The sequence below is a fragment of the Rheinheimera texasensis DSM 17496 genome (genome assembly GCF_000711985.1).
Lineage (GTDB): Bacteria > Pseudomonadota > Gammaproteobacteria > Enterobacterales > Alteromonadaceae > Pararheinheimera > Pararheinheimera texasensis.
Genome location: NZ_JONU01000014.1, coordinates 57,672 through 173,014 on the forward strand (window position 1 = coordinate 57,672; position 115,343 = coordinate 173,014).

Below are 115,343 nucleotides of genomic sequence, written 5' to 3' on the forward strand. Positions count from 1 at the left end.
GAGCCCTCAAATGGACCAGCAAAACAGCAAAACTATTCATTGGGAAAAATGGACGGCGATCAGCACGGTAATCATGGCTTTATGTGCGCTGATTACGTCGGTGTGGCAGGGCTATTCATTCCAGCAACATAATAAATTGTCGCTGCGGCCGTACCTCGAATTTGAAGCCAATATGGACCCGGCTGCAGAAGGCAGGACAGCCTTTGTTTTATTAGTGAACAACAATGGCCTCGGACCGGCTGAAGTGACGCAGGTGGACTTTGAGGTTGCTGGTCAAAAGCTGCAAAGTGCTCACGGCATCTGGCCGGCGCTGGGCATTGATAATTCAAAGCTGTGTTTTGGTGCTGGTAACGTTGCGCGGTTTTATAAAGTTGGCGACCGCCAGATGGTGATCCGTGCTGCCGACGAATCCTGCACTTTAACACCAGCGCAGTTTGATCTGCTGATGAAAACCCTGAAAATCACTTTGCACTACAAATCGCTGTACGGTGAAGAGTTTGTGGCTTCTTGGCAAGGACAATAGTTGCTCCATTTTGCTCTTGACCAACACCCAACACCGCCCCTGTAATTTCAGTGCTGTTCGGTTAGAATGGCCGCATCATTATTAAAAGGATTGGCTCAGATGGCATTAAACGTCGTGATCCTGGCAGCCGGCAAAGGCACCCGGATGAAATCAGCTTTACCGAAAGTGTTGCACAAAGTCGCAGAGCGGCCGATGGTGCAGCATGTGATCGATACCGCGCGTCAGCTCAATGCAGCGCAAATTAATCTGGTGTATGGCTATGGTGCTGAGCAGCTGAAAGCCGGTTTAGGCGACCAGCCGCTGAACTGGGTACTGCAAGCCGAGCAACTGGGCACCGGCCATGCGGTGCAACAGGCTCTGCCGCAGGTTGCTGATGACGACGTGGTGCTGGTGCTTTATGGCGATGTGCCACTGACCCGCTTGGAAACGCTGCAGCAACTGCTGGCGGCGCGCAGCGAGAACGGCCTGGCCGTGCTGACGGTCCACCTGCAAAACCCCACTGGCTATGGCCGGATGGTGCGGCAAAACGGTAAAGTCGTGGGTATTGTTGAGCAAAAAGATGCTAATGCCGAACAGCTGAAAATCGCCGAAGTGAATAGCGGCATCATGGCGGTGCCGGGCAAACAGCTCAAACACTGGCTGGGTAAACTGCAAAACAATAACGCCCAGGGCGAATTTTATTTGACCGATATCATTGCGATGGCGCATGCCGATGGCGTCGATATCGCCACAGCGCATCCGGCCAACCCGATTGAGACCGAAGGCGCGAATAACCGTGTACAGCTTGCCCAGCTGGAACGCGCTTATCAGGCCCGCAAAGCCGAAGAGTTGATGCTGAACGGTGCGAACTTACGTGACCCGGCGCGCATTGATGTGCGTGGCGAAGTGACCGTTGGTTCGGACGTGATGATCGATATTAACGTTATTTTTGAAGGCAAAGTGGTATTGGGCAATGGTGTAGTGATTGGCGCCAATTGTATCCTGAAAGATTGCACGGTCGGCGATAACACTGAAATCAAAGCCAATACTATGGTGGAATCATCGTCTATTGGTGCCGATTGTTCGGTCGGGCCTTTTGCCCGCATCCGGCCTGATTCAGTGCTGGCGGACGACAGCCATGTCGGTAACTTTGTCGAGCTGAAAAAAACCCGGCTCGGTAAAGGCTCGAAGGCCAATCACCTGACTTATTTAGGCGATGCGGTGATCGGCAGCAAAGTGAACGTCGGTGCCGGTACTATTACCTGTAACTATGACGGTGCCAACAAGTTCCAGACCACCATTGAAGATGGTGTTTTTGTTGGCTCCAACAGTTCTCTGGTGGCGCCGTTGACGCTGGGTCAGAACAGCACTGTCGGTGCCGGTTCTGTGGTGACGCACGATGTTGCCGCTGATGAGCTGGTGGTGGCGAGAACTAAACAGCGTCATATCAGTGGCTGGCAACGACCGCAGAAAATTAAGAAATAAGTAAAAAGGCCGGTATCACCGGCCTTTTCTGTCAGGAACAATAAGGAAATCAACGATGCAGGCGCGGTTATATAGTGTCATTTTGTTGTTGTGCAGCGCACTGGCACAGGCCGACAGCGCTGTATGGCGGGTCAGTAAAGGCGCAGATCAACTGTTCATTGGCGGCACTGTGCACATGCTGCCGCCGGCGCAATATCCTTTGCCGGCCGAGTTTGATGCGGCTTTTCAACACAGTGACGTAGTGGTGCTGGAGACGGATTTGGCGCCAATGCAGGACCAGTCAAGCGCCGCTTCGCTGCAACAACAGCTGATGTATCCGGCAGGCACTACGCTGAGCAGCAAGCTGGCAGCTAAAACCCGCCAGCAGTTGCTGGAGATCCTGCAACGGCACAAGCTGAGCTTGCCGCAGGTCGAACAATTTAAACCCGGCATGCTGGTGACTCAGCTGACACTGCTGGAGCTGCAGCAGCATCAGTTCACTTCACCCGGTGTTGATCAGCATTATCTGACCTTGGCGCAGCAACAGAAAAAAATGCTGAAATATCTGGAACCAATTGAATTTCAATTGAAATTATTAGCTGGCTTAGGTGAAGGCCGCGAAGATCTGTTTTTGCAACATGCGCTGAATGATGTCGGTGACACGGCGGAGATGATGACCAAAATACTTGGTGCCTGGCGCAGTGGCGATTTGGCAGCAGTGGAGCAACTGGTGCTGACGCCAGTGAAATCAGCCGATGCCCAGACGTATCAGCAAATGTTTGTCGCCCGCAATCAGGCCTGGTTGCCGCAAATTCAGGGACTGTTCGGGAACAATGAACAAGAGCTGGTGTTAGTGGGACTGGGCCATTTAGCCGGTACTGAAGGAGTGTTGGCGTTATTGCAACAAGCCGGCTATCAAGTGGAGCCTTTTAAGTCAGGATCTGACAAAACCACTGAATAGGCTGTGTCAGCAGCTGCAGTTGTGGTGCTGCAAAGTAACTATATAGGCCAAGTTTGCTTTCGAGAAATAGCAACAGGGCATTAGCAAACAGCATCGCCAGCATAAACAGCAGAAAAACCTGGCCGGCCTGACGCCAGCCGGGGGACTGGATAAGATCTGATTGGACAGAACCTTGGGCCATGATGAATATCCTTGTTGATGTTGAATCTGAACTTTGGTCGTACGGGTACGGAAAAAAGTTTAGGGTGGATGCGAAAATAAATCGTTTTTGTTGTGACCATCGCGCATCAGGGCGGGATGACAGGGGAAAATATGCGTTGGTTACCGGCGATCGCTTTTTTTAGTTTTCTGATTTGGGTCATAGTGGCGGCAGATTCCGGCGCGCCGAACTATTTTCTGCAGCTGGCCGGGTCTTTGCCTTATGGCGATAAAATGGGTCATGTGCTGCTGTTTGGTGCTTTGGCCTTGTTGCTGAACTTTGCCACTAAAGCGCGGCAAGTGGCGTTGGGGCCTGTCCGGCTCTATCTCGGTGTGGTGCTAACTTTAGGCTTTGCCTTGCTGGAAGAAGGCAGTCAGTTACTGTTCCCGTCCCGCAGCTTTGAGCTGCTGGATATTCTGGCGGATTTACTCGGCGTGGCATTGGCGACGGTACTGACCAATGGGTTTTATCAGTTGCGCACCCGCTATCGTCGCAGGCGTGATGCGTTAACACAGCAACACACCGACGACGAACCCTCAGCCGGTTAAGCCAAACTTTTCCAGCCGGTATAAAAACGCTTTATAGGGCAACTGCAGCAAGCGCGCTGCCTGCGCTTTGTTGCCCTCACAGCGTTGCAATGCCTGCTGCAGACAGCTTTTCTCCAGCATTTCAAAGGCCAGACCTTGTGGCGGTAACACAAAACCGCTGGTCGGAGATTGGCCGGCATCCGGCTGTAACCCTGCCAGCAATTCCTGCTCATCCTGCAGCAATACATAGCGTTCAATCCGGTTGGCTAATTCGCGCACATTGCCGGGCCAGCGATAGCCGAGCAGCTGCTTCAACGCCTGTTTGCTTAAGTTTGGCGCCTGCTGTTGATAACGCTGTTGGTGTAATTGCAGAAAATGCTCCAGCAGGCGCGGAATATCTTCACTACGTTCCCGTAGCGCCGGCATATGCAGCGGGACTACATTGAGCCGGTAAAACAAATCTTCACGAAAACGCCCCTCACGCACTGCCACGGCCAAATCCTGATGGCTGGCGGCAATGATACGCACATTCAGTTTGATCTCCTGATGGCTGCCGAGGCGGGTGACCGTGCCTTGCTGTAATAAACGCAGCAGTTTTGCTTGCAGGCTGAGCGGCAGTTCAGCGATCTCATCCAAAAACAACGTGCCGCCTTCTGCCGCTTCGAACTTACCGGCTTTAGCTGCATGGGCGCCGGTAAAAGCGCCTTTTTCGGCACCAAATAACTCGGCTTCCGCTAGGCTTTCCGGAATAGCGCCGCAGTTCAATGCGATAAATGGCCCGTGCCGGCGCGGCGATAGCTGATGCAGCGCCCGCGCCGCCAGCTCTTTGCCGGTGCCGCTTTCGCCGCTGATCAGTACAGTCACATCAGTGCCGGAAATACGCTGAATGCGTTGAAACAGCTGCTGCATACAAGGTGCATGACCGATGATATCCACCAGCTGCTGTTGCTCACTGAGCGCGGCACTGAGTTGCTGGTTTTGTTTGCGCAGACTGCGAGCGCGCAGGCCTTTTCGGACCGCCAGCAACAGTTCTTGTCGCTTAAAGGGTTTTGCCAGATAGTCGTCGGCGCCGGCCTGAATGGCTTCTACCGCATGACTGACCGAGCCGTAAGCCGTTGCGATAACAAAACCGGCGGTTGGATAATGTGTTTTGCAATAATCCAGCAGTTCCAAGCCGCTTAAACTGCCGAGTTTCCAGTCGCTGAATACCAGCGCGATGTCCGGCTGTTGCTGCAATTGCAAAATAGCCGCCGGTACGCTGTCCGCATTGTAGACGCGATAGCCTTCGGCCTGTAATAACTCGGTGACCAGCTGGCGCTGGCTGTGATCATCTTCCACTACCAGCAGTTGTGGTTGTTGCAATGACAACGGCTGATGTGATGTTTGTGAGAGAGTCATTGGTTGATCTCCGTGCCCAGCCTGATTTGCGCCAACACGCCGCCTCCCGGTCTGTTTTGCAGCTCAATATCGCCCAGGTAATACATTTGCAGCAGGCGCTGCGCCAGATAAAGCCCCATACCGGCGCCTTCGGCTTTACTGCTGATATGGGGCTGAAACAGGCTCGCGGCAACGGTTGGGCTCAGGCCTGGGCCCTGATCTGTAACCTGAAAATAAATGCCGTCGGTTGCCTGCCACAACTTCAGGTAAACAGTACCCGGTTGTGGGCTGGCCTCCACGGCATTACTGACCAGCACATGCAGAATAAAACGCAGTTCCGCTTCCGCGCCGCGGCAACTGAGCGTTGGTGCGTCCAGTTGCAGTTGTTGTGCAGAGAATTCCAGACAAAGGTCCTGCAGCACGGCTTTGAGTGCCACCGGCGTGCTGCGGTCAACGCCCTGACAGCTCAGCGTCAATAGAGTGCTTAACGTGCGGTTGATATGCTGCATTTTTTGCTCAATCAGCTGCTGCAAGGCCGGGTCGTTGCCGGAGACCTGCTCAAGCGCCAGAGCCATGGTATGAATCGGGTTTCTGAGCGCATGTACCAGACCGCGGCTCATTTCGCCGAGTTCGACCAGCTGCTGCTGGCGGGCCAGCTCGGCTTTTTGCTGCTGCAAGGCGGCAAGTTCAGTGCTGGCTAAATTAAACTGCTTCAGCGCCTGACGATATTCTGCCAGTGGCGCCTGCGTATCGAGCTGGATACCGGCTTCGCCCTGCGCGAGAGCGCGAAATCCCTGCACCAGTCGCTGCAGCGGCTGTAACAAACGCGCACCAAACCAAAGCAGCAGCAACAGCGCTAAAGCGGTCGACAGCGCCAGCGCCAGCAGCTGATAGCCGAGGTATTGATTGATCAGTTGCTGGCTGGAGCCGCTGGTTTTTAATTTAAACTGGCTGACCCAATGCTGCGGCGCTGCGCCTTGCTGTTTTAATTCAGCCAGGGTTTGTTCAAGTTGCAGGTTTAAATCCAGGTCGACCTTGGCCTTGCCATCGTCGTGCTGTTGCATTTTGACAATAGTGATGCCGTTTTCCAGTTTACGTACTTCCACTTGCCGGTCTGGCGGCGTGTTCTGTGCAGGAGCAGTAGCCGCGGCTGGTTGCTCTGACTGGACTGAGACTTGTGGCTGGGCACCTTGGTCTGTCGTGAAGACCTGAACCGCACTGTTGGTATTAAACACAAACTGATGCTGCAGTTTTTCAGCCGTGCGGGCCAGAATGATCCGGCTCAGCGCCTGACTTTGCTCACTAAGCTCTTGCTGTAATTGTTGCTGAAACCACCACAGCGTCAGCGCCTGACTGAGGCCCATCAGCACAAATAGACTACAGACGCCGAGGATCAGGGCTTTGGGTAAACTGAATGACATGCGAATTCCTGTTGCTAAGGCTAGATGTGAGCCACTGTTATGGTTAGTTGGCAAATTCGATGCCAGTGCAGCTGAATGTTGCTGGCGATTAACCTGCTGAAATAAATCACTTTTATTAAATGAAATCAGTGGCTGCCACAGCCAGTGGCGCATATCGGCAATCTGATCTCCTCATTTCGGGATATTTTGCTGGCGTTCGCAAGCCTTAAATTTTAACTGCATGAAAAATAACAATAAAAATTATGGCATCAAACTTCCTATGGTGATGTGTCAGAGTCCGGCACCGGACTCTAATTCCCAAGGAGTGAAATGATGAAAAAATCTGGCCAATGTTTACCGAAGATCCTATTCCCGTTGCTGTTGTTGTCACTGACCGCCTGTGCGCAGGCTGGTGCTGTGGCTGAACCGACTGATAAAAGCCCGGACAAAGTGACCGAGAAAAAACAAACCAAAGTGCTGGTGCTGAACGACGCCTACGGCAAAACCTTTAAATGGGACAGCAGCCAAAGCCCGGCTGAACTGGAGAAAGCGCTGGCGGAACTGCCGGCCGAAAAACGCGACAAAATCCGCAAAATCGTCGAACAAATGAAGTCCACTGCACCGGGTGAGCCGCAGGTGCTGGTGAAAACGCTTGATGGTGACGATCTGGATTTGGATGTTCGGGTCATCACCGACAAAGTGGTGATGCACAAAATGGTGGCCGGCGAGGGCCATGAGTTTGAGCTGATTAAAAAATTACTGGCCAATGGTAAATTCAGCAAAGAACAGCTACAGGAGTTACAAAAACAACTCGACAGTAAATTCTGAACGGCGCTGCAGCAACGTCTGGAAACCCTGGACCTGGCGTTGCGCTGGTTAAATGCCTGTTTGATGGCCTAAACATCGGTGAAAAACGCAAAGGGCAGCCTGCGCTGCCCTTTGTGTTTGTTACACCACCAACTCAAATCACCAGCCATTACCAACCACACTGGCGGCCTTTGTTTTGCTCGTCCAGATAGGCTTGCAGCGGCGCAAAATAAGCCTGAATCGCCGAAGCATCCATCTCAGGTTTGCCGGTTAAAGTGGCTAGCGCGTCCTGCCAGGGTTTGCTGGCGCCCATTTCCAGCATGGCGTTCAGCGCAGTGCCGGCTTCTTTGCTGTTATAAATGGAACAGCGGTGGATTGGACCGGCGTCTTTGGCTATTTCACACAGCGCTTTGTGGAACTGGAACTGCAGAATATGCGCGAGGAAATACCGGGTATAAGGCGTGTTGGCCGGCACGTGGAACTTGGCACCGGCATCAAAATCAGCTTCAGTCCGTGCCACTGGTGCAGACACACCCTGATATTTCTCGCGTAATTTCCACCAGGCCTCGTTGTATTGCTCTGGTTTCACCTGACCGGAAAACACCTGCCAGCGCCACTGATCAACTAACAAACCAAAAGGCAGAAACGCCACTTTATCCAGCGCCATTTTCATTAACAGGCCAATATCTTTGGATTCGTCCGGCACTTGCTCCAGCAGGCCAATTTGCTGCAGATATTTTGGCGTGACCGATAAAGCGATGGTGTCACCGATGGCTTCGTGGAAACCGTCATTGGCACTGTCCTGATAAAACACCGGCTGATGTTTATAGGCGCGCTGATAGAAGTTGTGTCCTAATTCGTGGTGAATCACCGCAAACTCTTCGCCGGTTTTTTCGATACACATCTTAATGCGTAAATCGTCTTTGGCGTCTAAATCCCAGGCTGACGCGTGGCAAATCACATCGCGATCGCGTGGTTTGGTGAATTGTGAGCGGGTCCAGAAGGTTTCCGGCAGTGGCGCAAAGCCCAAAGAGGTAAAGAAGCCTTCGGCGCCTTTGACCATTTTCAGCTCGTCATAACCTTTGTCTGCCAATAATTTAGTCACGTCATAACCCGGATCTGAATTTTCCGGCGCCACTAGATCATAAATATTGCCCCAGGTTTGTGCCCACATATTGCCGAGCAAATGCGCCGGGATCGGTTTATCTTGCGGCACTTTGTCGGTGCCATATTTTTCACCAAGTTTGGCGCGTACATGGCAATGCAGCGCCTGATACAGTGGTTTGACTGCGCCCCATTGTTTGTCCAGTTCAGCAGCAAAGGCGTCGGCATCCATATCATATTTGGAGCGCCACATGGCACCGGTGTCGGCATACCCCAGCTCACGCGCCCCTTCGTTAGCAAGCTCAACCTGGCGTACATACAAAGGTTTCATCGGCGCCGCGGTGTCGTGCCAGCCTTTCCACATCTCGAGTTGTTCATCAAAGCTACGCGAACTGGCCATCACCGCCGACATTTCACCCAGTGCCATTTCTTTGCCGGCTGCATTGGTGTATTTGCCTTTGCCGTACATGGCATTGAGTTTGGCGACTATGCCTGCGAGTTCTTCAGTTTTGGCCGGATCTTTGGGTGCGGCTAACGTCAGCGCCAGTTTCAGTTTATCCAGCTGGCGGCGGGTGTCGGCGTCAACCTGGGTGTCATTAAAACGCGCGGCTTCGTTGGCGAGCGCGACCACAGCTTCGGTCAGCTTTTTGTTGTAATCGGCCGACAGCGCTTCAGTGTCTTCCGTGATATAGGTGTTGGCTATCCAGTCGGCGCGGTTGACTTCCAGCAATAACTGACGGGTTTGCTCCGAGGCTTTCGCCACAAAAGCTTTGGCTTCTTCAGCGGTCGGAGCTGCGGCTTGTGCCGGAGCAACGGTGTTTGGTTCTGCGGGTTTACTGGCGGGCTGGCAACTGAGCAAAGCGCCGGCGACCAACACCGCGATGAGCGTAGGTTGGAAAGATGTTTTCATATTTGTTCCTGAGTTTTTATTATGGGTTTTTGAGCCTTGCCAGTATTGGCTTGCACGCAGGTGAAAGCAAATCTGATCAGTGTCAGCTTGTAACAATGCATTTGCATTTGCGGCACTTTCAATTTAATTTGCTGTTAGATCAATATGTTCAGGGGAAGAACATGCAGTCTCTATGGAAGTATTCATTGGTTTTGTTGGTTGGTTTTGTCCTCGGCTATCAACTGGCATCCAGTCAGCACGCTGAATTCGTGGCAAATCTGCCGCAAATCGCTGCAGCTGCAAACGGGTTGGCGCAACCAGCGCCCCGTCCGGACAACACTGCAAACCAGGTGCACACAGCCAGTGCAACACACACAGCCAGGGCAACACCCACAGCCGCTGGCCCGTCAACTGAGCAGCCCGAACCATCAGTGCAAGCAGAACCATCGATACCGTCAGAGCCAGCAAGCCCTGCTGCACAGTTGCCGGCTCTGGAAGATTTGTGGCAACCCAACGAGCCGCTAAAAGTGGACGCCGATTGGCAAGCCACTGTCGCTGCGCAGTATCCAAAGTTTTATCAACCGATGATGACTTATGTGCCGCCACAGATTTCCGAAGCTCTGAAAAGCTTTTTGCAGGAGCAACCCGATGCAGAATGGGCTACACGGACTGAACAAAAATTGCGTGATTTTATCCAGCTGCATCCACAAGCTGCATATATTCAGCTCGACTTCGTTCGCTGCCTGCAAACCAGCTGTGAATTATTGTTGCTGGAGCGCACACCGCCAGCGGTTGCTGTGATGTTTCATCAGCTGATGCAACAGCCTTGGGCGGTCAGTCAAAGTATGAGCCGCTCTGTGGTGACCGACGACAAGATGAATCAGGTGCATATTGTGCTGCGCAATATGCCAAAAGCATAAATCAACAGGAACAAATAAGATGAAGGGGCTGCCGGGTTACTCTGTGGTGTTACTGATTGGCGTGGCGATAGGTTTTGGGCTGGCGCAATTCCAGCCATCGGCTGTAGCTGTTCCGCCAGCCGCAGATGCGGCGACTGCTGTTATTGCTGCGCCAACTATTTCAGCACCATCTGCTGCACCAGCGACGAGCACACCGGCACCGACAAAGACTACTTCCCCGGAACCGGCAGAGCCGCAGCAACAGGCCCGCCCGGCTGCACCGGCATTATCTGACCCAGCCTGGCAGCAATCGACAGTCGATGAAAGTTGGCTGGCCTTTGTTGAACAGCAGTATCCCAAGCGGCTACAGCAGGATTTGTCGGGCTTTCCGGACCCGGTAAAGCAGCAGATGCAGGCTTTTCAGCAAACCGAGGTCGATACGGATTGGGCTCTCGCCACAGAGCAGCAGTTGCAGGATTTATTGGTCACGCAACAAGAGCTGAAGTTTTTACAGGTGGAACGCGTGCAGTGCCGGCAAAATGGTTGTGAGCTGTATGGCACCTCATTGAAACCTGCCGCGCTGGATGCGCTCAATCGCCAGTTGCGTCAATTCTACTCTAAAGACACCAATACGATGATCATGGATATGACCCTGCCTGGGGCTGAGCAAGGAAATTTTTACTTGTTGTTGTCGGGCATGAAAAAAGACTGAACCGGGTTGCGATTCAGTCTTTTGAATACTGAGCCAAAAGATCAGACCTTCGCCAGCGCCTGGGCCAAATCCGCCAGCAAGTCTTCGATATCTTCCACGCCGATACTTAAACGCACCAACTTGTCGGTAACATTGGCACGCGCCCGGTCGTCCGGCGTCATCGCGGCATGGGTGGTGCTGGCTGGATGACAAGCCAGACTTTCTAAATCGCCTAAACTCACCGCCTGCGCGAATAATGTCAGGTTATCAAGCAGACGGGCGCAGGCGTCAAAGCCACCGTGTAGTTCCAGCGCCACCATGCCGCCAAAACCGCTGGCTGTGTCGGCAATAGCCTGATGTCCCGGATGAGCCGCTAAACCCGGGAAGTAGACTGCGGCGACTTTTTCCTGCGTGGCTAAAAATTCCGCCACCGCTTTAGCATTGTCACAATGCGCCCGCATCCGCAGTGGCAGGGTTTTTACGCCGCGTTGCAATAAATACGCTTCCTGTGGCCCCATCGGCACGCCGATATGTTTCAGCGCGACCGTGCGCACACGCTGAATAAGCGGTCCATTGCCGGCAATCACACCAGCGATAATGTCGCCGTGGCCACAAAGATATTTAGTGCCGCTGTGCATGACTAAATCCGCGCCGATGCTGAGCGGTTGAAACAGTGCCGGCGTCAGAAACGTGTTGTCACAGACTGTGATAGCGCCAATTTGTTTGGCGACTGCGATGATTTTGCGGCTGTCGACAACTTTCAGCGTTGGGTTGGTGACAGGCTCCCACAACACCAAACGGGTATTTGGATTGTGGCGGCTGACAAAATCATCATCTGAGCTGTAGCTGACCACTTTGACGCCGGCGCGCACTAAGGTGTTGCGCAAAAAGGCGTCGGTACCGCCATAGACCGGGTCGATAAAAGCGACTTCGTCGCCTTGTTGTGTCAGGGCGTAGACGATAGAACTGATGGCCGCCATGCCGCTCGCGACCACCACGGCTTCGTCGGCGCCTTCTAAGGCCGCCAGTTTTTGCTCCAGCGCACTGGAAGTTGGGTTGGCAAACCGGCTGTAGATATACCCTGGGTTTTTGCCGGCAAAGCGGTCTTTGCCTTCCTGCGCTGTGCCGTAGCTGTAAGTGCTGGTCAGATATACCGGAGTATTTAAGGCGCCGGTGCTCGGGTCTGGTTGTTGGCCGGCATGGACCGCCAGCGTTTGCGTTTTCATTGAGTTCTACCTTGTAAACGAAGACCGGGCCAGCCGGTGATATTGCCGGCAAGCCTAGCGAATTTGTGGGAAAAAACCGAGCCATCCGGACGCGCAGCTTGCTTGGCGGCTGTGTCCGGAAGACCAGTAAAAGTGGGTACTCAGCTTGCTTGCGCCAGCTCCGGATAATGCCGGGCTGCGACGTCGCGATGCGAGCGCAAACGGCCTTTCAGCGTGTTATCGCCAACCTGGCGCAACAACGGATTGGCCGGATCTGTCGCGGGGCCTTGTGCTTCAGCCGCCAGTTCGGCGTTGAGCGGCAACACTGGTACAGTGGCATCGAGCTGCGCCGCCATAAAAAACGCCACTGAGTAGCGGTCATGCCGCTGCGGGCTGGTGACGCGGTGCGTAGTGGCTTTTAAATAGCCGTTGGAGGCCATTTCCAGCAGCTCGCCGATATTGACTACAAAGGCGCCTGGGACCGGTTCCGCCAACACCCAGCCGTCTGCGGTTTCCACTTCGAGGCCGGCTTGTTGGTCCTGCAACACCAGCGTCAGATAACCCGGATCTTTGTGTGCGCCGACGCCCTGTTTGCTGGCATTCGCAGTTGCCACAGGATAACGGACTATTTTCATGTGCTGATATGGCCCTTCCTGACCATTTAATCCAGCAATGGTGTGGTCCAGCGCATTGGCCGGTAATTCCAGTGCTTCTAACATGGCGCGCAATAGGGTGACAGTGACGTCGGTCAGTTGTTGCTGAAATGACAGCAAGGCCGGTTTTAACGCTGGTAAAGCGGTAGGCCACTGATTTGGCCCGACTAAACGGCGCCACAAAGCATTGCTGGTGGGCAGGCCCACAACTTCGTCTTCCCGCATGATGTCAAACTGCTCACGCTGATCCGGCTGACCACGCGTCAGTTCGCCGTTTAAGCGGGTGTAACCACGAAAATGCGGGGAGTTGAGCATTTGCACCTGCATTTTATCCGCCAGCGGCAAGGCAAAAAATTCGCGGCTAATTGCCAGCATTTGCTGTTGTGCTTCAAGGCTGATGCCGTGACCCGTCAGGTAGAAAAAGCCGACATCCCGGGACGCCACGCGCAGCTGGCGTAAAAACTCAGCACGGTGTTCACCCTGGTACTGCGCTAAATCCAACATCGGTAAAGTGGCTGTGGTCATAAATCAACTCCGCATCTTGAGGCTGCCGTCGTATCAGTACGGCGGTCATTGCGGCGCATTTAACCAGCAGTTGAAGTGTTGAAAAAGCAGCAATTGATGCTTTATCAGATGATTTGGTTATAACTGGATGTCTGGATGTCTGGGTGTTTAGCGGTTTGTTTGCATTTGTGGTTATAAGGGGCATTGATGACAGATGCAGCCGGAAAATAGGGTTGTCATGACTGTAATATTTTGAAAGTAAACAATATTATTAAATTTAGCTTGAGCTTTTAGCATGCTCAGCGGCCAGACTTTCAGACTTCCCGATACAGCGAATTTCACTTGCTAAGAACAAAGTGGCATAAGGCCTCAATAAACCTCAAATAAAAAAGAGGGCTGAAATCAGCCCCCTTTGTTCAACTATGCAATGTACTTACATCTTGTAAGACACTGTGGTGTAGAAGAACTGGCCAATATTGTCGTAGCTGGCTGAGCCTGTGCCTGTACCGGTAGTGACACCCGGCAGGTTACGGTCAAACAGGTTGTCGACACCGACGCTCCAGTTCACGCCGTTTTCAAACTGGTAACCCAGACTGATATCGGTGATGAAGTAGCTGCCGTAGCCCATGATGTCGACCGGATCCGGGTTGGTTACCAGGTCCTGGTCTGAATACAGGCTGACCGCGCTTAAGTGACGGGTTTTCCAGGTTGCTGTCCAGGCATCACGTGCATAAGACACCGAGAAGTTTTCCTGCCATACCGCTTCACCTTCAGTACCGGCGTTTTCTTCATACACTGAAGGATTGTCCTGGAACGAGAAGGTTTTGCGTGAATCCAGATAAGTACCGATCAGTTTGGTTTTAACCAGGCCGCCCATGACGTCAAAATCATAACCAATTTCAAAATCGACACCTTCTGCTGTTTGCGCGGCAACGTTTTGCGTGATTGAAGTGATCAGTTTCAGCTCGCGGCTGGTGGCATCCCGTTTAATAAGGGCACAGAACTGGTTGTTGATACCGTTCGGGTTATCTACACACTTGTTCAGGATGTCCTGCGCCGCCACTGAAGCAATGGCGTCGTCGATATCAATGGACCAGTAGTCGACGGTGAACGTCAGGTTCTCAATCAGCTCAGGCTGGTAAACCGCGCCGACCGTGTAAGATTTTGACTCTTCCGGTTGCAGTGCCGGGTTGCCGCCAGATAAACCTTCAACCGATGATGCTGTAGCTGTTGGGTCAAATGTTGCCGGAATACCCAGTGCCTGACAGTTTTGTACCCGCAGTGCGCTTTGGTTGTATTGCTTGCTGCATGGGTCGTAGACGCTGAAGAAGGTCTGGTTTTGCGGGCCGTACAATTCACCGATATTCGGTGCGCGCAGCGCGACTGAATAGGTAGAACGCATGCGCAGTTCATCAGTGATGGTCCAGTCTAAACCGGTTTTCCAGCTGGTGGCGTTGCCGATCGAGCTGTAATCCGCCACACGAATAGCCGCATCAAAGGTCAGGTCCTGGATCAGGAAAACGTCTGCCAGCAATGGCGCGGTGATTTCAGCAAAAGCTTCTTTGACGTTGAACTTGCCGTGTTCTTCCTGCAGCGCGTTTAAGAACGTCGCGCCTGTGGCAGCGAAAGCATCTGGGACTGAATCACTTTGTTCATGACGATATTCGGTACCGGCAGCAAAACCAACCATCCCGGCTGGTAACTCAAACAAGGCACTGTTTGACACGCTGGCGTTGACCACTTCCTGTTTGATGGTGCTGGTTGACATCGAGTTTGTGTTAAACCAAGCGCTGGCGGCCGGGTTCACCGCACCATATCCAAACACACTGGTCGGTACACAACCGGCGGCGCGGGCTGCAACGTCACGACAAACGATTTTGCCGTCGGCATCTTTGATGGCATCAATCGACTGAGCGAAATTTTTTCGGATCAGGTTGTTGAAGTTTTGCTGTTCCAGTTTGGTCTCGCCATAGACGGCGTAGCTTTCATAGCTCCAGTCGTCGTTGATGTTCCCTTCCAGCGCAACCAGGGCACGGTTGGTGATCCGGGTGTTGCTTTCCATGCGGCGGCCGGCGTCTTTGTTGAAGCGGTGCAGGTAAACAGCATCCAGGTCGTTTTTAGCCATCAGCGCTGCCAGCGTCGGGTGGATATAAGCGTTGTCGGCGGTGATTTCCAGTGCGGAGTCATATTCAAAGAAAGATGGCTGGCCGGCGCTGTCGGCTTTACTGACCACATGTTTCACTTCGGCACTTAACAGGTGGTCGTCGTTCAGCTCGAAATTGGTTTTGGCGTTGAAGTTGTAACGCTTAAATTCTGGCTGTAAGTCCTGATATTCTTTCAGGTCTAACAAATCACAGTTGCTACAACGACCCCATTCGCCATAAGTGGTGCCAAGGTTTTGCAGGCGAACCGAGCCATCCGGATTAAAGGTGTACCAGTTCAGCGCATCGCCTTCTTCCAGATAGAAGTTGCCGTTCACTGAGGAGTCGTACCAGCCGGTATTTGGCAAGGTAATGCGGTCTGGAATACCGTCATGAATAGTGGCATTGGTCAGTGGGTCTTTTTTGTCTTTGCTGGCGGCGTTCCGCACGTTCATGTACGGCGTACGGGTTAAAGAGCGCTCTTTGGCGTTCAGCACGCGCTGGCCTGACACTTCAGCGGCAAATGCTGCATTACCGCGGCCACCAGCGTAATCACTGCCGTAAGAGAAGTTAAACTTGTGGTTGTTATACGGGTTATCGTTGGCTTTACCGCCGGTCGCGCTGACTTCCAGGCCTTCGATGTTTTTCTTCAGCTTGAAGTTCACCACGCCGGTCACTGCGTCGGCTCCGTAAACTGCAGATGCGCCGCCGGTGATGATTTCAACGGATTCGATCCAGGCGGTCGGGATGGTATTGGTGTCGACAGAGGCAGAACCGGCGCTCGATGACACATGGCGTTTGCCATCGACCAGCACCAGCGTGCGGTCGGCACCCATGCTGCGCAGATCCAGCAGGTTCAGGCCGGCAGTGCCGATGTAGTTGCCTGAGTTGGCCGTCGAATAAGTAGAGGCCAGCGCCGGTAATTCGTTTAACACTTCGCCGATATTCAGCGCACCGGTTTCCATCAGTTCAGCGCCGGAAATAGAGGTTACCGGAGACGGCGCAATGGCGCCTTCACGCATAATGCGTGAACCTGTCACCTGGACGCGTTCAACCGCGTTGGCAGATTCGTTGGTTTGCTGAGCGACAGCCGCAGTGCTGAACAACGCGGCTGTAGTGGCGGCGGCGCTCAGACTCAGTCTGATGGCCTGGGTTAATAATGGACGACGGAACATCAACACCTCACAATAACGGTACAAAAAATGTGCCGGAGCACATTTACCGGTTGCATATATTTGCAGAAATTAGCCCCGGATGCGGGGCGGCGCATTCTATAGAAAAGCTTTGTGAAAGCCAGTCTATATGCGGTTAATGGCGGTTATCTCAGCGTCGATTGCGCATTAAAAGCACAAAAAGATGAAATTTTATTCATCTTTTTGTTGGGGCATCATGACTTTGGCAAGGCCAGCGGCAGCTGTTTAGTCCGGCTTTTTGTCGGTGGGGCAACATAGCTGTCCTTCGTCAATCGGGGCAGCTTTTGTCGCTGTGACCTGATAACCGTCCATCTCCAATAAACCTTTGACCACCGCGTATAAAATCTGCAGAAACATAGTCTTCCCTCCGTTGCACAAATTCTGTGCTGATTCTGTGCAAATGATACGCAGGACATTCCGCGCTGATTAGCCGGTTATTTCAGGACAGATTGTTTCCAACAAGAAACAATCAGGCTATTTTGCTTTTGATACACTAGGGCGTGTTGACGTTTGGCTGTTAAGTTTTGTTCGAATTGGTGGCGTTTTGGGCGCGAAACGAGGCGCGTGGCATAGTGATTCTATGTGAGCAACGAGTGACAAAGCCCAAAGCGCCACCAAACGAACCCGCAGGACAGCGTTTGGCAGCTCTTTCTGCGGCGTTAGTGCTCGTTTGTGTAGAATAACTACACGGCTCTCGCACTGCCTTGCATAAAAAGCTGCCAAACTGCTGCAAAAACAAACACCAAACGTCAACACGCCCTAGCTGAAATGTTCTGGTTGGAGGTTCTGATGTCATTACTACAGCGTTTAAGTGATATGGCGATTTTTGCCCGGGTGGCCGAAACCGGCAGTTTTACTCAGGCGGCGCTGGCACTGCAAATGTCCAAAGGCGCGGTCAGTAAAGCCATCAGCCGGCTGGAGCAGCATTTGTCGGTGCGGCTGTTGCAGCGCACTACCCGACAAATCCGTTTGACGGCGGAAGGTCAGGCATTTTTTGCCTACTGCCAGCAAGTGGTGCGTCAGGCCGATCAGGCAGAACATCATCTGGACGAAATGCGTGACGAACCGGCTGGCACCATCCGCATCAGCGTGGCGGTGACTTACGGCAGCAAAATTATCGCGCCTTTATTGCCCGAATTGCTGCAGCGCTACCCCAAGTTACGGGTTGAGCTGGATTTAACCGACCGGCTGGTTGATTTGGTCGGTGAAGAAGTCGACGTAGCGATCCGCTTTGGCAAATTGGCAAACTCCAGCCTGATCGCCCGGCCACTGACCAAATTGCCGATCGTGCTGGTCGGCGCGCCATCTTATCTGGCACAGGCGGGAATCCCGCAACATCCACGCGATTTAACGGCGCATAGCTGTCTCAGTACTGATAACAGTCCACAGGAAAGATACTGGCGCTTTTCAGACCAGGGCCAGCCGCTGGAAGTGTTAACGCAGGGCCCCTTACATGCCAACAGCAACAGAGCATTAAAACCGGCGGTGCTGGCCGGGGTTGGTCTGATGTATGTCACCCGTTATCAGGTGGCCGATGAAATTGATGCTGGCCGGTTAGTACCCATTCTGACTGAATATATGCCGGAGCCGCTGCCGGTGCATCTGGTGTATCCGCATCGGGTCCATATGAAAGCCGGGGTGAAAGTCATTCTGCAGTATCTGCAATGCCGGCTCAATCCACAGACTTATTGCCAAACTAGTAGTCCGGTCACAGCAGCTGCACCAGAAGTACTCACAGCGCTGGCGGGTTAGCCGCAAAAATCCGCTGTAGAAATATCCAATGTAAGCGCTTGCACTGAAGCGAGCGCTCTGTCATATTTAAGATTCATGTAACCGCTTACATTTATTGTGTTTCAGTCGTTGTTGTTCGACTTAGGCGGGTTCCACGTGAAACGGTGTGATGTGTTGTCTGTATCGCTGATATAGATCTTGGCCACTGAGCAGTGCAGTTGTTGCGCCTGATTCAGCTTCCGGCTCTCCCGCAGTTTCCTCTGTTTGCTGTTTGTCATCCCGGCAAACAGAGGAAACTGTTTTTTCAGCCCGCTGTTGTGGGCGCCAGACGTAAAATCATCTCGGCGGCATCGCAATGACAATCGAAGCCACAGCGCACACATTCGTAGCCGTTCAGACTGTCTTGCCGCCATTTATCCGGATGAATTTTCACCAGCTGGCCACCATGTTTGCTGAAATAGCGCACCGCCGCATTGCCCGGGCTTTGCACCCACAGATGCGCCACACCGGCGACAGCGCCTTGTGCGACAAATGCCTGCATCGACAATTTCAGTAACGCGCCGCCAATGCCGCTGCCCTGTAAATCTGGCCGCACTGTATTGCATTTAAAATAACCAACCTGCGCCAATGGCACGCCCCATAACTCAGGGCTGCACCATTGATCCGGTTGCCATTGACCCGGCGCAAAGGCCAGCCGGAAACCAGCCAAACCTTTGTTGTCCAGCGCGACGACGCCGGCGTTATGGCCATCTTTCTGGCCTTGCTGATAATACGTATTGATAAGTTCAGCGCTGAGATAACCGTCGCCATGCACCTGATTACCCAGCGCAATGACGGCGGCAAAGTGTGCCGGTGATAATGGTTGATAGTCGATGGCGCTGATACTGCGCTGAGCCTCTGACATAACACATCCGGATGGCTTGGAAATTATGCTTTATCTTGCCATGATGCGCTCTGAATTGCAGTAATCAGGGTGTTGTTATGTACGATCCGCTTCACGACCGCTCCCCGGGCCAGGGGGAACCATATCCGGACAGCTATTGGGCGGCACATTCTGGCGCTGCGCCGGCGGATGATGGGGTCTTGACGCAGGGTCTTGATGTCGATGTTGCTATTGTCGGCGCCGGTTATACCGGTTTATCCGCGGCTTATCATCTGGCGACGGAACATGGCGTCAAAGCGCTGGTGCTGGAAGCGAATCAGACCGCTTGGGGCTGCAGTGGCCGCAATGCTGGTTTTGTACTGAAATCAAGCGGCCGTAAACCTTATGCCCAGATGCAAAAACAATGGGGCGAAGCCGTGATGCGCGGTGTCTACCATGAGTTTCAGTCTGGTTTAGATCGGGTCCGGCAGCTGATTAGCCTTGGTATTGATTGTGACCAGCAGGAACCGGGTTATTTACGGATGGCGCATAAAGCCTCGATGGTGCCGACTCTGGAGGCGCAGGCCCGCTTACTGGAAAAAACCTTTGGCGCTGAAGTTGAGTTGTTAAGCCGCAGCGATGTGCATCAGCGCTATGTCGCTGACGAGCAGAGTTTTGGCGCTTTGCGCTTTGCTGATGCTTTTGGCGTTAATCCGCTGAAACTGGCCTGGGGTTATCAGCGTTTGGCGCGCGGTGCGGGAGCTAAAGTACATACCGCCAGTCCGGTGCTGCAATGGCAGACCGACGGCCGCATGCAATTGCTGCAAACGCCTCAGGCTCAGGTGCGGGCGCGTAAAGTCATTCTGGCGACCAACGGTTATACACCCAAACAGCTGCATCCCGGTGTGCAGGCGCGCACTTTACCGGTGTTGTCACAAATCATCGTGACCGAACCACTGAGTGCTGAACAGCTAGCCGCCTGTAACTTGCTGACCAGTCAGGTGGTGATGGATACCCGGGCACTGAAATACTACTACCGCAAACTGCCGGACAACCGCATTTTATTTGGAGGCCGCGGTGCTATTACCGGCAGTGACGCCGAAAATCCATATTATGCCCAGCGCTTGCTTGAGGTGCTGAAACTGAGTTTCCCGGCGCTGCGCACACTGAAATACGACTATCAGTGGTCGGGCTGGATCTGTATGGCGCTGGACGATATTCCACATTTATATCAGGCCGATGCGCACGGTGATGTGGTGTACAGCATGGGCTATTGCGGCAGTGGTCTGTCGTTTTCGGTACAGGCCGGCAAACGGCTGGCAGACAAAGTCATGGGCTTGCCGCAGCCAGATTTACCTCTGTATCAGTCGGCGCTGCCGAAATTCCCGCTGGCGCCGCTACGCCGGGTTGGGCAGTGGGGTTATTTCCATTACGGAAAACTCAAAGATCAGTGGTGGTGATGCAGGTTTTACAGGGAATTTAGTAAATTTATTGTTGCAATATGCTGATTGGAACGTTAAGGTATGGACACTTCGTGGAATGGAGTGTCCTGATGGAATTGTTGACCATGGATTGGTCGGGCCTGGTCCTGACGTTTTTTTTAATCTACGGCGTTTATGCGCCTTGCCTGCTCACTTTGCTTGACCGGGAACACCGGTTGCCAAAGCGTTTGTTGGCGATAGTTCCTTGCCTGCTGTTGTCCTGGTTCGGTTATTGGCTGAGTCAGCGTCATCTGAAATACAGCGATTCAATCTGAGTTGTCTCTACACACTTTTGTCAAAATGGCTAACATTTAGCGGTTTCAACATATCTGCTTGCGACTACGAAGTGTAAACTTGTTAAATTTCATTTAGTTATATATTGGTACTATCTTTGCCAGCACAGCTTATCTGAACTGCAAAAAAAGGAAGTGCCAATGTCAGCCGCTTTATCTTTATTTGGTCGCCAGACCTGGCTTTACAGCCGCTTTGAATTACAACGTTTATTTTTAACCCCACGCGGCTGGTTTGCATTGGCGGCCTTCACCACGATTTGGTACTTCCTGTTGCGTTACCCGATCTATCAGGCCAGCGTGCAGCTGCAGGAGCCGGAAATTCAGCAGATGCTAAGTGGCATGCTTGGCATGGTCGGGATGTACAACCTGCTAAACTGGTCGCTACCGGAACTGTCTGTATATTGGGCACTGACAGTGTTTTTTATGCCATTGGCGGTGTTGTTTGCCACCGCAGATCAAACCTGTTCTGACCGCTCGCGCGGTACCTTACGTTTCCTCACTTTACGCTCCAGTCGCGACAGTATTTTCTTCGGCCGTTTTATCGGTCAAATTTTGGTGCAGGCGCTGCTGATTGGTTTGTCGTTATTGGCAACGCTGGGGCTGGCGGTCTGGCGCGTTGGTGAACTGCCGCTGTCTGCTATCAATGCCACTTTGGTGATTTGGCTAAATCTGTTGATTGTGTTGCTGCCATTTACCGCGCTGATGGCGTTGTGTTCGGCACTGGTGCGTTCCAGCCGGCTGGCGATTAGCCTGGCGATTGTTAGCATTGGTGTTGTCACCGGTTCATTAGGTTATCTGGTCTGGCACTTCCCGGATCTGCGGGTGGTACTGGAGTATCTGCCGGGCGCGCAATTACCGATGTTACTAGGTGCACAAGGCTGGGAAACACTGAAACACTGTGGCTTGCCGTTATTACAAACTGCGGTGCTGCTGTTGATTGGCCGTATCGTGATGCAGGAGAAAGCATTATGAGTTATCTGATTGAGGCACGGAATTTAAGCAAATCTTTTGGCCAAAAAGCGGTATTGCAGGATCTGACTTTCAGCCTTCCGTCTGGTGAACCTATCGCGCTCATCGGCCCCAACGGCGCCGGTAAAACCACCTTGTTCAGTTTGTTATGTGGTTATTTGCCGGCCAGCAGTGGCGAATTAACAGTGTTAGGCCATAAACCCGGCAGTAGTGCTTTGTTTGGCCGGGTCAGCGCTTTACCGCAGGACGCGATGCTGGACCCGAATTTTTCGCTACTGACCCAACTGAGTTTTTTCGGCCAGTTACAGGGCATGAGCAAAGCCAAAGCGCTGGCGGAAAGCCGCCGGGTGCTGAGCCTGGTCGATTTGGCCGGCAGCGCGGATTTAAAAGCCACTGCACTGAGCCATGGTATGCGTAAAAGAGTCGCCATCGCCCAGGCTTTGATGGGCAGCCCGGAGCTGGTGATGCTGGATGAACCGACCGCAGGTCTGGATCCGGTCAATGCCTTGCAAGTGCGTCAGCTGATTGCGACTTTGTCCGGTGAAGCCAGTTTTATCATCAGTTCACATAACATTTTTGAGCTGGAACGGCTGTGCGGCACCGTGTTGTATCTGGAGCACGGCAAACTGGTGCAACAAAGTGCGGTGCAAAGTGCCGCGACGCAAGGATATGTCACCCTGACGCTCGAACCTGGCGCTTACACCGATTTACTGCCACAACTGCGCGCGCTGCCGGGCGTGATTGCCGTTAGTGACAGTCAGAAACATGAATATGTGCTGCAGTTTGATGCGGAGCTGGCGCCGGATTTTGATTTAACTTTGTTGATGGCACTGCGTCAGTTTGGCTGGCGTTATCGCCAGTTGACCAAAGGCCAGACGCTGGAGCAGCAATTGTTTGCGGTGACAGCGAAACAGGCCTGACAGTGCTGAATATTCAGGTTTGCAGATACTTCAGTTTGTCCGCAACCCCATTCCAGGCGTCGGCATCGTCCGGCGCCGGCTGTACTTCAGTGATATTGGGCCAGATCTCGCTGAGTTCGGCATTGAGTTCGAGAAAAGCCTCTTGTCCTGGTGGTAAAGCATCCTGTTGGTAAATCGCCTGGGCCGGGCATTCCGGCTCACACAAACCGCAATCGATACAGGCGGTTGGGCTGATCACCAGGAAATTGGGGCCTTCGAAAAAGGCGTCGGCCGGGCAGACAGCGACACAATCTGTGTATTTGCATTTGATGCAGTTGTCGGTCACTACAAAAGCCATGACAGCGATTCCTGAAATGAAGGCCGGGAAATTCCGGCGAATTGTAATGCAGCAGGCCGAAATTACAAGACTGGCCACGGCTGGATAAAACCGGACAAAAGTGCCGGTTTCACGTAAAATAACGGTTTTATTTCTGCTTTGTGAGCCAGCGCCATCGCGCTTTCGCCATGACACCAACAGGAACCCCCGATGATCCGCATCAACGAATTAAAATTACCGCTCAATCACAGCGACGCCGACTTACCCGCCGCTATCTGCGCCCGGTTGAAATTAAAACCAGAACAACTCATTGAATTTACCGTGTTTAAACGCGGTGTTGATGCGCGGAAAAAATCCGATATTCAGCTGATTTACACGCTGGACATAGAGACAGATCACAATGCCCGGGTATTAACTGCATTTAGTAAAGATGACCAAATCCGGCCGGCACCGGATACCAGTTATAAGTTTGTCGCCAAAGCGCCGGAGCAACTGACCGAGCGCCCGCTGGTGATTGGTCTGGGCCCTTGTGGCCTGTTCGCAGGCTTATTGCTGGCGGAAATGGGCTTTAAACCCATTATTCTGGAACGCGGCAAAGAAGTGCGGGAGCGCACCAAAGATACCTTTGGTTTCTGGCGCAAAAAGCCGCTGAATACCGAATCCAACGTACAGTTTGGCGAAGGAGGTGCCGGCACTTTCTCTGACGGCAAACTCTATAGTCAGGTCAAAGATCCGAAACATTATGGCCGTAAAGTACTGACTGAATTTGTTAAAGCCGGTGCGCCGGAAGAAATCATGTATGTCAGCAAACCCCACATCGGCACCTTTAAGCTGGTGACCATGGTGGAAAAAATGCGTGCACGGATCATCGAATTAGGCGGTGAGATCCGCTTCAGTACCCGTGTCGACGATATTCTGCGCGACGGTGAGCAGCTGATGGGTGTGCGGCTGAATGATGGCACTGAACTGCATAGCCGTTATGTGGTGCTGGCGGTCGGTCATAGTGCGCGTGACACTTTTGAGATGCTGTACAAGCGGGGTGTGTATATCGAAGCCAAGCCGTTTTCGGTGGGCTTTCGCATTGAGCACCGCCAGTCAATGATCGACGAATGTCGTTATGGCGCCAGCGCTGGTCATCCGTTATTGGGCGCCGCCGATTACAAGCTGGTGCACCATGGTAGTAACAACCGCACTGTTTACAGTTTCTGTATGTGCCCGGGTGGCACTGTGGTGGCTGCAGCCTCAGAAGAAGGCCGGGTCGTCACCAATGGCATGAGTCAATATTCACGCAATGAACGCAATGCCAACAGTGCTATTGTGGTCGGCATAGATCCGGAACGCGATTATCCGGGCCATCCGCTGGCTGGCATTGAGCTGCAGCGCAAACTGGAAGCGCAGGCCTATGTGCTTGGCGGCAGCAATTACGATGCGCCGGCGCAGCGGGTCGGTGATTTCCTTGCTGGCGTGCCATCGACTGAGCTTGGCGATGTGCAGCCAAGTTATACCCCAGGCGTCAAATTGACCGATTTGTCGCAGGTGCTGCCAGATTATGTGATTGCCGCCATTCGCGAAGCTATTCCGGCTTTTGATAGACAAATCAAAGGTTTTGCCCGTGCTGATGGCCTGCTGACCGGTGTAGAAACCCGTACTTCGTCCCCTATCTGCATCAAACGGGGCGCCGATTATCAGAGTCTGAATACCAAGGGGTTATTCCCAGCCGGTGAAGGCGCAGGGTATGCTGGCGGTATCCTGTCTGCCGGTATTGATGGCATTAAAGTAGCTGAAGCTGTGGCTTTGGCGATGACCGGTCAGACCATCACGGTCAGCCGGCGTTAACTATATCTGAAGCGTGACCGGCGCAATTTCCGGTCTGTAACCAAGGAGTAAGGAATGCGGAAAAGTCTGATCGCTGCAACGCTGATTGCAGCTGGGGTATTTGCCTGGTACAAGTTTGGCGCCAATCAGAGTGCCGGCCAGCTGGGCGCGCTGGAGTATGTACCGGCAGATACGGCGGTGTTTTCCGCACAGTTAGAACCGGTTGATTTGCCAAGTTATTTAAGCAGCATCGGCATGGGGCCGCAGTATTACAACGCGGCTGCACTGGCGCAGTTTGATGAAGAGCTGCAGGCCGCACAAAGTAGCAGTGAAAAATTCGTGCTGGCTTTGGGGAAACAATATTTGTCCGCACTGGCTACGCCGGCTGAGATCAGCAGCAAAACCGGCATCAAAGCGCAGATGCGCAGCCTGCTGTACATGGTCGGTTTAGCGCCGGTATTAAAAGTAGAGCTGGGTGACGAAAAAGCCTTTTGGACTATGTTTGATGCGATTGAGCAACAAAGTGGTTTAAGTCATAGCCCGCAAACGCTGGTTGAGCAAAAGTACCGGCAATATAAGTTAAGCCATGAAGAACTGGCGCTTGATTTACTAGTTAGTGTCAAAGACGGCTGGGCCACACTGACTTTAACTTCAGACAAGCTGGACCCGTCGCATTTAGCCATTGCGCTCGGTACGCAAAAGCCGGAACAGAATCTGCAAAACAATGGTTACCTGCAACAGGTCAGCAAAAAATACGAATTAGATCAAGGCTCTGTTGGTTATGTCAGCAGTCTCGAACTCAGCAAAGTGCTGACCAGCAAAGACGGCAACCGACTGGCAAAAGATGTCGAGCTGTTGTTTGGCACTGAATTAGGTGTGGCATTAGCACCATGGCGTGAAGCCAGCTGTCAGACCGATGTTGCAGCAATTGCGACCAGCTGGCCGGGTTTATTTGCCTCTAATCGTTTCGAGATTGGCACTGGCGCCACCAAAGTGCACAGCAAAATGTTAATCCCAACCGAAAACAGCAAAACTGTGGAAGCATTACAGCAGCTGCAGGGTTTTATTCCGGCTGGTTTTGCTGAGCTGAAAGGCCCTTCTGCCATGTTGTCTTTGGGGTTAGGTCTGGATGTTGGCCAGCTGTCAGCTGCGGTCGGCAAACTCTGGGACAATCTGACCACGACCCAATATCAGTGTGCACCATTAGTTGAATGGCAAACTGCACTGAAACAAAACAACCCAATGCCGATGCTAATGATGGCCGGCATGGCGGCCGGCGTGCAGGGCGTGTCGCTGCAGGTTAATCAGCTCGAATTTGATGCAGTACAGCAAGTGCCAAAGACTGCTGATGCGCTGTTTGTATTAAGCGCCAGTAATGTGAAGCAGCTGTTTGACAGTGTCAAAGCACTGCAACCGGCGCTGGCGACTGTCGAACTGCCGGCACCTGGCGAAACTTTACCGCTGGCGGACAAAATTCCACAACTGGCGATGCTCGGTATCAAACCAAGCCTGATGGCATCTGAACATCATCTGATGATTTTCAGTGGTGATAAAGCGCAACAACAAGCCAAAGCACTCAGTGCAGAGCAGCTGAATAAATCAGGCTTGCTGGCCTTTAGCCTGGACTATCAGCAGTTTTTCAGCGTGCTGAAAGGCACACTGGAAAGTACCGGAGAACCGGTTCCGGCTGAACTGGCGCAGCTGATGCAAACCAATATGCAGGTTGGCATGCAGATGAAAGCAGTGCCGCAGGGCATTTTGCTGCAGTCGACGATGCAAATGGCCAAATAAGGCAGATTCGATTGAAAGGGCCCGCTTGCGGGCCTTTTTTGTCGATGAAGACGCTGGCTCAGGTGCTGGCTTCTACCGGAGCTTGAGCCAGTTCAGCGCTTTGTGGTGTAAACCACTGGCTCATCACCATATGAGTTTTAATGCGGACAATATCCGGATGGGCGTCAATCTGTTCGCGGATTTGATGTATTCGCGCCATGCTGTCGGCTTCAACAAACAACATCAAATCAACTTCACCGCTAATGCCGTGACAAGATTTCAGCTCAGCAAAACTGCGTAGAAAGGGAATGAGTTCCTGACAACGCGCTGCTTTGTGCTGCAGTTCAAAATAAGCCCGGACTTTAGCTTCTGTGGCGGATTGCAGCACCACCTGATAACCCAGAATCACTTTTTGTTGTTCGAGTTTACGTATCCGTTCAGTCACAGCACTGCGTGACAGATGCACGGCTGCAGCGATATCCGAAATGCTTTGCCGGGCGTTTTGTCTCAATTGTTGCAGGATTTGCTGGTCAAATTTATCCACGTCTGGTGTCTCCGGTGAAAATGCCGGCGGCACCGCCATTTTGCCGGTGAAAGCAGGCAAATTGGCGGCACTGACTAAGGTAGAATGTGTTATTCAGCTATTTGAACGGAAGCGTCAAATGAAAGCAACAGGCCAGATTGGTCGTTATCAGGGCGCAGCATTGCTGGCCACCACGCTATTGGGTACCGGTGTGTTTATTCTGCCGCAGGTGTCACTGGAACAGGCCGGTGGTGCGGCGATTGGTGTCTGGCTGCTGCTGACATTGCTGGCGGTACCTATCACGGTGATTTTTGGCGCTTTGGCCGGCGCGATTCCCAACGCAGCCGGACCAGCACATTTTGTTGGCGAAGCTTTTGGCGCCGTGGCCGGGAGGGTGATGGGGCTGCTGTTTTTGCTGGTGGTGCCGGTCGGTGGTTCTGCGGCTTTGCTAATGACCTGGTCTTTTATCGAGCCCTGGTTTGGCGCGCAGTATCAGCTGGCGGGGCAACTAGGTTTTTTGCTGATGCTATTTCTGCTCAACCGGGTTGGTTTTCAGCTATCGGCCCGGCTGCAGCTGGGCCTGACTTTAGCCATAGTCGCGGTGGTGGTGCTGCTGATTGGACTGTTTTTCTGGCGCGGTGCGCCGCTGCCGGCTACTGGGTTGACCCTGCCGGCCTGGAGCGGCATCAGCGCTGCGCTGGCACTAGGGTTCTGGAGCTTTCTGGGGGTCGAGGCGATGACACATCTGGCGCAGGATTTCCGTGATCCGGCGCGGGATATGGTGCCGGCATTGCTGATTGGGCTATTAGTCGTCGGGCTGATTTATCTTGGCTGCAGTGCGTTGCTGTGGGCATTGGCCGGTCCCGGTGAATCGCTGACGATGGCGCAGGCCTTTGACCGGCTTTGCGGCGGCTATGGCCAATGGGTGATTGGCATCCTCGGTCTTTGCAGCGGCCTGGCGACGGTCAATGTCTACACCGCCAGCGTGGCGCGGCTGAGCTGGAGTTTCAGTCAACAAGGTGTGTTACCGGCCTGGTTTCAGCCGCTGAACCGGCATCAGGTGCCAGAGCGGGCGCTGTATCTGATCATCGGCCTGATGGCGCTGGTCATTTTGGGCTCGTCGCCGTTTAGTCAGCAGCTTGAAGCGCTGATTGGGTGGGTTAATGGTGTCTTTGCGGTGATTTATCTGATGTCGATGCTGGCGGCCCTGAAATTACTGCCGGCACGTTTCCGGCCGACTGCCGCCATCAGCGCCTTGCTGTGCTTGGGGTTGATGGCAACGTTGGGCGCTTTGTTGTGGTATGCCCTGCTGATAATTTTGCTGAGTACGCCGTTTTTATGGTGGCAACTGCAGCGAAAAGCAGCAAAAATTGTTGCAAAATGAAACAAAATACACACAAATATACATATAAATTTAATTCATTCATTTTCTGTTTATATTTATTTTGGTAGTTTTCGCTACGGGCCGCATGCGGCGGCCACGAAAATAAACAGATCATGAAGGGAATTACCATGTTCAAACCAATCGTACTCGCCTCTTTATTACTGACAGCCGCAGCTCAGGCCGCCGACACCGGCGCTTATGCGGGTCTTGCATTACATCGCCCAACCATCGAATTAGACGCTGGTCCGGTCGAAGTAAACTGGAATCTGAGTAGTTTCAGCGTGTTAGGCGGTTACCAATTCCATCAGAACTTTGCACTGGAAGGCCGTATTGCGGTGGGAGCCAACGATGACAAAGTTGGTGAGCAAGGCGATAGTCTGACTGTTGGCATCGACCGCAGTTACGCTCTGTTTGCCAAAGCCAGCTACCCGCTGGCCGACGATGTGGCAGTGTACGGTCTGGCCGGTTACGACTACACCAAATTTAATGCCGATGCAGTGGTGGATGGTAAAGCAGAAAATGTCGACAGCAGCGAAAATGGTCTGGCTTATGGCGTCGGTTTTCAATATGCCGTCAACGACAAGCTTGATGTGGCACTGGAATATCTGGTGCGTCCGGATATCGAAGATGAAGAATTGAAAGCCAGCAACCGCGGCTTTGGTCTGACCGCCAGCTTTAAATTCTAACAATCAAAGCACCTACTGATAAAACCGCCTTCGGGCGGTTTTTGCTTTTGGTAAATATTGGTTGTCAGCATTGTGTCTGTTGTTTTTTTGCTCTAGTTTGGCTTTGTCGGCAGTGCGTGCCGCAGTCTTTTTGTGCTGAACACTTCAATAAGGGAATTTAATGAAAACGATCACTTATCCGCTGCTGGCGTTAAGCGCGGCTTTATTGCTGGCGTGCGGTAAAGCGCCGGATGCTCCGGCCAGTGCTGCCGCGCCGGCAGCAGCTGCGCCAGCCCCTCAGCTCAGTCAGTACACCCCTGAACAGTTTTATGCCACCAAATCTTACATCGGCAACGACATCAATGCCGCCGGCGACGCCATGCTGGTCGCTTCGGATGAAACCGGTGTGTTTAACCTGTACAAAGTCAGTATGGATGGCAAAAACTGGCAAGCGCTGACCCAATCCACTACGGATGCCATGATGCCCGTCAGCTGGTTTCCACAGGACGACCGGGTGCTGTACAGCGCTGATCAAGGCGGCAACGAGTTGGACCATCTGTATGTGCGCGAAATTGACGGCACAGTGAAGGACCTGACGCCGGGCGACAAACTCAAAGCCATGTTTGTCGACTGGGCCGCCGATGGCAGTTTTTATGTGCTGACCAATGAGCGCGACGCCAAATTCTTTGATTTGTATAAATACGACGGCAAAACCTATCAGCGCAGTCTGGTTTACCAAAACGATGCCGGTTATGACGTGGCCGGCATCAGCCCGGATGGCCGCTACCTCGCCGCAATAAAAACGCGCACCAATGCCGACAATAACGTGCATTTAATTGATATCTCTGCAGATAAACCAACGGAAACTTTGGTGACACCACATCAGGGCAATATCACGCATCAGGTGTACAGCTTCAGCCGCGACAGCAAAACGCTGATTTTTGGCACCGACGAGCAGTCCGAATTCAGTCAGGCGATGGCCTTTGATATCGCATCCGGCAAAGCCACACTGTTCAGTAAAGCCGACTGGGACATCATGTATATCGGCTTTAGCAAAGACAATAAATTCCGCGTCGAAGGCGTCAACGCCGATGCCGCCACCAAAGTGACCATCGTTGACCAGCAAAGCGGTCAGCCACTGACGCTGCCGGCATTACCAGCCGGCGATTTACGTAGTGTTGAGTTTTCTGATGATGGTAAAACCCTGAGTTTTTACTTAAACGCCGATAACAGCCCGTCGAATCTGTATGTCTGGGCTGTTGGCAGTCCTAAAGCTGAACGCTTAACTCAGGCGTTGGATAAAGCTATTGATGAATCTGTGCTGGTGGTCAGTTCTGTGGTGCGTTTCCCAAGCTTTGATGGCCTGCAAATTCCGGCGCTGCTGTACAAACCGAAACAAGCCAGCACTACTGCCCAGGTACCGGCGCTGATTTGGATCCACGGTGGGCCTGGTGGTCAGTCGCGTACCGGCTACAGCGCTTCTATTCAACATCTGGTTAATCAGGGGTATGCGGTGCTGGCGGTGAATAACCGTGGTAGTAGCGGTTATGGCAAAACCTTTTTCCACCTTGATGATTTAAAACATGGCGAACACGACTTACAGGATATCGTCTACGGCAAAAAATACCTGCAGTCGCTGGACTGGATTGCCGACGATCGTATTGGTGTGATGGGCGGCAGTTATGGCGGTTATCTGACGATGGCGGCGATGGCGTTTACCGATGAGTTTAAAGTCGGCATCAATATTTTTGGTGTGACTAACTGGGTACGCACGCTGGAAAGCATTCCGCCGTGGTGGGAATCATTCCGTGAATCTTTGTATGCCGAGCTTGGCGATCCGGCCAAAGATGGCGAACGCTTACGCCGCATTTCGCCGGTATTTCACGGTGACAAAGTGAAAAAGCCGGTATTGGTGGTGCAGGGCGCCAACGACCCGCGGGTGCTTCAGGTGGAAAGTGATGAAATGGTCGCAGCGATTAAGAAAAACGGCGTGCCAGTTGAGTACGTGCTGTTCCCGGACGAAGGCCATGGTTTCGTCAAAAAAGCCAACCGCATCAGTGCCCAGCAAGCTTATCTGAAATTTTTGCAGACGCATTTATAATCTCAGTGATGCAGCAAATAAAAAAACAGCGCTTCGGCGCTGTTTTTTTATCACGACGATTTGGCTTGATGTAACTAAGGCATACTCAGCACCAGCTTCAGGCCCAGTAAACCCATCACGGTGCCCGCAGTGCGGTCGATGCCGGCTTTAAATTTCAGGTAAGCCTGGCGCGGCGCTTCGGCCGACAGTACATAAGCCACCAAAATGTACCAGCCGCCATCAATGATCATGGCCAGCAGCGGTAAGACCGCATAAAACCACAGCGGGATAGTGGCTGGTAACAAAGCTGAAAACACGCTGGCGAACACAATGGCCGTTTTCGGATTACTGAGCTGGGTGAACAAACCGCCTAAAAAAGCACGTTTGAGGCTAATCATCGCGACCGGCGTGTCGGTCTGGACCTGCAACGGCGCTTTGGCGCCGCGGAAAATCAGATAGCCCAGATACAGCAGATACAACCCCCCTGCAACTTTTAATGCCCAGAATGCCATCGGTACTGCGGTGAGGACCGCATGCACGCCGAGCAGCGCCAGCACCGCAAAAGTACCGGCGCCAAGCCCCATACCGCAGGCGGTTGCGAGGCCGTGCCGGCGCGACAGCGCGATGGCATTCCGTGCCACCACGATAAAACTCGGGCCCGGGCTCACGGCCCCGACCGCTAAAGCACTGGCAATCGCCAAAGCTGACCAGATCGCATCCATTGGTGTCCTCAAAAACTTAGTTTGGGCAAAGCAGAAAGCACAAATTACCCTGCGCTGCGGAGCGCTGCAAGCATGGATGCCATCAGCCCGGCTTGAAATTGTCGCAGTGCGCGCCCATGTCTGTGCGACAGGCATCGGGCCTCAATCGGAGCAACGTATGATTTACCAACTGACAGTGCCACAATTTCACAAAATGCTGGATAACCTCAGCGCTATTTTGCAAAAAGCCGCCGCTTATGCCGACAGTAAAAAATTCGATGTACCCGTGCTGTTGAACAGCCGGCTGGCGCCTGACCAGTTTGCGCTGATTCGCCAGGTGCAAATCGCCTGTGATACCGCCAAACTAGGTGTTGCCCGCTTAACCGGTACTGTGGATCAGGCACCCAAACACGCCGACGATGAGACCACGCTGGAGCAGTTACAGCAGCGCATTCGCGATACTCAGGCTTATCTGGCGACATTTAACGCCGCAGATTTTGCCAACGCCGCCACGCAGGTGATCACGCAGCCACGCTGGGAAGGCAAAACCCTGACTGGGGAAGAGTTTTTAATCCAGCACATGCTGCCGAATTTTTATTTCCACATCACCACTGCTTACGCCATTTTGCGTCACAACGGCGTCGATGTTGGTAAAAAAGACTATCTGGGCCCAATGCCGTATCGCGCCGCTTAATCTCATACAGTAAGAGATTAAACCCGGTGTGGCCTGTGTTGGTCGCACCGGAAGATGTCAGGCTTGCACCAGACCTGCGGGCGTTTTAGCATGATAGCCCTATTCCGGAGCTGTTATGTCTGCATCCCCTGCCGCCGTTCGTTATGCCCATCCACAGGCCGTGTTATGGGTCATCTGCCTGATTGCGCTCATCTCAGTCGCCGGCATCGCTTTACCCTATCCTATCCTGGCACCGTTGTTTGCGGCGACGGCACAAAATGACTTCAACCACTGGCTGGGCATCGCGCCGCAGATTTTGCTGGGCATTGCGCTGGCGGCCAATCCACTCGGTATGTTGTTTGGTAGTGCGACGCTGGGTGCTTTGTCGGATCATTATGGCCGGCGCCGGGTGCTGGCGTTTTCATTGGCTTTAGCTGTGGCGGGCTATTTGGGGTCCGCCTGGGCGTTGTCGGTGCAATGGTATCCGGGTTTTGTATTATTTCGATTTCTGACCGGTTTATGCGAAGGTTCGGTCAGTATCTGCCGCGCTATTGCCGCTGATTTACATCCGCAGATTGAGCGCACCAAGGCCATTAGCTGGATGAACAGTGCGTTGTACGCCGCCTGGCTGGTCGGGCCGCTGCTGGGCGGTCTGACTATGCATTTGGGCCATCATGTGCCGTTTTTGATTGCAGCGCTGGCGATGTTGCCTTGTTTGTTATTGTTATATTTCCTGTTGCCGCCCGACTTACCGTTGCCACAACCGCAGCCGTTCTGGCGGCAATTGCGCGAGCATAACTCGCTGAATTTAGTCCGGCTGCCGCTGTTGCGGCTGGTGGTCATGGCGCAGTTGCTGTACACCATTGGCCTGAATGCCTTTTACGAATATTACCCGCTGTGGCTGGTTGAGCAGCAGCAATTCAGTGGGCTGCAGATTGGTCTGATCACGGCGGTGTTATGTGCGGTGATGACCACCGTCAGCGCGGTCGGCATGGCGCGGCTTGGCACTCGCTGGCCCGCGCTGCGCAGTGCTAAATTTGCGGCTGTCGGCGTCGCACTGATGTTATTGCTGTTGCCATTTACCAGTGGTCAGCTGGCCTGGGTCTGGCTGGTGCTGTGCGGCGTGCCAAACGCGATGTTCAGCGCCTGGTTTCAGGTGTATTGCACCGAGCAATATGGTGAGCTTGGCCTTGGCCGGGTGATGGGATTGCTGACGTTATTGATGTGCTGTGGCAACGTCATTATTGCGCTGGCCGGTGGTGTGATTGCATTACTGGGTGCCAGCTGGATTTTATGGACCGGCGCTTTGTTTATCGCTGCCGCTGCCTGGACGTTGCGGCAACAGGAATTAAAGCCGGCCGGCTGAGTGCGGTCAGTTGTGTGGCTTTTGTTGCTCTGCGCTGGCTTTGCGTTCAGCTTCGCGTTTCATCAACAGCAAGGTCAGATAGATTTTGGTCGGCAGCGACAAAATCAGCCCCAAAGCACAACACAAACCAATTAGGATAATGCCGTTCACGCCCATCGTTTCATGCAGTTTTAAGCCTGACCACAGATAGTGGCCGAAGATCAGCAGGCTGATGCCGCACAGCATGATAATTTTTAACAGGCGCAGGGTTTGTGCTTCGGTCATGACAAATCTCCCATCGGTTATTTCTAATGTAGTTCCTTTCAGCTAAGGTTGAATTGATATGTATCAGTAAATCAGGTCGCAGCATGACCACCACTTACAGCGTGGTGCCGCTGCAAAACCTGTGGTGCCTTTGTTTTTCAATTGCGGGGGCTGTGATGAGTCGCTGGTGTTGTTTACTCCTGCTGATCCTGCAAAGCCTGGCACAGGCAGAGCCGATGGCCCTGACTGATGCGCAGCGTCATTACCTGCAGACAAAACAGAAGCTGCGGTATTGCATAGACCCCAGCTGGCCACCGTTTGAAAGCATTGATGCCCAAGGCCGCCACAGTGGCATGTCGGCCGACTATGTCCGCTTTTTCCAGAGCCAGTTGCCGGTGCCGCTGGAGCTGCTGCCAACGACAAGCTGGCCGGATTCTATTGCTGCAGTTGAACAGCGGCGCTGTGACCTGTTATTGCTGGCAATGGAAACCCCGAGCCGGAAAAAATACTTAAATTTCACCCGGCCTTATCTGGTGATCCCCAGTGTCATCGTCACCAAAACTGAGCACCGGCGGGTCAAAAGTGTCGCCGAACTTGGCGATGCGCTTTATGGTATTCGTCGTGGTTTTGGCTTTGCCGAGCTGTACCGCCAACTGCACCCGACACTGAAATTTGTTGAAGTACAAAGTTACGAAGAAGGCCTGCTGATGGTACAAAGCGGTCAGCTGGCCGGCATGTTTGGCAATATGGGCAGCCTGGGTTATCTGCTGCAGCAATATAAAATCACCAATCTGAAAATTGCCGGTCGCTTGCCCGGCGACAGCGAACTCAGTATCGCCAGCCGGAACGACGAACCTGTATTAAATGAAATTAGTCAGTTACTAATTGAGCGTATAGACCCTGCGCTGCAGCAGCAGATCAATAATCAATGGTTGTCGGTGCGGATGGAGACCGAACCGGATTATCAGTTGCTGGTGCTGGTCATCCTCGGCGCGGTGCTGATTCTGGCAGTGCTGACCTGGGCTTATCTGAAAGTGCGGCGGCTGAACCGACAGTTATTGCAGGCTAATGTGCGGCTGGCGCAGCAAAGTCAGCGCGACAGTCTGACCGGTTTATATAACCGCAAATTTCTCGATGAAAAACTGCCGGCCTGTCTGTCATTGTGTCAACGCGAACAACTTCCGCTGACGTTAGCCCTGATGGACCTGGACCACTTCAAACAACTAAATGACGTGCACGGGCATTTGTTTGGCGATGAGTGCCTGCGCCAGTTTGCCCGTATGCTGCAACAACATTTCCAACGGCCCACCGATGTGTTGGTCCGCTTTGGCGGCGAAGAGTTTGTTCTGGTCAGTGTTGGCGTGGCAGCTCCAGAAATGGAGCAGATGTTACAGCGGTTTATCAATGATTTAGCTGCTCAAAAGGTGATGTTGGAACAGCAGCAAAGTCATTATACCGTCAGTATCGGCTGGCTTTGTCAGGTGCCTGGCTTTGGTCAGACGACGGCACAGTGGCTGGCCGCAGCGGATACGGCGTTGTATCAGGCGAAAGCACAGGGGCGAAATGGTGCAGTGCAAAACCGCACTTTTTCGCTGCTTGCAACAAACCTGTGATTCGATTCTGATTTTTCTATTTATGCGGACTGCTCTACACTGAAAAAAATCATCTGAGTCTACATGAGGATAGTTATGGCAATTCGGGCTATGGGGATCAGGAATCGGTTGTTGGCCGGTTTCTTAATTTTAGGCGCATTGGTGTTGACGCAGGGCTTGATGTCGTTAAGCACAATGGCAGGTTTACGTGATGTGACCGTCGAAATGGAAACCAATGCGGTACCAAGTGTTGAAACGTTGGCTGATATTAACTTGACCGCCAGCCGGCTGCGGATTTTCACCTTAAGACTTTTCATTGCGGACAGCGCCGAGGATCAGGCGCAGATTAAAAGCAGAATCATGGCATTGCGTGATGAACTGGTGGCACACAAAGATCAGTATGTAAAACTGATTTCAATTCCCGGAGAAAAGGAAGAATTCGATAAATTCACTGCCGCAGTGCTGGGTTATATGACCCGGCAGCAAGAAGTCATGGATCTGATAGACGCGGGCAAAAAACCGGAAGCCATCGAGCTGCAAAATACAGTGATGAGCAGTTTTGCCGATCAAATGACGGCATCTTTGTTAAAACTCAGCGATCTGAATAATGCCTATCTTAAAAAACGCTCGCTAGATTCCGCCGATGCTTACAGCGCCAGTCAAATCAGCAGTTGGGTGCTGATCACTGTGTCTATTTTGTCTGCGCTGGCGATAGCGGTGATTTTAACCAACAGCATCACTACACCATTACAAAGTGCGGTGCAGCTGGCGGGCCGCATCGCCGACAATGACCTGACGTCGCAAATTGACAGTTCCGGCACCGACGAACCAGCGCAACTGATGCAGGCGTTAGCCCGGATGCAGAAAAATCTGCGTGACACTTTGGCCCACATTGCCAATTCTTCGAATCAGCTGGCGTCGGCGGCGGAAGAACTGAACTCAGTGACTGAGGACAATTCCCGCGGTCTGCAACAGCAAAATGATGAAATTCAGCAGGCGGCGACCGCCATTACCGAAATGAGCTCGGCGGTGGATGAAGTCGCGGAAACCGCGTTGCGGGCTTCAGAAAGCTCGACCGAATCTGCCCGCAATACCGAATTTGGTAAAACGCAGGTGCAGCAGACTGTCAATGCCATTATTCATATGAATGAAGATGTGGCGCAAAGTGCCAAAGTGGTACAGGAGTTGGCGCTGCAGGCGCAGGATATCGGTAAAGTGCTTGACGTGATCCGCGCTATTGCCGAACAAACCAACCTGCTGGCGCTGAACGCAGCGATTGAAGCGGCGCGGGCTGGTGATGCCGGCCGTGGTTTTGCTGTGGTCGCGGACGAAGTGCGGGCGCTCGCGGCCCGTACGCAGTTGTCGACCCGTGAAATCGAAGAGATGATCAAAAAAATCCGCGAAGGCACCGGCACCGCCGTGCAGGCGATGCAACAAAGCGGCGAAAAAGCCAGCCAGGCATTATCTGTGGCAGAAGCCGCCGGCAAAGCGCTGGAAACCATCAATAGCCAGATTGGCAGCATCAGTGACAACAACCTGGTGATCGCCAGTGCCGCCGAAGAACAGGCGAAAGTGGCGCGCGAAATCGACCGAAATATCGTCAACATCAGCGACCTGGCGGCGCAGACGGCGGCCGGCGCCAATCAGACCAGCGCCTCGGCACACGAATTGTCGCGGCTGGCGGTGGAGCTGAATGCACTGGTCAATAACTTCAAAACCTGATAGCTCTAACCGGTGTATTTAACACCGGTTGATTAGCGAACTTCACCTTTACATGGCTGTTGCGCTAGTTGCGTTAGCGCAACAGCCGTGTTGATTTGCGGATTAAAAAAGGCCGTAGTCTGTTGCCCGCTGGCACGAAGATATAACCAGCGTAGCGCCATGCCTATCTCGCCTTGGATTGCGACGCTGCTGAGCTGACAAGGTGGTTGTAAGCTGCCATCGGCATTCTGGCGAAGGGCAAAATGAAAGCTGTAGTTCGGAGCCAGCCCCATCCGTAAATCAGCCAGTAACAACACGTCCGGCGTTTCCGTTAACACGACAAATCCATGACTAAAGCGGGTAAGCTGGGAGATGTATTGATTGTGTTGCGATTGGCGTAGCAGAGCCTGATCGCGCGGCCAGAGCCGCCAGACGACAGGCTTGCCGCCATCTGCCAGCGCATAAAAGCCCTCCCGGTAGTGGTCCGGTTCCAGTACTATTACCTGCCAGACTAAGGTGTTAAATGGCGTGGCAGTTACCAGTACAGCCTCTGAACTGGTCCCGGCCGGCAATTGCGCCAGCACAAGGTTTTTGACGTGCAGCTGTGCCAGCAGACCAAAGCCTAAATACAAAGTACTGAGCCCGAGCATCCAGTCATTACTGCGTAGCCTTTGTCGCCGCAGCGTCAGCACCAGACCCAGTAACAGCGGCACTGTATACAGCGGGTCAATAACAAACACACTGCCGGTGCCATAAGGCCGGTCACTGAATGGCTGAGCTAACTGAGTGCCGTAAATTGTCAGCGTATCGAGCAGCGGATGCGTGATCAGCACGGCAAAAATCGCGCACCAGCACCGGCGGAAGCTGGCCTGCGTGCCGCTGATCTTGCGCCATAACCAGGCCAGCGGCCAACAAGCCAGTGTCAGATAAAACAGACCATGGCTTTCGGCGCGGTGACGGGTCATCTCGCTGATTGGGTCGTCAAAATGCAGCAGAACGTCAAGGTCGGGCAAAGTCCCGGCTACCGCGCCCAATAAAGCTGATTGCCACAGCGGCTGACGCCGGCGGAACACTGCAATACTGACGGCGGCACCTAAGGCCATTTGACTGAGCGAATCCATACATCTCCGGGGCTGATCAGCGATAGCGGCAATACGCTAACATCTGCTGGCTGGTTCAGCGATCAGAAAGGCGGTGAACTGACTTGCTGACAAGGTGGCGGGTGCTTGGTTTTTACCTGTTGCCAGGCTTGCCGCAGTTTCTCCAGCAACTGCGGGTTGGTGGCAGGATGGGCGGCGAGATACAGATATTTTTCCAAAGCGTGCGCCGTAAATACCCGACGCAACTGTGCACCCTGATCCGGCAATTGCTGTACATAAATATCAGACACTAACATCAAATCAATTCGGCCCAGATCCAGCATTTGTAGCAGCTGATGATTGTGCCCAACCACCACCAGATTGCGGCTTTCGCGAAAGCCCTGCTCGCGTAAAAAACGATAGTTCGCCTGACCGTTTTCTACACCAACTACATATTTCAGCGCGCTGTTTAAGTCAGCTGCCTGAACTTCTGGCCTGTGACTACTGGCATAAAACGAAATGCGCATCGGGCACAATGGCGCTATCCAGGCGAACTGGCTTTCGCGCTCTTCGGTGCGTAACAAAGAAAAAATCAGTGTATCCGGGGTGGAACTGGCGGTTTTAACGGCGCGGGCCCAGGGCATCACGTCAATCTGATACGGCAGTTGGGCAGCCGACATAATCTGCCGGACTATGTCGACGGACCAGCCGTGGACGGTCGAATCCTGCAGCTGCTGATAAGGTGGAAAGACTTCTGTCACCAGTTGTACCGGTGCTGCTGTGCTGTGATGCAACCAGCATCCTAAGAGAAAAATTTGCCAGCGCATGCGTTAGTTCTTCCGCCAATCTGAATTTTTTTAGCATAGGTGTCGATGAGCTGCGACGCCAGCTGACTGGCGGCTGTACCGGTTTCTCTGCTGACGGCTAACTGGAATTTCGTTATTATGGTTGCGTTTTTGTTAATTTCAGGTGTTTATGGCATGCGGAAATGGCTGTTGATATTGGTCTTGCCGGGGATGGCGATACTGTTTTGGCCTGATGAGCTACAACAACCTTCTGCGCAACCGGCAACTGCAGGCCAGCTGTCACCCATGGCAGAGCAGGCGACAACCAGGGGCACAACGCCGACTGCAAAAAGCGCTGCGGTATCTGCCTCAGCGGCTGTCGCGACAAGCTGCCCGGCGCCAACACAGCTGGCGGCGCAATTTGCGACACTGCGTGCCACCCGCCAACACCAGAGTGAGGCACTAAAACGCCTGATGCAGGAAGCACAGCTGCGGCCAGAGTTGCAGCTGCAATATTTACGCGAACTCGGCGGCGATATCGCGGTGCTGCGGCCTGTGGGCCGGCAAATTCAGGACGGTTTGGTGCTGCTAATGCAAAAGCGCCAGCAGTTGATCAGAATCGCCATCAGTGATTTAGCGCAGGTCAAACGGGCTACTGAGCAACAAGATTACCGGGCGCTGCAAGACTGGTTGCAGCAGTATCCGCAACCAGCGGACATTGCCAAGCTTGGCTTTTTGGAATTCACCCTGCTGCAAGTCATTCTGCAATTGGACCCAGAGCTGCAGCCGGTCCAGTTACAACAACTGCTCGACAGCGGTTTCAAGGCCGGTTTTATCGATTTATTGCTGGTCAGCCGGCTTGGTCGCGACCTGCAAATCGTCGATATGTTGCAGCAATCTTATGGCGGCGAGCTGGCCATCAGCTGGCTGGAAAACTATCGACCAATGAATCTGACGCTGCTGGCGGCACAGCGCGCCGACACCACTTTGTTTGATTATTGGCTGGCGCAGGGTGTGCCCGCCGGATTCGGCCCGCTGGATGACAATGCGTTTGATTTGCTGCCGCTGCCGGCCAGTCAGGAGCAGCTGCAACAGCAACTGCCTTTAGTGCGCACTTTGCTCCGTCTGCAACTGGCGCCAGTATCGGCCGAGCGGCAATGGTTCTGGTTACAGCAGCTGCCAGAGGCTGAAGCAACACAACTTCGGACCTTGTTACAGCATGAGCCGGTCGGTGCAGATCCGCTTGGGACTACTGCAAGTGCCACCGTCAGTCGCAAGTTAAGGCAGACCAGCCAGCAAATCAGTCAGACGCTGACGCAACTGTGGCAGTGTCAGGCGCCAAGCCAGTTACCGGCAATGCTCACTGCACAAGAGCCGGAGAGCTCGCTGCAACGGCTGCTGCAGAGCAGCGAAAAGTTGCTCAGCAAAGTCAGCACAGACCCGGACCATGTGGCTCAGACCCGAAAGTTTGAGCAGACTGCCGGGCAGATGGAGCAGTATATCCGTCAGGCAAACTGGCAGGAGCTGGATGTTTTTATGCAAACACAGGTTAAAGACCAGAAAAGCTACTTTTTCAACAACCGCAGCTTTGCTCAGGAATATATGCTGCACCAGATGCTGCAGCTGGAGGCACCTGCAAGCGAAATAGTCAAAAGGCTCCAATTCTTTGGCAAAAGATTACCGCTTAGCGTGATCACTTTTATTCAGCTCAGTCCGGATCCGGAGCTTATACCTGCGCTACAGAAAGCCGGATATCGCATCCCTCCAAAGCGTACCGCAACCAAAAGCTAAGGTTTAACCAGCATCTGTTGCCAGTCGCGCAGCACCCGTTGGCGCTCGGCTTCGGCAAAACTTTGCAGCATTAGTTGCTGATAATCTTTATTTGCGGCCAGGTGACGAATGCTGTCGTTGAGTAAAGCGACGATTTTTTCACCCTGTGGCGTGCGGGAACAGGCAAAATGGACCGCGTTGTACGGCTCAGCTTCGGTGAGTGGCCAATAACGCAGCGCACTGCCGCTGCGTGCGGCAATTTTGGGATATTCCAGCATCAGGTCAACAAAACCTTTTTGCAGCATTGGCAGCATACTGCCGACAAATTCGCCGGCGGTGCTGCGGGTATAAATGGCGGCATGCCCCTGATACTGCTGTAAAACTGCATCCAGCCTGTCGCCATAACTGCGGTTCAGTTCAGTGCCGATCAGTGGCGGGCGTTTCAGTTGCAGCAGTTGCGTCAGACTGATTTTCCCGTCGGCATCCTGCAGCTGTTCCAGCTGGGTGTGCCAGCGCGATTGTGGTAGTGACACCAGCGTGATCGCGCTTTCCAGCATATAGGGTAAGGTGAACAGGTAATCGCGTTCGCGTGCCGCTGTTTTGCGCAGCCACGGAATACAGGCGTTTCCGGCGGTTTTGGTCCATTCGCGCGCGCGGTTTCGGCTGATATCGACCAGTGTGTAAGACGATGGGTACTGTTGCAAAATGCGTAGTAGCATTTGCGCTTCAGCCGGCGGTGGTCCGGCTTTGGGTTGCAGACTGGCGAGTGTGTCAACCAGTTGCAGCGGTTCTGCCCGCAGCGCGTGAACCGGCAGCAGTAAACACAGGCAATAACAGCGCAACCAATGCATTCAGGACCTCCGACAGAGCTCCGGCGTCCCGCCCAACCGGCCGCATCAGTTCCGGGATTGATGCTGCTTTTTCAGTTTCACCAGCTGCTGAATACACAGCAAATAAGCGATGAGATATCCCAGATTCATGCCGCCAATTGCGCGTTCAGTAATAGGCCAGCCGTACACCTGTGTGCAAATCTTCACCAGCGCGGTCAGGATCACGGCAAACACTATTGTCAGCATAGTCTGGCTTTGTACGAACTGCCCCAGATAGGCCAGGCCCAGACTCATCAATATGTACTGCAGGTGCAACGGATCCTGATACAGCGTGCCTTTCATCACACCGGTAAAAACCAAAGCAACGAAATAGCTCAGCAGAAAAAAATAGCTTATATAGCGGGTTGCCTGCAGCATGATGACCTCTTGGCGTGCAAAAGCTGCATTATGCCAAAATTTTGCCGGTTCGTCGGCTCTTCCCTGTTATCCAGTGATTCAACTAAGATGACTGCTGACAGGGAGGACTGATGCAAACGCTGATCACTGTAATTTTTTTTCTGGCGGCGCTGGCGTTATTGCTGGCAACGGTATTAGCACCGGTGTACTTATTGAGCAAAAGCCTGCAGCAGCTGTACCCACAGTATTTCCCCTGGCCGGCCTGGCGTTGGACTGTCGTTTGTCTGCTGCTGGCACTGGGTTTTAGCGCCTGGCAGCAAAGCTTTGGTGATATCTGGCTGTTGACGCAAAGCTTGTTGATAGGCGCCCTCGGGTCTGCTTGTCTGTTATTGCCGGTGTCAGGGGTGTGGTGCTGGTGGCAATCACGGCGGTCAGCACCTGGTCTCTAGCGAAGGAGCCACTGCGTCAGACCTGAACCGGCCACAATCCCGATGACAAATGCCAGACCGACCCAAATCCTGGTTTTCGAAGTATGCGCTGCCACAGCCTGGTCGGACGCCGGCTGATTTTGTTCCAGCAGCTGCTCACGGGAGATGGAGAACGCGGTCGCCAGCGCCTTACAGGTTTCCAACGACCCTAGCCCCTGCAATTCGACCCGCTGAACTGTGCGTAAGCTAATGGCGCAAATATCGGCCAGTTGCTGTTGGGTCCAGCCCCGCTCAGTTCGGAGTTGTTTGATTAATTGAGGATTGAGCTGCATGGCCGGCCTCAGTGCTGAAAAAACACGGCAACTGCCATGCCAAATACAAAACCCGCGGCCATGCAACCTGCCAAAAACAACAGACCGCCTTTGCGTTTTTTCGGGTCTTTCACCATCAGCTGGCTGTAGTTAAATTCATCGCTGTCCACTAGCTCGTCACTGACATAAAGTTCTACCCCATAGTGGCCGGTCAGCAGAGCACCTGCGATGCCTTTGGATTGCAAGCGGATTTCTGCAGGTTGTCCATCCAGAACAAACTGAAACTTGCTGCGAAATGAAGTCAGGTTGCGTTTTTTCTCCAGCAATTGGTCGTCGAGATACAGCCATTCGCGACCGCTGAACATACTGACTTCAAGGCGGATTTCATGGCCAGCATAATCAAACACACTGGCGACCCGGCTATTTGCGGTTGTTGTCATCTTCACAGTTCCTTTTGGTTAAACAGCACGACTGCTGTAGTTGCTGTTTTATATCCTGTCGACGGCGCCGGGCGTGACGACAGTGCTGCGCCATGACGCCTTAGTGTCATGTAGTGGCAGGCTCTGTCGTATGACAGTGGCGTTGTCATGTCGTTTAATATGCTGATTAATAACAAAAAACGTTAGGATGCACCAGTGCTTGCGCAGCCGGCCTGTTTTCCGTTCAGGCTGCAATGTTATAGTACGGCTTTGCTTTTTCCTGTTTTGGAGCCACCGTAATGACTGAATCTGTACAGCGTATTTATCCTATTGGCACTGTCGGCACCCCCTGGGGCGCTGCGGAAAAAGCGTTGTGGCTCAGTCAGCAACCGGTCAAACGCAGTTATCCGGCTGAAGTGGTCAGCCCGCTGCAGCAGATTCTGACAGCGCCAGCGCTGACAGAGTGTGCAGAGTTACAAAGCTACGGCACGCTCGATTACAGCCAGTATCAGCTTGGCGCTTATCCACTCTATGCCGTGAAAAGTCGTCAGTTTGATGCTGCCAAACCGCTCTTACTGGTCACCGGCGGTGTGCATGGTTATGAAACCAGCGGTGTACAGGGCGCACTGTTGTTTATCCGTGACCATTTCGCCCGTTACGCCAGCATCGCCAATGTGCTGGTACTGCCGTGCATCAGCCCCTGGGGCTACGAAACCATCAACCGCTGGAACCCGGATGCAGTGGACCCGAACCGCTCTTTTGTCGCCGGTGGGCCATCGCAGGAAGCCAATGCCGTGCTGGCGCTGCTCAGTCAGTTCTCAACGCCTTTAGTACATATCGACTTACATGAAACCACTGATTCCGATAACAGCGAATTCCGCCCGGCCAAAGCAGCGCGCGACGGCACTGTGAACAACAACTGGAATATTCCGGATGGCTTTTATCTGGTCGGCGACACTGACAAGCCGCAGCCGGAGTTTCAGCGGGTGATGATCGAAGCTGTCAGTCAAGTCACTCACGTAGCGGAAGCGGACGACAATGGCTGCCTGATTGGCGAGCCGCTGCAGCAGTTTGGTGTAGTCAATTACGCGAAAAAGTCATTGGCGCTTTGTGGCGGCATGACCGACGCCCCTTATGTCACCACCACAGAAGTTTATCCGGACAGCCCGCGCGCGACACCAGAGCAGTGCAACCAGGCGCAGGTTGCGGTGATTTGCGCCGGCTTTGATTACGCCTTAGCGGCGGCAGGAGTCAGCGTATGACCTTGCTGCGCATTGATTTAGTATCTGATGTGGCTTGCCCCTGGTGCGCCATTGGTTATGCCCGCCTGCAACAAGTGCTGCAGAGTTTACAAGGCGCAATTGCGGTGGATTTGCACTGGCGTGCGTTTGAACTCAATCCCGATCCGGCATTAAAGCCAGAGCCGATTTTGCCGGCGCTATGCCGCAAATATGGTGTGCCGGCGGCGCAAATGCAGCAATCTCAGCAAATGCTGATGCAATTGGCGGCTGGCCTTGGGCTGAATTTCACTGGCATGGAACAGCGGCTAACCTGCAATACCTTTGACGCACACCGGCTGCTGAAATGGGCGGCGGCTGCTTATCCGGCGGTATCAGCGCAAAGCCACTCTGCACAACAGGCCTCGGCCCAAACCCGGCTAAAGCTGGCGTTGTTTGAAGCTTATTTTGGCCGCGCCGAACAAGTCAGTGAACCGCAGGTGCTGCTGCGCTGTGTCGAAGTGGCCGGGTTGGACACAGATTCTGCGGCGCAAGTGCTGGCCTCGACGCAGTTTGCCGATGACGTACGCGCTGAAGAGGCTGCTTATCAGCAGGCTGGTATCAGCTCAGTGCCGGCTTTTGTCATCAACCAGCGTTATCTCATTTCCGGTGCGCAGGAGCCGGCGCAATTGGCCGGGACACTGCGGCAAATTGCAGCCGAAATGAACGCTTCTGCCTGAACAGCGCATTCTCGTTTTATGCCCACCTCAGTGTGATTTCACCGCAGCCGGCCTGCCATTGAGCGCAGCCGGCGGCATGGCTGAAAAAAATAAGTGACCTTACATTTATTTTTCATTATGTTAACTCTGCACAATAACCCTATTCAATGAAAGGTTGCTTCTGCAACCCTCTGACCCAGCATGGAATTTTGATTTTATGTCCACATTCTTTTTAAAAACACCACTGGCGCTGGCGGTCAGCGCATCTTTGTTTTGCTCTGCCTTCGCGATGGCTGCAGCAGTTCCGGCAGACCGTGATGTATTGCCCGCCGGTGCCAGCCCGCAGCAGTATCAGCTGACGATAGATCCGGATTTACAGAAACTGACTTTTCAGGGCGAACTGACGCTGGATTTTAACGCTAGTCAAACGCTCAGTGAGCTGGTGCTGAACGCGCTGGATTTAACCATCATAGACGCCAGCATTGACGGCAAAAAGGTCGATACCGAAGTGGTCGCTGCCACGCAACGTGTGCACTTCAAAGCGCCGGTCAGCCCTGGCAAACACCAGCTGCGTGTGCGTTATCAGGGCAAAATTTACGAACAGTCGGCTGGCTTGTTTGTCACTGACTACAGCAAACCCGATGGCAGCACAGGCCGCATGTTGTCCAGCCAGTTTGAGCCCGGTGATGCGCGCAAGTTAGCGCCAATGTGGGATGAGCCTGCACACAAAGCCATTTTTAAAATCAGCATCATCGAACCCAAAGGCCAGCTGGCCTTATCCAACATGCCCGAGCAACGCCGCCAGCCGCTGCCGGATGGCCGCAACCGCGTTGATTTTGCGCCGAGCGTGAAAATGAGCAGCTACCTGCTGTATGTCGGTGCCGGCGACTATGAGCGCATTTCCGGTCGTTCCGGTGGTATTGAACATGGCGTGGTGGCGAAAAAAGGTGACGCGGTTAAAGGCGCGTTTGCCTTAAATGCCTCTTATCAGCTGCTGGATTATTACAACGACTATTTCGGCGTGCAGTATCCGCTGCCGAAGCTTGACCACATCGCAGTGCCGGGCGCCGGGGGTTTTGGCGCGATGGAAAACTGGGGCGCCGTGATGTATTTCGAAGGCACCTTATTGCTCGACCCGCAATTTTCCAACACCAGTGACAAACAAGAAGTGTTTGCCGTCGTCGGCCACGAAATGGCGCACCAGTGGTTTGGCAATATTGTCACCATGCAGTGGTGGGATGATCTGTGGCTGAACGAAGGCTTTGCCTCCTGGATGGAATCTAAAGCCAGCCAGCATTTCTACCCGCAGTGGCATGCTGAATTAGGTGCTGTCGGCTCACGCAATTACGCCATGTTCCAGGACGCGCAGGAAACTTCGCACCCGATAGTGCAGCCGGTGCGTAATCTGGAGGAAGCCAATGCCGCTTTTGACGGTATTACCTATTCCAAAGGTTTGTCGGTGATCACCATGCTGGAAGCTTACCTTGGTGAAGAGGCTTTCCGTGCCGGCGTGCGCGCTTATATGCAAAAACACCAGTACAGCAATACGGTGACCAGTAACCTGTGGCAGGCGTTGGCGCAAGCCTCTGGCCGCCCGGTGGAAACCATCGCCAACGATTTTACCAACCAGATTGGCGTGCCTTTAATCACCGCAGTGAAAGCCGAATGTCAGCAGGGCAACACAACACTGACCTTAACGCAAAGCCGTTTTGGTCTCGATGCCGCATCAAAACAAGCGCAGCAGTGGACAGTACCGGTGACGGCACAAGTGACTGGCCAAGCGGTGGCCCGCGCCGAAATTCGCGGTGATGCCGAGCAGACGATGACAGTGCCCGGCTGTGGCGTGGTTACGGTCAACGCCGGCCAGACTGGTTATTACCGGGTGGATTACAGCGATGCGCTGTTCGCCGATGTGGTGAAAGGCTTTGCAAAATTGCCGGCGGTCGATCAGCTGGGTTTACTCAAAGACAGTGTGTCGCTGGGATACGCCGGTTACAGCGACATCAGCCGTTATCTGGCACTGACGCAGCAACTGCCGGTTGATGCCAATCCGATCATCGCTACAGACGTGGTGCAGCAGTTAGAAGGCTTCACCGACTTATACCGTGGCTTGCAAGGCGAAGCCGCGTACAAAGCCTTTGCGCTGAAACAAGCACAGGCGATGTTTGCCAAAGTGGGCTGGGAGAAACAAGCCGGTGAATCCGACAATACCAGCATTTTGCGCAGCAGCCTGATTGGCGTGCTGGCTGAACTCGGTGATCAAACCGTGATTAGCGAAGCGCGCAAAAGATTTGCCGCCAGTCAGACTGATAAAGCGGTGTTGCCGGGCGATTTATACGGCGTGGTGCTGAGAATTGTCGGCACTGAAGCGACAGCGACAGACTTTGCGCAGCTGAAAACGCTGGCCGCCAACACCAGCAACAGCACCGAAAAACGCCGCTTATTGGGCGCACTGGCCTCGGCTAAAGATGTGACACTGGCAAAACAAGCGCTGACGTTGTTACTGACTGATTTAACGCCAAAACAATTTGCGCCGGGGTTGTTAAACCGCGTGGCAATGGAGCACAGCCAACTGGCCTACGATTTTTATCTGGCCAATCAGCCAGCGTTTGACGAACGGTTAGATCCGCTGCGCCGCGACGGTTTTGATGCGTCGCTGTTAGGCGCGGCCCGCGATGCCGCCACGGCAACTTTGTTGCGTGAAAAGGCCGCTGCTGCCAAAACCAAGCCCGTGAAAACCGCCTATCTGGAAGCTGCCGCCGGCATCGAACGCCGGTTAGATCGGGTCAAGCGCATTCCGGCGCAGGTTGACGCCTGGCTGAAATCACAGCAGCTGTGACCTTGTTACTTCAGCCTGGTTTAGGCGATTCAGAGGCGCGACTGCGCCTCTATGTCGCCAAAGCGCCGCCGATGGTCGAGTTTGCCGGGCTTGATGCCTGTGTGGCGTTGTTGCCCGGTCAAATCGAGCAGATTTACCGGCACTGCGGCAATGGCTGGCGCAAGGTGTTTAACGTTTATGCCAAGCTGGTCTGGGCTTTGCCCGCGCCGTGGCAGCCTGAATTGCAGGGTGCGCAAAGCTGGCAACAATGGCGCGACCGGGTGTTGTTGCAAGCCGGCTCCGGTACAGCGTTGCTGTTCGGTGCGAATGGCTTTGATCAGGATGGGTTTGGCGCAGATGCTGACATTGAGACTTTGCATATTATCGCCGGCCGTCAGCATGCGCGCGATTTATTGGCGCAAGGTTTGTTGCCGGAAACGCTGACTGGCGGTTTAGTCTGGCTGGATGATGAATTTGCCGTAGCAAAAAAATTGCGGCTGTTGGTTTGCCCTTATCTGGATTACCGTCAGCTCAGTGACATAAAAATAACGCGGTTAGTGCAGTTGGTGCGGCAGTGGCCGGATGGCGTTGATTTGCTTTAAATACTGGCAAAAAACAACCAACAAAAAGGGGCGGAATCTTGCGATTGTCGCCCCTTTTTATCGTGCCGGTTATAAGAACCTTTGCCTTTTTTCGCTTTGACCACCCGGGTTCTGAACAGCGGGCTGGTGATAACGGCTTTGAGCATATTGTCCTGAATGGCGCCGCGCTGGTGATCATGCGGCAGTGGTTTTTTCATCGTCAGACTCCTCTTAGATGTTGACGCGCTGGTTAAAAAACCAGCGCATTATATCAGTTTTCGGGTGTTGTGTTTATTCTTCGTTTAGTAATTGCCTGATGTCTGTGCCGAGCAGCAGCTGCTCTATCAACGGCAACTTGCTGGCCGGACTTTGCGCCCGCAAAACCCGGACAAAATCCATCGCACTGGCCGGCGGTAACGGATAACGATGCTGCTGCCAAAGCTGACGTAGCGCTGCCATGATCACTGCATCCCCCAGTTCTGCCCTGAGCCGGGCAAACACCAGGGTGGCCCGGGAATATTGATCATAAGACTCCTCCGCATCAATCAGGCTGCTGGCAGCGGCCAGACTGCCAGCCTGCGCGCGGGCAAACCGCTGTTGCTCAAAATCAACCAAGCCCTGCATTGCGGCCACGCCAAACTGCTGCTCGAGCAATACCAGCTCGGCATATTTGGTCACAGACTCGACCAAAAAAGCACTGTCGCCCGCTACACCATTGCCGATGCCATGACCAAACCACTGATGCGCCACTTCATGCGCGGCGCGCCGGTATACCTGACTAAAAGGCGCATCGGCGCTTGGCTTCGCACGCAGGCCAACGCGGTGATTAATCAGCACCAGCTGCGGCAGTGCATAACCGGTTGGGCCTATGTCCGGCATCATCACCAGCCGCAGTGCGTCGCCCGGATAAGCGCCGATGTTCTGGCTGAACCAGGTCAGTGTTTGCTGCATCGCCTGCATGGTTAAATCAGTGGCGGTATTAAATTCGGGGCTGTAGATCTCAAGCGGCACGCCCGCCGCTTCGCTACTTTGTTTTTGCCACGGCACTGCGATTAAGGCCGGTACATTGCGCACTGGCGCCTCAGTGCGGTAGTGGAAAAACTGCTGGCCTTCGGCCTGCCAGGTTTTTAGTAAAGCCCCAGTGGCGATGCCCTGATAACCAACTGGCACGGCGATGGTGGTATCCAGCAGGGCCCAGTCATAACGCGCCGACGCTGGCGTGTGGTGAGCGGCCAACACCGATGGCTGTGTCTCAGACGCCGGCAGCGGTGCCAGGCCAAAACGGGCGCGTTCGGCATCATCACGCAGCCGTAATTCCGGCACAAAGCCAATTTGCGGCAGCAGTTGTAGTAGCCGCAAGTAGCTGAATTCAGGCCGGATAATTTGATGGCTGGGTGCCGGCGTGATGCCTTGTTGCTGCAGAAAATACTGCAGCTGCAGAGTTGTGCTGGTGCCTGGTTTCAGCTGAATGTTAAATACCTGCTGGCCGAGATTGTTATCAATGTCCGCCACCGCCTGCCCGCCTTGCAGCTGCTGTAACTCAGTGGGCGTTTGTAAGCCAGGGAAGCCCAGCAACAGCTGTGAAACCGGCTGCGCATGCGGATTATGCAGCGTCAGCGTCGCGCTGATTTTGGCTTGCTGCGTGTGCGGGTCCAAGTTGACTTGCAGCTTCACTTGCTGCACCACCGGCTGCGGCACTGTCCGCCAGTGCTGATATTGCCGCTCATAGGCTGCCCGTTTTGCCAGCCGTTCATCACGGTTTTGCAGTGCGCCGGCCGCATCAAGTCGTTGATGAATATGCAGGCCCTGCAGCAGCGCCAATGCAGCGCAGATCGCGGTCGCGGCAGTCAGTGGTGTGAGTGCTGCAACAAGTTTTGGCCGGCTAAAACCGGTGCCGCGATGATAAAACTGCAACGCCAGAGTGCCCAAACTTATTGCGAGCAACGCCCAGAACCACAAATACGGCCAAAAGCCGCCGTGATAAATATCGCCGGCAAAACTTTGCGCCGTGCTACCCAAAGTCCCCTGATAACCCCACAGAATATCCGGCAGCTGTAACTGGCTTTGGCCGATGCGCCACAGTGGATGTTGCAGCTGCAGTAAATCCGGCAACGGCGACAAACCAAAGGTCAGTAAGCCTGCCACCGCCAGATTGGCCCACAGCGGCTGGCGCAACAACGCATGGCAGGCCAGTAATAACAGCGCCCAGCACCAAAGTGGTAGCAGGATCAACAGGCCCTGCCGGCCATATTCGGCAAGGTCCAACGGTACTTGTAACAGCATTTGCGCCAGCGCAACTGCAGAGAGACTGAGCAGCACCAGCAGCAATACCAGGCCGGATAAGACGATAAACTGGCTCATTAACAGCAGCGCGGAAGGCTGCGGCGTGGCGGCAATCAGGCCGTCGATACGCGCCTGGCGGTTCAGCCAGCTGAGCTGATGCGCCCAGAAGGCGGTGAGTAACAGGCCAAATCTTGGGAGCACATCGCCACTTACACGGTTCAGCGCATCGCGGCTATCTGGCACCAGCTGACTAAAAGCTTCGGCATATCCCAGGCCGGTATAGACCTCGCTGAATACCAACAAGCAAAGCGCCAACATCGCCAATAAAGTGCTGTATTGAAAACAAAGTTGCTGCCACTGCAGACGCAGCAAAGCGGTAAACACTGGCGCCGGGCGCAGTTGCTGCGGCGGGCAAGGTTGGTACTGCAGCGCTACTGCATTAAGCGGAATATCGGTGGTTGCAGCGGGTTTGCGCTGGTTTGATGCGGCCGGTTTGTGCTGCAAGGCACGCCAGCACAATAACCCGGCCAGCGTGATGATCAACAGCCGGTTCAGCCAGAAGGTGGTATTGAGCTGGCTCAGAGCGGCCGGCATCTCGCCGCTTTGGCGTAACTGTGCGAGCACCGGCGTCAGCGCATAAGGGTCCAGATACACCATCAGCTGACTCAGTAGCGGTGATATCGACTGACTGTTGGCCATCAGCGGCGAACCGGTGGCAGCAGCCAGCAGCATGTAACCCAGCCAGACGGCCGCGCCTTGCAGATACAGCACTATGGGTGATTGACTGCGACAGCTGCACCACAAGGCCAGTGCAGTCAACAGCGCCAGAGCCGGCAATTGCTGTACCAGTAATAACTGCCAGGACCAGCGCCAGATGCCGGTCACGTCGGCATAGGTCGTCGAAAACACCAGCGCGACTAACAACACAAAACACAGCTGCAGCAACGCTGCACAAAGCCACAGGCCAAGCGCACGCACCACCAGTCGTTGGCGGCGGCTTTGTGCCGTTACTTCAATCAGCGCGCTGATGCCATGCTGGCTGTCACGCAACAGAAGTAGCGAAGCCAACACGCCAATCAGCAGCGGCTGAATCGTCATCAGCAGCATGCTATGACGCAGCAGCAGGGCTTTGACCGGCTGCGCATCGACAGCGCCAGGGTTCAGATGAACCAGTGCGGCAAAGGCCAGCGCCAGCACCACACTCAGCCAAAACAATGGCTGCACCCGGCAAAACCGCCATTCATTCAAAAGCAGAGGCCAGAGTTTCATTGTGTCGCCTCCTGCTTGGCCAGTGCCAGAAAATAACGGTCCTGCAAAGTGGCGGCGACCGGCGAAAAATCCGCGCCTGGGCATTGCGGCGCAAAAACCCGTTGCAGCGGGATACCGCGCTGATAACTGCGCTGCAGCAGTTGCGCCTGTGGTGGCAGCTCGATATCGGCGCCAAAAGCCTGCCAAATCTGGCCGCAAAGCGGGCCGATTAAATCCTGGGTGTCGCCCTGCAACACAATCTCACCTTGCAGCAGGATGGCGACATTGGGGCAAAGCTGCTCGATGTCGTCGACAATATGGCTCGACAGCAGCACCAGCCGGTCGCGGCTGATCTCACAGAGCACATTGTGCAGCTGTGCCCGCTCCTGTGGGTCCAGCCCGGCGCTTGGTTCGTCGAGGATTAACAGTTTAGGGTCACCGAGCAGCGCCTGCGCGATACCAAAACGCTGGCGCATGCCGCCGGAAAAGTGCGCGACGGTTTTACCGGCCACGGTGCTCAGATTGGTCAGTGCCAGCAACTGATCTATTTGTTCGCGTCGGGCTCTGGCTTGATGCAGGCCCTTGAGCACAGCGATATGTTCCAGCAAAGCGCGGCAGGACAAATGCGGATAAACACCAAATTCTTGCGGTAAATAACCCAGCTGTGCACGCAGCCGCTGTGGTTCCTGCAACACATCAATGCCGTCAAAAAGCAGCGTGCCGCTGTCGGCGCTTTGCAACGTGGCAATAGTGCGTAACAAACTGGATTTGCCGGCGCCGTTCGGCCCGAGCAGGCCAAACAGGCCGCGACCTGCATGAAGGCTCAGCTGACGCAGCGCCCGGGTGCCGTCGGCGTAGGTTTTAGAAAGTTGTTGGATCTGTAACATGGTGATGCTTCTTGCTGTGGTCAATAGACCTGAGGCTAAAACCACAGTGCCAGTAGCTCAAGCCGGCAATGACCAAGCCGCCTGTGGCGATGACCAAACCGGGAAAACCGCCTGCGACCGGTTCGTCAGGCCAAAAGCGGTTTTTGTCAGCGCACAGATGACAATCACGCTGGCGGCAGGCAGCATAAGGCCATGCCCCTTGGACTGCCTGCACTGATGAAATTTGCTGATCGAATAAAAACGGACCACCTGCCGGCACTGTTCCCGGTGCTGCTGGCCTGGTTGTGGGCGCTGCTGTCGCCACAGATGTTGCCGGCCGATGTCGCCGCCGACAGTCCAATCGCACCGTTCTGGACATCCCTCTGGCAATCAACGCTGCTGTATCTGCCGCTGTTGTTGGTGCAAGGCTGGTTAAGCTTATGTCTGCTACCGGCAGCCGCGGCAAAGCGCAGAGTGCCGCTTGCTCTGCTGTGGCTGGTTGCCTTTGTGTTGTACCCGGCGGGCTGGTGGTATTGGCGCCAAAGTGATGCGACTGTCTATCAGTTCGGCAGCACCGACTGGCTGCTGGTGAGTGGTTTGTCGTTGTTGTATTGGTGCCAGCTGATTTATCAGCGCCGACAACATGACGGGCCTTTGACCGGCTGGTCGCGGCTCTGGTCACTGGATGCGGTGCTACTGGCGTTACTTGCGCTCTGGACGCTGGCCTGGGCCTGTTTATTAACCTCACACCCGCCCGGTTTTGCCAAGCAGCCAATTCCGGTGCATGTGGACTGGTCGCGCATCGCGGCAGAGCCGGTGTTGTGGCTGTGGTATCTGGGACAATTTGCCGTGTTGGCCGCAGCGATGTTCGGCTGTTATTGGCTGACGCGGTATTATTTAATCCGCCGGGTGCTGGCTCAGCGGGGCCTGCTGACTTTTGTACTGCTGAGTTTAGTGTTGATTTTATTGAGCTACGCGCCGCTCAGCTGGTTGTTATTACAGTTACCGATGAATCAGGGCGTCGAAGTGCCGGCCGTGCCGGGTGGCAGCCAGAACCCTTTTGACTGGTACAATTTTAATTTTATGCTGCTGCAATGGCTGTTTACTGCGCCAATCATTCTGGCCTTTGAGCGCCAGCAGCAGGACAGCGCGCTGGCGCAGCTGCGTCATCAACAGGTCCGCACCGAGCTGCAATTGCTGCAGCAACAAATTAATCCGCATTTTCTGTTTAACACCTTAAATAATCTGTATGCCTTGTGTTTGCTAAAGTCCGACTCGGCACCACAGCTGGTGTTAAAACTGGCGGATTTGCTGCGATATGTGGTGTATCAGGGCCAGCAAGAGCGTGTGCTGCTCAGCGGTGAACTGGACTATCTGCAGCATTATTTCGACCTGCAGCAACTGCGGGTCAGCAATAAAACCACTGTGACTGTGGAGTTTCCGGCAGAGACCGGCAGCTGGCAACTGCCACCTTTGTTACTGATCATGCTGGTCGAAAACGCCTATAAACATGGTGTGGAGACCAGTGCCGACTCTAGTCAGATCTGGCTGTCGGCCAGTATCAGGCAACAACGGCTGCTGTTTATTTGCCGCAATACACTGCCGGCACAGACCGCAAACACAACAGATACAGGCATGGGGCTGGACAATCTGCGCCGCCGCCTGCAGTTGCTGTATGGCACTGATTTTGTGCTAAAAAGTGGCCCGGACGCAGCCGGTTGCTGGTACGCCGAATTACAATTGCCGCTGTGGCCGGAGTCGCCATGACCACTGCTTTTAAACTGTTGATAGTCGATGACGAGCCACTGGCGCATCAGGTATTGCTGCATCACCTGGCGGCGCATGCTGATATGGTGGTTGCCGGCCACTGCTACAGTGCCGCTGAGGCGATGGCAATGCTGGCGCAACACCCCATAGATCTGATTTTGCTGGATATTCAGCTGCCGGTGCTAACCGGTCTACAGATGCTGCAGTTGCTGGCAAAGCCGCCGCAGGTGGTGCTGGTAACGGCTTATGCCGAATTTGCGCTCGATGGTTTTGCGCTGGATGTGACCGATTATCTGCTAAAGCCGGTCAGTGGTGAGCGGCTGGCTTCGGCACTGGACAAAGTTCGTCGGCGCGCCGGGCTGCCAGCGCCTGTGGCCACACCGGCAACTGTTGTGGGAAATGAACACATAGTGCTGAAAGTCGACCGCGAATTGCGCCGTTTTGAGCTGGCGTCGATTTGTTGTTTTGAAGGCTATGGCAATTACGTCAAAGTCTGGCAAGGCCAGCAGATGACGCTGGCCAACACGACGTTAAAAGGGGTGATGGAGCAAACGGCGGCCGCTGGTTTTATCCAGGTGCATAAATCTTTTCTGGTCAATCCCAGCCATGTGCTTAGCCTCGACAGCCAGCTGTTAAAACTGAGCAACCAGCAGCAGATCCGTATCGGTGAAGCCTTTAAAGCACAAGCGCGGCGCATATTCACGCCGCGCTAAGGTTGAAGTTATAACCAGGCCGCCAATAAACCCTGACGCCAGAACACCCAAACCGCAACCACGACCACCACTAAAATCAGCCACAAACCGGCGCTGCTTTTATGCTCAAAGGGGTCGGTCAGCGACCGGCTGGACCCTGATGGCAGGCTGGCCAAAGCGGTTAAGCGGGTACCAAAAGCAATGCTGAGTTTGGCGTTGGTATTGACCGCCCAGCCGTTGGCGTCCAGCAGCGGCGCCAGATTACGCGCCCGCAGTTTAAACCAGGCCATCAGCATAGACGGGCCGGAAATAAACAGAATAACCCCCAAAAGTGCCAGCGGCATTTGCCACCAGACGAGGCCAAGGAAGCTGGTGACCACGGCTGCCAGCGCAGTGCCGATGGCGCCAATGGCTAAACCAATGGCAGCAAAAATACCGGCAAATTTCGCCACATCAAAAGGTGCGGCTGGTTTGGCCGGGGCAGGTGCTGCAGCGCTTTTCGCCGCATCACCAACGCCAGCTGCGCTCTGTGCTTCAATTTCTTTATCTTTGGCGGCGGCAAACTTCTGAATTTGCTCAGAAATCATCCGACCAATCCGCTGATACGGCGTAAAAAACGCTTCGCGGATACTGATTGGGTTGCTGACAATTTGGGTGACTGTCGCATCCCAGTCGACACCGGCACGGTCATAAAATACGCCGTTGCGGCCGACCATCAGATTACCGGCATCACCGGCCGTCATGGCGGCGACGACCGATTTTTTCTCACCGTTGCTGCGCACACAATCCAGATATAACAGATACATGCCGCTTAAACCGGCCAGTTTGGCGTGCTTGCCGGCGTCATTGACGTTCAGGCATAAATCGCAGCTGCGCCCGTCGATGTAAAGCCGGCCATTTTGGAAAATCGCTGGTTTTTCTAAGCTGTAGAAGCTTTCAAAACTGACAAAGTTGCGCAGTAAATCGCGCAGGCTCAGCTGATAACGCACCAGCTTGTCGACGTCGAGGACAGATTCCGCTTCGGCTTGCTGCGCCAAATCGGCGTCAATTAAGGCGATGGCAGCCGCGACTGTCTCGCTGTGCAGACAGGCGCTCAGCACCTCCGGCGCGAGGTTCGCGACCACTGTGGCCGGCTGCGCCGCTTTCCAGTCGGCATAAGGTTGTAAGGTGTTGCTCAGCAACTGCCAGTCGGCGCTGCTGATAGTGTCGACATTGCCCCACAGGTTGCCGGCCAGCGACGCCAGACAAGCCAGCGCATCGGCCCATTGCGGATGCACACCCTGTGTCAGCGGCAACATGCCGCTGCTGTTGACGCTGGCGAGCGGCAAATGGCTGTCAGCGCTATTGCTGGCGTTTAAGAGCTGGCGTGACAGCGCGGCATAATCTTCGGCGCTGCCGTTCAGCGCCGCCGTGGCATTGGCGTCATAAGCGGCCAGCTGGCAGCGGATAAAATAGTCGGTCACTTTGGCGTGCAGGCTGCTGTGCAGCTGCCAGGCTTCGTCGGTCGCGTCCCCCAGCACTTTGCTGACGGCCTCACCTTGTTGTTGCCATTGGCAGAATTCCTGGCCGGCAGCAACAAACTGGTCCAGTTGTTCACGGTTGATACCCGGCGCGCCGCTGCGGTCCGCGGTCTGTATGCCCAGCTCCAGCAGGGTGCTGATCAATTGTTTCAGCGCGTCAGTACCGGCCAGTTCGACCGTGATCACGCCGTCACCATTGAGCTGATCAGCCGGGAAAATCAGCGCTAAATCGGCGGTATCAGCTGTGGATAACGCGGTTGCATCGGGTTTGCCGAGGTTTTGTAAAATTCGTTTGGCGGAGGCCAGCAGTTTTTGTCCGGCTTCGCTTTGCGTGCAAATGGCGCTTAATGGCAGCTCAGTGCCGGTTAACAGCACTTCCGGCCGCTGCAGCACCGACAAGGCCCAGGCTACTGCCGCTTTGACTTCATCAATCCGCACCCGGCCATCATGGTCGTCGTCTAAATAAGCCATCATGCGCGGGTCGAGCTCCAGCCCTTTGACAGGACAACTCAGCGCGGCCCACAGTTTTGGGTCCAGCGTTGGCAGCTGCTGCCAGTCTTCGATTTTGTCCAGCCGGACCTGATCAAAACCGCCGGAGCGGAAAAAACGCCATTGATGTGCCATGTAACTTTCCTTATGAAATGACGCGCCGAAGCCAAACCCAGGCGGCGCCGGAAGCAGAAACTTTAATATTTCATTGTTTACTCGGGGCTGCAACCGGAAGTGGCTGTTAAGGCAGTACAAACCAGCGAAAAATGCGGACGCCTTGGTGTGAGTCAGTTTAAGGGCTGTTGGCGAACATGTTTATTTAAAGAAAATGCTAAGTAAATTAATGCATTCTGCAGATTATTGATTTGGTACTCTGATGCGAAGGCAATGGCACAACTGGTGGAAAAAAGTATGGGTCGTGATCGGTATTTTTTGTATTTGTTTGTCTGCAGCTGCTTTGCTGTTGGCGTGAATGCGGCCACAGAGCCCGGTCTGGCGAGTGGCTGGCGCTATCTGCAGCAACACAGCATGTCGGAGTTGCAAAGCCAGCAGCAAGCGCTGCAACAGCGCTTTGCCCGGCTCAATGCTGCAGAAGCCGGGCAGCTGCTGGCACTGGAGTTAGCCTTGCAGTCGGCGGATCAGGCTGACTACCAGGCGAACCTGCAACAAGTGCAGCAAGCCGTCGCAGCCTATCAGGCTTCGGTGCAGCAAATCGAAGCTGGTTGGGTTCGGGCAGACTGGCTTAATAACCGTTGGCTGCGGTTGCGGGCCGACGCAAAAACCGCTGCGGAACAGCAATTATTTATCCGGACTTTTCTTGAGCAATTTGAACCGGAACCAGACTTAGCCGCCAAACTACACAAAGCTTTTGCGGTGGCGTTGCAACCGGTCAAACAGCAAATATACCGGCAAAATCAACGCTGGTTACAACAACAATTGCAAGCAGCCGGTTGGTTTGATATTTCGAAAACCTCAGCGGACGCGTCGCAGGCGGCCTGGCTGATGGTGCAACATGCCGATTGGGACCCGCAATGGCAGCAGCAAGTGCTGCAGTTACTGCAACCCAAGGTAAAACAAGGCGAATTTCAGCCGCGTTATTTCGCGTATCTGGCCGACCGGGTCGCGATCAATACCGGGCAGCTACAGCTTTATGGCACTCAGGGGGCTTGTGATAACCTGTCCGGGCAATGGCAACCATTTGCAGTGGCAAATGCGGCGCAACTGGATTTAAAACGGCAAGAGATGGAACTGGAACCAATCGGGCAATATCGGGCGAAATTTCGTTGTAAGACTACCAAGCCGAAGCCGCAGTCTCCTTCAAAGTAGAAAGTAATTGCACAAAGGGGGGCGCGGCAAGGTGCGCGGATGTTGTTGCTCATCTCTGGCAACAGAGCCACAGCAGTGAGCGCCTCGTTCAATCCACCCGATGATATGGCGGCTGTCGTGCCAGCCGCCATACTCTGCTGATTATCCCCGCGCCAGCAACGGTTTCAGATACTGCCCGGTATAAGATTTCTCACAAGCCGCCACTTGTTCCGGCGTGCCGGCGATGAGGATTTCGCCGCCACCGCTGCCGCCTTCCGGGCCTAAGTCGACGATCCAGTCGGCGGTTTTAATCACATCTAAGTTGTGTTCAATCACCACCACGGTATTGCCGGCATCGCGCAGCGTGTGCAGCACGTTCAGCAGTTGTTGAATATCGTAGAAGTGCAGACCTGTGGTCGGCTCGTCGAGGATATACAGGGTTTTACCGGTGTCGCGTTTACTCAGTTCGCGCGCCAGTTTAACGCGCTGCGCTTCGCCGCCCGACAGCGTAGTGGCCGACTGGCCGAGCGTGATATAGGTCAGGCCCACATCCATCAGAGTTTGTAATTTGCGTGAAATCGCCGGGATGCTGTCGAAGAAAGCCCGCGCATCTTCTACCGTCATTTCCAGTACTTCGTGGATGTTTTTGCCTTTGTATTTCACTTCCAGCGTTTCGCGGTTGTAGCGTTTGCCTTTACAAACATCACAAGGTACGTACACGTCGGGCAGGAAATGCATTTCTACCTTTAATACGCCGTCGCCCTGACAAGCTTCACAGCGCCCGCCTTTGACGTTAAAGCTGAAGCGGCCCACCTGATAACCGCGGGAACGTGCTTCCTGAGTGCCGGCGAATAAATCCCGTACTGCGGTGAAAATGCCGGTATAAGTGGCCGGGTTCGAGCGCGGGGTGCGGCCGATTGGGCTCTGGTCGATGTCGACGCATTTATCAAAATGCTCCAGGCCTTCGATAGCGCGGTGCGGCGCCGGGTCGTCGCCCTCGCCTTTGTTCAGCACTTTGTGTGCGACGCGGAATAATGTGTCGTTGATCAGCGTCGATTTGCCTGAGCCGGACACGCCGGTGATACAGGTCAGCACGCCAAAAGGAATGGTTAAATCGACGTTCTTCAGGTTATTGCCGGTGGCGCCCAATACTTTGAGTTCTTTGCCTTTTTTACCTTTGTGTCGCGTCTCTGGCACCGCGATTTTACGGGTGCCGGATAAATACTGGCCGGTCAGTGAATCTGGCGCCGCTTCGATATCGGCCAGCGTGCCCTGCGCGACTATATTGCCGCCATGCACGCCGGCGCCCGGACCTATGTCGATGATATGGTCGGCGAGGCGCACTGCGTCTTCGTCGTGCTCGACCACAATCACGGTATTGCCCAAATCACGCAGGTGCGTCAGGGTGCCCAATAAGCGGTCGTTGTCTCGCTGGTGTAAACCAATCGATGGCTCGTCCAATACATACATCACGCCGACCAAACCGGCGCCGATTTGGCTCGCCAGGCGAATCCGCTGCGCTTCGCCGCCGGATAAGGTCTCGGCGCTGCGCGACAGATTGAGATAATTCAGGCCAACGTTAACCAGAAACATCAGCCGGTCCTGAATTTCTTTAAGTACTTTTTCGGCGATTTTGGCTTTTTGCCCGGTCAGCGTCAGCTCAGTAAAAAAGCGGTGGCAGTCGCCAATCGACAGCTCGACGATTTTCGGTAAATTGGTTTTGCCGATAAACACATGACGTGCTTCTTCACGCAAGCGCGAACCGTCACAGACCGGGCAAGTGGTGGTGGCGAGATATTTCGCCAGCTCTTCGCGTACCGCATTGGATTCAGTTTCGTGATAACGCCGCTCCATATTCGGCAAAATGCCTTCAAACGGATGTTTGCGCAGCACGATGTCGCCACGGTCATTTAAGTATTTAAATTCAATCTCTTTGCGCCCGCTGCCGCTTAAAATCGCTTGTTGCTGCTCGGGTTTCAGGCTCTGAAACGGCGCGTCGACATCAAAACCATAATGCTCGGCTAAGGATTTCAGCATCTGGAAATAATAGAAATTGCGTTTATCCCAGCCGCGAATCGCGCCGCCGGCCAGGCTTAAGCTGGCATCGACAATCACTTTATTGGCGTCGAAATATTGTTTCACACCAAGGCCGTCACAGGCGGTACAGGCACCGGCCGGGTTGTTAAAGGAAAATAACCGCGGCTCCAGCTCGGCCATCGAATAACCGCAGGTTGGGCAGGCGAAATTGGCGGAGAAAATCAGTTCTTCAGCCGACGGGTCGTCCATTGACGCCACTTTGGCAATACCGCCGGATAATTCCAGCGCAGTTTCAAAACTTTCGGCCAGCCGCTGTTTGATGTCGTCGCGCACTTTGATCCGGTCAATCACCACTTCGATGGTGTGTTTTTTGTGCAGGTCGAGCTTTGGCGGATCAGACAAATCGCAGACTTCGCCATTAATGCGGGCGCGGATATAACCTTGTGCCGCCAGGTTTTCCAGCGTTTTGACGTGTTCCCCTTTGCGATCTTGCACCACAGGCGCCAGTACCATTAATTTGCTGCCTTCCGGAAATGACACCACTTTGTCGACCATTTCGCTGATGGTTTGCGCCGCCAGCGGCAGGTTGTGCGTCGGGCAGCGCGGTTCCCCAACGCGGGCGAATAACAGTCGCAAATAGTCGTAAATTTCGGTGATAGTACCGACGGTAGAACGCGGATTGTGTGACGTGGATTTTTGTTCAATTGAAATCGCCGGCGACAGGCCTTCGATATGGTCCACGTCCGGCTTTTCCATCAGGCTGAGGAACTGGCGGGCGTAGGCTGACAAAGATTCGACATAACGGCGCTGGCCTTCGGCGTACAGCGTATCAAAGGCCAAAGAGGATTTGCCGGAGCCAGACAAACCGGTGATCACAATCAGTTTATCGCGCGGGATTTCCAGCGAGATATTCTTCAGGTTGTGAGTACGGGCGCCGCGGATATCGATTTTATTCATCACAGTCTCTGTTTATGGCCTTGGGATCGGGCGGAAGCTATATGGCTAAGGATGCTGCCCGGATCAATGCTGCAGAAGGATAAGCAGGAACTGTATATAAATACAGATGTTTTCGCAAGTCTCAGGCCGGTGAAAAACCAGCCTGAGCCAATGGTCGAATCGGTTTGCAATTGTTGCAGGCAAAGCCTAAGGTGAATTGTTAACGCTTTTTCTGCAGGCAGTATGACCACCGAACAAATTTACACTTTAGCGATGATGCAACTGGCGTTGGTGATTCTAATCGCCAGTACCCGGGTTGCACCTCCGCAGTCGGGAGTGCGTAGCTTACGGTTGTTTCAACTGGCGATGGCTTGTGATGCATTAAGTTGGTTTTTTTATCTGTGGCCAATTCATCCGATCTTGTTGTTCTGTTCCAGTCTGGCTGCTGCGACCAACTTCTGGTTGATTCTGGCATTTGCATTGGCGCGTTGTGATTTGAAAGTGCATTGGTCGCTGTTGTGGCCCATGGTCGTATTGCAGGCTGGTATTTACACCCAGTTAAATCTGAACGGCATGGGGTATGCGTCATTGCATTTTATGACTCTGGTCACTGCCTGTGTGACTTTTCCCGTCGCCTGGTTGTTCTGGTTTAAAAAACCAAACCGCACAGTATCTGACCAAGGTTTTGCCCTGGTCATGCTGAGTTGGTTTTTGATTTGTGTCTTACGCACTGTCACCCTAGAAATCCACGAAGACTGGATTTTATCCGGTTATCTGGTGTCGCAGGTTTTATGGCCCGGCATCATGGCGGCATATGGTTTGTTTGTGATCACTGGTTATCTTGAAGAAACGCAACAACGGTTGCGGGCTGAGGCAGTGCAGGACCCGTTGACCGGGCAGCTCAACCGGCGGGGTCTGAATGAGGCGGTGGCAGGTTGTCTGAATTACCTGCAACGCAATCAGCAGCCGGCGGCATTACTGATGATAGATCTGGACCACTTTAAGCGCGTCAACGACCAATTTGGTCACGAAGGTGGTGATCTGGTGTTAGTACAAACCGCCAAAGCCATCAAAGCCATGCTGCGGCAAAGTGATGTGCTGGCGCGTTTTGGCGGCGAAGAGTTTTTGATTTTTCTGCCGTCAGCTAATCGTGACATGGCCCAGCGCACTGCTGAACGTTTATTGGAAGGCGTCCGTCAGCTGCAATGGCCGGCGTCGATGCCGGAAGATTATCAGCTGACTATCAGCATTGGAGTGAGTGTATTTGGCCCGGATTATGACTTTGCCCGCACGCTGCGACTCGCAGATCAGGCGTTGTATCGTGCCAAGCAAAATGGCCGCGATCGCATCGAATTCGCCGGGATAGCTGCCGACTATTAAAGGCCTGTGGTACAATCCGCCACTCTTTTGCTGCCCGCCTTTTCTGCTGCGGGTACTGCCTGAATCGACTTGAGATCCATCAGATATGCAACATTTAACCGCACTGGAACGGCGGGCCGCGATTTCGCTGGCGCTGGTTTTTGCGTTCCGTATGCTGGGCCTGTTTATGCTGATCCCGGTTTTTGCCATCTACGGCAAAGACTTAGTTGGTTTTTCCCCGGTCTGGATTGGGCTTGCCATTGGTGCTTACGGCCTGACCCAGGCGGTGTTACAAATCCCGATGGGCTGGTTGTCGGACCGGATTGGCCGCATGCCGGTGATGCTGCTGGGCTTGACCTTGTTTGCGGTGGGCTCTGTGGTCGCAGCGTTGGCAGAATCTGTCTATGGCGTGACTTTGGGCCGTATTTTACAAGGCATGGGCGCCATTTCCGGCGCGGTGCTGGCCTTAGCGGCGGATGTAACCCGCGAAGAACAGCGCCCCAAAGTGATGGCAGTGATTGGCGCCACTATCGGTTTATCTTTCGCTGTGTCGATGATTGCCGGCCCGGCGCTGGCTGCCATCGGCGGCTTAAGTGCCATTTTCTGGTTTACCGCCGCGCTGGCGCTGGTCGGCATTGTCATAGTGCTGACGCTGGTACCAAAAACGCAGCAACAGGCTATCGATAGTGAAGCCCTGGCCCGGCCCGGTTTTATCTGGCAATTATTCTGTCACCCGCAACTGCGGTTATTAAATCTGGGTGTGCTGGTGCTGCACCTGCTGCTGACCGCAATTTTTGTCGTGGTTCCGGCGCAATTGCTGGCGGACGGCTTAGCAGCGCCACAGCACTGGCAAGTCTATCTGCCGGTGTTTGTCGCGGCTTTTGTGCTGATGGTGCCACTGATGATTGTTTCGATGCGCCGCCAACAGGAAAAAGGCTATTTTTTATTCGCCATCGGCTTGCTGATTGTAAGTTTATTGTTAATGATAAATGGCGAGCTCTGGCCATTAGCCATAGCGCTGCTGGTGTTTTTCACCGGATTTAACTATTTAGAGGCCAGTATGCCAGCGCTGGTGTCGCGTATTGCTCCCGCTGGACAAAAAGGCACTGCGATGGGCATTTATGCCAGTCTGCAGTTTTTTGGCGCCTTTTTAGGCGGGGTGTTGGGTGGCAGTATTTCTGGTCAGTTTGGCGCTGCCAGCTTGTTTGCCCTTGCCGGCGGAATTGGTTTAATATGGTTTTTTCTGGCTACGCGCATGCAAGTCCCGCAGCGGGCCCAACGCTTGTCTTATAAGGTTTCCGGCGTCGATGACGCTGCAGCCAAAACGCTGGTCCGCCAGCTCAGCAGCCTCGATGGCGTGCTGGAAGCGACAGTTGTCGTCAACGAACAACGCTGTTATTTAAAAGTCAGCTCCGCCGGTTTTGACCCGCAACAGGTTGAAGCTTTGCTGAGTCGTCACAGTTAATCAGGAGAATGCGCATGGCGCGTGGAATTAATAAAGTCATTTTGATCGGTAACTTAGGTGCAGATCCTGAAGTTCGTTACATGCCAACCGGCGGTGCTGTGGCCAATATCACCATTGCGACTTCAGAATCCTGGACTGACAAACAGACCAATGAGAAAAAAGAACAGACCGAATGGCACCGTGTGGTGATCTATCAGCGTCTGGCCGAGATCGCCGGTGAATACCTGCGTAAAGGCAGCAAAGTCTATATCGAAGGTCGTCTGCGCACACGTAAATGGCAGGATCAGCAAGGTGTAGAGCGTTACACCACTGAAATCATCGCTAACGAACTGCAGATGTTAGACGGCCGTGGCGAAGGCCAGGGCGCGCAAATGGGTGGCGCACCAGGCGCCGGTGCTGCCATGGGCGGTGCCGCTATGGGTGGTATGGCCGCGCCGGCACAAGCTTATCAGGCGCCACAAAACCGCGCACCGCAAGCCGCGCCTGCTGCCCAGCAAAATTACAACCGAGCCCCGGCAGCGCAACAAGGCTTTAACCAGCCGGCACCAGCTGCGCCAGCCTACAATCAGGCTCCGGCTCAACCGGCCTACAATCAGCCACAGCAAGGTTTTAACCAGCCACAACAAGGCGGTTTTGGCCAACAACGCGGCCCGATGGAACCACCAATCGATTTCGATGATGATATTCCGTTCTGAGCGCAGATTTAGCGTTTGAAGATTTTTAGTTAAAAAGCCCCGTATGTTCGGGGCTTTTTATTTGATCGTGCAAAACTCAGATCAGGTTACGCTACCCGGCGTTCACGTCCCTGGTGAACAGACCGCGACGATTATTCATCGCAGCACCGGGCTGTTTCGTTCAGTTCCGCCACCTTTGTTGGCGGGACCCCGAGGCAACATTCTGAGTAGAGGAAACCAAGCAAGGCTTCTACGGTGCCGAACTGTAAAACACAATAAAGAGTCCGGCCTTCGCGTCGTTGTTCCATCAGACCGACTTTGCTCATCCGGCTCAGATGGTGCGATAAGGTCGAATTCGGAATGTCCAACGCCTGTTGGATATCGCCGACCGCAACACCCTGTCGACCTGCTCTGACTAAGACTCTGAAAATCCCCAATCGGGTTGGATGCCCCAGTTCAGCTAACTGCGCGGCGGCTTCGTGTAATTGTGTACTGGTATCCATAGCAAATCCCTGATCCTCAAAAGCATACCCCAGAGTTTACCTGTCTCCCCATTTTATTTCCATTATTATCGAAATAACGTTTGACATTTCCATGATCGCAGAAATATTATATTTCCACAATGTTGGAAATGTGGGCGGGGTGGTTATGAGTGGTGAACAAATGCCCGGGGCATTCGCTGCCAGTGTCGAGTTCTTTATTGGCACATCAACTGAGTTACTTATTTTATTCGTGCTGATCAGTATGCTGGTTTTTGTCCTGCAAGACAGATTCCCGGCCAAGCGCATACAGGCCCTACTAAGTGGCGGCCGGGGATATTTCACTGCGGCTGCTTTGGGCGCCATTACACCGTTTTGCAGTTGCTCCACGTTACCTATGCTGGTCGGTTTGTTGCGCGCCAATGCGGCTTTTGGGCCTGTGATGACGTTTTTGCTGACATCGCCGTTACTCAATCCGGTGCTCGTGGTATTGCTCTTAACCGTGTTTGGCGCGCCAATGACCTTGTTATACAGCCTTGGCGTACTATTGATTTCGCTAACCGCCGGCATGCTGTTGTCATTTTTTCACTTTGAACGTTTTGTTACTTTGCCTGAACTGGCCGGCTGTGGTTGCAGAGCCGGTTCTTCCGGCGAAGCAGCAGAGAAACCAACACTATGGTCGTTCAATTATGGCCGTTCACTCTTTGTCAGAGCTATCAGTGAAACCAAGAGCTTTCTGCCGCACTTGTTGTTTGGTGTGCTGGTAGGCGCGGTGATCCATGGTTATGTCCCCGCTAACTTTTTTAAGTCGCTGGGGAGCCTGAATAGCTGGTTATTGATCCCGATCGCAGCACTGATTGGCATTCCGCTGTATGTTCGTGCCAGTTCAATGATCCCACTGGCGCTAAGTCTGGTTGGCAAAGGCATGAGTTATGGATCTGTGATGGCACTAACCATTGGTGGCGCAGGCGCCAGCTTACCGGAAATGATTATTTTAAAACGGATTTTTCAATGGCCCTTGCTGCTGGCCTTTATTGGCATAGTATTTTTGACCGCCTGTATCACCGGGGTCAGCATTGATACCTTTCTCCACAACGGCCGCTTTGGATTAGGAGTTTGATGATGCAACAAACTACACAGTCAGTGCAGAGCATGTCGTTGCATCCTGTCAGCCAAAATCCTTTGCCGGGCAGCAATACACAGTCGGCAGAACCTCTGGTTAGGGCTGTTGATTTGTCTACACAGGTCAACCGGCAACTGCATACGCATCAGCTTGGGTTGCAAAGCAACAGCGGTTTTGTGCCGGTGCCGGTATCCCTGACACCATGGCAACTGGCCCCTGCGCAATTTGCTATGGCTCAACAACTGGCAAGGCTGCTTGGTCAAATTCAGTCCAGCGCTGCAGCCAATCCACAGTGGCTGCTGCCGCTGCTTGATGGCCTGCAACAGTCGCAAACTGTACCGGGCCAAATCTGGCGCACCCTGCGTGGTATTTATCCGGCCGACACGGAGCTGTCCGCGCTGACAACCAGGCACACGAACCATAACCTGATGCTGAACCGGCACGATTTTCTGCTCGATCAGCAACAACAATGGCAATGGGTCGAATCAAACCCCATCGCTGCCGGTATGGGGCCACTGAATGACCGCTATCTGGCGGTAATGCAAACGCAGGAATTACAGCAACCACATCATCACTATGCGCCAAACAACGCCATAACGACCCAGGCCAAATTGCTGGCACAAGCAGCGCTTGCGTCTGCCTTGCAGTACCAGACAACAGGCGCCGGGGAGCCTTTGATGCTGATCGTGGTTGAAGCCGATGAAGACAATATCTTTGACCAGCAGCTTTTATGTGACGAAGTCGGACGACTGGGCGTGCGGGTGGAAAGAGTCACCATCAATAGCTTATTACAAAGTGAATTTGCTGATAACGAGCGCTTACACTGGCAGGCAAAACCGGTTGATTTGATTTACTGGCGCACCGGCTATAACCCATCGGCAGATCTCACTGACAACTTCTGGCGATTTCGGGCCCGGCTGGAACAAGCCGCAGTGATGCAGTGTCCTAATTTGGCGGGTCAGCTGACCGGCAGTAAGTGGTTCCAGCATCAGTTGACTGCTTTACTGCTCGCGGATCCGCAACAAGTCAGTGAGCACTTTGGCATCGATACCAAAGATATTGCTGTACTTACGCAGGCTGTGGTGCCCTCTTATGCGGTAGCTGAGTTAAAGACTGAAGCGGCAGAAGTGCTCATTGCACAAGGGTACTGGTACAAAACGCAGCAGGAGGGCGGCGGTAATGTCGCCCGCGGAAAAGCTGCTTCAGACAAGCTAACCAACGCAAATAGCGCTGATTTATTGATGGCTCCAATCAATGCTGTAGTAAGGCAGGAAACGTTCACCAGTTTACGACATGGCAATGCGGCTATGGCGACTGAGCATATCAGCGAGCTCGGTATTTTCAGTTTGGGTGATGAGGCTTTGTACGGTGGTTATTTATGCCGGACGAAACCGGCAAAAAACAATGAAGGTGGCGTGCATCGGGGCGGTGCGGTGCTGGACACCATCCTGCTGCGGTAGGCCGCAGGATGGCCAGACGAAAAGATCTTGTTAATGATGCAGCAGGCGATCAATCGCCTCCGGCTTATTGTGAATAGCAAATTTGTCCACCAAGGTAGCACTTGCTTCATTCAGGCCAATCACTTCCACCGTTTTACCCTGCCGGCGCAATTTCAGCACCACTTTATCCAGTGAACTGACCGCCGTGATATCCCAAAAATGGGCGTGGGTTAAATCAATCAGCACCTTGGGCAAGTTTTCATTAAAATCAAAACTTTGCACAAAAGGCTCGGCCGAAGTGAAAAAAACCTGGCCAGTGACGGTATAAACACGGCATTGGCCATCAGCGGACACCGCGGTTTCAATCGCCAGCAACTGGCCGATTTTATTGGCAAAAAACAGCGCGCTCAATAAAACCCCAACAAACACACCCAAAGCCAGATTGTGGCTGTACACCACCATGGCGACGGTCGCAAGCATCACAATACTGGAGCTTTTTGGATTGGTGCGCATATCTTTAACCGACTGCCAGTTAAAGGTACTGATCGACACCATGATCATCACAGCAACTAACGCCGCCATCGGAATTAAGCCAACCCAGTCACCTAAAAACACTGCAAAACAGAGCAGCAACACACCGGCCAGCAAAGTCGATAAGCGGGTGCGACCGCCGGATTTGACGTTGATCATCGACTGACCAATCATGGCGCAACCAGCCATACCGCCGAGCAAACCCGATCCGATATTGGCAACACCCTGGCCGACACATTCGCGATTTTTGTTGCTGTTGGTGTCGGTTAAATCATCGACAATCGTTGCTGTCATCAGAGATTCGAGCAAGCCGACCAGTGCAAGAGCCAATGAATATGGGAAAATGATTTGCAAGGTTTCAAAAGTCAGTGGTACCTCTGGCCATAAAAATATTGGCAAACTGTCCGGCAGCTCACCCATATCGGACACAGTGCGCACATCTATGCCAAAATACAGCGCGATAGCGGTTAACACTAAAATACATACCAGTGGCGACGGCACCGCTTTGGTTACCAATGGCAATAAGTAGATAATACCAAGGCCAGCAGCGGTCATCGCATAGACATGCCAGGTCACATCAATCAGCTCCGGCAACTGCGCCAGAAAAATCAATATCGCCAGCGCGTTGACAAAACCAGTGACCACTGAGCGCGAGACAAACCGCATCAGCTCGCCGAGTTTTAATACCCCAAACAGAATTTGCAGCACACCACAGAGCAGTGTGGCGGCCAGCAGATATTGCAGACCATGTTCTTTTACCAGCGTGATCATCAACAGCGCCATCGCGCCGGTCGCGGCAGAGATCATTGCCGGCCGGCCGCCGGCAAAAGCGGTGATCACGGCAATGGCAAAAGAGGCATACAAGCCCACTTTAGGGTCAACGCCAGCAATAATCGAAAAGGCAATCGCCTCAGGAATAAGCGCAAGTGCGACCACAATAGCGGACAGCACATCCGCACGGACATTAGACAGCCAATGCTGTCGGAGGGAATTCAACATCGTCATTTCCAAAATATAAAATCAACAGCACAGACGGGGATTGATGCGCCAGAGGTATGGTAACAAAATCCACAGCCGGGCTCAGTCATTCATTGCGCCGTAGAGATCAGGTCCTTCACCACAACAGCGTACCGAAGGTGTCAAACACCCAGCCAATCAGCATAATTCCCACAACGATAATCCCGACAAAAAGGCCGAGTAGCCGGGCTTTAACTACCTTATGCAACATCACCAACGATGGTAACGATAATGCAGTGACGGCCATCATAAAGGCCAGAACTGTGCCGATCCCGACGCCCTTGCCGACTAAGGCTTCGGCGACAGGTAAAGTGCCAAAAATGTCTGCATACATTGGCACGCCGATCAGGGTTGCCAGTGGCACAGACCACCAATGGTCCTGGCCCAGCAAACTTTGGATCCAGGTCGCGGGGACCCAATTGTGAATGGCGCTGCCGATACCCACGCCAAGCAGAATATACAGCCATACTTTTCCAACAATTTCAGTAACTTGTGCTCGCGCATAGGTAAAGCGGTCAGAGCGGGATAGCTGAGCCAGTGGCAGATTGATGGCTTTGCTCTGCAAGACAAAACCTTCGACATATTGCTCCATGCGGGCATGACTAATGATGGTTCCACCAATGACTGCGAGCACAACTCCAACCACGACATAGGCTATCGCCACCTGCCAGTTAAAAACGCTGGCCAGCAAAATCACCGACGCCAAATCTACCAAAGGCGATGAAATCAAAAACGAAAAGGTCACACCAAGCGGTAAGCCGGCACTGGTAAAACCGATAAACAAAGGGATGGATGAGCATGAGCAAAAAGGCGTGACTGTGCCGAGTAATGCGCCGGTCAGATTGGCTTTAAATCCTTTCATACCGCCAAGTATTTGCCGGGTGCGCTCCGGCGGAAAGTAGCTTTGCAGCCAGGAGACGCTGAATATCAACACCGACAATAAGATGAAAATTTTGCATACGTCGTAGATAAAAAAGTGCAGGCTGGCACCCCAAGGGGATTGCATCGACAACCCAAAGCCATCTTCGACCAATAATTTGACCAAATCAGAGAGCCATTGCATTTTCAGCAGTTGGTTATTCAACCACGCCCAGATGTCCATTTACTCACCTTTTTCCAGCCATCACCATGGCAGCATAGCATTGACATGTGGAAAAACATATATATGATAATTCGCATATGTTATTGCTTGCTGTACAGTCTGCAGCGAAGCCGTTTACACAGCGCTAAACCGCGTCCTGTTTCAGTCACCTGAGGCCTCACTTATGCTTCCTGTCGAGTTCTTTAAATTACTAGCCGACGAAACCCGCTTGTCCTCACTGCTGTTAATAGTGCAGGAAGGCGAGCTTTGTGTCTGTGAACTGACCTCAGCCCTGAACGAATCGCAGCCGAAAATCTCCCGTCACCTGGCGATGCTTCGAAGCGCCAAAGTGCTGTTAGACCGCCGCCAGGGGCAATGGGTGTTTTACCGGCTCAATCCTGAGTTACCCGCCTGGGCCGCTGAAACGCTGGAACAAACCCGCGCACAGAACACCGAGTTGTTAACGCCATTGATGCAAAATCTGTGTGCCATGGGTGAACGGCCAGAGCGCGCCAAAGCCTGTTGTTAGGTATTTTTAGCCAGTCGCGGCAGGCACTGCTTTAAACCGCTCTGATTTTATAAAGGAATTCTGATGTCTCATCCATACGATGTATTACCACTTGACGCTCAGGCTGCTGCAGGCCTGATCTTCACGCCTTGTCCTGGCACCAAAGGGACATCGATTGCTGAGGCGCTCGCTACACTGCAGCAGGCTGGCGCTGCGGCGGTGATCTCACTCAACCCCATGTCTGAACTTGAAAGTTTGCAGGTCGCCGATTTAGGCGCGCAGGTCAATGCTAATGGGCTGCAGTGGTTTCATTGTCCGATTGAAGATGACCATGCGCCACTGGCTGATTTCGCGGCTGCCTGGCAACAAGCTGGCCCGCGGGTGCACCAACTGCTGGATGCAGGCAAAACAGTGGCTATTCACTGCAAAGGCGGCTCTGGCCGCACCGGTTTGATGGCCGCGCAAATTTTGCTGGAACGAGGCCATAGCAAAGACAACGTAAAAAGCATGGTGCAGGCGCTGCGACCTTTCGCATTGACGCTGGAACCGCATGTTCACTATTTCAATAGTCTTTAAGGGGGGCCCAATGCAACAAATTAAAGTGCTGGGTATGGGCTGCAGCAAATGCGCCAAAACGGTGGAGTCCATCGAGCGCATTGCCAAAGAACTCGGCGTCGACGTGCAGCTTGAGAAAATAGAAGATCCACAGCAAATCATCGCCTACGGCGTGATGAGTACACCAGCGGTAGTGCTGAATGAAGTGCTGGTGCACGCCGGTTCTATTCCGCATCGCGATGCGATTGAGCAGTGGTTAAAAGCTTAAAACTGAGGAAATTTTCATGACCATTAAAGTAGGTATTAACGGTTTTGGCCGCATCGGTCGTTTGGCACTTCGTGCCGCTTTTGACTGGCCGGAATTTGAATTTGTCCGCATAAACGACCCTGCCGGTGATGCCGCGACTTTTGCCCATCTGCTGAATTTTGATTCAGTGCATGGCCGCTGGTTGCATGAGGCAACCCATACTGAAAACAGCATCGTCATCAACGGCAAAGCAATTGCGGTCAGTCAGCACAAAACCATCGCTGATACCGACTGGTCAGGCTGTGACCTCGTCATTGAATGCTCCGGCAAAATGAAAAGCAAAGCCGTGCTGGAAGCGTATTTAGCCCAAGGCGTCAAACGGGTGGTAGTCAGTGCGCCGGTGAAAGAGCCAGGCGTTTTAAACGTGGTGATGGGTGTGAATCATCAGCTTTACAACAAGGAGCAACACCGCATTGTCACTGCCGCCAGTTGCACCACCAACTGCTTAGCGCCTGTGGTCAAAGTGATCCATGAAAGCCTCGGTATTAAACATGGTTCAATCACCACCATCCATGATTTAACCAATACCCAGTCGATTCTGGATACGCCTCACAAGGATTTACGTCGCGCCCGCGCTTGTGGTGCCAGTTTAATTCCGACCACCACAGGTTCCGCCACGGCCATTACTGAGATTTTCCCGGAACTGAAAGGTCGTTTAAATGGCCATGCGGTGCGTGTGCCGCTCGCCAACGCATCTTTAACCGATTGCGTATTTGAAGTGGAACGGGCTACCACGGCAGAGGAAGTGAACCAACTGCTGAAAGCCGCCGCCGACGGTGCGCTCAAGGGTATTTTGGGTTATGAAGAGCGCCCGCTGGTTTCCGTCGATTACAAAACCGACCCGCGCTCCAGCGTGATTGATGCGTTATCGACCATGGTGGTGAACGGCACTCAAGTCAAAATCTACGCCTGGTATGACAATGAGTGGGGTTATGCCAACCGGACTGTGGAACTGGCCCGCTTAGTGGGTTTGGCCGACCTTAGTTAAACGAGATAGTTAAATGAGATTGTTAAACGAGATAGTTAAACGCCCATAGCAGTCGCAGTGAGCTATCAGTGATGAAATATGAGTGCTCACTGCGACCATTTCAGCAAACAAAAACACGGACAAAAGCCCCATGACAGAGACGTTCAACAACAGTGGCCTGCGCCAGTATCTGGTCGTGACCGGCAATTACTGGGCCTTTACCCTGACCGATGGCGCGCTGCGCATGCTGGTGGTGCTGCACTTTTATAGCCTCGGTTACAGCCCACTCGCTATCGCGTCTCTGTTCTTGTTTTACGAGTTGTTTGGTGTGGTGACCAACTTAGTCGGCGGCTGGCTCGGCGCGAGGATTGGCCTGAATAAAACCATGAATATCGGCTTATTTCTGCAGGTTGTTGCCCTCTCGATGCTGCTGGTGCCCGCTTCAATGTTGACCGTGGTTTGGGTGATGGCTGCACAGGCCATGTCGGGCATCGCTAAAGATCTCAATAAAATGAGTGCGAAAAGTTCGCTGAAACTGCTGTTACCTGAAGATGCGCAAGGGGCTTTATACAAATGGGTCGCGATTCTGACCGGTTCTAAAAATGCCCTGAAAGGCGTTGGTTTCTTTTTAGGTGGTTTGCTGTTAGCGCAACTGGGGTTTCAGGGCGCCGTGGGTAGCATGGCGGCAGTCCTGACCACGATTTGGCTGCTGAGTTTAGTTCTGCTGAAAAAAGACCTTGGGAAAAGTAAGTTCAAACCGAAATTCAAAGATTTGTTTTCCAAAAGTGCGGCCATTAATAAGCTTTCAGCCGCCCGGTTGTTTTTATTCGGTGCCCGCGATGTCTGGTTTGTCATTGCCTTGCCGTTGTATCTGGCGACGCAATTTGCGTGGTCGCAAACACAAATCGGTAGTTTTCTGGCCCTTTGGGTCATTGGTTATGGTGCAGTGCAGGCCCAGGCTCCGGCTATCACCGGTAAAAAAGCCGGTAAAGTGCCCGGAACAGCTGCTGCAGCTGGCTGGGCAACCGCACTTTGTGCAATACCGCTGCTGATTAGTCTGGGGATGCAATACAGCCCGGCTCCGCTTTGGGTATTAATAGGCGGTCTGATGGTGTTTGGTGCCGTGTTTGCCGTGAATTCATCGCTGCACAGCTACCTGATTGTCAGTCTGGCCGGGCGGGATGGCGTATCCCTGGATGTTGGTTTTTATTATATGGCCAACGCCATGGGCCGGCTGATTGGCACTGTGCTGTCTGGCTGGGTGTATCAGGCCTACAGCCTCGAGGCATGTCTTTGGGTATCGACGGCTTTTTTATTGGCGACAGTGCTAATCAGCGCGTCGATGAAACGACCGCGCCAACAGTGTTGAAGTGCAGTGAATGCCAACTTGGCACCGCAACATGCGTGACCAAACGCCCACCTCAGCCCAGTATCAGCCGAAAACAGGCGCCGGTTGGCGTCGGCACATGCACCAAATCACCACCATGCTGACGTAAGATCTGCCGGGCCAGCGCCAGACCGATGCCGGAACCTTGTGGCTTTGTGGTAAAAAACGGCACAAACATCATGCTGGCGGTTTCTGCGGTGATGCCTGGTCCATTGTCGCGCACTTCAATCATGGTTTGTGCGTCATTCAGCGGTGCTAATGTCAGCAGGATTTGCGGCGGCGTAACCGGCGCTGTGCCAGTGCGCAGTTGGACTTGCTGCTGCAAAGCCTCGACGGCGTTTTTCACCAGGTTAATCAGCACTTGCTCGAGTTGCGCCGGATCATGCGCCACCACGCGCTGGTCCAGTAGTTGCTGCACCAACTCAATGCCTGAGCTTTGACACTGGCCTTGCCATAATAATGTGACTTGATGCACCACATCGGCAAGTGGTTTGTTGCTCAAAATCGGCTGTGGAACTGCGGCCACTTTGCGGAAATTCTGAATAAATTCAACCAGGTGTGCAGTGCGTCGACTCAGCGTTTGTAGTGCCATCTGCACGTCAGCTTTTTCATCGGCATCGGCAAAACAGAGGCCGACCGGCAGTAGCTGCTCACAACTTTGCGCAAGAGACGCCATCGGGGTGATGGAATTGGCAATTTCGTGCGTCAGCACCCGGGTCAGCTTGTTGTAGGCTTCTTGTTCGCGCTGATTTAACGGCTGATGGATGGATTGCAAGGTCGCGAGGCAAATCGCGTCGCCGGCGATCTGTACCGGGCTTAACAGCACGGCCAGCGTATCCGCCTGATCGCCACGCCACCAGGACACCGTGGAATGGCGCGCCAGATTCTGGCGCTGCGACGGACCGGGTTCGTTTAGCTGATGGTTGCCGGCGTTTGGCTCCGGCGCGTTGTCAACCGCCTGTCCCGGCTCGCCGGTTAAGCAGCGGCGCAGTGGGTCGGCCAGCTGGTCGATATGTGTCAGCCGCAGGCCGAGCAAGCGTGCCGCTGCCGGGCTTTGCTCAATCACCCGGCCGTCCTGATGGTAAATCAACAGCGCAAGCTCGGTGTGTAGCAGCACATGCCGTAAAAACTGCGCCTGGGCTTCGGCATCGATCCGGGCTTGTTGCAAACGCTCGCGTGCCGATTCATAGGAATGCCGCAGCAGATGATGCGCGGGCAAGCCCAAAGTATGGTCGCCATTGGCCAGCGCCCGGAACATCTGGATCGGCAGTTGTTGCTGCCGCCAGAACAGCCGCAATAACAGCCCCAGCCACAGTAGCGTCAACAGCGCGCACACCAGCAGCACCGCGCTGGCGCCCCGCTGCAGCCACAACCACATCGCCAAAGCGCCGGAGCCAGACAAGGCCAGCGCGAGCAGAATGATGTCAGCAATATGCGGGGTGCGTTTAAAGACCATATTTTTCCAATCGCCGGTACAAGGCGCCCCGTGTTAATCCCAGGGCTTTGGCGGCATGGCTGACATTTCCCTGGAAGTGCTTCAGTGCCGCCAATATGGTTTGATGCTCGACCTGCTCCAGATTAAACAGCGGCTCTGCGCTGTGCTCTGCTGCCGCGCTGTCGGGTAATACCTGGGGCTGTATCGTGCTTTGGGCCAGCGTCGCCAGATCACCCGCCGATACTGTATTGCCAATCAGCAAAGCCAGATCTGGCTCGCCGCCGTCGGTTAAAATCACTGCACGCTCAATCGCATGCGCCAGTTCGCGGATATTGCCCGGCCAGGGGTAGCATTGCAGTTGCGCCAGCAGTGCCGGGCTGAAACGCAGCTCTTTTTTGTATTTGCGGCCAAAGTGCTGCAGGTAGTGGTCAACCAATAACGGAATGTCATCGAGGCGTTCGCGCAAACTCGGCAACCGCACCTCGATGGTATTGATCCGGTACAGCAAATCCTGACGAAAACGCCCGGCCGCCACGGCTTGCGGCAGCGCTTCATTGGTGGCGCAAATCAGCCGGATATCGACCGGCACGGGCTTGTCTGCGCCCAGCGGGGTGACCTGGCGATTTTGCAGCGCTGCCAACAGTTTCACCTGCTGTTCCAACGGCAAATTGCCAATCTCATCAAGAAACAAACTGCCCTGATGCGCCAGTTCAAAGCGGCCGATCCGGTCGGCGCGCGCGTCGGTAAAAGCGCCTTTTTTATGACCAAATAACTCGCTTTCCAGCAAACTGCCGGCCAAAGCGCCCATGTCCAGACCGATAAACGGGCCGTTGGCGCGTAAGCTTTGTTGATGAATGGCGTGCGCCGTCAGTTCCTTGCCGGTACCACTTTCCCCAGTGATCAGGATATTGGCATCGGTTTGTGCGGCTTTTTCAATGATGGCCAGCACTTGTTGCATGGCAGCGCTTTGCCCTAACAACGGCTGTGCGTTGGCGCGATGGTCGCCGGCCAGTACTTGGCTTAACCCTTTGGCCTGCCGGCTTAATTGGCCCAGCGCTTTTTTATCCTGCGCATGGGCGCAGGCCGTCGCAACGGTCGTCAGCAGCTGATCGTTTTGCCACGGCTTTGGCATAAAATCCGTCGCGCCACATTTAATCGCCTCGACCGCCAGATGCACGTCGCTGTAGGCGGTCATCAAAATCACTGCGATACTGGGGTCCAGGCTTTGAATTTTTTTCAGCCAATAAAACCCTTCCTGACCGCTGATAGCGTCGCGATGAAAATTCATATCCAGCAGCACCACGTCCACCGCTTCAGCGGCCAGCGTGCTTTCCAGCGCAAAGGGGTCTTGCAGCGTCAAGACCTGCTGATAATGCTGTTTCAGTAACAGCCGCGCCGCAAGCAACACATCGGCGTTGTCATCGACGATCAGCAGAGTGGCAGCGTGTTTCATTGCAGAGTCCTTGCCAGCATCAAGTGTCCATTAATGGACAATTTCTGAAAAATCCACTGTACCACCAGCGGACACTTTTACCGATCATTTTCATATGAAAATTCGTAAGGCAATGAATTATATGAAAAATATATTCTGGCACAACAATTGTTTTACTTATGACATCTCATGCCACCGTCACGCTGACTACAGGATGCCATCATGGACAAAAAAATTGCCAAACCCCGCTGGAAACAACAACTGCGCCCGGTCGTCATCGGCATGCTGGCGCTGGGGATCGTCGGTGTTGCGTATGGCTTTAGTCAGCACAGCGACACGGCGCAGCGGCAACATGTCAGTGCGCAAGGCTTGCAAATCAGCACCGTCAGTCAGGGCCAGTTTGCTGACACCCTCGCCGTGCGGGGTCAGGTGATGCCAAAAACCACCATTTACCTCGACAGCATCGCCGGTGGTGTGGTGGAACAACGCCTGGCTGAACACGGCGACTTTGTGCAGAAAGGTCAGCCCTTGCTGCGCTTAAGCAACACGGCTTTGCAGCTCGAAGTGATGAGCCGCGAAGCGCAAGTGACTGAGCAGCTGAACTTCTTGCGCAATACGCAAATGACGATGGAAACCAATCGCTTAAATCTCAAACGCGATTTATTGGACGTTGACTTGCAAATTCGCCAGCTGACGCGCCGTCTGCAGCAAAGCAAACAATTACAACAACACAATCTGATCGCAGCCGAGACTTTGGCGCAGCTGCAAGACGACCTGAAGTTTTATCAGGAGCGCCGCAAGTTAGCACTGGAGCAACAAGCACAGGAAAACAGCATTCGCGCGCAGCAATTGGCCCAGCTGGAAGACAGCGCCAGGATGTTGCAAACCAATTTGCAATTGGCGCGCAGCAACCTCGATAACCTGCTGGTGAAGGCACCGGCGACAGGGTATTTAAGCGAACTGAATGTCGAAGTTGGTGAATCAAAAGAACGTGGCGCGCGGCTGGGGCAAATTGATTTACCCGGTGAGTACAAGCTGGTGGTCCAGCTGGACGAATTTTATCTGAATCAAATCAGCCGCGACATGCCGGTGCAGCTGCAACTGGACCAGCAAGCGGTCGAAGCCAGCATCAGCAAGGTCGATAGCCGCGTCACCAACAATCAGTTCAGCATTGAAGTCGCCTTGCCAGCGAGCGCCAGCACCTTGCGCCGTGGCCAAAGTGTTGACGCCAACATCGTGCTGGGCGCGGCGAAGGCCGATGCCACTTTATTGCCACGCGGCGCGTTTTTCGCCAGCAGCGGCGGCAATTGGGTTTATGTGCTCAGCAGTGACGGTGATCGTGCCGAGCGCCGCGACATCCGTTTAGGCAAACGCAATCAACAGTTTTTTGAAGTGCTCGATGGCCTGCAGCCAGGCGAGCGGGTGATCACCTCGGGCTATGGCAGCTTTGATAAAGCGACCGTGCTCTCAATCGAATAATATCCAAGTTATCTTTCAAGGAGTGACCATGATTCAGCTCAAGCATATTCAACGGGTATTTCGCACCGAAGACGTTGAAACCACTGCACTGCAGCAGATTAATCTGACCATCAATACCGGCGAATTTGTCGCGATTATGGGCCCGTCCGGCTGCGGTAAATCCACCTTGTTATCCATATTAGGCCTGCTGGACAGCCCATCATCGGGCAGCTTTTTGTTCGCCGGTGAGGACGTCGCCAGGTACAACGAGAAACAGTTGGCAAGCCTGCGTAAAGCCAATATTGGTTTTGTATTTCAAAGCTTTAACTTGATTGATGAGTTAACCGTTGCCGAAAATGTCGCGTTGCCATTGCAGTATCTCAATATCGGCAAAGCCGAGCGTAAAGCGCGTGTCGCGGCTATGTTGCAGCGGGTGGGGATCGACCATCGCGCCGACCATTTGCCGCAGCAGTTGTCGGGTGGTCAGCAGCAACGGGTGGCGGTAGCGCGCGCCTTAGTCATTCAGCCGAAACTGATCCTGGCGGATGAACCCACAGGTAACCTCGACTCGAAAAACGGCCAGGAGGTGATGAATCTGTTGCGGGAACTGAACCGCGAAGGCACCACCGTCGTGATGGTGACCCACTCCGAGCGGGAAGGCGCTTATGCCGATCGCTTAGTACGGATGCTGGACGGACAAATTTTGTTAGACCGCGCCAATCAGGCCACAGTCAGCAGCGAGGTGGCTCCTTATGTGGCTTAATTATTTAATCACGGCACTACGCGCATTTTCGCGGCATAAACTTCATTTTTCCCTGAATATCGCTGGTTTAACCTTAGGTTTGGCGGCGGCTATTCTGATTGCCTTGTATGCCCGGCACGAAGCGTCTTATGACCAATGGCTGCCAAAGGCACAGCAGGTATTTCGGGTCGAGCAATACATAGTGCCGCTGAACAGCGGTATTCCGCTGGTGAACAAAAACACCATCAACCGGTTGCGGGACCAGGCCGGTATTGCCGATGTGTTGTTGGTCGAGCCACTTGCGGCAACCGATGAATTTCGGCTGGGTGAACAGAGTTACCGTTTGACCGGCATGATGGGCGTTTCCGCCAATTTGCCGCAGTTTTTGCCGTTGCCGGTGTTGGCGGGTGACCTGAACAAAGCCTTGACGATCCCAGGCCAGCTGGCGATCAGTCAACAGCTGGCGGTGCGGTTGTTTGGCCAAAACAGCAACTGGCAACAAGTGATTGGTAATACCCTGCAACAAGGCGCAACCCGTTGGACTATTGCGGCGGTGTTTGCCGATTTACCGGAAAATACCCACTTCGCCTTTGATGGCCTGTTCCAGTTAAAGCCGTTTCGGGAGCAATACAGCGCCAACAACGCCTATGCCTATGTGCGGTTGCACGATGCTGCAGACGCTGCCACTGTGCAGCAACAACTGGCGCCGGCTTATGTCAATATTGCCTACCCGGGTGAGTCGGTGGAGTTGGTGAAAATCAGTTTGCAGCCGCTGACCGGTATTCATTTAAATGGCAACACCCGGCTGGAGCTAAAAACCAGCGGTACGCGCAGTAACTTATGGATTTGTATCGGTTTAAGTCTGTTGTTGCTCGGGCTTGCCGGCGTCAACTTCGTCAACATGAGTATCGCCCAATCGGCACGTCGTGCCAAAGAAGTCGGTGTCCGCAAAGCGATGGGTGCCAGCCGCGGCCAAATTATCAGTCAGTTTTTAGTCGAAAGTGTGCTTATTACCCTCATCGCCGGCGTGTTGGCTTGCGCGGCGGCCGAATTGGTATTGCCCTGGTTTAACGGTCTGGTTGAACGGCAGTTGACGCTGACCTATCTGTCCGACTTTGGTGTGGCCTTGTTGCTGATTTTGCTGCTGACCGGCGTGATTGCCGGTGCTTATCCGGCATTTTTTATGGCTGCTTTTAGCGCCAAACGGGTGCTTAGTGGTGATTTGCAACGCGGTAAAACCGCGGTACTGGTACGCAAAGGTCTGTTGACGTTGCAATCTGCCTTGTCGGTGGCCTTGATCATCGCTGCCGTCTTGCTGCAACAACAGTTACAGCATCTGCAAAATTTACCTGTGGGTTATGAGCGCGCGGGTCGCATTCAAGTGGCGGATATTCCGAGTGAAAAAATTCTGAACGTCGCCAATCCGCAATTGATGCAACGCGTCAAAGCCATTCCCGGTGTGTTGGATGTGGGCGCTGTGGATATTCCGATCACCGGCAGTTTTAACTCGTCGATGCCAATGAACAGTGATAACGGTGTGCTGCGCGAGCAGATGATCCCGTTGATTGGCGTTGGTTACCGCCCTGTTGAATTGTTAGGGCTGCAATTGCTGGCGGGCCGCGACTTTGCGGAAAGTACCGCCAGTGACTGGTATCACGAGCCAAACGAAAAACTGGGCAAAGCCAGCATCTTGTTAACGCAAACGCTGGCGCGTCAGGCCGGTTTTGCTTCGGCGCAAGATGCCATTGGTCACCAGTTTTCCGTGACAGATCCTGCGGGAAAAGCCTACCAGTTCACTGTGGTGGGGGTGGTCAGTGATATCAAAGTGGGTTCGACCCGCGCCAATCAGGCCGCGCCTGTGCTGATTTGTGGCTACACCAATAATTGGTACAGCAAATTGTTGCTGAAGGTCGACATGGACCAACTGCCGGCGATCCGTGCCGAACTTGGCAAGGTACTGGGGCAAGCGCTGAATATGTACGCACCGACGCTGGAAGTGTTGGACCAAGAGTACAGAGCCATCTACCGCGGCGATGAACGCACAGCATTATTGGTAAGTATTTTCAGTGGTTTAGCTATCGCGCTGGCCTGTTTTGGTGTGTTTGGACTGGCGTCGTTCTCGGTGCTGCGGCGGCAAAAAGAAGTGTCGGTCCGCAAAGTGCTCGGTGCGTCACGCCTATCGATTGTCAACTTGCTGGCCAGTGAATACCTGACGCTGGTGGCCTTGAGCGTAGCGATCGCCTTCCCGCTGACCTGGTGGCTCGTGCAGGACTGGCTGGCCGGTTTTAATGACCGCATCGATCAGTCTGTCGGGGTCTACTTGCTGTCGGCTCTGGTGGTCGCGGCAATCACCTGGTTTACTGTGGCCAGCATCGCTTTTAAAGCAGCCAGCAGCCGCCCCGCCCAGGTGTTGCGCTGCGAATAAAGATAGTTTTGTGTATCAGGGCAGTGCCACGCATTGCGACGTGTTCACAGCGGCAATGGCGCGGCATAAGGTGTTAAAGCTATCGGCTTTCAGGCTGCCGCTGCCGACTAACACGCCGTCAATGTCGGGATATCGCAGGTATTCAGCCGCGTTATTGCTGTTGACACTGCCGCCGTACAGGATGCGAATTTGCTGACAGTCTGCCGCGCTGTACCAGTGCTGCAGCAACTGGCGCAGCTGTTGATGTACCTGTTGTGCGTCCGGTGCCGACAACGGTTGGCCGGAACCAATGGCAAACACCGGTTCATACGCCAGCACTAAAGGCCCGGGCGCGGGCTGAGGGTCCAGTACTTCAGCCAGTTGTTGCCACAGCACGGCAAAAGTCTGGCCTTGCTGGTGCTGTGCGGCGGTTTCGCCGACACAAAGCACCGGCGTGATGCCTTGTTGCCATAACGCCGCCAGCTGGGCGCGTCGCGAGTCGGCTGTTTCCTGTAGCCACTGCCGGCGCTCGGAATGGCCAACCAGCGTGTAAGCCACGCCGAATTCTCTAAGCATCGCCGCAGACACTTCACCGGTATAAGCGCCGCCGCTCCAGGCCGACACCAGCTGCGCACCTGCCAGCACCGGGCTTTGCAGTGTTGCGCGTTGCTGCCTGAGCGCTGCCAGATAGGGCAGCGGCACGCATAACACCCGGCTGAGCTTGGCCAGATCAGGCACGCTGACCTCGCTTAACCAGTGCTTTAACGCCGGTTCACTACCCTGTTGTTTCCAGTTTGCCATGACCAATTGAGTTCTGGTCATCATAAAATCCTTGTCAGCTATCTAATTATCGTATAAATACTATATAACGAATTAACACGACACAAGCATGCCCGGAGACGTTTTTGTTTGAGATCAGCACAGCAGCAGGATTGGTGGTAAACATCAGCGCTATCGGCGCCACGGTTTGCTCTATCTGTTTAGACGGCCAGGAACTGACGTTGGGCTATGACAGCGAAGCTGCTTATGCATCAGACCCTTATTATCTCGGCAGTACCGTCGGGCCTTATGCCAACCGCATCGACAACGCCGGCTTTCCGCTTGGTCAACAACAGATCAGGCTGACCGCCAATGACGGCCCGCATTGCCTGCATGGCGGAGAGGCCGGTCTGAACCATCGACAGTGGCAGCTCGAAGCGCAGCAGGCAGACCAGCTGATCTTGAGTTGCCGTGTTGCTGCAGGTGAAGGTGGTTTTCCGGGCAATCGCGAGTTTCGCTGCCAGTTTCGCGTCACTGCGACTGAACTGCAGTTGCAGTTCGAAGCGACGACCGACGCGCCGACAGTGCTGAATCTGACCAACCACTGTTATTTCAATCTGGATTCACAAGCACAGCAGATTGATCAGCACTCTCTGCAATCGCCGCTGTTGCAGGTATTGGAGAAAGACGGCAGCGGCATTCCGACCGGCCGTTTGTTGTCTTGTGCAGAACAATACCCGCAGCTGGCGACAGGCCAGCGGTTGCAGGAATTGTTTCGCCAGCATGGTGCGCTGGACCATTGTTTTGTTGTGCCGCACGGCGAACAGCAGCTGCAAACCCTTGCCACGCTGACCTCGCCAGATCAGCAATTAAGCCTGACCGTACTCAGCGATTTACCTGGTCTGCAGATTTATAGCGGCGACGGTTTAGGCGCGCCTTTTTTGCCGCGCCAGGGCATTTGTCTGGAAGCGCAGTATTGGCCGGACGCACCGAACCAGCCGGATTTTCCAGCCACATTGCTGCTGCCGGGGCAAATCTATCAGCAGCAGATTATTTACCGTTTTGCCCGCCAAAACGGCGCAAATTCGAATGATTAATCAGATAAAAAAGTTGCAGTCAGCGTAACTTTGCAGTATTTATATGATAAATATTCTAATAAGAAGTTTTCTTTAAAAACACAACACAAAGACAGGGGAGTTCGAAGATGACCAGAGCGAATCCATTCGCATTTAAACATTCGGCGGTTTGCCTCGCCGTAGCCGGTGTGCTCAGCACCTATTCGGTAGCGGCACAAACCACCACGGCAGATGCTGCCAAAGCCCAGCAAACTGAAGTTGAAGTGATCGAAGTCCGCGGCATCCGCAGTAGTCTGAAAGCGTCGATGCAGGACAAAAAAGAATCCAGTTTGGTGTCAGACGGTATCGCAGCAGAAGACTTAGGCAAGTTTCCGGATTTGAACGTGGCGGAATCGCTGCAACGCATCACCGGCGTGTCGATTGACCGCAGCGGTGGTGAAGGTCAGGCGGTGACCATTCGTGGTTTTGGCCCGCAGTTCAACACCGTGTTAGTCAATAACCGTCAGATCGCGACCGACAGCAATGGCCGTGAGTTTAACTTCGACATTCTGGCTGCCGATCAAATCACCGGCGCTGACGTCTTCAAAAGTAACAGCGCCCGCCTGCAGGAAGGCGGCATCGGCGGTACTATCAACGTGAAAACCGCACGGCCGTTTGATTATGACGATTTCCGCGTGGCCGGTTCTGTTAAAGGCATGTACGAAAGCCTGTCTGAAAAAACCTCACCAGCAGCTTCTTTATTATTGACCCGTAACTGGGATGACAAATTTGGTGCTTTATTGGCTATCAGCCATCAGAAACGTGATGTGCAGATCAACCAAATCGCCACCGCCGGCTGGCGCGGCGGTCAGACTATTTCCAACAAACGCGATGGCGTGTTGTTTACCAATGCATATATCCCACGCAACTGGGACCAGATTATTGACCAGCAGGAACGGACCCGCGACAACGCCAGTCTGGTGCTGCAATATGCACCGTCAGAAGATGTCACTGTGACGATGGATGGTTTGGTGTCCCGCTTTGAAGTGGATTCAACGGTCACAGATTTAGCGTCCTGGTTTGAACCGGACCGCGTCGGCAGCGCGACTATCGACCCAACCACCGGCACTTTATTAACCTTCTCGCAAGATGTCGGCCTGCATCAGGGCAGCGGCGACCCAGCGACGGATTTTGTGTCACACACCCGCAACTCACGCGATATCAGCACCAATGCCTTTGGTCTGAATGTCGAGTGGAAAATCACCGACCAACTGAAAGCAAATTTTGACGCCTCAACGTCAAACGCTGAAAACGACCGCGCCGGCCGCGACCGTTTTAACGTGGTCGGCATGATCAACAGCTATGCCTTTGACGGTACCGGTTCTGTGCCAACAGTGAAACATAATGGTTTTGGCGGCAGCACGCTACCAGCAGCCAGCCTGGCACGGATGCACTATAACGAAAAAGGTAACCAATTCTCTGATGAAGACGAAGTTACTGAATTAAAAGCTGATTTTGAATACGTTGCTGAAAAAGGCGTGTTCCAGAAAGCCAACTTTGGTGTTTATAGTCAGGAGCGGGAAAAATCCAGCTTCCAGATCTACGGCGGTCAGTGCTTCTACTGCGGCTATGCGTTACCTGCGCCGGTCGATACCATCAAATTCCAGCCATTCACCGCGAAGAACTTCTTCCCGGGTCTGATCAATACGTTCTACACCTATGACGGCGATGCTGTGGTGAAATATCTGGCGGATACCGGCCATCCAATCACCACCACGCTGCAGAATAACCGTTACACCATCAACGAAGACGTGACCAGTCTGTATATGGACTTCACGCTGGCGTATGACCTCGGTGATATGCCGCTGACGGTGAACCTTGGTGCGCGTTATGCCGAAACTTCGGTGGATGTCGCGGCAGTGCAAAGCTTTGTGGTCGACATAGTACCGACGGCTGATGCGACCTTGTTCCAAAACGTGTTAGGCCCTGCAACCAACATCAATCAGGGCACTAAATATGCCAACCTGCTGCCAAGCCTGAATATCAAGCTGGAAGTGCAGGACGACATGATTGTACGTTTTGCCTCTTACGATTCACTGACCCGTCCGACTATGGGCCAGATGTCACCAGCGACCACGTTCAACGAACCGCGCCGGCAAAACCTGACGGCCAACGGCGGCAACCCGGCACTGAAACCGTTCCGTGCTGAAAACTGGGACCTGGCTTACGAATGGTATTATCAGGATGCCAACATGTTCAGCTTCACGGTATTCAACAAAGAAGTTGAAGACTTTATCGTGACGCTGACCGGTCAGGAAACTTACAACATGACCGCGCGGACCGGCCCATCTTACAACTGCGTCAGCTCACCGCTGTGTAGCAGCAGTGTAGTGCCGACGACGGCAGAGCTGAACGGCTCGAGTGAAGTTTATACCGTCAGCCGGCCACAAAATGGTGAGTCTGCCCGTATCACCGGTTATGAAGCTGCGCTGACGCACATGTTTGACAATGGCTTTGGTGTGACGGTGAACGCGACTGTGGTCGACAGCAACCTGAACGTTGGCGCCGACACCACGCAGAGTTTTGCACTGGAAGGTTTAGGCGATTCACAGAACTTTATCCTGTTCTACGAACAGGGTGACTGGCAGGGTCGTATCGCGTTTAACAACCGTGAAGCCTTCCTGCGTCAGCTCGACAACGGCTTTAACGGCGAACCGATTAACACTGAGCGTTTTGGTCAGTGGGACATCAGCGCCAGCTACGACGTGAACGAGTATCTGACGGTGTTCTTCGAAGGGATCAATATCACCGAAGAAGAACTGGTGCAGACCGGTCGCTTCAAAAACCAGATTTACTCTGTTGAGGATAACGGCTCCCGCTATGCGGTAGGTGTGCGAGGGGCATTCTAAGTCCCGTTCCTGTGGCTGGGTCTTTTGACCCAGCCTTTTTTGATTGCGGGCTGCAGTCATTTCACTGTTGGCTCGTGGTCAGGATCGCGCAATACTGCTGTACTCGCGTTTAAATCGGGTTCCTTATGACACAAGCTATCACCAATATTGTGGTGGTGGGGGGCGGCACCGCCGGTTGGCTGGCGGCCGCACTCATTGCCTCTTACCATCAGCAACCAGATGGCCCGGCGTTATCAATCACGTTGATTGAATCGGCCGATATTCCGACCATTGGTGTCGGTGAAGGCACCTGGCCAACGATGAAAAACACCCTGCAGCAAATCGGTTTGTCCGAGAAGGACTTTTTCCGCAGCTGCCATGCCGCTTTTAAACAAGGTGGCAAGTTTGTGAACTGGTGCGAAGGCACCGGCGATTTTTATTATCATCCTTTTACTGTGCCGCTCGGTTACGGCCGGCTTGATGTGGCGCCTTATCTGGCTGATATCCGCGACTATGCCCGCCAGTCCAATATGCAGCATGAATTATGCGAAGCCGGCAAAGCGCCGCGCCCGGTCAGCGAAGGCGAGTATCAGGGCCCGCTGAATTATGCCTATCACCTCGACGCCGGCGCGTTCGCCGACGTCTTAAAACAACATGCCAAAACCAAACTCGGTGTGTTGCACCGCGTTGCCACCGTCGAGCAAGTGCTGCTGACCGACGATGCGCAGATTGCTGGTTTAAAACTCAACGATGCCATGGAACCTGTCACCGCAGATTTATATATCGACTGCACCGGCATGGCGTCTTTGCTACTGGGCAAAACGCTGCAGGTGCCGTTTTTGTCGGTGGAACATCAGCTGTTTAACAACAGAGCGCTGGCGCTGCAGGTGCCTTACGACAGACCCGACTCACCGGTTGCCAGCCACACCATTGCCACCGCACAAAATGCCGGCTGGATTTGGGACATTGGTCTGTCGCACCGGCGCGGCACTGGTCATGTCTATGCCAGTCAGTTTTTAAGTGATGACGAGGCGGCCGCCAATTTGCGGCGTTATGTCGGCGCGGCAGCGGCAGATTTAGAACCGCGTTTAATCAAATATCAGACCGGCTATCGTGAACGCTTCTGGCAGGGCAATTGTGTCGCCATTGGTTTGTCCGCCGGTTTTGTTGAACCACTGGAAGCCACGGCCATTATGCTGGTCGAAGTGTCGGCGCGTTATGTCGCGGAAAATCTGCCGGCAGATCAAAGCCTGATGCCGGTCGTGGCCAAACGTTTTAATACGCAAATGCGTTATCGCTGGCAGCGCATTATTGATTTCCTCAAGCTGCATTACATGTTGACCAAACGCCCGGAGCCTTATTGGCAGGCGCATTTGGATCAGGACACCTGGCCTGAGTCGTTGCAGGAAGATTTGGCGGTCTGGCGTTATCGTGGCCCGGCGGTCAGTGATTTCCAGGGGCCGCTGGAGTTGTTTCCGGCCGCCAGTTACCAGTATGTAATGTATGGCATGGGCTTTAAGCCGGACTTTTCCCGTCAGGCGCATCTGTACCGGCAACAGGCGCAGGCGGAGCAAATTCTGCGACGTAATCAGCAATTGACGCAGCAATTGCAGCAAAGCCTGCCATCGAATCGCGAATATCTGCAGCGCTGGCTGGCGCAAGAGAGTATGGCTCCAGGGCATATGACACCGGGGTACATTCCACAAGGGAGTCGGCCACAAGGGAGTCTGTCATGAGCCGTTTTCTCACACTGCAGCAACTGGCCGCGCAACAACTGGGTGTAGTGCCGGACGCAGGCTTTATCTACGCCGCGCGCGCGCATTTATTGCCGCTGACCGTCGCCGATGTCAGCAGTATGGTCTGTGATTTCCCGGTACTGCTCAGCCGCAACAGCGAGGATGGCACGCTGATGCTGTCTGCGCTGTGCAGCTTTGTACCGGGGCAGAATTTACTGGCGGATGCACAGGGCTGGCATGCGGTGTACCGGCCTATGGTGCTGCAGTCCTACCCCTGTTATTGCCTGTTGCAGGATGGCCAACGCCAGTTTGCGTTTGCTGCCGATCCACAGGTATTGCAACCGGCAGCAACGCCACTTTTCGCGCAGGACGGTACGGCCAATGCCAGCGCACAGCGGCTGATGCACAGTGCGCAGGAGCTGTATGAGCAAGAACGGCGCACGTATCTGTGTCTGCAGCAATTACAGGCGCTGAAGTTACTGAGGGCTATTGAACTGCAATTACAGCCGGAACAAGGCGAATTGCAGCGCATCCGTGGCCTGATGACCATCGATGAAGACCAGTTGCATAGCCTCGATGCCACCACGTTAAAAACGCTGCAGCAAAGCGGCAGCCTGCAACTGGCGCAGAGTCTGCTCAATTCGTTGTTGCAGCTGAACCGGCTGATCCAGCGTCACAATCAAAAAGCAGCGCTTGGCCACCCCGGTTTCCAGCGAATTCAGCAGCTAAAAATCGAAATCGACCGCGATAGTGGATTTATGTGATACCGCGCCTGCTGGCCGGTATTTTTTGCGAGTTTTCCCGGAGAGATGTTATGTCAGATAGTGTGTTGCAGACTGCGGTCTTTGTGTTGGTGTCTGCACTGATAGGGTTGTTGACCTACCTGAAATGCCGCGGCAAATCAGACCGTAGCGGCTCGCAGAACCGAGAGTATTTTCTGGCCGGCAGCGGCCTCAGTTGGGTGTTTGTCGCGGGTTCTATCACGCTGACCAACTTAAGTACTGACCAGCTGGTCGGCATGAACGGTAACCAGATGGCGCTGCTGGCGGTCTGGGAATTCTCCGCCATCATCGGCCTGATCATTCTGGCAAAAGTGTTTATTCCGGTGTACTACCGCTATGGTTGCACCACCACCACTGAGTTGTTGGAACGGCGTTATCACAACAAACATATCCGCGCGGTGATTGGCGGCTTGTTTTTCCTCGGCAACGCGTTGATTTATATGCCAGCGGTGATTTACTCCGGCGCCTTACTGATGCAGACCATGTTTAAAGTGGATATTCCGCTGATCCAAATTGCCGCGGTGTTTGCCTTAGTGGGCGCAGCTTATGCCTTTTTCGGCGGCCTGCGCGCGGTAGCTGTTTCTGATACCTATAACGGCGTGCTGGTGCTGGGCATGGCGTTACTGATCACCTTCCTCGCGCTGTGTGCCATTAATTTTGACTTCAGCGGGATTCCGGCCGAGCGGCTGACCTTAATCGGCGATGAAAGCTCGCCGGTGCCATGGCCAACCTTGCTGACCGGGATGATTTTTATCCAGATGTATTATTGGGGCACCAACCAAACCATTACGCAGCGCGCAATGGCGGCTCCAACCATGGAAGAAGCGCAAAAAGGCGTGTATGCCGCGGCTTTAATTCGTTTTCTGATTGTGCCGGCTATTGTGGTATTACCGGGCATTGTGTCGTACAAACTCTATGGCGATATCGGCGACAGCGCTTATGGTCGTCTGGTCGGTGACCTGTTGCCGCCGGTGCTGATTGGTTTATTCGCGGCAGCCATGGCCGCTGCAGTATTGTCGACCTACAACAGCCTGCTGAATTCAGCCACTGCACTGTATGTCTGTGATATTCACGAAGCTTATGTCAGTGAAAAAGCGGATGTCAGAAAGTTAAGCGCCTGGGTGACATTGTTATTAAGCGCCCTGACGCTGATTTTAGTGCCGGTGTATCAGCAGGCCGACAGCATCATCAATTTACTACAACAGTTAAACGGCCTGCTCAGCATGCCTATTCTGTCGATTTTTATCGTTGGTCTGCTGTTTAAAGATGTTGATGCGCGGGCGGCCATTATCGCCGTGATTTTTGGTGTGTTGTTCTACGGCAGCCTGACCTTTGAATTCTCACCATTCTACAGCACTGTGCACTACATCCATCTGATGGCAGTGACGCTGTTCAGCTGTGTGGCGGTGGCCCTTCTCAGCAACAGATTTATCTTCGGCAAGCAACACCGCTGGGCCGGCAAAACCCTGGAACTGCCTGCATCGACGTAGGCGGATGGCTCCGTTAGCCGGCTTCGGCCGGCTTTTTTTATGGCGCCGTCGATGGCCGCCTGCTGATTCACTATCCACGAGCAGTTCAGTGCCAGTTGCGGACTTTGGCGACACCCACTCTGCGAGCCCGTGGCCCGATTGTAGGGTGCAAAAAGAGAAGCGAATTGAATTGCACCTTTGATACCCGTCGCTGCACCAAACAGCCTGAACGCAAGCGGCGTTTCCTGAGCGCACACTCCTCTACAGCACTACTGTGGGCTAACTACTTCATTATTTGGTATTTTGTTAACTTAAGTTGCACTTAAAGTTACGATGCATTGACTGCTTGTCTGTGGTTTTTGCGGTGATACAAACGATAGTGAATAGATCAAAGACCGCGCGTGGCAATTTATAAACAAGGACAGTTACAAATGGTAAAAACGGTTTTTGCAGTGACGCTTGCTGCATTTTTGACTTTTAGCGCACCCACATCGGCACAATTTACTTATGCTCCAACTTCCAGAGATGATGTTGGTTTATATCTCGGCGGCCAAATCTGGCAATCTGGCCCAAGTGGTGTTTTGGGAGCAGAACATACGCGCGTTGATTTTAATTTAAAAAAACAACAGCAAATCAACTACTTTATTGACCTTAAACACCCGATTGCTGCGCTGCCTCATCTGCGTATTTCCACGACCCAACTGGATACTTCAGGTCAAACCACGTTGACGCAACAGTTTGGCTTCAGCGACAAAACCTTTTCTGTTGCGGCTACAGTCGATGCCAGCTTTGACGTCAGTTATATCGATTACACCTTGTATTATGCATTGTTTGATAGCGAAGACTTTTCCTTTGAGTTGGGCTTCAGCGCGAGAGATTTGAATGGGAATGTGACGGTCGCCGGGACTACAAAAAGTTCTGATGATACTTGTAATGACCCTAACCCTTCGCCTGACAGTCCTTGTACAGGCACGGGAAATAATGCGATTTCCAGTGGGACAATAAAAACGGACGACATCAATCCGATGTTGTTTGTTGCCACGAACATTGGCTTGCCGCTTACACAGTTAAATCTATTTGCTCAAGCGGATGTCTCGTTGCTCAATGACCATCGATTGGCGGATTATCAACTGGGCTTCAGTTACGATCTGCACAAACTGATGCAGGTGACCTTCGGTTATCGGGTCGTGAACATGGCGTTCGACAATTTAAACAGTCTATATACCGACCTTGCATTTAAAGGTGCTTTTGTTGGCATGATTGCCCACTTTTAACAACGGACCCGCGAAAAAAAACCGGCGCTCAGGCGCCGGTTTTGCTGTGCTCGCGACAGCGTCAGCGATAAATCGCGACGCCGTAGCCGTCCAGTGTGGCGCTGCCGAGCAGCCATTGCGCGCTCGCCGGTGCCGCAACTTTGCAGGGTTTGGCGCTGTAATTAAACAGGAAGGTTAAGCCGCCCCGGCGTGCCAGACGCACATCGTGGGGTAGCACCACAGTCTCGACGCCGGCCTGTTTCAGCACATCGGCAAACAAGGCTTTGAGGAAGTCGTCACAGCTGACGGTGGCGACATAAACCGCGCGTTGATGCTGTGCGACGGCCGGCAGACCATCGTGATAATGCGCCAGCACCTGGCAAGATGGCGGCACTTCCAGCTCTTCGCGCCAGCACTGGCTCTGATATTGTTTTTGGCCGATAAACAGCGGCTCGGCGCAGTCGGGCCGGATAGTTTCCACGGACAGCACTTTGACCGGGATCAGCGCCTGTAACAAACCCGGCGCTAATTGCGGCACCAGCTGGAATTCAGTGGTTTTGCTGCCGGTACGTGGGCCAAATACCAGCCAGGCGCCGCTGTCCTTGCAACGCTGGGCAAACTCAGGCCGAACCACTGGCATACAAGGCACCAGCACCAGTTTGTAACCGGTTAAATCCTGCTCCGGTGAGACAAAATCGACATCCACGCCAAGCTGGCGCAGCGCCGAATACCAGGCAAATTCAACTTCCTGCTGATTAAAGCTATCGCCCTGACGTTCAATTTCACAGACCCACTGGTTTTCGGTGGTGCTGACCATTGCCACGCTGGCTTTGACTTGTTGTTGCAGCAAATCCGGGCACAGCGCCAGTTCACGCACCAGCTGCTCGATTTCCGGCCAGGCCGCGGCTTTGGAATTGTCGATGCGTTTGAGGCCGGCATGCATTTGTTCCTGGGCAAAAGGTGCCTGGCGCCAGCGGAAATAACTGACCACATCGGCGCCGTGGGCAAAAGACACCCAGGACCACAGCCGCACCATGCCAGGCTCTGGTCGTGGATTGTGTTTGGCCCAGTTCACCGGGCCCGGTTGTTGCTCCATGATCCAGAAGTGTTTGCCGGTCAGGCCACGCGTCTGGTCAAAGTAATAGCTGGAAAAATCCGGGTGGCCGGTGCGCATATAAGGTTTAAACATCGCCGCGCCGCGCTTGGCAAAAAACAAATCTGAGCGGCCAAGCGGGTAGTTGTCGAAGCTGGCAAAATCCAGCGGCTTCGCCAGTGCATAGTTGTCGGTCTGGGTGTCGACCATCGGAATAAAGTTGTGCGTGACAAAACGGCCCGGCGCATGGGCGCGAATGATCCGCACCATCTCGTCATGAAAGCGCACCACCTGATCAGAGCTGAAGCGGCGATACGCCAGCTGATGGGCCGGGTTGGTTTCGGTGACGGCCAGAATAGGTAGTTCGATTTCACCAAAATGACGATATTCCATTGACCAGAACACATTGCCCCAGGCACTGTTCAGCGCGTCGATGTCGGCATAATGCTGCTGGCACCAGGCGCGAAACGCCGTGAGTGCGGCATCGGAACCACTGTGCGTGGTGTCGTGGCAGGCCAGCTCGTTGTCGGTTTGCCAGCCAACGACCGCCGGATGCGCGCCATAACGTTCGGCCAGTACTGTGGAGATGCGCATCGCTTCGCGGAAATAATCCGGGCTGGAGAAATCATAATGACGGCGGGAACCAAAACCGCGGCTGTGGCCGGTTTTGACGTCAACCGGCAAAATCGACGGATACATATCAATTAACCATTTCGGCGGCGTGGCGGTTGGTGTACACATCACCACTTTTAAACCGGCGTCGGCTAAAGTGCTGATGGCGCGGTCCAGCCAGTCAAAACGGTATTGGCCCGGGCTTGGTTCCAGCCGGGACCAGGCAAATTCGGCGATCCGCACATAACGAATGCCAAGACCGTACATTTCTGCCGCATCCTGCGCCCAGATGGATTCCGGCCAATGTTCCGGGTAATAACAGATTCCTAACATCATATGCTCCTGCCAGATAGTTGCTGCGCGGTGCCCATCAGCAGCGTGGCGGCCATGGCCAGACCAGCATGACTGATCTGCGTTGCAGCGGGCGATAAAATTGTTTTGTATGATATATAGTATTTGTTGGCGATTCTATAGTTTAATGTACGCTATCTTTGCTTTCTTTTTGCCCTGAAGGAATTGTTATGCCGGCTCTACCCTCATTTGTTCGTCTGGACAGCTCCCGCCTGACGGTGATCCTCGACTGCCGTGGCCGCACACCGGCGTTGCTTTATATTGGCAGCTGCTTGAGCAGCACGACGACACCGCAGATGCTGGCATTGTTGCGCACGCGCCAGGAAGCGAAAAACTCCGTGGTCGACGAAGCGTCTATTGGCCTGACGCCATTATCGGCTGAAGGCTTTACCGGAGCGCCGGGGCTGGAATTATTCGACAGCAGCGACGGCTGGGCAGTGGGCCCGACGCTGGTTGAGGTCGAACAAACTCAAACAGCAGATGCGCAGCAGCAAGTGCGTCTGGTCAGTGTTGATAACAAACGCCAGCTGCAGCTGACGCACGTGCTGACGCTGGACCCGCACAGCCATGTGCTGAGCCTGCAAACGGCAGTGCAAAACCTTGGCAGTGCGCCAAGAGCATTACAGTGGTGCGCGGCCGGCACCTTGTTATTACCGGATCATCTGCAGGAACTGACCAGCTTTGAAGGCCGCTGGTCGAATGAATTTCAGCGCCGGCGTCAGTCGCTGGCGCTGGGAAGCTTTGTCCGGCAGAACCGCAAAGGCAAAACCTCGCACGACACTTATCCGGCCTTGCTGGTGCACAGTGCGACGACCACAGAGCAAAGCGGTGAAGTCTATGGCTTTCATCTGGGCTGGAGCGGCAACCACAGTCTGCGCGCAGAGCTGACTTCGGAAGGCCGCAGTTATGTGCAGTTTGGCGAATTGTTGTTGCCGGGCGAAGTGGTGCTTAGCGCCGGCGACAGTTACCAAAGCCCGCAGTTGTATTTTAGTTATGCCGCTGAAGGCTTTAGCCAGTTATCGCAACAGTTTCACCAGTTTGTGCGTAGCCGGCTATTGAGTCCGGCGCAGCAGCAAAAAGCCCGGCCTGTGCACTACAACACCTGGGAAGGCATTTATTTTAATCATGACACCGACACCTTGATGCAGCTGGCCAGCCGGGTCGCGACGCTGGGCGTGGAACGGTTTGTGCTCGACGATGGTTGGTTTATGGGCCGGCGCGGTGATTTTGCCGGTTTAGGCGACTGGCAGGTCGACCCGGCGGTGTATCCGGACGGGCTGGGCCCGCTGATCAGTCACGTCAATGCGCTGGGGATGGAATTTGGGATCTGGTTTGAACCGGAAATGGTCAATCCGGACAGTGCTTTATATCGCCAGCATCCGGATTGGGTGCTTGGCACTGCCAATAATCCGCAGATGCGTTTTCGCAATCAGCTGGTGCTGGATTTAAGCCGGCCGGAAGTCAGCGCTTATCTGTATCAGCAAATCCACAGCCTGCTGCTGCAGCACCCGCAGATCCGCTATATCAAATGGGATATGAACCGCGACCTGAATCATCCGGGTGGGGTGGATGGCAAGCCGGCGGTGCATCGCCAGGTGCAGGCGGTGTATCAGCTGATTTCCCGCTTAAAAGCAGCGCATCCGGGCCTGGAAATTGAGAGCTGCTGCTCCGGTGGCGGCCGCGCTGATTATGGCATTCTGGCGCATACCGACCGGATTTGGACGTCAGATTCCAACGACGCACTGGACCGGCTGAATATTCAGCGTGGCTGCTCGTTTTTCCTGCCGAACGATGTGATGGGCGCCCATGTCGGCCCACGCGATTGCCATATTACCGGCCGGCGCGTCAGCATCGAAATGCGCTGTGCTGTGGCACTGTTTGGTCATTTTGGTATTGAAATGGACCCGCGGGAGCTGACCGACGCCGAAGCGCAAACGCTGAGCCAGGCCATCGCGTTTTACAAAGCCGAGCGCAGCTTTTTACGCAGTGCCTTGTTGCAGCGGCTGGATTCTGACGGTGACAGCATCAACTTTGGCTTGGTGGCACCGGACCAGTCGCGGGCGATTTTTGCCTATAACTCGGTGAAGGAAACCGCCCGCACTATGCCGCCACGGCTGCGGTTTGCCGGCCTGAATCCTCAGGCACAGTACCGCCTGACACTGGCGTGGCCGTCGCAGCTGAAAGAATATTCGCCATCGGTGCTGCAAGTGGTGCCCGGAGAAATTTTCAGTGGTGATGCCCTGATGCGGTTTGGTATGCAGATGCCGATTTTGCATCCGCAAACTTCGCTGATTTTTGTGCTGGAACAGCAAGGCGGCTAAACCGCCGCGCGGTTGCCAGCCAATAAAAAAGCCCGCTGCAGCGGGCTGATTTAATAAAGCGTGGTGAAGATTATTCGAGCTTGGATTCAATCAGCTGGATAGCTTCTTCCAGCAACACTTCGACGGTATGGCGCGCTTGTTTCGGGTCACGCGCCTGAATAGCGCGCAGGATGTCGCCATGTTTTTGCACGTCGGCGCCGGGCACGCCTTTGATCCGGTTGGTGTAGCGGATACTGACGCGCAGTGCGGTACTGATAAATTCGGTTAATTGCAGCAGAAATCTGTTGTTGCTGGCGGCCAGCACGGCACTGTGAAAGGCGATGTCGGCGTCCAGCGGGTCGTCCAGGCCCTCGTCGGCGTCGGCCATGCGTTTTAAGGCTTTTTCGATGTCGCGGATTTGCGCGTCGGATGCGGAAGTGGCGGCCAGCGCGGCAGCCTGAGGTTCCAGCACGACGCGGACCTGAGTGAATTCGAGCAGCAATGACAACGATGGTTTACTGCTTAAGATCCAGCGCAGCACGTCGGTATCAAACATGTTCCAGTTGCTTTCTGGCAAGACGCGGATGCCCTGTTTCGGCCTGGAGGTCAGTAAGCCTTTGGCGGATAACATTTTCACCGCTTCGCGCGTCGCGCTGCGGCTGACATTGTGCCGGATGCAGAGTTCGGCTTCCGATGGCATGCCGCTGCCGACCGGGTAAACGCCCTGAACGATGGCCAAACCCAGGTCGTGTGTCAGTTGATGGGTCAGGTTTTGAATAGGTTCGTTTTTCATCGGTATGGTCCGTCCGGCTATGTGGGATATATCATATTAAAATACACCAGACTGTGATATAACTTTTTGCATTGTTTCTGGTAGCCGCTGCAATCCTGGCTTTTGTCTGTTCTGGCCTGTGCCGCGTGCGACTTCCCGATTGGCTGAATTTCAGATAAAACACATTAGCATGACAGCTCTGTATTCTTGTTTACGCGATAAAGCCGTATTTATCACCGGCGGCGCGACCGGCATTGGCGCGACTATGGTGCGCACTTTTGTGCAGCAGGGCTGCTATGTCGCTTTTATTGATTTAAATGCTGAAGCTGGTGCAGCGTTACTTGCTGAACTGCAGGCTGAGCTGCCGGCTGAGCGCGCGAGCTTTGCGGCGGTCGACGTTACAGACGTGCAGGCGTTGCAGCAAGCGATTGACGCAGCGGCGCAGCGTTTTGGCCGGCTTGATGTGCTGGTCAATAATGTCGCCAATGATCAGCGCATGCCAACCGCGCAGGTAACGCCGGCAAACTGGCGGCAATGCCATGCGGTGAATCTGGATGCAGCATTTTTTGCCACTCAGGTGGCTTTGCCGTTTTTACAGCAGCAGGCCTCTGCTTCGGTGATTAACTTCAGCTCGGTAGTCGCGGTGACCGGCAAGGTTGATATGGCGGGCTATGTGACGGCCAAAGCCGGTCTGATCGGCCTGACCAAGGCCCTGGCACGCGAGGCCGGCGCCCATGGTGTGCGGGTCAATGCGGTGTTGCCGGGCTGGGTCCGCACTGAGCGTCAACTCAATAGCTGGTTCACGCCTGAGCAGCAACAACGCTGGCTTGAAGACAGCGCGCTGAAACGGTTTATCCAGCCGGAAGATGTCGCCAATCTGGCGTTATTTCTGGCGTCGGAGCAAAGCGTGATGATCACCGGGCAAGCGATCCAAATTGACGGTGGGATTAGTCTCAGTGACTGAACCAGCTTTCATTGCCATCGACTGGGGCGCCAGCCAGTTAAAAGCCTTTTTATGCCAGCCCGGCGTTGTGTTGCCGCAGGTGCTGGCGAGTGCCAGCGGCCCCGGTGTAGCCGCAGCGCGCGGACAATTCCGTCAGACCTTATTGGCGGCTGTCGGTGACTGGTTACGGCAGGATCCGACACTGCAGGTTTATATGGCTGGCCACATCACTTCATCCTTAGGCTGGTATCAAACCCGTTATTTGCCAACGCCCTGTGTGCCACAAGCCTTATTACCGGCGTTGGTGCAAGGACAATGTCCGGATATGGCGTTGTGGCTCTCAACCGGCTTACGTTGTGCGTTGCCGGAAGGCGGCGACGATGTGATGCGGGGCGAAGAAGTGCAGCTGCTTGGGCTGTTGCAACTGGCGCCGGAGCTGCAAAGCGGCCGGCGGCTGGTGTGTTTGCCCGGCACACACACCAAATGGGTCTGGCTGGAAGACGGGCAGATCAGGCATTTTCGCACCAGTATGACCGGCGAACTCTATGCGTTGCTGACACAGCACAGCGTCTTGCTGCAACAGGCAGAAAACGCTGATGAGTTTTGTAACGACAGCTTTATCCGTGGCTGTCAGCAGATGCAGGGTACGGCCGGCCAGCATTGGCTGCATCAGCTGTTTACCGTGCGCACCGGCCAACTCTTTAGCGGACTGAGCCCGGCTCAGGCTAGTGCTTATCTGTCTGGTTTGCTGGTTGGCGCCGATGTGTGCGGCTGGCGGCTGAATGAACCTTGCGCCAGCGCCGATTGTGACGTGGTGTTGGCCGGCAATCCACGACTGAATTTTTGTTACCGCGAAGCCTTACAGCTGGCCGGTTTTCATGTGCAGACTTTTGATATTACCAATGCGACTTTGGCTGGTTTTGGCTGGTTGGCCCGCGAGCAGCGTGGTGCCGGCATTGTTGCCAGTCCAGTGGCCAAATCCGGCAGCTGTCAGGCCGACTCTGCGGTCAGCGGTTAAGACCTCACTTTGTCTGCCCGACCCTGGCCCGCAGGCTTTGGCCTGATAGCTTTAGCCCGAAATAGTCAGGCCACTTTGCCCTGTTGACGGCGTCTTTCGATAAAATCCGCTAAGCGTTGTTGTTGCGCCTGATCCAGTCGCAGTCCGAGTTTGCTGCGCCGCCACAAAATATCGGCTGCAGTCTGCGCCCATTCGTAGTTCAGCAGATAACTGACTTCGGCCTGATACAAACCATGACCAAAATCTTCGCCTAAATCCGCCAAACTATGACAGCCAACCAGCAGCTGATGGCTCAGAGTGCCATAACTGCGGACATATCGCTGCAGCACTGCGGCCGGCACATAACTATGGCTTTGGCTGAGTTCCCGCAGCAAGTGGGCCTGAGTGGCAAAATCGCCGCCCGGCAACGGTTGTTGTGCCGTGACGCAGGGGCCGATCTGTGGAAAGACGCTGGCGAGCTTGTCCACCGCGGCCTGAGCTAGTTTACGGTAGGTGGTAATTTTGCCACCAAACACCGACAGCAGCGGTGCGGCGTCTGCCGGCGCGTCCCATTCCAGCTTGTAATCGCGGGTCACAGCCTGTGCGCTGTCCGCTTCATCATCCAACAAAGGCCGCACGCCGGCATAACTGTGGCGGATATCCTGCCGGGTCAGCTGCTGGCGGAAATAACTGTTGCTGATTTGCAGCAGATACTCAGTTTCGGCGTCGCTGATGGCGACCAGGGCCGGATCGCCCTGATAGTCCACGTCTGTGGTACCAATCAGGCTGAAGTCATCTTCATACGGAATAACAAATACAATGCGCTGGTCGACGTTTTGCAGGATATAAGCCTGTGGGTCATTGTGCAGTTTGGGCACGACGATATGGCTGCCTTTAACCAGGCGGATTTTTTGCGGCGTCGGCCCCGGGATGGTCTGTTCAAATAAACTGGCGACCCAGGGACCGGCGGCGTTGACCACTGCGCGCGCCTGATACTGGCTGATCTGCCCGCTGCACTGCCCACCGCACTGCTCGGACAACTCCACTTGCCACAGCTTGCCCTGCCGGCTCACCGACTGACAACGGCTGCGTGTCAGCACCGTCGCGCCATGTTGCCGGGCTGCCATTGCGTTCAGCACCACCAGGCGGGAATCATCGACCCAGGCATCGGAGTATTCAAACCCACGTTGGATAGTGCTCACCAGCGGGTCGGTGGCACCAAAACGGATGCCGGTTGATGCTGGCAAAGTGACGCGGCGTGCCAGATGGTCGTATAAAAACAAACCAAGCCGGATCAGCAGCGCCGGCCGTAAGTGCGGCTGGTGTGGCAAGCGAAAGCGCAGTGGCCAGATGATATGCGGCGCGACTTTTAACAGCACTTCGCGCTCGGCCAGCGCTTCACGTACCAGACGGAATTCATAATGTTCCAGATAACGCAGGCCACCATGGATCAGTTTGCTGCTGTTCGAGGACGTCGCGGCGGCCAGGTCCTGCTGTTCGCACAGCAGCACTTTGAGGCCCCGGCTGGCGGCATCCGCCGCTATGCCGCAACCGTTAATGCCACCACCGATGACCAGCAGGTCGTAAGTTTCTGCGCTGAGATTGTTGTTCATCATCACTTTTCTTATTTATAAGATAAATACCATAATAAACAGTCAGTACGCGGCCCGCAAGGCATCAGATTGGTTTAACTGCTCGGATTAGTTTAGAAAAATCAGCAGTGCGGCTTAGAGCCGCACTTTAGCCACGGCATGTAGCCATTGATGGTACAAATGATTGCGCTGCTCGGCGCAAATCGACGGCTGGAAGCGTCGTTCACAGTGCCACATGCTGGCTAGTTGCCCGGTTGATTGGTAAATACCCGCTTGTAAGCCGGCCAGATAAGCCACGCCAAGCGCAGTGGTTTCGGTGATTTGTGGCCGCTCGACCACGGCACCGAGAATGTCGGCGAGGAAACTCAGCACCCAGTTGTTTTTCACCATGCCGCCGTCGACCCGCAGCACATTGGGCCGGATGCCGTCACGTTCCATCGCTTTTTGCAGATCTTTGGTTTGATAGCCGACCGATTGCAACGCTGCCGCTACGATGGAGCTAATGCCGGAATCCCGCGTCAGGCCCAGAATCGCACCCCGTGCATTCGGGTCCCAGTACGGCGCGCCGAGACCGGTAAAAGAGGGCACCAGAAACACGCCATGGTCGAGCGGAACATCTTTGACCATCGCCTCACTTTCACCGGCGTGGCGCAGCAGTTTCAGGCCTTCGACTATCCATTGCATGGTCGCGCCGGCCATAAAAATGCTGCCCTCGATGGCATAAGTGGCTTTGCCGTTCAGCTGATAGGCGATAGTGGTCAGCAGGCGGTTTTCGGATCTGAGGGCTTTGTCGCCGGTATTCAGCATCAAAAAACAGCCGGTGCCATAAGTGCTTTTCGCCATGCCGGTATCAAAACAGGCATGACCAAACAGCGCGGCCTGCTGATCGCCGGCGATGCCATAGACCGGGATCGACTTGCCAAAAATTTCCGGGGCCGTCAGACCAAAATCGGCGGACGAATCCATTACTTCTGGCAACATCGCGGCCGGAATACCAAACAGACTCAGCAGTTCATCGTCCCAGCGGTGCTGATGAATGTTGTACAACATAGTCCGAGATGCATTGGTCGCGTCGGTGCGGTGCACGGCGCCGCCAGTCAAGCGCCACAACAGGAAAGTGTCGACGGTACCAAACAACAAATCACCGGCGGCCGCTCGTTCTGCCGCGCCCGGCACCTGATCTAAAATCCAGCGGATTTTGGTGGCGGAAAAATAAGGGTCCAGCAATAAGCCGGTTTTGGCGGCGATCAGTTCATTTACCGCGTCACTTTGCAGTGCTTCACAATAAGCCGTGGTGCGGCGGTCTTGCCAGACGATGGCTTGATATACGGGCTCGCCTGTGTGTTTGTCCCAGACCAAGGTGGTTTCGCGCTGATTGGTAATGCCGATAGCGACCACCTGTGCAGGGCTGATCTGCTGCTTGGCCAGCACTTGCCGGCTGCAATGCAGCACGGTCTGCCAGATATCCTGCGGGTCATGTTCAACCCAGCCATTGTGCGGATAATGCTGGGTAAAGCTTTGTTGTTCGCTGGCAACCGGTTGGCCTTCCAGGTTAAACAGAATGGCTCTGCTGCTGGTTGTGCCCTGATCAATGGATAGAATATAGTTCTGCATTCTCTTAATCATATTTATAATATAATAAAGCCTAGCTTGCCGTCTGAATGCGTGGTTGGCAACAGTTTTTTGCAGGGATCGGTTGCATTGTTTTCGTGCGAAGCGCCAGATTCTGGTGCAATGCTTGCTATGTTCAGCGCCGTTTTCTTGTTATTCTCCGGCACTGAAACGTTTCAGGGATGTTGAGATGAATTCAGTCACAACGAGATTGCTGCAGCGCATCCCGGTACAAAATGTACTGGGAGAAAACGCTTTATGGCATCCGCTGTTGCAACGCTTTTACTGGGTGGATATTGAAGCTGGGATGCTGCACTGGTTAAGTGCAGATCTGCGTCAGGCGCACCAGCTGGCGCTGCCGGAACGGATCGGCAGTTTTGGTGTGCTGGATGTCGCCGCGGGCGCGCCTTATCAGTTGGTGCTGGCGTTAGAAAGTGGTTTTGCGCTGTTTCACCCTCATACCGGCGCCTTGCGTTGGTTAGCTAAACCGGAACGCCACATCCGCGGAAACCGGTTTAACGACGGCCGCACTGACCGTCAGGGCCGGTTTTGGGCCGGCACTATGGTCGAAACCCCGTTGCAGCCCGCTCAGGCCGGCGCTTTGTATCAACTGAACCGCCATGGTGAGGCGGTGTGTCATTTACGCCACATTCAGATCTCCAATGGCCTGTGCTGGAGCCTCGATGGCCGGCGCATGTATCACGCCGATTCGCCCCGTCATCAGATTTGGCAATATGAATTTGGCGCCGAACCTGCGTCGCTGAGTCAGCCGCGTTTGTTTGCTGAATTTGCTGACAATGCCTCACCGGATGGCGCCACAGTGGATGCAGAAGACCACGTCTGGACGGCGCTTTGGGGCACCAGTACTGTCGTGCGGCTCAATCCGCAGGGACAAGTTTGTCTGACGCTGACTTTACCGGTGTCACAGCCTTCCAGCGTCGCGCTTGGCGGTGAACATGGCGATTTATTATTTGTCACCACGTCCCGGCTCGGCCTCAATGCCCGGCAACTGGCAGAACAGCCAGCCGCCGGCGATGTATTTATCTATCAGTTATCCCAGCCACTGGCGGTGGCAGAATCTCTCTGTCATTTAGAGCCAGATTGGTTAGCGGAACCGGTTTGCCACGACATGCCGGTGTTATAACGCGGCGCTAAGCCGGGCCAGCCTTTGCCTTCATCTGAGCGGCTGTTGCCACTTGGCAACAGCTGGCAGGCGTCGGTTTTTTGTTTCAGCTGACAATCGAGCATCGCTAACACCATATGTTGATTGACCCGGTTGATCTGCTGAACATCCCAGGCCGGTTCGGCATAATGACCATAATCGCCTTCACTGCCACGCGCGGCTACAGGCGCCGGATGCGCCGCAATATTGTGACGGGCGCCGTGATAAGTCAGCAGGTAACGCGCCTTACTGCCGCTGTGCTGAAATAACTGGGTGATGCCCTGATAGCCGGAAATGTCGTCCTGATCGCCCGCGACATACAACAGTGGGGTCTGGATTTTTGCCAGCGACTGCGGCTCAAACAGCTGATACTGACCACCCCAGGGCGCAAACAAAATACCGGCTTGCCAGCGTGGATCTGCCTTCGCTTGACCGGCGTTGCAGCTGTTGAGCTGCGTGCGCAGCGCTTCGATTTGCGCCGGTTGCGACGCGCCGGTCAGTTGCTTGACCATCGCTTGCGGAAATTGATAACAGGCACCCAAAGTGCTGAGAGCACCAAAACCCCCCATCGAATAACCAATCAGGCCGGCTTTATCCGGGTTGGTCAGCGCTGCCAACGGGCTTTGCGCCGACATCAGGTAATTCAGCGTGGCCTGCTGGTCGCGGGCCCGGTGATATAAAGTACTGAAAAATCCAGCAAAAGGTGCTTTGGCAAAGTCGATTTCTGCGTTGGTGGAATCGGTGTGGTCAATGCCGGCAACGATATAACCGTGACTGGCCAAATGCTCGGCCAGATAAAACATCAGGCTGCGATAACCGGTGTAACCATGTGAAATCACCACGACAGGTAGCTTCCCTGTGCCGCTGGCTGATGCCGCATCACGAAACGCGGTGCCGGCGATACTAAAGCTTTTGCCACTGCGGGTTTGATTTTGATATTCCGCCTGTTGCGCCTGACCGGCGCTGGCCGGATACCACAGTTCTAAGGTCAGAGGTCTGCTGTAAGTCTGACCGGTACTGATCTGCAAACTAGCCGGCACCTCAATCTTTACTGTTCTGACGCCGACCTGAAACTTGCCGGGCTGGCTCAGTGCCGGTGCGGCATCAGCCGGAATGGGCTGATATAACTGTTCCGCGGCTTGTAATGCGGAACTGCCAAGTAAACTGCACAACAAGGCAAACCGGATAGACACTGACAACATAACAACTCCTGTTATTTGATTGATACCGGGCCGCAGACCGCAGCGCTGAACGTGTTAAAAGTGGTTCTAACTGAACACCTGCACAGTCAGGCCGGTACCGGCCTGACAGATATAAACATCTGCTGTTAAACCAAAACGCGCCTGATAATGCGCCGCTACGGCTTGCTCCACCAGCGCCACGTCCTGCTCTGCACAGAGGCAGATAATTGCGCCGCCAAAACCACCGCCGGTCATCCGCACCGCGCCATTAGCCCCAAGTGCTGCCTGACATATCTCAACCAGTCCGTCAGTCGCCGGCACTGTCACTTCAAAATCATCGCGCAGCGACTGATGCGAAGCCTGCATTAACTGGCGCAATTGCGCCATATCGCTGTTTTGCAGCGCATCGACTGTGGCCAGCACCCGGGCATTTTCGCTGATGACATGGTGCGCCCGTTTAAACTGCTGCGCTGTCATGGCGTTTTGATGTTGCAGCAACAGGTCCATCGTTGCATCGCGCAACGTCGCCACTTTCATGATCGCGGCCGCTTGTTCACAGTCCTGCCGCCGGCCATTGTATTCACTATCGACCAGCTTGCGCGGGTAGTTTGAGTTCACAATCACCAGCGCCAAATCTGCCGGGATAGGCACTGCCCGTGTCGCCAGCGTCTCACAGTCGAGCAGTAGCGCATGACCGGCCGTCGCCTGGGCAGAAATCATCTGATCCATAATGCCGCACTGGCAATTCATAAACTGGTTTTCCGCCTGCTGGCCAAACAGCGCAATTTGCGCCGGTGTTAATGCCAGCCCGGATAACTGATTCAAAGCGCCGCCGATAGCCACTTCCAGCGCAGCGGACGACGATAACCCGGCACCTTGCGGTACGTCGCTGTCGATCAGCAGGTCGGCACCGCACAAAGTAAAACCGGCTTGTTGCAGCACATAAGCCATCGCGCGAATGTAATTACCCCATTGCGACGGACCCGGCTCAATAGGCGCTTGCAGCGAAAAACTGTCGGACTCACCGGGATAATTTTGCGAATGCACCACAATCTGCTGGTCTGTGCGGGCGCGGAACAGCACCTGGGTGCGAAAATTTAATGCAGCCGGAAATACATAGCCAAGGTTGTAGTCGGTGAATTCACCAATCAGGTTGACCCGGCCCGGCGCACTGGCCAGACCGTCCGGTTTATGGGCGTAAATTTGTTGAAATGTAGCGATGAATGTTTGGCTCATAAAGGGGACTGTTCCTAAAAGCTGCGGGTGGCAGGGACATTACGCAGGATGGCTGCGGCGGTTTCCGGCGTCAGATCGCGCTGGCTTTCCGCCATCATCTCGTAGCCGACCATATGTTTTTTCACTGTTGCTGAACGCAGCAACGGCGGATAAAAGTGGGCGTGCAGGCGCCAGTGTGGCTGAGGCTCACCATCGGCCGGCGCATTGTGCCAGCCCATTGAATACGGAAAGCTGCACTGGAACACGTTGTCATACCGGCTGGTCAGCTCTTTTAAGATCTGCGCCAACGTTTCCACCTGTGCCGGGTTTAGCACATCAATATGCTGCACATCGTCTTTGCACAGCAGCAGGGTTTCAAAAGGCCAGGCCGCCCAATATGGCACCACCACCAGCCAGTGCGCGTTCTGACAAACGATACGTTCTGATTGCTGCTGTTCCCTGACGGCATAGTCGGCCAGCAAAGCACCGCCATGACTCGCCAGATAAGCCGCCTGATGCTGGTCTTCCAGCTCAATCTCGGTCGATAAATGCTGGTGTGCCCAAATCTGACCATGCGGATGCGGCTGCGAGCAGCCCATGATGGCGCCTTTATTTTCAAAAATATGTACACAGGCATAGCGCTGGCGCAGCTCGCGATAATGCTGCTGCCAGGTCTGCACCACTGCAACCAGCGCCGGTACCGACATTTCCGGCAGCGTCAGATGGTGCTCAGGTGAAAAACACACCACGCGGCATTCGCCGTCGGTGACCTGGTGCTGAAACAGCGGATCTGCAGGTTCCGCAGCTTGGCTGGCCGCCGGTATCAGCGCGCCGAAGTCGTTGGCAAACACATGCGTGGTGTCATACACCGGATTAATTTCGCCATTGGCTCTGGTATTGCCGGGGCACAATGGGCAATTGGCGTCAAAAGCTGGTAGCTGGTCTGCGCTAGCGGCTTCAGTGGCACCGAGCCATGGCCTGTTGTTGCGGTGTGGTGATACCAGTACCCAGCGGCCGGTTAACGGGTTCTTTCGCCGGTGCGGCTTGTCAAATTCTGTCATCGGAAGGCTCCAGACCTTGAGGATATTGGGTTTGCCAGCGCCAGCTGTCTTGCGCCATGCGTTGCAGGTCGTAACGGGTCTGCCAACCCAGTTGTTGCAAGGCTTTGGTCGCGTCGGCATAACTGGCGGCGATGTCGCCGGGGCGACGGGCGCTGAATTGATAAGGGATATCTTTACCGGCTGCGGCGCTAAAAGCAGCGATTAGCTGCAGCACAGAATCGCCTTTGCCGGTGCCGAGATTAAAAACATGGTAACCAGTTTGTGTGACGAGGCGCTGATATGCCGCAACATGGCCTTCGGCCAAATCCATCACGTGGATATAGTCACGCATGCCGGTGCCGTCCGGTGTTGGATAATCATCACCAAAAATGCTGACAAAAGGCCGGCGGCCAACGGCAGTCTGCGCCACATAAGGCATCAGGTTATTCGGAATACCGCGCGGGTCTTCGCCAATCAGACCACTGGGGTGCGCGCCGGCCGGATTAAAGTACCTGAGCGCAATAGCTAAAAAGCCGGATTGTGCCTGACACTGGTCCTGCAGCATTTGCTCGGCCATCACTTTGGTCCAGCCATAAGAGTTGGTGGCACCGAGCGGATGCTGTTCGGTCAGCGGTAGAAACTGCGGGTCCCCATACACAGTGGCTGAGGAGCTGAAAATCAGTCGCTGACAACCTGCTTGTTGCATTTGTTGCAACAGGTTGAGTGTACCTGCGACGTTGTTCTGATAATAACGCAGTGGTTGCTGTACGGATTCGCCCACTGCTTTTAATGCCGCAAAATGAAACACTGCTTCAGGCTGATATTGGGCAAAAGCTTGCTGCAATGCCGTGTTATCCAGTAAATCAGCCTCAACAAAATCAAAGCGTTGGCCGCAGATTTTCTCCAGCTGATCCAGCACCCGCCGGCTGCTGTTACTCAGATTGTCATAAATCACCGGCGTGAAACCCGCCTGATGTAACGCAATACAGCAGTGGCTACCGATATAACCCAGCCCGCCGGTTACCAGAATTCGCATCTGACACATCTCTTAAAAACACTTTAAAAGATTATATGTATTATAAATACTATATATCAATAGCGGCTGGCAGATTTGTCATTTGCAGCTCTGTCTGGCTGACCCTGTACTTTGTTCCTGTGAGTTATCCACTGTCTCGTGTTGTAGTGTGGCTGTCTCGCCTTGTCGAATCTGTCTATCTCTGTCTTCTGTCACCGCTTTAAGGTACCGCCTGTGGCAACAGCCCGCAGTCGGTTTGCCACCACAACAAAAGCAAAAAACACACAGACAGGGGTAGAACATGTTCAAACGTAACGCACTTTCGCTTGCGGTGGCGCTGGCGTGCGCATTTCCGGCTATGGCGCAGGACACAGCTGCCGATAGCGCTCAGACCAAAACTGGCAGCAATACTGCGGCAGCAAAAAACAGCAGCAATGACGTCGCGCTGGAAGTGATTTCAGTCACGGCCACCAAACGCAAAACCAAACTGATGGAAACGCCGGTGGCGATTTCGGCCATCAGCGACACCCAGCTGCAGCAGCATGGTGTCAATAATGTGGTGGATATCGCTGATTTAGTACCGGGGCTGGATATCTCGGTTGCCTCCGAGCAGGCTGCGCCGGTGATCACGATGCGTGGCATCCGCTCGACCAATATTACCGAGCTTGGTGACCCGGCAGTTGGTGTGCATCTGGATGGGATCTATTCGCCACGGATGCAGGGCGCGCTGGCGCTGATGTATGACGTCGAGCGGGTCGAAGCCTTGCGCGGCCCGCAAGGCACGCTGTTTGGCCGCAATTCGACGGTGGGTAGCATCAATGTGCTGTCGGCCAAACCGGAAATTGGCAGCACTTATGGCAACGCCAATACTGAACTTGGGAAATTTAATGCCAAAAGCTTTGGTGGCATGTTCAACCTGGGGTTAACTGATGATTTTGCCGTGCGTTTTTCCGGCAAAACCCTTAAACGTGATTCTTATGTTGAAGGCTACTGGGATCCGAACCAGTATGACACCCGTTATTTGCCGGCTGGTGTGCTGGATGGCGAAGTCATCGCCGAAAATTCCTATTCAGGCGTCGGTCAGACCTTAACCCAACGCGAAAACTGGTGGATAGATGCCGCTGGCACTAACCCGAATGCACAAAAAGTGCGGGCCTTAACACCGGCCAACAAAAGCGATTTTTACAACAACGCTAACGAGCATTCGTTCCGCGTCAGTACCTTATGGCAGCCGTCAGCCGGTCGTTTCACGAACCATACCGTATTCCAGTATTACAAAAATGACAGTGCCGGCTCGGTTGATATGGTGAACTGCGACAAATTACGTGGCAGACCAGCGGCACTGGGCGGCGACTGCGCCAGCTTTTTACCCAGCGACAACACGTATCAGGCCGTGGTGAACGTGCCGGGCAAACTGGAGCTGGACATCACTTACCTGCGCAACACGCTGAACTACGAATTGACCGACGAACTGAACCTGGTCTGGCTGGCCGGTTATGAAGATATGCAGCGCCAGTCGGCACAGGATACTGAGGTTGGGCTGGACGTCTGGGACGGCGCGATGTTTTTCCTCGACGGCACCGGTGCGCGCTCTTATTCCACCGAGCTGCAGCTGCAGTCGGATGAGCGCGGTGATTTAGTCTGGATCGCCGGGGTGAACCTGTTCCATGAAAAAACCGTCACCTTCGGCTATTACGATAACCCGATGGACGACAAAGCCTTTTGGGACCAGCCGGATCGCTCGACCGACGCACTGGCCGCTTTTGGTCAGGCCACTTACAACCTGACTCCGGTCACGCACCTGACGCTGGGTTATCGTTTCAGTGACGAAACCAAACAAGACAAAGGCGGCCGCACGCTGCGCTGCTCCAATGCCGACGGCTGTGCACCGGGCTGGTTTAACCGCACGCTGTTGTCCGGCCTGCCAACCAATGCCTTTGAAGATCCGGCCATTTATAAATCGTCTTTTGCCAATGACAACAAAGGCAGCTGGCGTAACCACGATTTCCGCCTTGGTCTGGATTACGACCTGAGCGCTGACACCATGTTATACGGCTATGTCGCGTCCGGTTTTAAAGCCGGTGGTATCGGTGATGTGTTTGAAGTGGTCAACGACAGAACCGGCCAGAAGCAGCGCTTTGAAACCCAGTTTGACCCGGAACAAGTGCTGACCTACGAGCTGGGTGCCAAAACTAGTCTGCTGGATAACTCGCTGAATTTACAGGCTGTATTCTTTTATACCGACTACACCGACATGCAATATGCTTCTGTTGGTTCCATCGGCAACGTGGAGCGGCTGGCAGCGGTGGAAAACCCGGATGGCAGCCCGGTCTTGGGGCCTGACGGCAAGCCGGTGCTGGATTATCGCAATATGCCGGTGATCGCCTATTACACGCAAAACGTGCCGGCTTCGACCATCAAAGGTATTGAACTGGAGTTTGACTGGAAACCGTACCCCAGTGGCCGCATCAACGGTTATGTCACCTGGACTGACGCCCGTATCACTGAAGACTGGATCACCAAGTGGGATTATGACCCGGAGTATCTGTTTAAGTTGTCGTATGAGCAGTCGATGGACCCGAATAACAGTCTGCTGAGCACCAACCTCAAAGGCAATCAGCTGGCGATGGTGCCGGAAATCACCGCCAACTTAAGTTACACCCACAGTGTGGATTTGGGCCGCTTCGGCTTTATCCACGGCTGGTTTAACCTGAGCTGGAAAGACAAATCCTACAACACCATCTGGAACGTCGATCGCCACCTGGACGACATGAAGTTTGCAGTGTCGGCAGATGCGACGCGTTATATCGATGACCGTCGTGATGCTTATACCTCGGCCAATGCCTCGCTGAAATACGAGCCGGTGGGTCAGGCCTGGTATGCCGAAGTGTTTATCAGCAATGCCACCGACGAATTGGTGCAGCACTGGAGTAACACCGGCAAAGGCTTCCCGAAAGGCAGCTTTGGCATGCCGCGTTATTACGGCGTGCGGGCCGGTTTTAACTTCTGACACAGGTCATTGCTGACGCTTGCCGTGTTTGAAACTGACCACTTCTAAAGCTGACTGTCCTGGCTTTTAACCGCTCAGTCCGGAGGAACTACACCGGATGAGCGGTTTCTTTTCCACTGCCAGCGATGGATGTGGTGATCACCAAGGATTTTTGTATGCGTTGTATCCCATCTCCCCGACTCTCTTTCGACACAGCCAGCCTGGTGCTGTTAGCTGTTGTCTCCACGACGGCAGTTGCTGCCGACGTTCAGGCTACTCAGGCGGCCAGCAGTATTGGCGCTGCTGCAAACGCCATCGCCCCGGCAAAAGTTGCGTGGCCTTATGTCAACACCGGCCTGCCGCGTGACCCGCAGCTGGAGCAGTTACTGGACCAAATCCTGGCGCGGATGACGTTGGGGCAAAAAGTGGCGCAGATGATCCAGCCGGAAATTGGCTATCTGTCGCTGGCGCAGATGCGCAAATATGGTTTTGGCTCTTACCTCAATGGCGGCAACACCGCGCCCTATGGCAAAAAACGTGCGCCGGTGTCGGTCTGGCTGAAATACGCCGATGAAATGTACGAAGCCTCCGTCGACGCCAGCCAGGATGGCAGCCGCATTCCGGCGATCTGGGGCACTGATGCGATGCATGGTCATAGCAATGTGTTTGGTGCGACGTTATTTCCGCACAATATTGGCCTGGGTGCGGCCCGCGACCCTGAACTGATTCATCGCATTGGCGTCGCGACGGCGAAAGAAGTGGCTGCAACCGGTATCGAATGGAGCTTTGCGCCCACTGTCGCCGTGGTGCGGGACGACCGCTGGGGCCGCACCTACGAAAGTTACTCCGAAGATCCGGCCATAGTGCAGGCATATGCCGGCCAGATGGTGTCTGGGCTGCAGGGCACTTTGGCGCAGGATTTTTTACAGGGCGCCGGCCGTATCGCCACCGCCAAACATTTTGTCGGTGATGGTGGCACGGAAAAAGGCGTTGATCGGGGCGATACGCTGATTGACGAGCAAGGCTTGCGTGACATTCATGCAGCCGGTTACAAAACCGCCATTGCTGCCGGCGTGCAGTCCGTGATGGTGTCCTTTAACAGCTGGAACGGCAAACGGCTGCATGGCCATCAGTATCTGCTGACCGACGTACTGAAAACACAGATGGGTTTTGATGGTTTTGTCGTCAGCGACTGGAACGGTCACACATTTGTCGAGGGCTGTGATTTAACCCAATGTGCCGGTGCTATTAATGCAGGTGTCGACGTGCTGATGGTACCGGAGCACTTTGAAGCCTTTTACCACAATACCATCCGTCAGGTGGAACAGGGCCTGATCCCACAAAGCCGGATTGACGACGCGGTGCGGCGCTTCTTACGCGCCAAAATTCGCTGGGGCCTGCTGCAACGTGGCAAGCCGTCCAGTCGTGCTGAATCACAGCAAACCGAATTCAACAGCGACGCGCACAAGGCACTGGCGCGGGAAGCGGTGCGTAAGTCACTGGTGTTGCTGAAAAATAACCAGCAACTACTGCCGCTATCGCCGAAAAGCCGCATCCTGGTGGCCGGTGATGGCGCCGACAATATCGCCAAACAAGCCGGCGGATGGAGTGTGTCCTGGCAGGGTACCGACAACAGCAACGCCGATTTCCCCAATGCCACTTCGGTGTATCAGGGTATCCGTCAGCAGGTGGAAGCTGCCGGTGGCAAAGTCGAGCTGGCGGTTGATGGCGATTACCAGCACAAGCCCGATGTAGCAGTAGTAGTCATCGGTGAAAACCCCTATGCCGAGTGGTTTGGTGATATTCAGCAGCTGGCGTATCAGCAGGGTGATAAACAAGACCTGGCCTTGCTACGCAAATTAAAACAACAAGGTATTCCGGTGGTCACGGTGTTTTTAAGTGGCCGGCCGCTATGGGTCAATCCGGAACTGAATGCCTCTGACGCTTTTGTCGCGGCCTGGTTACCGGGCTCGGAAGGTCAGGGCGTGGCTGATGTGCTGCTGCGTGACGCGAAGGGCAAAGTGCAATATGACTTCCATGGCAAACTGAGTTTCTCCTGGCCGCGCAGCGATCAACAGTTTGTACTCAATCACGGAGATACCGCCTACGACCCTTTGTTTGCCTATGGCTATGGGTTAACCTACCTTGACCGCAACGAACTGCCGCTATTGCCTGAACAAAGCGCGGCCACGGCCACGCAGCAGCAAAACACTGACGGACAAATCCCGTTGTTTTTGCGCAATCTGGCTCCGGGTCTGGCCTTTGCCCTGACCGACAGCAGCGGCAGTGCCGTGACGGTGACGACACCATTTGGTGTCAGTACTGATGGCAAAAGCCTGACGATGCAGTCAGTTAATTTGTCCTATCAGGAAGATGCGCGGCAATTACGCTGGGACGCGGCGCAAAGCGCCAAAGCCAGCCTGCGTTTTCGTAAAGCTGCAGCCGCCAAAGATTATGTTGCTGCAAAAGTGCTGCGTTTAAATATACGGCTGGACCAGCAGGTGCCGGCCAATCTGCAGCTGGCAGTTCTGTGTGATGCTGCAGGTCTTTGTCAGCGCCAGTTGAGCCTGAGTGAGACGCTGGCGACGTTCAACCCGGGTGTCTGGCAGCTGCTCGAAGTGGCCCTGGATTGTGCGGCACAGCCTGCGCTCACCCAGCAGTTACAGGATGCGGTGGTGTTCAGCGCCAGCGGCCGTCTGAGTCTGGCGGTCGCGGACGTGGTGCTTGCTGATAACAATGTTGCGACTGATGCCAAAGTGATCAAACTGGGCTGCGCTCCGGCGCAGGCGCGACTTCAACCGGCCGCCTTAAAACCGACAGCGTTTTGGTCGCGGCCGCCGGCACGCTGACGCCGGATAATCTAGAGTTTGGAACCGGCGGCGTACCTCGCTGCCGCTTTATCCCGGGGTTTCATTTTGGTTAAAACCTTCACACGCAATCAGTTATTCTGGCTCTGCCAATGCGGTGGCTGGGCCGTATACGCCGTGCTGACCGAGCTGATGATTAAAATTCCCAGCCAGGAACCCTGGTCGGTGAATTTGCCGCATCTGCTGCTGGATACCTGCTTTGGTTTCGGTGTGACGCTGCTGCTGCGCAGCTATTACAAGCGCTTCAGCCAGCAGCCTACCCGGCTGAAAATATACTCGCATCTGGGCGTGTTGCTGCTCGGCTGTCTGGTCTGGACCCAGTGGAAGTGGCTGACGTTACAATGGTTGTATGGGCAAGTCTGGCAGCCGATGACCTGGTTTGATGTTGGTACCTGGCACTCGGCGTCTTTAACGATTCTGCTGACCTGGACCGCATTATATTTCGCCTACAAAGCGACTTTTGAGACCATGGAGCAGCGGCAAAAAGCGGCCGAAGCGCTGGATCTTGCGAAAGAAGCACAGCTGAAAATGCTGCGTTATCAGCTCAATCCGCATTTTATGTTCAACAGCATCAACGCGATTTGCACATTGATTTTGCGGCAGGACAATCAGCACGCGGTATCGATGCTGGAAAAACTCTGTGATTTACTACGTTACAGCCTCTATACCGACCCGCTCGCCAAGGTCACAGTGGCGGAAGAAATCGACATTCTGCAAACCTATTTCGCCGTGGAGCAGTGTCGGTTTCGCGATAAACTGACCGTCACTATCAGTGCCGATGATGACGTCAAACCGCTGTTGATGCCGTCGTTGCTGTTACAACCGCTGGCAGAAAATGCGCTGAAACATGGCATGCAGCAAGCACAGCAGCATTATGCCGTCAGCGTCAGTTTCAGCCGGCAGGAGGATTTTCTGGTGATTGAGATGCTGGACAATGGCTGCGGATTCAGCGCCGGATCTGCGCCTGGCATCGGCCTGCAGAACTGTGAGGCCCGGCTGGCACTGCTGTATCCCGGCCAAAGTCTGTTTCAGTTTGGCAACAGGCCGCAGCAAGGTGCCTGGATCCATTGCCGCATCCCGCTGCAGCCTATGCAAGCAACAGTTCCGGAGGCCGGATGAATAAATTACGCACCCTGATTGTTGATGACGAACCGGCCGCCATCGAAGGTCTGCGGCTGCGTTTGCAAGGTTTTGCTGATAT

The 115,343-nt window shown here is 54.1% G+C and carries 95 protein-coding genes (1 of these 95 only partly in view); 57 read left to right on the plus strand and 38 right to left on the minus strand.

The window, feature by feature from the left end; all coding sequences use genetic code 11:
- Positions 1-10: 10 nt before the first annotated feature.
- The 3 genes from Q399_RS0109080 to Q399_RS0109090 all read left to right on the plus strand — a co-directional run bounded on the left by Q399_RS0109080 (position 11) and on the right by Q399_RS0109090 (position 2,927).
- Complete coding sequence (locus Q399_RS0109080) at positions 11-523, plus strand: hypothetical protein (RefSeq protein WP_031568023.1); 513 nt, start codon at positions 11-13, stop codon at positions 521-523.
- A gap of 99 nt (positions 524-622) precedes the next feature.
- Positions 623-1,987, plus strand: coding sequence for a bifunctional UDP-N-acetylglucosamine diphosphorylase/glucosamine-1-phosphate N-acetyltransferase GlmU (gene glmU / locus Q399_RS0109085; protein WP_031568025.1), 1,365 nt, complete (start codon positions 623-625; stop codon positions 1,985-1,987).
- Between the two features lie 55 nt (positions 1,988-2,042).
- Positions 2,043-2,927, plus strand: coding sequence for a TraB/GumN family protein (locus Q399_RS0109090; RefSeq protein WP_051685861.1), 885 nt, complete (start codon positions 2,043-2,045; stop codon positions 2,925-2,927).
- On the opposite strand, the gene Q399_RS0109095 is transcribed toward Q399_RS0109090, so the two are convergent.
- A complete protein-coding gene (locus tag Q399_RS0109095) occupies positions 2,896-3,108 on the minus strand; it encodes a hypothetical protein (RefSeq protein WP_031568029.1) in 213 nt (70 codons plus the stop codon). The two genes, Q399_RS0109090 and Q399_RS0109095, sit on opposite strands and share 32 nt — an antisense overlap.
- A gap of 131 nt (positions 3,109-3,239) precedes the next feature.
- On the opposite strand from Q399_RS0109095, the gene Q399_RS0109100 reads away from it, so the two are divergent.
- Positions 3,240-3,674: a VanZ family protein gene (locus Q399_RS0109100; RefSeq protein WP_051685862.1), complete on the plus strand. Its 435-nt coding sequence runs from the start codon at positions 3,240-3,242 to the stop codon at positions 3,672-3,674.
- Here Q399_RS0109100 and Q399_RS0109105 read toward each other — a convergent pair.
- Together Q399_RS0109105 and Q399_RS0109110 are read right to left on the minus strand one after the other, a co-directional pair.
- Positions 3,663-5,051, minus strand: coding sequence for a sigma-54-dependent transcriptional regulator (locus Q399_RS0109105; RefSeq protein ID WP_051685863.1), 1,389 nt, complete (start codon positions 5,049-5,051; stop codon positions 3,663-3,665). The genes Q399_RS0109100 and Q399_RS0109105 overlap by 12 nt on opposite strands.
- Complete coding sequence (locus Q399_RS0109110; protein WP_031568032.1) at positions 5,048-6,451, minus strand: sensor histidine kinase; 1,404 nt, start codon at positions 6,449-6,451, stop codon at positions 5,048-5,050. The genes Q399_RS0109105 and Q399_RS0109110 overlap by 4 nt, the downstream gene beginning before the upstream one ends.
- A 309-nt stretch (positions 6,452-6,760) precedes the next feature.
- Between Q399_RS0109110 and Q399_RS0109115 the strand changes: the two genes are divergently transcribed.
- Positions 6,761-7,258: a hypothetical protein gene (locus tag Q399_RS0109115; RefSeq protein WP_157836260.1), complete on the plus strand. Its 498-nt coding sequence runs from the start codon at positions 6,761-6,763 to the stop codon at positions 7,256-7,258.
- 148 nt (positions 7,259-7,406) lie between these two features.
- On the opposite strand, the gene Q399_RS0109120 is transcribed toward Q399_RS0109115, so the two are convergent.
- Positions 7,407-9,251 (minus strand): M2 family metallopeptidase, encoded by a 1,845-nt coding sequence (locus Q399_RS0109120; protein ID WP_031568034.1) that lies wholly within the window; start codon positions 9,249-9,251, stop codon positions 7,407-7,409.
- 161 nt (positions 9,252-9,412) lie between these two features.
- On the opposite strand from Q399_RS0109120, the gene Q399_RS0109125 reads away from it, so the two are divergent.
- The gene (locus Q399_RS0109125) at positions 9,413-10,150 is read left to right on the plus strand and encodes a hypothetical protein (protein WP_157836261.1); all 738 of its coding nucleotides are present in this window, start codon (positions 9,413-9,415) and stop codon (positions 10,148-10,150) included.
- 19 nt (positions 10,151-10,169) lie between these two features.
- Positions 10,170-10,841, plus strand: a complete 672-nt coding sequence (locus Q399_RS0109130) for a hypothetical protein (protein WP_031568036.1) — start codon at positions 10,170-10,172, stop codon at positions 10,839-10,841.
- A 41-nt stretch (positions 10,842-10,882) separates the two neighbouring features.
- Here the strand turns inward: Q399_RS0109130 and Q399_RS0109135 are convergent, their stop codons facing one another.
- The 4 genes from Q399_RS0109135 to Q399_RS22450 form a co-directional block, all read right to left on the minus strand.
- Positions 10,883-12,046 carry a trans-sulfuration enzyme family protein gene (locus Q399_RS0109135; protein WP_031568037.1) on the minus strand — a complete coding sequence of 388 codons (1,164 nt, stop codon included), beginning with the start codon at positions 12,044-12,046 and terminating at the stop codon, positions 10,883-10,885.
- Positions 12,047-12,186: 140 nt separating this feature from the next.
- Complete coding sequence (locus Q399_RS0109140) at positions 12,187-13,203, minus strand: isopenicillin N synthase family dioxygenase (protein ID WP_031568038.1); 1,017 nt, start codon at positions 13,201-13,203, stop codon at positions 12,187-12,189.
- Between the two features lie 412 nt (positions 13,204-13,615).
- Positions 13,616-16,498 carry a TonB-dependent receptor domain-containing protein gene (locus Q399_RS0109145; protein ID WP_031568039.1) on the minus strand — a complete coding sequence of 961 codons (2,883 nt, stop codon included), beginning with the start codon at positions 16,496-16,498 and terminating at the stop codon, positions 13,616-13,618.
- A gap of 243 nt (positions 16,499-16,741) precedes the next feature.
- Positions 16,742-16,873, minus strand: a complete 132-nt coding sequence (locus Q399_RS22450; RefSeq protein WP_281172227.1) for a hypothetical protein — start codon at positions 16,871-16,873, stop codon at positions 16,742-16,744.
- Between the two features lie 432 nt (positions 16,874-17,305).
- On the opposite strand from Q399_RS22450, the gene Q399_RS0109155 reads away from it, so the two are divergent.
- Complete coding sequence (locus Q399_RS0109155; RefSeq protein ID WP_169739309.1) at positions 17,306-18,268, plus strand: LysR family transcriptional regulator; 963 nt, start codon at positions 17,306-17,308, stop codon at positions 18,266-18,268.
- Positions 18,269-18,551: 283 nt separating this feature from the next.
- On the opposite strand, the gene Q399_RS0109160 is transcribed toward Q399_RS0109155, so the two are convergent.
- Positions 18,552-19,151: a GNAT family N-acetyltransferase gene (locus Q399_RS0109160; protein ID WP_031568041.1), complete on the minus strand. Its 600-nt coding sequence runs from the start codon at positions 19,149-19,151 to the stop codon at positions 18,552-18,554.
- A gap of 77 nt (positions 19,152-19,228) precedes the next feature.
- Between Q399_RS0109160 and Q399_RS0109165 the strand changes: the two genes are divergently transcribed.
- From Q399_RS0109165 to Q399_RS0109180, 4 genes are all read left to right on the plus strand, one after another.
- Positions 19,229-20,569: an NAD(P)/FAD-dependent oxidoreductase gene (locus Q399_RS0109165; RefSeq protein WP_031568042.1), complete on the plus strand. Its 1,341-nt coding sequence runs from the start codon at positions 19,229-19,231 to the stop codon at positions 20,567-20,569.
- A gap of 92 nt (positions 20,570-20,661) precedes the next feature.
- Positions 20,662-20,865 (plus strand): hypothetical protein, encoded by a 204-nt coding sequence (locus Q399_RS0109170; protein WP_031568043.1) that lies wholly within the window; start codon positions 20,662-20,664, stop codon positions 20,863-20,865.
- Positions 20,866-21,024: 159 nt separating this feature from the next.
- A complete protein-coding gene (locus tag Q399_RS0109175; protein ID WP_031568044.1) occupies positions 21,025-21,855 on the plus strand; it encodes an ABC transporter permease in 831 nt (276 codons plus the stop codon).
- Positions 21,852-22,772 (plus strand): ABC transporter ATP-binding protein, encoded by a 921-nt coding sequence (locus tag Q399_RS0109180; protein WP_031568046.1) that lies wholly within the window; start codon positions 21,852-21,854, stop codon positions 22,770-22,772. The genes Q399_RS0109175 and Q399_RS0109180 overlap by 4 nt, the downstream gene beginning before the upstream one ends.
- Positions 22,773-22,785: 13 nt before the next feature.
- On the opposite strand, the gene fdxA is transcribed toward Q399_RS0109180, so the two are convergent.
- Positions 22,786-23,109: a ferredoxin FdxA gene (fdxA, locus tag Q399_RS0109185; protein WP_031568047.1), complete on the minus strand. Its 324-nt coding sequence runs from the start codon at positions 23,107-23,109 to the stop codon at positions 22,786-22,788.
- A gap of 189 nt (positions 23,110-23,298) precedes the next feature.
- On the opposite strand from fdxA, the gene Q399_RS0109195 reads away from it, so the two are divergent.
- Positions 23,299-24,924 carry an NAD(P)/FAD-dependent oxidoreductase gene (locus tag Q399_RS0109195; protein WP_031568048.1) on the plus strand — a complete coding sequence of 542 codons (1,626 nt, stop codon included), beginning with the start codon at positions 23,299-23,301 and terminating at the stop codon, positions 24,922-24,924.
- 54 nt (positions 24,925-24,978) lie between these two features.
- Positions 24,979-26,694: a hypothetical protein gene (locus Q399_RS0109200; RefSeq protein ID WP_031568049.1), complete on the plus strand. Its 1,716-nt coding sequence runs from the start codon at positions 24,979-24,981 to the stop codon at positions 26,692-26,694.
- Positions 26,695-26,752: 58 nt separating this feature from the next.
- On the opposite strand, the gene Q399_RS0109205 is transcribed toward Q399_RS0109200, so the two are convergent.
- Positions 26,753-27,217: an Lrp/AsnC family transcriptional regulator gene (locus Q399_RS0109205; RefSeq protein WP_051685872.1), complete on the minus strand. Its 465-nt coding sequence runs from the start codon at positions 27,215-27,217 to the stop codon at positions 26,753-26,755.
- Between the two features lie 118 nt (positions 27,218-27,335).
- On the opposite strand from Q399_RS0109205, the gene yjeH reads away from it, so the two are divergent.
- The 3 genes from yjeH (at position 27,336) to Q399_RS0109220 (ending at position 31,346) form a co-directional block, all read left to right on the plus strand.
- A complete protein-coding gene (gene yjeH, locus Q399_RS0109210; RefSeq protein WP_031568051.1) occupies positions 27,336-28,580 on the plus strand; it encodes an L-methionine/branched-chain amino acid transporter in 1,245 nt (414 codons plus the stop codon).
- 128 nt (positions 28,581-28,708) lie between these two features.
- Entirely contained in the window at positions 28,709-29,266 is a 558-nt protein-coding gene (locus Q399_RS0109215) for a porin family protein (protein WP_031568052.1), read from the plus strand.
- Between the two features lie 160 nt (positions 29,267-29,426).
- A complete protein-coding gene (locus tag Q399_RS0109220) occupies positions 29,427-31,346 on the plus strand; it encodes a S9 family peptidase (RefSeq protein ID WP_031568053.1) in 1,920 nt (639 codons plus the stop codon).
- Between the two features lie 74 nt (positions 31,347-31,420).
- On the opposite strand, the gene Q399_RS0109225 is transcribed toward Q399_RS0109220, so the two are convergent.
- A complete protein-coding gene (locus Q399_RS0109225) occupies positions 31,421-32,047 on the minus strand; it encodes a LysE family translocator (RefSeq protein ID WP_031568054.1) in 627 nt (208 codons plus the stop codon).
- A 157-nt stretch (positions 32,048-32,204) separates the two neighbouring features.
- Here Q399_RS0109225 and Q399_RS0109230 point away from each other — a divergent pair, with 157 nt between their 5' ends.
- The gene (locus Q399_RS0109230; RefSeq protein ID WP_031568055.1) at positions 32,205-32,720 is read left to right on the plus strand and encodes a DUF1993 domain-containing protein; all 516 of its coding nucleotides are present in this window, start codon (positions 32,205-32,207) and stop codon (positions 32,718-32,720) included.
- A gap of 115 nt (positions 32,721-32,835) precedes the next feature.
- On the plus strand, positions 32,836-34,065 hold the full coding sequence (locus tag Q399_RS0109235; protein WP_031568056.1) for an MFS transporter: 1,230 nt from the start codon (positions 32,836-32,838) through the stop codon (positions 34,063-34,065).
- Positions 34,066-34,071: 6 nt separating this feature from the next.
- Here the strand turns inward: Q399_RS0109235 and Q399_RS0109240 are convergent, their stop codons facing one another.
- Entirely contained in the window at positions 34,072-34,329 is a 258-nt protein-coding gene (locus Q399_RS0109240; RefSeq protein WP_031568057.1) for a hypothetical protein, read from the minus strand.
- An 83-nt stretch (positions 34,330-34,412) separates the two neighbouring features.
- Here Q399_RS0109240 and Q399_RS0109245 point away from each other — a divergent pair, with 83 nt between their 5' ends.
- Positions 34,413-35,921 (plus strand): diguanylate cyclase, encoded by a 1,509-nt coding sequence (locus Q399_RS0109245; RefSeq protein ID WP_031568058.1) that lies wholly within the window; start codon positions 34,413-34,415, stop codon positions 35,919-35,921.
- A 90-nt stretch (positions 35,922-36,011) separates the two neighbouring features.
- Positions 36,012-37,622, plus strand: a complete 1,611-nt coding sequence (locus tag Q399_RS0109250) for a methyl-accepting chemotaxis protein (RefSeq protein WP_281172228.1) — start codon at positions 36,012-36,014, stop codon at positions 37,620-37,622.
- A 32-nt stretch (positions 37,623-37,654) separates the two neighbouring features.
- Here Q399_RS0109250 and Q399_RS0109255 read toward each other — a convergent pair whose 3' ends face one another.
- Both Q399_RS0109255 and Q399_RS0109260 read right to left on the minus strand, forming a co-directional pair.
- The gene (locus Q399_RS0109255) at positions 37,655-38,722 is read right to left on the minus strand and encodes a metal-dependent hydrolase (protein ID WP_051685866.1); all 1,068 of its coding nucleotides are present in this window, start codon (positions 38,720-38,722) and stop codon (positions 37,655-37,657) included.
- 62 nt (positions 38,723-38,784) lie between these two features.
- Positions 38,785-39,507, minus strand: coding sequence for a substrate-binding periplasmic protein (locus Q399_RS0109260; protein ID WP_031568061.1), 723 nt, complete (start codon positions 39,505-39,507; stop codon positions 38,785-38,787).
- A gap of 153 nt (positions 39,508-39,660) precedes the next feature.
- Here Q399_RS0109260 and Q399_RS0109265 point away from each other — a divergent pair, with 153 nt between their 5' ends.
- Entirely contained in the window at positions 39,661-41,256 is a 1,596-nt protein-coding gene (locus Q399_RS0109265; protein ID WP_157836262.1) for a hypothetical protein, read from the plus strand.
- Here the strand turns inward: Q399_RS0109265 and Q399_RS0109270 are convergent.
- Positions 41,253-42,086 (minus strand): hypothetical protein, encoded by an 834-nt coding sequence (locus Q399_RS0109270; RefSeq protein WP_031568063.1) that lies wholly within the window; start codon positions 42,084-42,086, stop codon positions 41,253-41,255. The genes Q399_RS0109265 and Q399_RS0109270 overlap by 4 nt on opposite strands.
- 45 nt (positions 42,087-42,131) lie before the next feature.
- The gene (locus Q399_RS0109275) at positions 42,132-42,482 is read right to left on the minus strand and encodes a hypothetical protein (protein WP_031568064.1); all 351 of its coding nucleotides are present in this window, start codon (positions 42,480-42,482) and stop codon (positions 42,132-42,134) included.
- Between the two features lie 110 nt (positions 42,483-42,592).
- On the opposite strand from Q399_RS0109275, the gene Q399_RS0109280 reads away from it, so the two are divergent.
- Positions 42,593-42,910 carry a hypothetical protein gene (locus tag Q399_RS0109280; RefSeq protein WP_031568065.1) on the plus strand — a complete coding sequence of 106 codons (318 nt, stop codon included), beginning with the start codon at positions 42,593-42,595 and terminating at the stop codon, positions 42,908-42,910.
- Here Q399_RS0109280 and Q399_RS0109285 read toward each other — a convergent pair.
- Positions 42,907-43,221, minus strand: a complete 315-nt coding sequence (locus Q399_RS0109285) for a helix-turn-helix domain-containing protein (protein WP_031568066.1) — start codon at positions 43,219-43,221, stop codon at positions 42,907-42,909. The two genes, Q399_RS0109280 and Q399_RS0109285, sit on opposite strands and share 4 nt — an antisense overlap.
- A gap of 8 nt (positions 43,222-43,229) precedes the next feature.
- Positions 43,230-43,640: a hypothetical protein gene (locus Q399_RS0109290; protein WP_031568067.1), complete on the minus strand. Its 411-nt coding sequence runs from the start codon at positions 43,638-43,640 to the stop codon at positions 43,230-43,232.
- Between the two features lie 278 nt (positions 43,641-43,918).
- On the opposite strand from Q399_RS0109290, the gene Q399_RS0109295 reads away from it, so the two are divergent.
- The 4 genes from Q399_RS0109295 to Q399_RS0109310 all read left to right on the plus strand — a co-directional run bounded on the left by Q399_RS0109295 (position 43,919) and on the right by Q399_RS0109310 (position 48,975).
- Positions 43,919-44,881 (plus strand): M14 family metallopeptidase, encoded by a 963-nt coding sequence (locus Q399_RS0109295; protein WP_031568068.1) that lies wholly within the window; start codon positions 43,919-43,921, stop codon positions 44,879-44,881.
- Positions 44,878-45,576, plus strand: coding sequence for a DsbA family oxidoreductase (locus Q399_RS0109300; RefSeq protein WP_031568069.1), 699 nt, complete (start codon positions 44,878-44,880; stop codon positions 45,574-45,576). Before Q399_RS0109295 ends, Q399_RS0109300 begins: the two co-directional genes overlap by 4 nt.
- A 196-nt stretch (positions 45,577-45,772) precedes the next feature.
- Positions 45,773-48,394: a M1 family metallopeptidase gene (locus tag Q399_RS0109305; protein WP_031568070.1), complete on the plus strand. Its 2,622-nt coding sequence runs from the start codon at positions 45,773-45,775 to the stop codon at positions 48,392-48,394.
- Positions 48,395-48,396: 2 nt separating this feature from the next.
- Positions 48,397-48,975 carry a DUF6942 family protein gene (locus tag Q399_RS0109310; RefSeq protein ID WP_245612866.1) on the plus strand — a complete coding sequence of 193 codons (579 nt, stop codon included), beginning with the start codon at positions 48,397-48,399 and terminating at the stop codon, positions 48,973-48,975.
- Here the strand turns inward: Q399_RS0109310 and Q399_RS0109315 are convergent.
- The 3 genes from Q399_RS0109315 to Q399_RS0109325 form a co-directional block, all read right to left on the minus strand.
- Positions 48,972-49,172, minus strand: coding sequence for a ribosome alternative rescue factor ArfA (locus Q399_RS0109315; RefSeq protein ID WP_211253261.1), 201 nt, complete (start codon positions 49,170-49,172; stop codon positions 48,972-48,974). The two genes, Q399_RS0109310 and Q399_RS0109315, sit on opposite strands and share 4 nt — an antisense overlap.
- A gap of 73 nt (positions 49,173-49,245) precedes the next feature.
- Positions 49,246-52,506 carry a M1 family aminopeptidase gene (locus Q399_RS0109320; RefSeq protein ID WP_031568073.1) on the minus strand — a complete coding sequence of 1,087 codons (3,261 nt, stop codon included), beginning with the start codon at positions 52,504-52,506 and terminating at the stop codon, positions 49,246-49,248.
- Positions 52,503-53,372: an ATP-binding cassette domain-containing protein gene (locus tag Q399_RS0109325; RefSeq protein WP_031568074.1), complete on the minus strand. Its 870-nt coding sequence runs from the start codon at positions 53,370-53,372 to the stop codon at positions 52,503-52,505. Before Q399_RS0109325 ends, Q399_RS0109320 begins: the two co-directional genes overlap by 4 nt.
- Before the next feature lie 216 nt (positions 53,373-53,588).
- Here Q399_RS0109325 and Q399_RS0109335 point away from each other — a divergent pair, with 216 nt between their 5' ends.
- Both Q399_RS0109335 and Q399_RS0109340 read left to right on the plus strand, forming a co-directional pair.
- The gene (locus Q399_RS0109335; RefSeq protein WP_169739310.1) at positions 53,589-55,118 is read left to right on the plus strand and encodes a sensor histidine kinase; all 1,530 of its coding nucleotides are present in this window, start codon (positions 53,589-53,591) and stop codon (positions 55,116-55,118) included.
- A complete protein-coding gene (locus Q399_RS0109340; protein ID WP_031568076.1) occupies positions 55,115-55,831 on the plus strand; it encodes a LytR/AlgR family response regulator transcription factor in 717 nt (238 codons plus the stop codon). Before Q399_RS0109335 ends, Q399_RS0109340 begins: the two co-directional genes overlap by 4 nt.
- Before the next feature lie 8 nt (positions 55,832-55,839).
- On the opposite strand, the gene Q399_RS0109345 is transcribed toward Q399_RS0109340, so the two are convergent.
- Positions 55,840-57,954: a hypothetical protein gene (locus tag Q399_RS0109345; RefSeq protein WP_031568077.1), complete on the minus strand. Its 2,115-nt coding sequence runs from the start codon at positions 57,952-57,954 to the stop codon at positions 55,840-55,842.
- Positions 57,955-58,230: 276 nt separating this feature from the next.
- On the opposite strand from Q399_RS0109345, the gene Q399_RS21465 reads away from it, so the two are divergent.
- Positions 58,231-59,145, plus strand: coding sequence for a DUF6624 domain-containing protein (locus tag Q399_RS21465; RefSeq protein ID WP_157836263.1), 915 nt, complete (start codon positions 58,231-58,233; stop codon positions 59,143-59,145).
- A 141-nt stretch (positions 59,146-59,286) separates the two neighbouring features.
- On the opposite strand, the gene uvrA is transcribed toward Q399_RS21465, so the two are convergent.
- The gene (gene uvrA / locus Q399_RS0109360) at positions 59,287-62,118 is read right to left on the minus strand and encodes an excinuclease ABC subunit UvrA (protein ID WP_031568079.1); all 2,832 of its coding nucleotides are present in this window, start codon (positions 62,116-62,118) and stop codon (positions 59,287-59,289) included.
- A gap of 222 nt (positions 62,119-62,340) precedes the next feature.
- Here uvrA and Q399_RS21470 point away from each other — a divergent pair, with 222 nt between their 5' ends.
- The 3 genes from Q399_RS21470 to ssb all read left to right on the plus strand — a co-directional run bounded on the left by Q399_RS21470 (position 62,341) and on the right by ssb (position 65,616).
- Complete coding sequence (locus tag Q399_RS21470) at positions 62,341-63,477, plus strand: GGDEF domain-containing protein (RefSeq protein ID WP_051685868.1); 1,137 nt, start codon at positions 62,341-62,343, stop codon at positions 63,475-63,477.
- A gap of 85 nt (positions 63,478-63,562) precedes the next feature.
- Positions 63,563-64,921 (plus strand): MFS transporter, encoded by a 1,359-nt coding sequence (locus Q399_RS0109370; RefSeq protein ID WP_031568081.1) that lies wholly within the window; start codon positions 63,563-63,565, stop codon positions 64,919-64,921.
- A gap of 14 nt (positions 64,922-64,935) precedes the next feature.
- Positions 64,936-65,616 (plus strand): single-stranded DNA-binding protein, encoded by a 681-nt coding sequence (gene ssb / locus Q399_RS0109375; protein ID WP_031568082.1) that lies wholly within the window; start codon positions 64,936-64,938, stop codon positions 65,614-65,616.
- Between the two features lie 131 nt (positions 65,617-65,747).
- Here the strand turns inward: ssb and Q399_RS0109380 are convergent, their stop codons facing one another.
- Positions 65,748-66,098, minus strand: a complete 351-nt coding sequence (locus Q399_RS0109380) for an ArsR/SmtB family transcription factor (RefSeq protein WP_031568083.1) — start codon at positions 66,096-66,098, stop codon at positions 65,748-65,750.
- A gap of 145 nt (positions 66,099-66,243) precedes the next feature.
- Between Q399_RS0109380 and Q399_RS0109385 the strand changes: the two genes are divergently transcribed.
- Both Q399_RS0109385 and Q399_RS0109390 read left to right on the plus strand, forming a co-directional pair.
- Positions 66,244-67,194, plus strand: coding sequence for a permease (locus Q399_RS0109385; protein ID WP_211253263.1), 951 nt, complete (start codon positions 66,244-66,246; stop codon positions 67,192-67,194).
- A gap of 2 nt (positions 67,195-67,196) precedes the next feature.
- The gene (locus Q399_RS0109390) at positions 67,197-68,657 is read left to right on the plus strand and encodes a glutathione synthase (protein WP_157836264.1); all 1,461 of its coding nucleotides are present in this window, start codon (positions 67,197-67,199) and stop codon (positions 68,655-68,657) included.
- Between the two features lie 30 nt (positions 68,658-68,687).
- Here the strand turns inward: Q399_RS0109390 and Q399_RS0109395 are convergent, their stop codons facing one another.
- Both Q399_RS0109395 and Q399_RS0109400 read right to left on the minus strand, forming a co-directional pair.
- Positions 68,688-70,166, minus strand: coding sequence for a SulP family inorganic anion transporter (locus Q399_RS0109395; RefSeq protein WP_031568086.1), 1,479 nt, complete (start codon positions 70,164-70,166; stop codon positions 68,688-68,690).
- 115 nt (positions 70,167-70,281) lie between these two features.
- A complete protein-coding gene (locus Q399_RS0109400) occupies positions 70,282-71,286 on the minus strand; it encodes a permease (protein ID WP_031568087.1) in 1,005 nt (334 codons plus the stop codon).
- Between the two features lie 163 nt (positions 71,287-71,449).
- On the opposite strand from Q399_RS0109400, the gene Q399_RS0109405 reads away from it, so the two are divergent.
- The 5 genes from Q399_RS0109405 (at position 71,450) to arsJ (ending at position 74,971) form a co-directional block, all read left to right on the plus strand.
- Positions 71,450-71,794, plus strand: coding sequence for a metalloregulator ArsR/SmtB family transcription factor (locus Q399_RS0109405; protein WP_031568088.1), 345 nt, complete (start codon positions 71,450-71,452; stop codon positions 71,792-71,794).
- A gap of 63 nt (positions 71,795-71,857) precedes the next feature.
- Positions 71,858-72,349 carry a phosphatase domain-containing putative toxin gene (locus Q399_RS0109410; RefSeq protein ID WP_031568089.1) on the plus strand — a complete coding sequence of 164 codons (492 nt, stop codon included), beginning with the start codon at positions 71,858-71,860 and terminating at the stop codon, positions 72,347-72,349.
- Between the two features lie 10 nt (positions 72,350-72,359).
- Positions 72,360-72,596, plus strand: coding sequence for a thioredoxin family protein (locus Q399_RS0109415; RefSeq protein ID WP_031568090.1), 237 nt, complete (start codon positions 72,360-72,362; stop codon positions 72,594-72,596).
- 16 nt (positions 72,597-72,612) lie between these two features.
- Positions 72,613-73,623, plus strand: a complete 1,011-nt coding sequence (locus Q399_RS0109420) for an ArsJ-associated glyceraldehyde-3-phosphate dehydrogenase (RefSeq protein WP_031568091.1) — start codon at positions 72,613-72,615, stop codon at positions 73,621-73,623.
- A 130-nt stretch (positions 73,624-73,753) separates the two neighbouring features.
- A complete protein-coding gene (gene arsJ / locus Q399_RS0109425; RefSeq protein WP_031568092.1) occupies positions 73,754-74,971 on the plus strand; it encodes an organoarsenical effux MFS transporter ArsJ in 1,218 nt (405 codons plus the stop codon).
- A 52-nt stretch (positions 74,972-75,023) separates the two neighbouring features.
- On the opposite strand, the gene Q399_RS0109430 is transcribed toward arsJ, so the two are convergent.
- Entirely contained in the window at positions 75,024-76,445 is a 1,422-nt protein-coding gene (locus tag Q399_RS0109430) for a sensor histidine kinase (RefSeq protein ID WP_031568093.1), read from the minus strand.
- Positions 76,435-77,877, minus strand: a complete 1,443-nt coding sequence (locus Q399_RS0109435; protein ID WP_031568094.1) for a sigma-54-dependent transcriptional regulator — start codon at positions 77,875-77,877, stop codon at positions 76,435-76,437. The genes Q399_RS0109430 and Q399_RS0109435 overlap by 11 nt, the downstream gene beginning before the upstream one ends.
- A gap of 201 nt (positions 77,878-78,078) precedes the next feature.
- On the opposite strand from Q399_RS0109435, the gene Q399_RS0109440 reads away from it, so the two are divergent.
- From Q399_RS0109440 to Q399_RS0109450, 3 genes are read left to right on the plus strand one after another with little or no spacing between them, the layout of a single operon-like run.
- On the plus strand, positions 78,079-79,335 hold the full coding sequence (locus tag Q399_RS0109440) for an efflux RND transporter periplasmic adaptor subunit (protein WP_031568095.1): 1,257 nt from the start codon (positions 78,079-78,081) through the stop codon (positions 79,333-79,335).
- A gap of 28 nt (positions 79,336-79,363) precedes the next feature.
- Complete coding sequence (locus tag Q399_RS0109445; RefSeq protein WP_031568096.1) at positions 79,364-80,077, plus strand: ABC transporter ATP-binding protein; 714 nt, start codon at positions 79,364-79,366, stop codon at positions 80,075-80,077.
- Complete coding sequence (locus Q399_RS0109450) at positions 80,067-82,481, plus strand: FtsX-like permease family protein (RefSeq protein ID WP_031568097.1); 2,415 nt, start codon at positions 80,067-80,069, stop codon at positions 82,479-82,481. The genes Q399_RS0109445 and Q399_RS0109450 overlap by 11 nt, the downstream gene beginning before the upstream one ends.
- 15 nt (positions 82,482-82,496) lie before the next feature.
- Here the strand turns inward: Q399_RS0109450 and tpiA are convergent, their stop codons facing one another.
- Positions 82,497-83,282, minus strand: coding sequence for a triose-phosphate isomerase (gene tpiA, locus Q399_RS0109455; protein WP_031568098.1), 786 nt, complete (start codon positions 83,280-83,282; stop codon positions 82,497-82,499).
- 83 nt (positions 83,283-83,365) lie between these two features.
- On the opposite strand from tpiA, the gene Q399_RS0109460 reads away from it, so the two are divergent.
- From Q399_RS0109460 to Q399_RS21475, 6 genes are all read left to right on the plus strand, one after another.
- The gene (locus Q399_RS0109460) at positions 83,366-84,316 is read left to right on the plus strand and encodes an aldose epimerase family protein (RefSeq protein WP_031568099.1); all 951 of its coding nucleotides are present in this window, start codon (positions 83,366-83,368) and stop codon (positions 84,314-84,316) included.
- 107 nt (positions 84,317-84,423) lie between these two features.
- Positions 84,424-87,183: a TonB-dependent receptor gene (locus Q399_RS0109465; RefSeq protein WP_031568100.1), complete on the plus strand. Its 2,760-nt coding sequence runs from the start codon at positions 84,424-84,426 to the stop codon at positions 87,181-87,183.
- A 125-nt stretch (positions 87,184-87,308) separates the two neighbouring features.
- Positions 87,309-88,898 (plus strand): tryptophan halogenase family protein, encoded by a 1,590-nt coding sequence (locus tag Q399_RS0109470; protein WP_084164236.1) that lies wholly within the window; start codon positions 87,309-87,311, stop codon positions 88,896-88,898.
- The gene (locus Q399_RS0109475; RefSeq protein ID WP_031568102.1) at positions 88,895-89,662 is read left to right on the plus strand and encodes a SapC family protein; all 768 of its coding nucleotides are present in this window, start codon (positions 88,895-88,897) and stop codon (positions 89,660-89,662) included. The genes Q399_RS0109470 and Q399_RS0109475 overlap by 4 nt, the downstream gene beginning before the upstream one ends.
- A gap of 50 nt (positions 89,663-89,712) precedes the next feature.
- Positions 89,713-91,170 (plus strand): SLC5 family protein, encoded by a 1,458-nt coding sequence (locus Q399_RS0109480; RefSeq protein WP_031568103.1) that lies wholly within the window; start codon positions 89,713-89,715, stop codon positions 91,168-91,170.
- 410 nt (positions 91,171-91,580) lie between these two features.
- On the plus strand, positions 91,581-92,423 hold the full coding sequence (locus Q399_RS21475) for a porin family protein (protein ID WP_031568104.1): 843 nt from the start codon (positions 91,581-91,583) through the stop codon (positions 92,421-92,423).
- A 61-nt stretch (positions 92,424-92,484) separates the two neighbouring features.
- Here Q399_RS21475 and Q399_RS0109490 read toward each other — a convergent pair whose 3' ends face one another.
- Positions 92,485-94,440: a beta-galactosidase gene (locus Q399_RS0109490; protein ID WP_211253265.1), complete on the minus strand. Its 1,956-nt coding sequence runs from the start codon at positions 94,438-94,440 to the stop codon at positions 92,485-92,487.
- A 188-nt stretch (positions 94,441-94,628) separates the two neighbouring features.
- Between Q399_RS0109490 and Q399_RS0109495 the strand changes: the two genes are divergently transcribed.
- Entirely contained in the window at positions 94,629-96,779 is a 2,151-nt protein-coding gene (locus Q399_RS0109495; protein ID WP_031568106.1) for an alpha-galactosidase, read from the plus strand.
- Between the two features lie 70 nt (positions 96,780-96,849).
- Here Q399_RS0109495 and Q399_RS0109500 read toward each other — a convergent pair whose 3' ends face one another.
- Positions 96,850-97,551, minus strand: coding sequence for a FadR/GntR family transcriptional regulator (locus Q399_RS0109500; RefSeq protein ID WP_031568107.1), 702 nt, complete (start codon positions 97,549-97,551; stop codon positions 96,850-96,852).
- Positions 97,552-97,720: 169 nt separating this feature from the next.
- Between Q399_RS0109500 and Q399_RS0109505 the strand changes: the two genes are divergently transcribed.
- Positions 97,721-98,494, plus strand: coding sequence for an SDR family NAD(P)-dependent oxidoreductase (locus Q399_RS0109505; RefSeq protein ID WP_037045973.1), 774 nt, complete (start codon positions 97,721-97,723; stop codon positions 98,492-98,494).
- A complete protein-coding gene (locus tag Q399_RS0109510; protein WP_051685869.1) occupies positions 98,487-99,491 on the plus strand; it encodes a 2-dehydro-3-deoxygalactonokinase in 1,005 nt (334 codons plus the stop codon). Before Q399_RS0109505 ends, Q399_RS0109510 begins: the two co-directional genes overlap by 8 nt.
- A 65-nt stretch (positions 99,492-99,556) precedes the next feature.
- Here the strand turns inward: Q399_RS0109510 and glpD are convergent, their stop codons facing one another.
- Together glpD and glpK are read right to left on the minus strand one after the other, a co-directional pair.
- Positions 99,557-101,086, minus strand: a complete 1,530-nt coding sequence (gene glpD / locus Q399_RS0109515; protein WP_031568110.1) for a glycerol-3-phosphate dehydrogenase — start codon at positions 101,084-101,086, stop codon at positions 99,557-99,559.
- Between the two features lie 111 nt (positions 101,087-101,197).
- Positions 101,198-102,676: a glycerol kinase GlpK gene (gene glpK, locus Q399_RS0109520; protein ID WP_031568112.1), complete on the minus strand. Its 1,479-nt coding sequence runs from the start codon at positions 102,674-102,676 to the stop codon at positions 101,198-101,200.
- A 187-nt stretch (positions 102,677-102,863) separates the two neighbouring features.
- Between glpK and Q399_RS0109525 the strand changes: the two genes are divergently transcribed.
- Complete coding sequence (locus Q399_RS0109525; RefSeq protein ID WP_051685871.1) at positions 102,864-103,817, plus strand: SMP-30/gluconolactonase/LRE family protein; 954 nt, start codon at positions 102,864-102,866, stop codon at positions 103,815-103,817.
- On the opposite strand, the gene Q399_RS0109530 is transcribed toward Q399_RS0109525, so the two are convergent.
- The 4 genes from Q399_RS0109530 to galE form a co-directional block, all read right to left on the minus strand.
- A complete protein-coding gene (locus tag Q399_RS0109530; RefSeq protein WP_031568114.1) occupies positions 103,760-105,037 on the minus strand; it encodes an alpha/beta hydrolase family protein in 1,278 nt (425 codons plus the stop codon). The two genes, Q399_RS0109525 and Q399_RS0109530, sit on opposite strands and share 58 nt — an antisense overlap.
- Positions 105,038-105,103: 66 nt before the next feature.
- Positions 105,104-106,252, minus strand: a complete 1,149-nt coding sequence (gene galK / locus Q399_RS0109535; RefSeq protein WP_031568115.1) for a galactokinase — start codon at positions 106,250-106,252, stop codon at positions 105,104-105,106.
- A gap of 14 nt (positions 106,253-106,266) precedes the next feature.
- Positions 106,267-107,292, minus strand: a complete 1,026-nt coding sequence (locus Q399_RS0109540) for a UDP-glucose--hexose-1-phosphate uridylyltransferase (RefSeq protein WP_031568118.1) — start codon at positions 107,290-107,292, stop codon at positions 106,267-106,269.
- Positions 107,279-108,307 (minus strand): UDP-glucose 4-epimerase GalE, encoded by a 1,029-nt coding sequence (gene galE / locus Q399_RS0109545; RefSeq protein WP_031568119.1) that lies wholly within the window; start codon positions 108,305-108,307, stop codon positions 107,279-107,281. The genes Q399_RS0109540 and galE overlap by 14 nt, the downstream gene beginning before the upstream one ends.
- 280 nt (positions 108,308-108,587) lie before the next feature.
- Between galE and Q399_RS0109550 the strand changes: the two genes are divergently transcribed.
- The 4 genes from Q399_RS0109550 to Q399_RS0109565 form a co-directional block, all read left to right on the plus strand.
- Positions 108,588-111,296: a TonB-dependent receptor gene (locus Q399_RS0109550; RefSeq protein WP_031568120.1), complete on the plus strand. Its 2,709-nt coding sequence runs from the start codon at positions 108,588-108,590 to the stop codon at positions 111,294-111,296.
- Positions 111,297-111,451: 155 nt separating this feature from the next.
- Complete coding sequence (locus tag Q399_RS0109555; RefSeq protein WP_084164244.1) at positions 111,452-114,124, plus strand: glycoside hydrolase family 3 protein; 2,673 nt, start codon at positions 111,452-111,454, stop codon at positions 114,122-114,124.
- A 66-nt stretch (positions 114,125-114,190) separates the two neighbouring features.
- Positions 114,191-115,261: a sensor histidine kinase gene (locus Q399_RS0109560; RefSeq protein WP_031568123.1), complete on the plus strand. Its 1,071-nt coding sequence runs from the start codon at positions 114,191-114,193 to the stop codon at positions 115,259-115,261.
- Positions 115,258-115,343, plus strand: the 5' portion of a protein-coding gene (locus Q399_RS0109565) for a LytR/AlgR family response regulator transcription factor (protein ID WP_031568124.1). The gene runs 721 nt beyond the window's last position; the window shows 86 of its 807 coding nt (coding positions 1-86); its start codon is at positions 115,258-115,260; the stop codon falls past the right edge of the window. Before Q399_RS0109560 ends, Q399_RS0109565 begins: the two co-directional genes overlap by 4 nt.

Coding starts and splice junctions, on each gene's coding strand:
- Q399_RS0109480 (WP_031568103.1), top strand. CDS start 89,713: ATGTCAGATAGTGTGTTGCAGACTGCGGTCTTTGTGTTGGTGTCTGCA.
- yjeH (WP_031568051.1), top strand. CDS start 27,336: ATGAAAGCAACAGGCCAGATTGGTCGTTATCAGGGCGCAGCATTGCTG.
- Q399_RS0109145 (WP_031568039.1), bottom strand. CDS start 16,498: ATGTTCCGTCGTCCATTATTAACCCAGGCCATCAGACTGAGTCTGAGC.
- Q399_RS0109105 (WP_051685863.1), bottom strand. CDS start 5,051: ATGACTCTCTCACAAACATCACATCAGCCGTTGTCATTGCAACAACCA.
- Q399_RS0109370 (WP_031568081.1), top strand. CDS start 63,563: ATGCAACATTTAACCGCACTGGAACGGCGGGCCGCGATTTCGCTGGCG.
- Q399_RS0109165 (WP_031568042.1), top strand. CDS start 19,229: ATGTACGATCCGCTTCACGACCGCTCCCCGGGCCAGGGGGAACCATAT.
- Q399_RS0109540 (WP_031568118.1), bottom strand. CDS start 107,292: ATGACAGAATTTGACAAGCCGCACCGGCGAAAGAACCCGTTAACCGGC.
- Q399_RS0109525 (WP_051685871.1), top strand. CDS start 102,864: ATGAATTCAGTCACAACGAGATTGCTGCAGCGCATCCCGGTACAAAAT.
- Q399_RS0109320 (WP_031568073.1), bottom strand. CDS start 52,506: ATGAAACTCTGGCCTCTGCTTTTGAATGAATGGCGGTTTTGCCGGGTG.
- Q399_RS0109325 (WP_031568074.1), bottom strand. CDS start 53,372: ATGTTACAGATCCAACAACTTTCTAAAACCTACGCCGACGGCACCCGG.
- Q399_RS0109430 (WP_031568093.1), bottom strand. CDS start 76,445: ATGGTCTTTAAACGCACCCCGCATATTGCTGACATCATTCTGCTCGCG.
- Q399_RS0109420 (WP_031568091.1), top strand. CDS start 72,613: ATGACCATTAAAGTAGGTATTAACGGTTTTGGCCGCATCGGTCGTTTG.
- Q399_RS21470 (WP_051685868.1), top strand. CDS start 62,341: ATGACCACCGAACAAATTTACACTTTAGCGATGATGCAACTGGCGTTG.
- Q399_RS0109290 (WP_031568067.1), bottom strand. CDS start 43,640: ATGACAACAACCGCAAATAGCCGGGTCGCCAGTGTGTTTGATTATGCT.
- Q399_RS0109300 (WP_031568069.1), top strand. CDS start 44,878: ATGACCTTGCTGCGCATTGATTTAGTATCTGATGTGGCTTGCCCCTGG.
- Q399_RS0109450 (WP_031568097.1), top strand. CDS start 80,067: ATGTGGCTTAATTATTTAATCACGGCACTACGCGCATTTTCGCGGCAT.
- Q399_RS0109405 (WP_031568088.1), top strand. CDS start 71,450: ATGCTTCCTGTCGAGTTCTTTAAATTACTAGCCGACGAAACCCGCTTG.
- Q399_RS0109155 (WP_169739309.1), top strand. CDS start 17,306: ATGTCATTACTACAGCGTTTAAGTGATATGGCGATTTTTGCCCGGGTG.
- Q399_RS0109095 (WP_031568029.1), bottom strand. CDS start 3,108: ATGGCCCAAGGTTCTGTCCAATCAGATCTTATCCAGTCCCCCGGCTGG.
- Q399_RS0109230 (WP_031568055.1), top strand. CDS start 32,205: ATGATTTACCAACTGACAGTGCCACAATTTCACAAAATGCTGGATAAC.
- Q399_RS21465 (WP_157836263.1), top strand. CDS start 58,231: ATGGGTCGTGATCGGTATTTTTTGTATTTGTTTGTCTGCAGCTGCTTT.
- arsJ (WP_031568092.1), top strand. CDS start 73,754: ATGACAGAGACGTTCAACAACAGTGGCCTGCGCCAGTATCTGGTCGTG.
- glpK (WP_031568112.1), bottom strand. CDS start 102,676: ATGCAGAACTATATTCTATCCATTGATCAGGGCACAACCAGCAGCAGA.
- Q399_RS0109110 (WP_031568032.1), bottom strand. CDS start 6,451: ATGTCATTCAGTTTACCCAAAGCCCTGATCCTCGGCGTCTGTAGTCTA.
- Q399_RS0109445 (WP_031568096.1), top strand. CDS start 79,364: ATGATTCAGCTCAAGCATATTCAACGGGTATTTCGCACCGAAGACGTT.
- Q399_RS0109270 (WP_031568063.1), bottom strand. CDS start 42,086: ATGCATTGGTTGCGCTGTTATTGCCTGTGTTTACTGCTGCCGGTTCAC.
- Q399_RS0109160 (WP_031568041.1), bottom strand. CDS start 19,151: ATGTCAGAGGCTCAGCGCAGTATCAGCGCCATCGACTATCAACCATTA.
- Q399_RS0109250 (WP_281172228.1), top strand. CDS start 36,012: ATGGGGATCAGGAATCGGTTGTTGGCCGGTTTCTTAATTTTAGGCGCA.
- Q399_RS0109390 (WP_157836264.1), top strand. CDS start 67,197: ATGCAACAAACTACACAGTCAGTGCAGAGCATGTCGTTGCATCCTGTC.
- Q399_RS0109490 (WP_211253265.1), bottom strand. CDS start 94,440: ATGTTAGGAATCTGTTATTACCCGGAACATTGGCCGGAATCCATCTGG.
- uvrA (WP_031568079.1), bottom strand. CDS start 62,118: ATGAATAAAATCGATATCCGCGGCGCCCGTACTCACAACCTGAAGAAT.
- Q399_RS0109245 (WP_031568058.1), top strand. CDS start 34,413: ATGACCACCACTTACAGCGTGGTGCCGCTGCAAAACCTGTGGTGCCTT.
- Q399_RS0109140 (WP_031568038.1), bottom strand. CDS start 13,203: ATGACCACAGCCACTTTACCGATGTTGGATTTAGCGCAGTACCAGGGT.
- Q399_RS0109220 (WP_031568053.1), top strand. CDS start 29,427: ATGAAAACGATCACTTATCCGCTGCTGGCGTTAAGCGCGGCTTTATTG.
- Q399_RS0109225 (WP_031568054.1), bottom strand. CDS start 32,047: ATGGATGCGATCTGGTCAGCTTTGGCGATTGCCAGTGCTTTAGCGGTC.
- Q399_RS0109090 (WP_051685861.1), top strand. CDS start 2,043: ATGCAGGCGCGGTTATATAGTGTCATTTTGTTGTTGTGCAGCGCACTG.
- Q399_RS0109395 (WP_031568086.1), bottom strand. CDS start 70,166: ATGTTGAATTCCCTCCGACAGCATTGGCTGTCTAATGTCCGTGCGGAT.
- Q399_RS0109475 (WP_031568102.1), top strand. CDS start 88,895: ATGAGCCGTTTTCTCACACTGCAGCAACTGGCCGCGCAACAACTGGGT.
- Q399_RS0109285 (WP_031568066.1), bottom strand. CDS start 43,221: ATGCAGCTCAATCCTCAATTAATCAAACAACTCCGAACTGAGCGGGGC.
- Q399_RS0109260 (WP_031568061.1), bottom strand. CDS start 39,507: ATGCGCTGGCAAATTTTTCTCTTAGGATGCTGGTTGCATCACAGCACA.
- Q399_RS0109275 (WP_031568064.1), bottom strand. CDS start 42,482: ATGCTGCAGGCAACCCGCTATATAAGCTATTTTTTTCTGCTGAGCTAT.
- Q399_RS0109345 (WP_031568077.1), bottom strand. CDS start 57,954: ATGGCACATCAATGGCGTTTTTTCCGCTCCGGCGGTTTTGATCAGGTC.
- glpD (WP_031568110.1), bottom strand. CDS start 101,086: ATGATGAACAACAATCTCAGCGCAGAAACTTACGACCTGCTGGTCATC.
- Q399_RS0109380 (WP_031568083.1), bottom strand. CDS start 66,098: ATGGATACCAGTACACAATTACACGAAGCCGCCGCGCAGTTAGCTGAA.
- galE (WP_031568119.1), bottom strand. CDS start 108,307: ATGCGAATTCTGGTAACCGGCGGGCTGGGTTATATCGGTAGCCACTGC.
- Q399_RS0109305 (WP_031568070.1), top strand. CDS start 45,773: ATGTCCACATTCTTTTTAAAAACACCACTGGCGCTGGCGGTCAGCGCA.
- Q399_RS0109280 (WP_031568065.1), top strand. CDS start 42,593: ATGCAAACGCTGATCACTGTAATTTTTTTTCTGGCGGCGCTGGCGTTA.
- Q399_RS0109200 (WP_031568049.1), top strand. CDS start 24,979: ATGCGGAAAAGTCTGATCGCTGCAACGCTGATTGCAGCTGGGGTATTT.
- Q399_RS0109235 (WP_031568056.1), top strand. CDS start 32,836: ATGTCTGCATCCCCTGCCGCCGTTCGTTATGCCCATCCACAGGCCGTG.
- Q399_RS0109120 (WP_031568034.1), bottom strand. CDS start 9,251: ATGAAAACATCTTTCCAACCTACGCTCATCGCGGTGTTGGTCGCCGGC.
- Q399_RS0109195 (WP_031568048.1), top strand. CDS start 23,299: ATGATCCGCATCAACGAATTAAAATTACCGCTCAATCACAGCGACGCC.
- Q399_RS0109135 (WP_031568037.1), bottom strand. CDS start 12,046: ATGAAAACGCAAACGCTGGCGGTCCATGCCGGCCAACAACCAGACCCG.
- Q399_RS0109335 (WP_169739310.1), top strand. CDS start 53,589: ATGAAATTTGCTGATCGAATAAAAACGGACCACCTGCCGGCACTGTTC.
- Q399_RS0109100 (WP_051685862.1), top strand. CDS start 3,240: ATGCGTTGGTTACCGGCGATCGCTTTTTTTAGTTTTCTGATTTGGGTC.
- Q399_RS0109550 (WP_031568120.1), top strand. CDS start 108,588: ATGTTCAAACGTAACGCACTTTCGCTTGCGGTGGCGCTGGCGTGCGCA.
- Q399_RS0109175 (WP_031568044.1), top strand. CDS start 21,025: ATGTCAGCCGCTTTATCTTTATTTGGTCGCCAGACCTGGCTTTACAGC.
- Q399_RS0109505 (WP_037045973.1), top strand. CDS start 97,721: ATGACAGCTCTGTATTCTTGTTTACGCGATAAAGCCGTATTTATCACC.
- Q399_RS0109530 (WP_031568114.1), bottom strand. CDS start 105,037: ATGTTGTCAGTGTCTATCCGGTTTGCCTTGTTGTGCAGTTTACTTGGC.
- fdxA (WP_031568047.1), bottom strand. CDS start 23,109: ATGGCTTTTGTAGTGACCGACAACTGCATCAAATGCAAATACACAGAT.
- Q399_RS0109115 (WP_157836260.1), top strand. CDS start 6,761: ATGATGAAAAAATCTGGCCAATGTTTACCGAAGATCCTATTCCCGTTG.
- Q399_RS0109410 (WP_031568089.1), top strand. CDS start 71,858: ATGTCTCATCCATACGATGTATTACCACTTGACGCTCAGGCTGCTGCA.
- tpiA (WP_031568098.1), bottom strand. CDS start 83,282: ATGACCAGAACTCAATTGGTCATGGCAAACTGGAAACAACAGGGTAGT.
- Q399_RS0109415 (WP_031568090.1), top strand. CDS start 72,360: ATGCAACAAATTAAAGTGCTGGGTATGGGCTGCAGCAAATGCGCCAAA.
- Q399_RS0109080 (WP_031568023.1), top strand. CDS start 11: ATGGACCAGCAAAACAGCAAAACTATTCATTGGGAAAAATGGACGGCG.
- Q399_RS0109340 (WP_031568076.1), top strand. CDS start 55,115: ATGACCACTGCTTTTAAACTGTTGATAGTCGATGACGAGCCACTGGCG.
- glmU (WP_031568025.1), top strand. CDS start 623: ATGGCATTAAACGTCGTGATCCTGGCAGCCGGCAAAGGCACCCGGATG.
- Q399_RS0109465 (WP_031568100.1), top strand. CDS start 84,424: ATGACCAGAGCGAATCCATTCGCATTTAAACATTCGGCGGTTTGCCTC.
- Q399_RS0109295 (WP_031568068.1), top strand. CDS start 43,919: ATGACTGAATCTGTACAGCGTATTTATCCTATTGGCACTGTCGGCACC.
- Q399_RS0109495 (WP_031568106.1), top strand. CDS start 94,629: ATGCCGGCTCTACCCTCATTTGTTCGTCTGGACAGCTCCCGCCTGACG.
- Q399_RS0109180 (WP_031568046.1), top strand. CDS start 21,852: ATGAGTTATCTGATTGAGGCACGGAATTTAAGCAAATCTTTTGGCCAA.
- Q399_RS0109385 (WP_211253263.1), top strand. CDS start 66,244: ATGAGTGGTGAACAAATGCCCGGGGCATTCGCTGCCAGTGTCGAGTTC.
- Q399_RS0109265 (WP_157836262.1), top strand. CDS start 39,661: ATGCGGAAATGGCTGTTGATATTGGTCTTGCCGGGGATGGCGATACTG.
- Q399_RS0109500 (WP_031568107.1), bottom strand. CDS start 97,551: ATGAAAAACGAACCTATTCAAAACCTGACCCATCAACTGACACACGAC.
- Q399_RS0109315 (WP_211253261.1), bottom strand. CDS start 49,172: ATGAAAAAACCACTGCCGCATGATCACCAGCGCGGCGCCATTCAGGAC.
- Q399_RS0109555 (WP_084164244.1), top strand. CDS start 111,452: ATGCGTTGTATCCCATCTCCCCGACTCTCTTTCGACACAGCCAGCCTG.
- Q399_RS22450 (WP_281172227.1), bottom strand. CDS start 16,873: ATGTTTCTGCAGATTTTATACGCGGTGGTCAAAGGTTTATTGGAGATG.
- Q399_RS0109170 (WP_031568043.1), top strand. CDS start 20,662: ATGGAATTGTTGACCATGGATTGGTCGGGCCTGGTCCTGACGTTTTTT.
- Q399_RS0109215 (WP_031568052.1), top strand. CDS start 28,709: ATGTTCAAACCAATCGTACTCGCCTCTTTATTACTGACAGCCGCAGCT.
- Q399_RS0109240 (WP_031568057.1), bottom strand. CDS start 34,329: ATGACCGAAGCACAAACCCTGCGCCTGTTAAAAATTATCATGCTGTGC.
- Q399_RS0109130 (WP_031568036.1), top strand. CDS start 10,170: ATGAAGGGGCTGCCGGGTTACTCTGTGGTGTTACTGATTGGCGTGGCG.
- Q399_RS0109440 (WP_031568095.1), top strand. CDS start 78,079: ATGGACAAAAAAATTGCCAAACCCCGCTGGAAACAACAACTGCGCCCG.
- Q399_RS0109400 (WP_031568087.1), bottom strand. CDS start 71,286: ATGGACATCTGGGCGTGGTTGAATAACCAACTGCTGAAAATGCAATGG.
- ssb (WP_031568082.1), top strand. CDS start 64,936: ATGGCGCGTGGAATTAATAAAGTCATTTTGATCGGTAACTTAGGTGCA.
- galK (WP_031568115.1), bottom strand. CDS start 106,252: ATGAGCCAAACATTCATCGCTACATTTCAACAAATTTACGCCCATAAA.
- Q399_RS0109435 (WP_031568094.1), bottom strand. CDS start 77,877: ATGAAACACGCTGCCACTCTGCTGATCGTCGATGACAACGCCGATGTG.
- Q399_RS21475 (WP_031568104.1), top strand. CDS start 91,581: ATGGTAAAAACGGTTTTTGCAGTGACGCTTGCTGCATTTTTGACTTTT.
- Q399_RS0109470 (WP_084164236.1), top strand. CDS start 87,309: ATGACACAAGCTATCACCAATATTGTGGTGGTGGGGGGCGGCACCGCC.
- Q399_RS0109125 (WP_157836261.1), top strand. CDS start 9,413: ATGCAGTCTCTATGGAAGTATTCATTGGTTTTGTTGGTTGGTTTTGTC.
- Q399_RS0109255 (WP_051685866.1), bottom strand. CDS start 38,722: ATGGATTCGCTCAGTCAAATGGCCTTAGGTGCCGCCGTCAGTATTGCA.